This is a genomic window from Pseudomonas nitroreducens (assembly GCF_014204515.1).
Lineage (GTDB): Bacteria > Pseudomonadota > Gammaproteobacteria > Pseudomonadales > Pseudomonadaceae > Pseudomonas > Pseudomonas nitritireducens_A.
Window position 1 is genome coordinate 1 of record NZ_JACHLI010000030.1, and the last position, 98,166, is coordinate 98,166.

The following is a 98,166-nucleotide window of genomic DNA, read 5'->3' on the forward strand; positions in this document are numbered from 1 at the left end:
ACATAGTGGCGCGCCACCTCTAGCTTGAACTTCCCATCATGCCTTGCCATGTGGACCCCTCAGAGTTGGTGTCCAACATCTGGGGGTCAGTTCAATAGAGGGGCTTTTTTCGTGCGCTGGCGCTGCCGTCTGTCTGCGGGCACGGAGCCAGTCGCACTGGCGCGTACTATGCAGAGATCCCCTCCTGGCGGCGCCCGGCGGTTTCTGCGTTCATCGACAAGCCCCGTGGCGCCTGATCTGGAGACAAATCGGGGCGAACTGCACCATGGCGAGGCGCCTGTTCTGGTTCCTGTTGCTCGTTACCTTCAGTACCGCGAGTTGGGCGGCCCACGGCTGGAACGTGGGTTTTCACCGGTTGCAGGTGAGCGATCCGCTGGACCAGCAACCGATGAAGGCCATCGCCTTCTACCCCACGCGTGCGCCCGAGCAGCCCCTGCACCTGGGCAACTTCATCCTCGACGTCGCCTACGAAGGCAAGACCGCCAATGGCCGCTTCCCGCTGCTGGTCATGTCCCATGGCAACTACGGCACCCCGCTGGCCCATCGCGACCTGATCGAGGCTTTGGTGAGCAAGGGCTTCGTCGTGGTGACCCTGCTGCATCCGGGCGACAACCTGCATGACCACAGCCGGCTCGGCGCCCTGAGCAATCTCTACGGCCGGCCACTGCAGGTCTCGGAAACCATCAGCGCCGCGCTGCTCGATCCGCGGGTGGCGGCCGTGGTCGATCCGCACAAGGTCGGCGTCATCGGCTACTCCGCCGGCGGCGAGACCGCGCTGATCCTGGCCGGCGCCCAGCCGCGCCTGGATCGGCTGATCAGGTACTGCCAGCAACGCCCGGACGATCGCGACGCCTGCAGCGAGAAAGGTGAGGTGCGCGCCGACCGCAACGACCTGGTGCCGATGGCCGATCCGCGCGTGGGTGCGCTGCTCCTGCTCGCTCCGCTGAGCCTGATGTACGGCGCCCACGAGCTGGAAGACGTGCACGTACCGGTGCTGCTCTATACCGGCAACGCCGACCACATCCTCGACTGGAAGAAGAATGCCGGCGCCCTGGCACGCAAGCTGCCGCAGCAACCGGACCTGCGCATCCTCGACGGGGCAGGGCACTTCGTGTTCATGGCGCCCTGTTCGGAGGAGGAGCAGGAAGCCACCCCGGACCTCTGCACCGATACCCAGGGCCTGGACCGCCAGGCCATCCACCGCGACCTGGCGGCGTCGGCCGCGGAATTCTTCGATGTCAGCCTGGGCAGCGCGATGCTGCAGACCTCGGGACGCTGAATCCGCAACTGGGTGTATTCCCCTGGCACAGGTTCAAGGTCGTGCACGTTCCAGTGTGTGCGAATGGCCTTGGTGGGCAGCCCGCGCTGCTGGCGCGGACTGTCCTGCCGGATGCGGGCATTGAGCGGTCAGAGGAACATGCCGCCCGAAGCCTCCACGCGCTGGCCATTGATCCAGCGGCCGCCGTCGGAGAGCAGGGCGGCGACCACGGCGCCGATGTCGTCCGGCAGGCCGACGCGGCCCAGGGCGGTGTTGGCGGCGATCTGCTGGTTCAACTGGGCATCGTCGCGCACGCGGCCGCCGCCGAAGTCGGTCTCGATGGCGCCGGGGGCGAGGATGTTCACCGCAATGCCGCGTGAACCCAGCTCCTTCGCCTGGTACTTGGTCAGGGTCTCCATGGCGCCCTTCATGGTTGCGTAGGCGGCATAGCCGGGCAGCGAGAAGCGCGTCAGGCCGCTGGAGACGTTGAGGATGCGGCCGCCATCGGCGATCAGCGGCAGCAGCTTCTGGGTCAGGAAGAACGGGCCCTTGAGCTGGATGTTGAACAACTGGTCGAACATCTCCTCACTGGTCTCGGCGAAGCTGGCGTAGAGGCCGATGCCGGCGTTGTTCACCAGGAAGTCGAACTGCTGGCGGCCGAAGGTCTCGCCCAGGCGGGCGCGGATCTGCTCGGCGAAGGCGGCGAAGCTGGCGCTGTCGGCCACATCCAGTTGCAGCATCACGGCGCGGCCGCCGTGCTGTTCGATTTCGGCGGCGACGGCGTGGGCCTCGTCAGCCTGGCTGCGGTAGGTGCCGATGATGTCGACGCCGGCAGCGGCGAGGTGCAGCGCGGCATTGCGGCCAAGGCCACGGCTGGCGCCGGTGATGAGAGCGATCTTGCGGGTCATGGCGAAACTCCTGGGGTTGCTGGGAGAGTGGGTGGGAGTGAGGAAAAGCTTATTGTTCGATTGCTCGGTGATAAACCGGCAGAAATCGGAAATACTGGTCGGTACATCCGAACAATAGGCAAGCCACCCCATGATCCGCCCCGACCTGCTGCGCACCTTTGTCCGCGTCACCGAGCTGGCCAGCTTCACCCAGGCCGGCGAGCAGCTCGGCCTGCCGCGCTCCACCGTCTCCGAGCACATCCAGGCGCTGGAGGAGCTGCTCGGCACGCGCCTGCTGCAACGTACGACGAGGCGCGTCACCGCGACCCAGGACGGGCTGGTGCTCTACGAACGCAGCAAGGACATGCTGGCCCAGCTGGACGAGTTGCAGGGGCTGTTCCGCCAGGATGACGAAGCCCTCGGCGGGCGCCTGCGGGTGGACATGCCGACGGTGATGGCGCGCAAGCTGGTGATGCCGCGCCTGGGCGAGTTCCTCGCCCGCCACCCGGCGCTGGAGCTGGAAGTGAGTTGCACCGACCGCCGCGTCGACCTGGTGCGCGAGGGCTTCGATTGCGTGGTGCGGGTCGGGGCGGTGAACGATCCCTCGGTGGTGGCGCGCACTCTCGGGCAATTCCCCCAGGTGACTTGCGCCAGCCCGGCCTATCTCGCCGAGCACGGCACGCCGCAGACCCTCGACGACCTCGCCGGACACCAGCTGATCCACTACGTCAACGTGCTGGGCGCGCGGCCGCCGGGGTTCGAGTACCTGCACGACGGCGAAACGCGTTACCTGTCGATGGGCGGTGCGCTGTCGGTGAACAATGCCGAGGCCTACGAAAGCGCGGCCATGGGCGGGCTGGGGATCATCCAGGTGCCGATCCATGGCGTGCTCGATGACCTGGAAGCCGGGCGGCTGGTGGCGGTGCTCGAACACATCCCGCTGCCGCCCATGGAAATCTCCCTGCTCTACGCCCACCGCCGCCTGCCGCAGCGGGTACGGGCGTTCATGCAGTGGCTGACGCAACTGCTGGGCGAGCCCGGTGTGCTGGGCACGCCCATGATTCCCAGGTCTTGACCGGCAGGCCCTAGCTGGCCCAGTCGGAATTCAGGATCACTTCGCAGAAGTTGCCGCGCACGAAGTCCGCATCCTTCATCGCCAGCACGTCGGCCTTGACGTTGCCGAAGGTGGTTTCCGGCTTGGCTTTGATGCCGTCGTAGAAGGCCTGCAGGATGTCCTGCTTGAACTGGCCGCCGCGCGGGTGGGCGGCGACCACGGCGTCGCGCTCGGCGTCGGGGAACTGCTGGTAGGCGATACCGAGGACGTCCATTTCCACGCCGGCGGTGACCAGGGCGATCTCCGGCTTCATGTGCTGCGGGATGCCGGGGGTGGTGTGCAGGGCGATGGCGGTCCACACCGTGTCGATATCGCTTTCGGCGATGCCATGGCTGCGCAGGAATTCTGCAGCGCAGTCGGCGCCGTCCACCTCGAAACGTTCGCACTGACTGCAGTAGCGCGGCATCAGGCCCATGTCATGGAACATCGCGCCGGCGTAGAGCAGTTCGGCGTCGAACTTCAGGCCCTGGCGCGCACCGGTCAGCGCGCCCCAGTAGTAGACGCGGGAAGAGTGGTGGAAGAGCAGCGGGGTGGCGTTGTCGCGAACCATCTCGGTGATGGCCTTGGCGAGGTTGCTGTCGGGGACTTTGACGCCGTTCAGGTCGAGGCTCATGGCGGGCTCCAGGGCTGGATTCTCCAGGTGCGATGCGGGCTGCGTCGCGCTTACCCGTATTGGGAATCCGTAGCCTCCAGGCGACAACGAGGGCGAGGGAGCGAATCCGGACAGCCAGCGTTCGTTTGCTGCCAGGACCGCTCTGCCGACCGCTTCGGCTTGATGCGTGCGCCGGAAAAGTCGTCGTTTTTCATCAAGAGCCGCTAGCGGCGCCCCCCTAGATTTGTCCTCGAACCGAGCCGCCGGCCCACGAGCCGGCCACGCCAGAAGAAGCCGAGGAGAGTCGAGCATGTCGTCCATCGAAAACCCGAAACTGCAGTCGTCCATCGACGGCTGGGACCGCCAGGACCCGGAACAGGCCTTCACCCTGCCATCGCGCTATTTCTACGACGAGGCGCTGTTCAAGGCCGAGCGCGACAACATCTTCCTGCGCTCCTGGCACGTCGCCGGGCACCTGAGCGAATTCGCCGAGATCGGCCAGTACGTGGTCTGCGACCTGTTCGACCAGAGCATCGTCATCGCCCGCAGCCGCGCCGGAGATATCCGCGCCTTCCACAACGTCTGCCAGCACCGTGGCAATCGGCTGCTGGAGGAGCGTCGCGGCAACACCGGCGGCATCGTGCGCTGCGCCTACCATTCCTGGTGCTATGAAATGGACGGCTCTCTGCGCAGTGCGCCGCGCTGTGAGCGCATCAAGAACTTCGACAAGGACGAATTCGCCATCCCGCAGGTGCGCCTGGAGGAGCTGGGCGGCTTCCTCTACTTCAACCTCGACCCCAACGCACCTTCGCTGGCCGAGTTGTTCCCCGGTGCGGATGCCGAGATGCACCGGGTGTTCCCCAACCTGGCCGACATGCGCCTGATCGAAGAGGCCGACGTCATCGTCCCGGCCAACTGGAAGGTGATCATGGACAACTCCATCGAGGGCTATCACTTCAAGCTCTCCGGACCGTGCCATATCGACCTGGCCAGGCTGATCGACTTCAAGGGCTATCGCCTGAGCAAGCGCGACAACTGGTGGACCTACATCGCCCCGGCCAACCTCGATGCAGGCGAGGCCTACGGGGTGAAACTGCGCGATGACCTTAACCCTGACGAGTGCTTCTTCAACATCGGCCTGTGGCCGAACAACACCTTCTACACCTTCCCGTTCTCCGAGTTCCTCGGCACCTTCATCATGCTTCCGCTGGACGCCGAGCGTTCGCTGCTGCGCTTCGGCTACTACTCGGCGAACCCGCAGACCGCCGAGGTGAGCCAGGCCTGCATGCGCTGGATGAACGAGGAACTGGGGCCGGAGGACATCGCCCTCAACATCAGCGTGCAGAAGGGCCTGCACTCCCTGGGCTACGACCAGGGCCGCTACATGATCGACGCCGAGCGCAGCAACGAGAGCGAGCACCTGGTGCACCATTTCCACCGCCTGGTGTTCCAGGGCATCCACGGCGCGCAGCTCTGAGGAATGGCCATGGACTACGACTACGTCATCGTCGGCGCGGGCTCGGCCGGCTGCGTGCTGGCCAACCGCCTGGGCGCCGATCCGGCGGTACGCATCCTGCTGCTGGAGGCGGGGCCGGCGGACAGGAGCTGGACCATCGACATGCCCTCGGCGGTGGGCATGGTGGTCGGCGGCACACGCTTCAACTGGAGCTACAGCAGCGAGCCGGAGCCCTACCTGGACGGCCGGCGCATCGCCACGCCGCGTGGGCGTACGCTGGGCGGATCGTCCTCGATCAACGGCATGGTCTACATCCGTGGCCACGCCCGTGACTACGACGGCTGGGCGGCCCAGGGCTGCGAGGGCTGGGACTACCAGCAGGTGCTGCCGTACTTCATCCGCTCGGAAAACCACGCCAATGGCGCCGACGACTATCACGGCGACGCCGGGCACCTGCACGTCACGCCGGGTGATATCGACACCCCGCTGTGCGCCGCATTCGTCGCGGCGGGCGAGGAAGCTGGCTATGGGCGCAGCAGTGACCTCAACGGCCAGCGCCAGGAAGGCTTCGGTCCGGTGGACCGCACCACGCGCCAGGGTCGACGCTGGAGCACCTCGCGCGGCTACCTGAGCGAGGCGCTCGGGCGCGGCAATGTCACGGTGGCGACCGACGCGCTGGCGCTGCGCATCCTCTTCGAGGGCGACCGCGCGGTGGGCGTGGAGTACGCGCAGAACGGCCAGCTGTGGACCGCCCGCGCCAGCCGCGAGGTGCTGCTGACGGCGGGCGCGATCAACTCGCCGCACCTGCTGTTGCTCTCGGGCATCGGCCCGGTGGATGAGCTGCGCGCGCAGGGGATTGCGCTGAAGCACAATCTGCCCGGCGTCGGCCGGCGGCTCAACGACCACCCGGACAGCGTCGTGCAGTTCCGCTGCAAGGCGCCGGTGTCGATCTACCCCTGGACCCGCGCGCCGGGCAAGTGGTGGATCGGTGCGCGCTGGTTCGCCAGCCACGACGGGCTGGCGGCGAGCAACCATTTCGAGGCGGGCGCCTTCATCCGTTCCCGCGCCGGGGTCGAGCACCCGGACCTGCAACTCACCTTCATGCCGCTGGCGGTGCAGCCGGGCAGCGTGGCGCCGGTGCCGGACCACGCCTTCCAGGTGCACATCGACCTGATGCGCCCCACCAGCCTGGGCAGCGTGACCCTGCGCAGCAGCGATGCACGGCAGGCGCCGCGCATCCTCTTCAACTACCTGCAGAGCGAACAGGATCGCGCCGACATGCGCGCCGGCGCGCGGCTGGTGCGCGAGCTGATGCAGCAGCCGGCCATGCGTGCCTTTGCCGGCGAGGAACTGACTCCCGGACCGCTGGCACGCAGCGATGCCGAGCTGGACGCCTGGGCGCGGCGGGTTACCGAAACCGGCTACCACGCCAGCGGCACCTGCAAGATGGGCCCGGCCAGTGACCCGGAGGCGGTGGTCGATGCGCAGCTGCGCGTGCATGGTCTGCAGGGGCTGCGCGTGGTGGATGCGTCGATCATGCCGAGCATCGTCAGCGGCAACACCAATGCGCCGACGGTGATGATCGCCGAGAAGGCCAGCGATATGATCCGTGGACTACCGCCGCTGCCGGCGGCCAATGTTCCGGTCTGGCTGCACCCGCAGTGGCAGAGCCGACAGCGCTGAGGAGAGTCGATGGCCAGTGTTGCACCGCCTTCCAGGTTTCGCCGCGAGCCCCTGCGTGTGGGCCTGTTGTTGCTGCCGTCGTTCCCCGGCCTGGGCCTCGCGGCCGTAGTCGAGCCGCTGGCCATCGCCAACTGGCTGGGCGGCGAGGCGCTGTTCCAGTGGCAGTTGCTGTCGCTGGACGGCGAACCGGTCACCGCCAGCAATGGCCTGACCAGTACGGTTCATCAAGCCATCGACCTGGAGCGCGGCTGGGACGCCTGCTTCGTCATCGCCAGCTTCGACGTGCACAAGCACGCGCGTAATCGCGCGCTGAAAAGCTGGCTGCGCCGGCAGGCGGCGTTCGGCACCACGCTGGCCGGCATCGAGACCGGCACCGAGCTGCTGGCCGCCGCCGGGGTACTGGATGGTTTCCCGGCGGCGGTGCACTGGGACAACCTGCAGGGCTTCCAGGAGAGCTACCCGAAGGTCCAGGCGCGCGCCCAGCTCTATACCCTCGAACGGCAACGCCTGACCTGCGCCGGGGCCAGTGCCATCCTCGACCTGATGCTGGGCTGGATCGCCCAGCGAGTGGACGCCGACCTGTCGCGGGAGATCGCCATGCACCTGCTCCTGGGCGAGACCCGCGAACCCGGCGCGCACCAGTTGCAGGGCCGGCAGAGCGACGCCCACGCCCATGGCGGCAAGGTGCGCCGGGCCATCGCGCTGATGGAGCAGGCGCTGGAAGAGACGCTGGAGTGCGACGCCATCGCCGCGCGCGTCGGCCTTTCGCGGCGCCAGCTGGAGCGGCAGTTCAAGCAGCACACCGGGCTGTCGCCGCTCAAGTACTACATCGTCCTGCGCCTGGGCCGCGCTCACAGCCTGCTGCAGCAGACGCGCCTGAGCGTGGCGCAGGTGGCGGCCAGCTCCGGGTTCGGTTCGCTGGAGCATTTCTCGCGCGCTTACCGAGCGCATTTCGGCTGTCCGCCCAGTGCTGACCGTACCCAGACCTACACGGCGCCGGTGATGCGCCAGCCGTTGGGGAGGGATTCCTGACGGTTCGGGTAGGGCGGGTAATCCGGAGCGGGTTATCCGCCATGAAGGCGGATAACGCCTGCGGCGTTATGCGCCCTACGGTCGGGATATCCGCTCCTGCACTCGCCGGGAGCTGTAGGAGCGAGCTTGCTCGCGAACCTGCCCGGCTCGGAGCTTACCTGTAGGAGCATCCTGGCCTCAGGATCGGAGTTCCAGCGTCGCTTCGGCGTGCGCACGGACTTCTTGTTTCGCCCCCTCGGGCGACTCACTTTGGAAAGGCCCAAAGTAAGCAAAGGCCTTGCCCCTCCATCCGGTTTTTCGCCTAGGCGAAAAATTCCCTCGTTGAAGCGCAGTTTCAGGGGCACGCGCTGACGGGCCATCCCTGGCCCGACAGCGCTCTCGCGACATCCATGTCGCTCAACCCCTGAAACTGCACTTCAACGAGGCCTCCTGAAAGGGGCATTCCGGAGTGCGCGGAGGTTTCTCTGGAAAACTCTTTAAAGCCAAAGCCAAAGCCAAAGCCAAAGCCAAAGCCAAAGCCAAAGCCAAAGCCAAAGCCAAACGCAGTGCCGGGACGTGCCGGCCGCTCGGGCGAGATTCACTCTGGCGAACTATCCGGCCGCCGTAGGAGCGGACTCCGTCCGCGATCGATTCGCCCGAGCTTCATTCTGGAACGGAGTTGGGCCAGCTCATCGCGGACGGAGTCCGCTCCTACGCGCGCCGAGAGCTATAGCGGAGACCCAGGAGAGCTCCTGCAGGGAACTACCGGGTCTAATCGGCAAACCCCGGCTCGCTCTCCAGCAGCATCTGCCGCAGCGCCGAGAAGTGCCGCTCGGCGAACCCCGGATACTCCAGCCATTGGCGCATGGTCTTGCGCGCCACCGCGTCGCTGGCGATGCGCAGCGGGCGGCCGCTGGCCAGGGCGGTGAGGTAGACCTCGCAGGCGCGCTCGAAGTAGTACAGGTCGTCGAAGGCCTGGGCCACGCTGGGCGCCGCGACCAGCAGGCCGTGGTTGCCCATCAGCAGGATCGGCTTGTCGCCCAGCAGGCGGCTGACGCGTTCGGCCTCGTCGCCCAGGCCCATGCCGTCGAAACCCTCGTCGATGGCCACGCGCTCGAAGAAACGCATGCTGTTCTGCTCGATCGGCGGCAGGCGCGAGTCGGCCAGGCAGGCGAGGGCGGTGGCGTATTTCGAATGGACATGAAGGATGCAACGCGCCTGCGGGTTGTTACGGTGCAGCGCGCCATGCAGGGCCCAGGCGGTAATGTCCGGGGCGTCCGGGCGGTTCAGCGCCTCGGGATCATCCGCGTGCAGACGCAGCAGGTCGCTGGCGCGCATCTGCGAGAAGTGCCGGCCGTAGGGGTTGATCAGGAAGTCCCGGCCGTCGGCGGACAGCGCCAGGCTGAAGTGGTTGGCGATGGCTTCGTGCAGGTTCAGGCGCGCGGCCCAGCGCAAAGCGCAGGCGAGGTCCAGGCGGCCCTGGCGTTCCAGACCGGCGTCCTGCAGGACAGGGGCGAGTGTAGTCATGACGGCTCCCGGCAGATGCCCACGCCACCAAGGCGGGGCCTGGCTTCGAGTCTAGGGCGATGCAGCCGGGCAACTTGATGCCGAACGACCGCCGATGCCGCCCGACCGATCGTCCGGTGACGGGGAAAAGTCCGCCTAGACTTGTCGATTCCTTCGCCGCCCAGGCGACCAGACTGCATGCCGGTCATGCCGACCGCGCGAGAATCAGGAGACTCACCATGTCCAGCCTGCAACGCGTCACTCCCTGCCTGTGGTTCGACGGCAAGGCCGAGGAGGCCGCCCGGTTCTACACCGGCATCTTCCCCAACTCGCGGATCGTGCAGACCGCCTACTACCCCGAGGCGGAAAAGGAGCGCCACGGCGGCGAGCCCGGATCGGTGCTGACGGTGGAGTTCGAGCTCGACGGCCAGACCTTCATCGCCCTCAACGGTGGGCCGATGTTCAGTTTCACCGAGGCGCTGTCGCTGCAGGTGATGTGCGACAGCCAGAAGGAGATCGATCACTTCTGGGGCAAGCTCGGCGCCGGCGGCCCGGAGGAGGCGCAGATGTGCGGCTGGCTGAAGGATCGCTACGGGGTGTCCTGGCAGATCTGCCCGCGCCACGTCGGCGACATGGTCGCCGACCCGGACAAGGCCAGGGCCAGTCGCACGCTGCAGGCGGTGATGGGCATGAAGAAGCTCGACATGGCCGCCATCGAGCGTGCCCACGCGGGCAACTGAACGGCGCTGGCGGGCGCGCGCCGCCCGCCTATAGTTCTAGACGGAACGAGCGCCGCCGGGTAGCAGGGAGGGGCGCTCATCCGTGGGCGGGGCAGGGGCCCCGCAGCATGCTGCTCTCGTGGAACGGTGTGGCCGTGATTCGCGGTTGTCGGTCGGTGGAATTTCTATGGGCACGTGCCGTGTTGCGTCGAAATCCATCAGCGGACAAGCGGAGACGAAGTCATGGACACACTGTTGGTGCAAGGACAGAAGGGCAAGGCGGTAGGTGAACTGCGCAAACGCCTGGCGGCGGTGCTGGGCGCGGATGCGGCGCTCTATCCGGGGCTGGAGAAGGGCAGCGAGTTCGATGCCCAGACCGGTGCGGCGGTGCGCCACTGGCAGGCCGGCGTCGGGGTGATCGCCGACGGGGTGGTTGGCCCGTATTGCCTCGGCCTGCTGGGACTGCTGCCGGCGCAGGGAGAGCTGATCCCGCTGCCCAACGTACAACTGCTGTTCCCGGCCACCAAGCCCTCCAATGTGCGCCGCTATCTGCCCTACGTGACGGCGGCGTTGCAGGCCGCTGGCCTCACCGACCGGCCCATGGTGCTGGCCGCGCTGGGTACCATCCGCGCGGAAACCGAAGGCTTCGTGCCGATTTCCGAATTTCCCTCGCAGTACAACACCCTCCCTGGCCGATCAGCCTTCAGCGCCTATGAAGGGCGCAAGGATCTGGGCAACACCCAGCCCGGCGATGGCCCCAAGTACCGTGGGCGCGGCTTCGTCCAGCTCACCGGTCGCGACAACTACACCACCTATGCCCAGCGCATAGACGTCGACCTGGTGGGGCAGCCGGACCTGGCCAATGCGCCGGAGATCGCCGCGACGCTGCTGGCGCTGTTCCTCGCCGACCGCGCGACGCGCATACGCAAGGCGCTGCCGGCAAGCCTGAGTGGCCAGCCCAAGGACTTCCTCGCTGCGCGCGAGCTGGTCAATGGCGGCAGCCACGGCATCGACCGCTTCTGGAGCGTGTTCGATCTGGCCGTGAAAGCCTGGCCGGCACCTTCGGGCCGCACCGCCGCCACGCGGGCCAAGGCCGTGCCACGGCTGAACGCCAGCAAGGACCCGCAGGACCTGCGCGACCGCGCCTACCTGCCGCCGCCGGCCAGCCTGCCGGACCTGTTCCCGAGCAACGCCGACGTGGCGCGCTACCTGGGCGAGTACAGCGAGTCCGGGCTGATCCTCGACCAGGGACTGGAGGGCGCCTGCACCGGTTTCGGCCTGGCCTGCGTGATCAACTACCTGCGCTGGCGCAAGGCCGGCTTTGCCCAGAGTGGCGTCGAGTCGGTGAGCCCGCGCATGCTCTATGACTTCGCCCGGCGCTATGACGAATATGCCGGCGAGGACTACGACGGCTCCAGCTGTCGTGGCGCGCTCAAGGGCTGGTTCCACCATGGCGTCTGCCTGGAGGGAGACTGGCCCTATACCGCCCAGGGCGTCGTCCAGCCGCAGTTCGGCTACGCCACGCGGGCGACTCAGAACACCCTGGGGGTGTACTACCGCATCGAGGTGAAATCCATCACCGACCTGCAGGCGGCGATCCAGGAGGTCGGCGCTATCTATGTGTCCGCCTATACCCATGATGGCTGGAACCAGCTGCCCGGCACTCCGGCGCCGCGCAAGGGGGCGAAGAAGCCAGCGCGTTCGGCACCGATCACCCACGGCACCTTGCAGAAGATTCCCTTCGACGGGCCGCCGTCGCAGAGCGGTGGCCACGCCTTCGCCCTGGTCGGCTTCAACACCGAGGGGTTCATCGTGCAGAACTCCTGGGGCACGACCTGGGGCAGCGGTGGTTTCGCCATCCTCAGCTACGCCGACTGGCTGGCCAACGCCATGGACGCCTGGGTAGCCGCGCTGGGTGTACCCGGCGTGGTGCTCGGTCAGCTGGCCGCTGGCAGCAAGTCCGGCGCGGCGCGGGTGGGTGGCGCGAACAAGGCGTTGTGGTGGGACGAGGCCACCGCCTACGAGCACAGCATCGTCATGGGCAATGATGGCCGGGTCAGTCGCTACCTGACCCAGGACGAGCTGACCCGCACCTTGCTGTTTCAGGCCTGCACGCTGCCGGACCAGTGGCTGCGCAACCAGCCGGGAACGCCCAAGCGCCTGGTGATCTACTGCCACGGCGGCCTCAACAGCGAGGCGGCGGCCATCGACCGCGCCCGCGCCATGGGCCGGTTCTTCCTCGGCAACGGTTGCTACCCGCTGTTCCTGGTGTGGAAGACCGGCCTGCTGGAGTCCATCGGCGACATCATCGCCGACCGTTTTCGCAGCGAGCCGTCCCGCGCCGGCGGCATCCGCGAGGCGCTGACCGATGCCTCCGATGCGCTGCTGGAGAAGACCGTCGGCCGCCCCCTGGCGCGGCCGATCTGGAGCGAGATGAAGGAGAACGCCGAATTCGCGACGCTGCCCACCCGCGGCGGCGACCTGCTGGTGACTGCCCTGCAGAATCTCATCGCCACCTGGGGCGAGCAGCTGGAAATCCACCTGGTCGGGCACTCCGCCGGCTCCATCATCCTCGGCTGGCTGATCGACGTGATGGCCGCGCGGGACGTGGCCAAGCGGGTGAAGTCGATCCACCTCTACGCTCCGGCCTGCACGGTGCAGTTCGCCAACCGCCACTACGCGCCCCACGACGATCTGATGAAACGCCTGTACCTGGACATCCTCTCCGACCGCGCCGAGCGCGACGACAACACCGCCGCGGTGTACCGCAAGTCGTTGCTCTATCTGGTGTCCAACGCCCTGGAAGGCGACCTGCGCACGCCGATCCTCGGCCTGGCCAACGTGCTCGACCCCAACTACCGTGGCTGGGACGGCTCGTCCGCCACCGGCGCGGCGCTGAGCACCTGGCGCCAGGCGCTGGCCGCGGCGGGGCTGGTGCAGGGCAAGCAGATCCAGCTGCTGGACGATCGCCAGGTGCTCACCTGCGTCAGCCCGCCGACCTCCACGCCCGCCGCCCATGGCTGCTTCGACAACGCCGTCGACATCGTCAGCCGGACCCTGACCCGGATCACCGGGCAGGCCAAGTTGAGCATGCCGGTGGATGACCTGCGGGGCTACTGATAGCCTGCCCGAGAGCCCGGCCAGCCGCTGCGCTGGCCGGGCGCCTCAACCCGGGAGTCGAAGGATGTTCAGCCATATCAGCGTCGGCACCAATGATCTGCCCCGCGCCATCGCGTTCTACACGGGCGTGCTGGCGCCCCTGGGCATTGTCCTCAAGGCCCGTCGCCAGCAGCCGGAACGGGCGATCTTCGCCCACCCGGACAGCGACGTGGTGTTCTGCGTCTATTCGCCCCTCGATGGCCAGCCGGCCAGCGTCGGCAATGGTTCGCTGGTGGCGTTCGAAGCCCGCACGCGCCACCAGGTCGACAGCTTCCACGCCCGCGCGCTGCAGCACGGCGGCGCGGATGAAGGCGCGCCGGGCCTGCGCCTGCACTACTCGCCGACTTACTACGGCGCCTACGTACGCGACCTGGACGGCAACAAGCTGTGCTGCGTCTGTCATCTGGACGAGTGAAGCCGGCGCAGCGCGGCTAGAATGCGCTTTCGTCCCGTTGCAACGAGAGTCCGCCATGACCGCTGCCAGCTACTTCGCACCGCTGCTTTCCGTGGCCCTGCTGTGGATCGTGGCGGTGATCACGCCGGGGCCGAACTTCTTCACCACCGCGCGCATCGCCGCCGTGCATTCGCGCCGCCATGGCCTGATCGCCGCCCTGGGCGTGGCCAGTGGCACGGTGATCTGGGGGTTGGCCGGAGGCCTGGGGATCAAGTCGCTGTTCAGCGCCGCGCCGTCGCTCTACCTGGGGTTCAAGCTGGCCGGCGGCGCCTACCTGATCTACCTCGGCATCAGGCTGCTCAAGCGCCGCGCACCGGCCGCTGGCGGCGAGAGCCTGGCTGAAGTCGCGAGCCAGCGCAGCGCCTGGTCGGTGTTTCGCCTCGGCCTGCTGGGCAACCTGACCAACCCCAAGACCGCGCTCTTCGTCGCCACGCTGTTCGCCACGGCCATGCCGGCGTCGCCCTCCGCGCCGTTGCTGGCGATGGCCATCGCGCTGATGGTGACGCTGTCCTTCAGCTGGTACTGCTGCGTGGTGTTGGTCTTCGCCAGCGAGCGCATGGCTGGCGTCTACCGCCGCTGCCGGCGGGCGCTCGATCGTTTCGCCGGCTGCTGCTACCTGCTGTTCGGCGCGCGCATGCTGGCGACCCGCTGACACCGGCGCGGCAGATTTTTCGAACCTGCCAGCGCAGCGGCACGTCGAATCTCCTGAGCGTCGCAGCCACCCGGCACGCACCATCGGCCCGGCTGCGGCAACGCCAAGCGGCGAGGGTGCGCTCGCCGGACAGGGAGAATCTGCGATGGTCACTCACTACAAGGTCAAGGGCCACCTGGCCTGCGGTCACAGCGGCAAGCACCTGGAGTCCACCAGCGAACTCAACCGCGTGAAGTGCCGCAGTTGCCGCAACACCGAGGTCTACAAGGAAGCCCGCCGTGATGCCCGCAACGCCGCGCGCCGCGCCCAGCGCAAGGCCCGCGCCGCAGCCGTGCACAACGATTGGCGCAGCTTCTGGGAAAAACGCCTGGCCGCCATGCCGGGCAGCCAGCGCCTGCCGCGCGGGTTCCACGACCAGGCTCACGTTGGAGCGGCTGTGGCGGCGGCCGCCTGAGTCGGGAGTGAGGGGGGAGGCGTGTCCGGAGCATGCCCGAGCATTAAGCTCGGGAAAGTCGTGCTAGCATCTGCCCCGGCCCCGAATCCTCCTGCGGCGCTGGCAACCCGCCAGCGCCGCCATCCCTCACAGAAGGACCCAAGCAATGGCTCAAGTCACCCTCAAGGGCAACCCGGTATCCGTCGATGGCAAGCTGCCGCAGAAAGGCGAGCAGGCCCCGGCCCTGTCGCTGGTTGCCGGCAACCTGTCCGACGTTACCCTGGAAACCTACGCCGGCAAGCGCAAGGTGCTGAACATCTTCCCCAGCGTCGACACCCCGACCTGCGCCACCTCCGTGCGCAAGTTCAACGCCGAGGCGAGCAAGCTGGCCAACACCGTCGTACTGTGCGTCTCCGCTGACCTGCCGTTCGCCCAGGCGCGCTTCTGCGGCGCCGAAGGCCTGGAGAACGTGGTGAACCTGTCCACCCTGCGTGGCCGCGAGTTCCTCGCCAACTACGGCGTGGCCATCGCCGACGGCCCGCTGGCCGGCCTGGCCGCCCGCGCCGTGGTGGTACTGGACGAGCAGAACAAGGTGCTGCACAGCGAGCTGGTGGGCGAGATCGCCGACGAGCCGAACTACGCTGCCGCCATCGCCGCCCTGAGCTGATGCTCGGGCGCTGAGGCGCCGGGCCGACCCGCCAGGGTCGGCCCATCTGCGCGGAACCCTTTCCGCCGATCCGGGTCGCAATGTCCCGGAATTTCGTAACCCCCGGTAAATCAAAGGTAAATAGCGGGTAAAGAGACTTTGCCTGCGGCGCGGCTGTGCTTATCGTTCAGCCTCGCTATGCTCACTTTCTTGCGCCAAGACCACCTTTCATAAGACAGAGCCCCATGACTGCAAGCAACGGATCGCCCTCCAAACTCCGCAAACTGCGCCCCTGGCTCATTACCGCGCTGCTGTTCGCCGCCGTGGTCGGGCTGATCATGTGGCTGCACTCGACGTCCAGCGGCGCGCCGGCAGCCCAGGGCGGGCGCGGTGGGCGACCGGGGGCGGGGCAGATGGCCGGGCAGGGCGGCACCGCGGTGACGGTCAGCGTCGCCCCGGCGGTGAAGGGTGACCTGCCGGTGCATTATCACGCTCTCGGCACGGTGACGGCCTACAACACCGTCAACGTCCGCGCGCGGGTCAGCGGCCAGTTGATCAAGGTGCCGTTCCAGGAAGGCCAGGAAGTGAAGGCCGGCGACGTACTCGCGGTGATCGACCCGCGTCCGTTCCAGGCCGCGCTGGACCAGGCCCAGGGCACCCTGCTGCAGAATCAGGCACAGCTGAAGAACGCGCAGATCGACCTGGCACGCTACAAGGGCCTGTATGCCGAGGACTCCATCGCCAAGCAGACCCTGGACACCCAGGAAGCCCAGGTGCGCCAGTACGAAGGCACGCTCAAGACCAACCAGGGCCAGGTCGCCGACGCCAAGCTCAACCTCGAGTTCACCCAGGTGCGCGCGCCCATCGCCGGTCGCGTCGGCCTGCGCCAGGTGGACGTGGGCAACCTGGTCACCTCCGGCGACACCACGCCGCTGGTGGTGATCACCCAGGTCAAGCCGATCTCCGTGGTGTTCAGCCTGCCGCAGCAGCAGTTGGGCACCATCGCCCGCGAGCTGTACAGCGGCAAGCCGGTGCCGGTGGAAGCGATGGACCGCAACCAGAACCAGACCCTGGCCACCGGCGTGCTGAAGACCCTGGACAACCAGATCGACACCACCACCGGCACGGTCAAGCTCAAGGCCGGTTTCGAGAACGCCGACCACAAGCTGTTCCCCAACCAGTTCGTCAACGTGCGCCTGCTCGCCGAGACCCTGCCGGGCGTGCTGACCATTCCGGCCAACGCCGTGCAGCGTGGCAACGACGGCACCTACGTGTACCTGGTCGGCGAGGAGAACAAGGCCAAGCGTCAGTTGATCACCCTGGGCACCAGCGAGAGCGAGCGCGTGGTGGTCACCGAAGGCCTGAAGGAGGGCGACCGCGTGGTCGTCGAGGGCACCGACCGCCTGCGCGACGGCACCCGCATGAACATCGCCGCCTCCGACGCCAAGGCGCGCGCCGCAGCCGGTGAGGAGGGCGACAAGTCCACCGCCAAGCCCTTCGGCTCGACCGATCCTGTGGAGAGCAGCCCCGTCCAGGACAGCGGTAAGAGCGAATGAACCCGTCCCGCCTGTTCATCCTGCGGCCGGTCGCCACCACGCTGTTGATGGTGGCGATCCTGCTGTCGGGGATCATCGCCTACCGCTTCCTGCCGATCTCGGCGCTGCCGGAAGTGGACTACCCGACCATCCAGGTGGTGACCCTGTATCCCGGCGCCAGCCCGGACATCATGACCTCCTCGGTCACCGCGCCGCTGGAGAACCAACTGGGGCAGATTCCCGGCCTCAACGAGATGTCCTCCACCAGCTCCGGCGGCGCCTCGGTGATCACCCTGCAGTTCAGCCTGCAGATCAACCTCGACGTGGCCGAGCAGGAAGTCCAGGCGGCGATCAACACCGCGCAGAGCCTGCTGCCCAAGGACCTGCCGAACCAGCCGGTGTACAGCAAGGTGAACCCGGCGGATGCACCGATCCTGACGCTGGCGGTGATGTCCCCGGACATGCCGCTGCCGCAGATCCAGGACCTGGTGGACACCCGTCTTGCGCAGAAGATCTCGCAGATTTCCGGCGTCGGCCTGGTCAGCATCAGCGGCGGCCAGCGTCCGGCCGTGCGCATCCGCGCCAACCCCGGCGCACTGGCGGCTGCCGGCCTGAGCCTGGAAGACCTGCAGACCACCGTCACCAACAACAACCTCAACGGCCCCAAGGGCAGCTTCGACGGCCCGACGCGGTCCTCGACCCTGGACGCCAACGACCAGCTCAAATCCGCCGACGCCTACCGCGACCTGATCATCGCCTACAAGAACGGCTCGCCGCTGCGCGTGCGCGACGTGGCGAGCGTGGAGGACGACGCCGAGAACGTGCGCCTCGCCGCCTGGGCCAATACCTCGCCTGCGGTGGTGCTGAACATCCAGCGCCAGCCGGGCGCGAACGTCATCGAGGTGGTGGACAGCATCAAGAAGATGCTCCCGCAGCTGCAGGCAACCCTGCCCGGCAGCCTGGAAGTGACGGTGCTCACCGACCGCACCACGACCATCCGCGCCTCGGTGGCGGACGTGCAGTTCGAGCTGTTCCTCGCCGTCTGCCTGGTGGTGATGGTCACCTTCCTGTTCCTGCGCAATATCTCCGCGACGCTGATCCCCAGCTTCGCCGTGCCGCTGTCGCTGATCGGCACCTTCGGCGTGATGTACCTCGCCGGCTTCTCGATCAATAACCTGACGCTGATGGCACTGACCATCGCCACCGGCTTCGTGGTGGACGACGCCATCGTCATGGTGGAGAACATCGCCCGCTACCTGGAACAGGGTGATCCACCGCTGGAGGCTGCGCTCAAGGGCTCGAAGCAGATCGGCTTCACCATCATCTCGCTGACCTTCTCGCTGATCGCCGTGCTGATCCCGCTGCTGTTCATGGGCGATGTGGCCGGGCGGCTGTTCCGCGAGTTCGCCATCACCCTGGCGGTGGCGATCCTGATATCGGGCTTCGTTTCCCTGACCCTGACGCCGATGCTCAGCGCCAAGCTGCTGCGCCACGTCGAGCCGGAGAAGGAAGGGCGCTTCGCCCGCGCCGCCGGGCGCTTCATCGACAACATGATCGAGCGCTACGCCGCCGCCCTGCGCGTGGTGCTGCGCCACCAGGGGCTGACCCTGCTGGTGGCCATCGGCACTGTGGTGCTCACCGCGCTGCTGTACATCTTCATGCCCAAGGGCTTCTTCCCGGTGCAGGACACCGGGGTGATCCAGGGCATCGCCGAGGCGCCGCAATCGATCTCCTTCCAGTCCATGGCGAGCCGCCAGCAGGACCTGGCGAAGATCGTCCTCAAGGACCCGGCGGTGCAGAGCCTGTCCTCGTTCATCGGCGTCGATGGCACCAACGCCACCCTCAACACCGGGCGCCTGCTGATCAACCTCAAGCCCCATGCGGATCGCGACGTCACCGCCAGCGAGGTGATCCACCGCCTGCAGCCGGAACTGGACCAGATCGCCGGCATCAAGCTGTACATGCAGCCGGTGCAGGACCTGACCATCGAAGACCGCATCGCCCGCACCCAGTACCAGTTCACCCTGCAGGATGCCGACCCCGACGTGCTCGCCGACTGGGTGCCACGCCTGGTCGATCGCCTGCAGCAATTGCCGGAGCTGGCCGACGTGGCCACCGACTGGCAGGACAAGGGCCTGCAGGCCTACATCAACATCGACCGCGATACCGCCTCGCGCCTGGGTGTGAGCCTGTCGAGCATCGACAGCGTGCTGTACAACGCCTTCGGCCAGCGGCTGATCTCGACCATCTTCACCCAGGCCACGCAGTACCGCGTGGTGCTGGAAGTGGCGCCGGAATTCCAGATCGGCCCGCAGTCGCTGGAGAACCTCTACGTCCCGGCCAGCGACGGCACCCAGGTGCGCCTGTCGAGCCTGGCCAAGGTCGAGGAGCGCCACACGCTGCTGGCGGTCAACCACATCGCCCAGTTCCCGGCCGCGACCATCTCCTTCAACCTGGCCAAGGGCGTCGCCCTCGGCGAGGCGGTGCAGGCGATCCGCGATGTCGAGGCGCAGATGGAAATGCCCGTCAGCCTGCAGGGCAGCTTCCGCGGCGCCGCCCAGGCGTTCGAGGCGTCGCTGTCCAACACCCTGCTGCTGGTGCTGGCGTCCATCGTCACCATGTACATCGTGCTGGGCATCCTCTACGAGAGCTTCATCCACCCGGTGACCATCCTCTCCACGCTGCCCTCGGCGGGCGTGGGCGCGCTGCTGGCGCTGATGCTCTCGGGGCAGGACATCGGCATCGTGGCGATCATCGGCATCATCCTGCTGATCGGCATCGTCAAGAAGAACGCGATCATGATGATCGACTTCGCCCTGGACGCCGAACGCAACGAGGGCAAGCCGCCCCATGAGGCGATCTACCAGGCGTGCCTGCTGCGCTTCCGGCCGATCCTGATGACCACCATGGCTGCGCTGCTCGGCGCATTGCCGCTGATGCTCGCCGGCGGTGCCGGCGCCGAGCTGCGCCAGCCGCTGGGCGTGACCATGGTCGGCGGCCTGCTGGTCAGCCAGTTGCTGACGCTGTTCACCACGCCGGTGATCTACCTGTACTTCGACCGACTGGCCGCGCGCTGGGCCGCCTGGCGTGGCCGCCATGGCCTCGACGTGAACAGCATCGACCCGGCGGAGCGCACCTGATGGGCGGCCTGTCGCGCCTGTTCATCCTGCGCCCGGTCGCCACCTGCCTGCTGACCCTGGCGCTGATGCTGGCCGGCGGGCTGTCGTTCAGCCTGCTGCCGGTGGCGCCGCTGCCCAACGTGGATTTCCCGACCATCCTGGTGCAGGCCTCTCTGCCTGGCGCCAGTCCGGAAACCATGGCCTCCACCGTGGCGACGCCGCTGGAGCGCTCGCTGGGGCGGATCGCCGGGGTCACCGACATGACCTCCAGCAGCTCCCTGGGCAACAGTACCATCATCATCCAGTTCGACCTGTCGAAAGACATCGACGGTGCCGCGCGCGAGGTGCAGTCGGCGATCAACGCGGCGATGAGCCTGCTGCCCAGCGGCATGCCGAACAACCCGACGTACCGCAAGGCGAACCCGTCGGACATGCCGATCATGATCCTCACCCTGACCTCCGATACCTACACCCGCGGGCAGATGTACGACCTCGCCTCGACCATCGTCTCGCCGAAGCTTGCGCAGGTGAAGGGGGTGGGGCAGGTGAGCATCGGCGGCTCCTCGCTGCCGGCAGTGCGCGTGGATGTGAATCCGGACCAGCTCAGCCAGTACGGCATTTCCCTGGACACGGTACGCACCGCGATCAACAACACCAACGCCGACGGGCCCAAGGGTTCGCTGGAGTTCGGTGAACGGCACTGGCAGGTGGATTCCAACGACCAGCTGCGCAAGGCCAGCGAATACGCGCCGCTGATCGTCCACTACAACGCCGAGACCGGTGCGGCAGTGCGCCTGAAGGACGTGGCCAAGGTTACCGACTCGGTGGAGGACGTGCGCAACGCCGGCTTCTCCGACGACCTGCCGGCGGTGCTGCTGATCATCACCCGCCAGCCCGGCGCCAACATCATCGAGGCCACCGACGCCATCCACGAGCAGTTGCCGATCATCCAGGACGTGCTCGGCCCGCAGGTGAAACTGTCGGTGATGGACGACCGCAGCCCGTCGATCCGCTCCTCGCTGGAAGAGGCCGAGCTGACCCTGATCATCTCCGTGGTGCTGGTGATCCTGGTGGTCTACCTGTTCCTGCGCAACGGCCGCGCCACGCTGATTCCCAGCCTGGCGGTGCCGGTGTCGCTGGTGGGCACCTTCGCGGTCATGTACCTGTGCGGCTTCTCGCTGAACAACCTGTCGCTGATGGCGCTGATCATCGCCACCGGCTTCGTGGTGGACGACGCCATCGTGGTGGTGGAGAACATCGCCCGGCGCATCGAAGAGGGCGACCCGCCGATCCAGGCTGCCATTCGCGGTGCTAGAGAGGTGAGCTTTACCGTGCTGTCGATGACCCTGTCGCTGGTGGCGGTATTCATCCCGCTGCTGCTGATGGGCGGCATCACCGGGCGGCTGTTCCGTGAATTCTCGGTGACCCTGGCGGCGGCCATCCTGGTCTCGCTGGTGGTTTCGCTGACGCTGACGCCGATGCTCTGCGCACGCCTGCTCAAGCCGGTGGAGCGTGGGCCGAAGAAGGCTTCGGTGGAGCGCCAGAGCAACCGCTATTTCGTCGCCTTCATGCAGCGCTACCGCGCCAGCCTCAGCTGGGCGCTGGAGCACTCGCGGCTGATGGTGGTGATCATGCTCGGCTGCATCGCGCTGAATCTGTACCTGTTCGTGGTGGTGCCCAAGGGCTTCCTGCCGCAGCAGGACTCCGGGCGCCTGCGCGGCTTCGCGGTGGCTGACCAGAGCATCTCGTTCCAGGCGCTGGACAAGAAGATGGCGCAGTTCCGCAAGATCCTCTCCGAGGATCCGGGCGTGGAGAACGTGGTGGGCTTCGTCGGTGGCGGCAAGTGGCAGTCGAGCAACACCGGCTCGTTCTTCGTCACCCTCAAGGACATCACCGAGCGCGACTCCGCCGAAGCCATCGTCAATCGCCTGCGCAAGAAGCTCGCCGAAGTGCCCGGCGCCAACCTGTTCCTCGTCGCTGGCCAGGACGTGCGCATCGGCGGCCGCCAGGGCAACGCGCAGTACGACTTCACCCTGCGCAGTGACGACCTCAACCTGCTGCGCGAGTGGGCGCCCAAGGTCGAGGCGGCGATGAACAAGGTGCCGCAGATCGTCGACGTCAACAGCGATGCCCAGGACAAGGGCGGGCAGAGTCGCCTGGTGATCGACCGCGACCGCGCGGCGAGCCTGGGGGTGAACGTCGCCGAGGTGGATGCGGTGCTGAACAATTCCTACGGCCAGCGCCAGGTCTCGACCATCTTCAACCCGCTGAACCAGTACCACGTGGTGATGGAAGTCGCCCAGCCGTACCAGGAATCGCCCGAAGAGTTGCGCCAGGTCTATGTGATCAACAGCGAAGGCGAGCGCATCCCGCTGTCGTCCTTCACCCATATCGAACCCAGCCGCGCGCCGCTGGAGGTCAACCACCAGGGCCAGTTCGCTGCGACCACCTTCTCCTTCAACCTGGCCCAGGGCGCTCAGATCGGCCCGGCTCGCGATGCGATCATGGCGGCGGTGGAGCCGATCCACCTGCCGATGGAAATCCAGGCCACCTTCGAAGGCAATGCCGGCGCGGTGCAGGACACGCAGAACGACATGCCCTGGCTGATCCTGCTGGCGCTGGTGTCGGTCTACATCGTGCTGGGCATCCTCTACGAGAGCTACGTGCACCCGCTGACCATCCTCTCGACGCTGCCCTCGGCGGGCGTCGGCGCGCTGCTCACGCTGATGCTGTTCCGCACCGAGCTGTCGCTGATCGCGCTGATCGGGGTGATCCTGCTGATCGGCATCGTCAAGAAGAACGCCATCATGATGATCGACTTCGCCCTGGATGCCGAACGCACCCTCGGCCTGTCGCCGCGCGATGCGATCCTGGAAGCGGCGATGAAGCGCTTCCGGCCGATCATGATGACCACCCTGGCCGCCATCCTCGGCGCGCTGCCGCTGATCTTCGGCATCGGCGGCGACGCCGCGCTGCGCCGCCCGCTGGGCATGACCATCGTTGGCGGCCTGATCGGCAGCCAGTTGCTGACCCTGTACACCACCCCCGTCGTCTACCTCTACCTCGACCGCCTGCGCCATTGGGTCAACAAGAAGCGCGGCGTGCGCACCGACGGCGCCCTGGAGACACCCGTATGATCCGCCCCCGCAATTTCCTGCCCCTGGCCCTGGCAATTGCCCTGGCCGGCTGTGCCATCGGCCCGGACTATCAGCGTCCCGAACTGACGGTGCCGGCCAGCTTCAAGGAGGGCGAGGGTTGGCAGCTGGCCAAGCCGCAGGACGGCTTCAACCACGGCGCCTGGTGGGAGCTGTACGGTGACGCCACGCTCAACGACCTGCAGGCCCGCCTGGTAGCCGCCAACCAGACCCTGGCGCAATCCGTTGCGTCCTACCGCCAGGCCCAGGCGCTGGCCAGGGGCGCGCGTTCGTCGTTCTTCCCCACCCTCAGCGGCGACGTCGGCAAGACCCGTTCCGGGCAGGGCACCGGCAGCGGCGGCAGCGTTCGCCTGCCGGACGGCTCCACCGTCAGCAGTGGCGGTGGCAGCAGCTCGATCAGCAACAGCTACTCGGCCAGCCTGGGCGTGAGCTGGGAGCTGGACCTGTGGGGCAAGCTGCGCCGCCAGCTGGAAGCCGATACCGCGAGCATGGATGCCAGCGCCGCGGACCTGGCCAACTCGCGCCTGTCGCTGCAATCCCAGCTGACCCAGAACTACCTGCAACTGCGCGTGATGGACCAGCAGATCAAGCTGCTCAACGACACGGTCACGGCTTACCAGCGCTCGCTCAAGCTCACCGAGAACCAGTACAACGCCGGCATCGTCACCAAGGCCGACGTCGCCCAGGCGCGCACCCAGCTGAAAAGCACCGAGGCCCAGGCCATCGACCTGAAGTACCAGCGTGCGCAGCTGGAGCATGCCATCGCGGTGCTGGTCGGCGTGCCGCCGGCGCAGTTCTCCCTGGCCGCCGTCGACGCCGTGCCGAGCCTGCCGAACGTGCCGGCGCTGTTGCCCTCCGAGCTGCTGCAGCGCCGCCCGGACGTAGCCTCCGCCGAGCGCCAGGTGATCTCGGCCAATGCCAAGATCGGCGTGGCCAAGGCCGCCTGGTTCCCCGACCTGACCCTCACCGCCGCTGGCGGCTACCGCAGCGGCAGCTTCCAGAACTGGATCGAGACGCCCAACCGCTACTGGTCCATCGGCCCGCAGTTCGCCATGACCCTGTTCGACGGCGGCCTGATCGCCTCCCAGGTCGAGCAGGCCGAGGCGAGCTACGATCAGACCGTGGCCAACTACCGGCAGACCGTGCTGGACAGCTTCCGCGAAGTCGAGGACTACATGGTCCAGCTCAAGGTGCTGGAGGAGGAGAGCGGCGTGCAGCAGGAGGCGCTGGATGCCGCCCGCGAGGCGCTGCGCCTGACCACCAACCAGTACAAGGCCGGCACCATCGACTACAGCAATGTGGTCACCACCCAGACCAGCGCGCTGTCCAACGAACGGACGCTGCTGACCCTCACCGGCAGCCGACTGACCGCCAGCGTGCAGTTGATCGCGGCGTTGGGTGGTGGCTGGGATGCAGCGAAGATCGCCGAGGAAGGGCAGGCGACGCGGGACTGAGCCCGCGTAGGGCTCAATCTTCGATCAGGGCGCTGAGGGGAATGCGGAAACGGTTTTCCCCGTCCAGCGACTTGATGCCGCGCGGGTTGGCCGTGCTCACCAGCACGCTACCGTCCAGACGCTCCAGCACTTCGCAGTCGATGCGGCCGACCGCCGGCAGGCGGTCATCGCTGCTGGCGGTGCGCAGCCGGGAGCGCGGTTTGAGGAAGCGCCAGTCGCGGCCACCGGCATCGATCAGGCGACACTCGGCCCACCCGGCGAAGCAGTCGTCGGTGTAACGCACAATCTCGACCCGAAGGCTGGGCATGTTCACGGCATCTCTTGATGGAAAAGGACTCAGCCGCTGAAGCGGCGAGCGGTGGTGAAGCTGCGTTGCCAGTAGCTGTTGGTCAGCGAATCGAGGCGAATGGTTTCACCGGAACTGGGTGCATGGATGAACTGGTTGTTGCCCACGTACAGCCCGACGTGGCTGGTGGCCCCGCGGCCATTGCGGTTGAAGAACACCGCATCGCCCGGCCGGAGTTCGTGGCGGCCCACTCGGGCACCGCCGTTCTCGATCATTTCGCCGGTGGTGCGCGGCACCTTCATGCCGGCCTCGGTGCGGAACAGGTAGACCAGCAGACCGCTGCAGTCGAAGCCGCTGGCCACCGAGCTGCCGCCGAAGCGATAGGGGATGCCGATCAGTTCGTGGGCGCGGGCCACCACGCGGGAATTGCTGCTGGCCTTGCCCCTGTGCAGGCCGGCCTGCGCTGCGCGGCGGGCGCCCAGGTGCTGGCGAACGACATTGCGGTTGACGATTTTTCCCTGGGCCGCCCGCGAGAGTTTCGCGCTGGCCTGATGGGGGGCGCTGCTGCGAGTTTCGCGGGCTTCGGCCGGGGCCATGGCAAAGCCAAGCAGCAGGGCGGTGCTCAGAAGGATCAGGGGACGCATGGGAACTACATCGGGATGACGGCGGATAAAAAGGGCTGCCATCTTAAAAATCTGCCCGCAGCAGCGAACGTGGGATCGCTGCAAATGCCGGTGGGACTTTTCTGATTGCCGACTGAAGGGTGACTCGCCTGCGAATGCGCGTCCGGTCAGCCGCTGAACCTGCGGGCCGTGGTGTAGCTGCGCTGCCAGTAGCTGTTGTCCAGCGAATCGATGCGGATGGTCTTGCCGGTGCTGGGAGCGTGGATGAAGCGGTCGTCACCGATGTACAGGCCGACATGGCTGGCAGAGCCCTCGCCATTGTGGTTGAAGAACACGGCGTCGCCCGGCTGCAGCTGGTCGCGGTCGACCTTGTTGTGGCGCTGCGCGATCATCGAGGCGGTGGTGCGTGGCAGCTTGCGATTGGCGACGCTGCGGTACAGGTAGACCAGCAGCCCGCTGCAGTCGAAGCCGGTCTCCACGGTCTCGCCACCCCAGCGGTAGGGCGTGCCGATGAGTTCGTGGGCGCGGGCGATGATGCGCTGGCTCTGCCGCTCGCTCAGGTGCAGGTTCTTCCTGCGCAATTCGCGGAGCTTGGCCATGGCCCGCTCCTGGGCGGGGGTGAGGCGCGCGTCCTGGCCTGCCGGGTTGCGTTCGCCGCTGTCCGCGCGGCGAGCGGCCGAACGGCTTTGCACGCTGAGGTCATAGCGCCGCCAGGCGGGCGCGTCGAGGTCATCGGCCATGACCAGCGGTGCGCCCAGCACGCAGAAAAGATAAAACAGCAGCCAGCGGAGCAGGCGCACGTCGATTCACCTCGTGGTGATTGATGAAGACGGCGCATCCTAGGTTTGGCTGGGGAATTTCTATGTAGGAGAATTCCAGATGGCTTGAAGGCAAAATCTAGTGGGGATCAGCGGTCCTACGCTTCAGCGCGCGAACAACTGGCCGATGTCCTTGAAGGCCTTGAACTCCAGGGCATTGCCGCAGGGGTCGAAGAGAAACAGCGTGGCCTGTTCGCCCACCTGCCCCTGGAAGCGCACGTGGGGTTCGATGACGAACCGCGTGCCGCGCTCGCGAAGCCGCTGTGCCAGGCGCTCCCAGTCCTGCCAGGGCAGGACCACGCCGAAATGCGGCACCGGCACGTCGTGGCCATCCACCGCGTTGGTGTGCGCCGCCTCCTGGCTGGCGGTGCGCGGGTGCTGGTGGATCACCAGCTGGTGGCCGAAGAAGTCGAAGTCCACCCACTGGGCGCTGCTGCGCCCTTCGCTGAGGCCGAACACTTCGCCGTAGAAGCGCCGTGCCAGCTCCAGGTCGTAGACCGGAATGGCCAGGTGGAAGGGTGACAGCGCCATGTCGGGGGCTCCCTGGGTGAATCAGGCCGGCACTGCCAGCAGGCGGGTGATGGCGGCTTTCGCCGCGCTCATCTGGCCTTCGCGGGCCAGGCGGGTGAATTGCAGCAGGGCATGCTCATGCTCGGCGAGGTCGTCGAGGATGTCGCGGTCATCGTCGTCGCCTTCGTCGGCCAGGCTGTCGTAGCGCTCGACGTAGGGCTCCACCAGCACTTCGAGCTTCTCCAGGGTCTGCGGCCAGTCCAGCCCCAGCCAGTCGGCAGCGCGCTGGCGCCCCTGTTCGGCGGCGTGGGCGGTGTCGCCCAGCGGCAGGCCGTGGCGCTGCAGCAGGCGCGCCATGCGCAGGCCGGTCTGGCGCTCCAGGCGCGCCAGCAGGAGCATCGAGGTGGCGCCCTCCGGCAGTTGCTCGGCCAGGCCGAGGAAGAAGTTCTCGCCGCGGACTTCGCCCAGGTAGGCGGCCTGCAGTTCACTGGCTTGTCGGTGCATGCGTCGGTCCCCCTTTGCTGAATGCGACCAGCCTAGACGAAGTGCGCCGGGCATCGAACCCGGCATGTCGTGTCTGGGCCAGAACGGGTCGCTCAGCGTTCGAAGCCGTAGTCGCGCTCGACCCGGCTGACGCGCACGCGAAAGGCGCTGTACCAGTCACGGCGGCCGGCCTGCTGGGCCAGGCGGTGCTCGGCCTGCTGCTTCCAGTGGCGGATCGCGGCCTCGTCGCGCCAGTAGGAGACGGTGATCCCCAGGCCGTCGGCGCCTCGCGCCGATTCGACGCCGAGGAAGCCATCCTGTTGTGCGGCCAGCTCCAGCATGCGTTCGGCGGTGGCGCCGTAGCCTTCGTCCGACTCGCTGCGGTAGGAGGTGAAGGTCACGGCGTAGTAGGGCGGCTGCGGCGTGCTGGCGATCATGCGGGGCTCCCGATGCGACTGGATTGATAACGGAAGGCGGCGGACAGCAGCGCTTCGGCCAGCGGCACGGCGATGCCGGCCAGGGCCTTGCGCTCGGGCTGGAACAGGGTGGCGAGGAAGAATGGGTGGTCGGTGGCTTCCAGCGCACGGATGTTGCCGTCCTCGTCATGGGCGCAGGCGCGCAGCGAGTTGCCGAACAGCTCGTCCTGGAACTGCGGGTTCACCCCGTAGCTGCAACGGTAGCCTTCGCGGATTTGCGCCAGGCCGTAGATCGCCGCCAGGTGCGAGCCGGGGACCAGGCGAATGCTCTCGCTGACTTCCAGCAGCGAACAGGGCAGGGCGCTCACCACCGGGCGCGCGGCTTGCGGGTCCATCTCGGCGTGGGCCGCATCGCTCCAGCCCAGGACGTTGCGCGCACGCTCCAGCAGGGCATGCTGGAAGCCGCCGCAGGTGCCCAGGAAGGGCACCTGGTTCTCGCGGGCGAATCTGATCGCACGCAGGGCGCCTTCGGTGTCGTGGTAGGGGCTGCCGGGGATGGCCCAGAAACCGGAGTAGGCCTCCAGGTCCTGGCCCTGCGCCAGGGTGGGGGTATCCAGCCAGTCGATGCGCAGCGTCCCCGAATGTGGCAGCAGCGATTGCTGCAGGGCCAGGGGAATGGCCCAGTGGGCGATGACGCGACTGTTGCGGTCGCCGATCAGTCCGATACGCAGTGCCTTGCGACGTTTTCCCATGCTCGTGTTCCCCCGGCGTCGTGGCCCGTTGGCGGGCCCATGGGGAGTAATTTATAGTTGCGCAGGCGCAATCGAAAATGGGCGATTTCGCAACCTTGGAGTGCGTCTATGCAATATCGACTGGAATACGCCGACCTCGCCCTGGTGCTTGCCCTGGTGCGTGGTGGCAGCCTGGCCCGCGCCGCCGAACTGCTCGGGGTCGACGTCTCCACCGTATTCCGCGCGGTGCGACGGCTGGAGAAGGCGCTGGGCACCGCGCTGTTCGAAAAGGGCCGCAATGGCTACCTGGCCACGGCCTCCGCGCAACAGCTCGCCACCCAGGCCGAATTGGCCGAACAGGCGCTGGAAGCGGCGCGCCTGTCCCTGGAGCAGGGCCAGGAGGTGCTCAGCGGCACCGTGCGCCTGACCTGTTCGGACACCGTGCTGCAGGGCCTGCTGCTGCCGGCCCTGGCGCGCTTCATGAAGCGCTACCCGGCGCTCAACCTGGAGCTGACCACCTCCAACGCCTTCGCCAACCTCAGCCGCCGTGACGCCGACATCGCCCTGCGCCTGACCAATGCACCGCCCGAGCATCTGGTCGGACGCCAGCTGGGCGAGGTGCATTACGTGCTCTGTGCCCATCGCGACTACCTGGCCGAACAGGGCGAGCGGCCCTGGCAGGAGATGAGCTGGATCGCCCCGGACGATTTTCTGCCCGACCACTCCAGCGTCGCCTGGCGTCGCCAGGCGTTCCCCACGGTGCTGCCGGCGTACCGCTGCAACAGCATGCTCTCGGTGCTCGACCTGTGCCGCGCGGGGCTGGGGCTGGCGGCGCTGCCGGCGTTCCTGCTGCGTCCTGGCGACGGCCTGCAGGTACTCGAACCGGAACTGCCCGGCTGCAGCATCCATCTCTGGCTGCTGACTCGCCCCGACTGCCGCGCGCTGCGAGCGGTGGTGACGCTGTTCGAGGAGCTGGCCGGCAGCATCAGCCTGCCGGCCTGAACGAAAAGACCCCACGCGCAGGTGGGGTCTTTCGGGGGCAGGGGTTCTACCAGTGGCGGTAGTGACCGCCGTAGTAGCCCGGGCCGTAGTAGCGCGGCGGGCCGTAATAGCGCGGTGGTCCGTAGTAACGCGGACCCGGCACCACCACCACCGGGCGATACACCGGCTGGTAGACGGGCTGGTACACCGGCACCGGCTGGTAGTACACCGGCGCCGGCGGGTAATAGGCCACCGGTGGCGGTGGGGCGTAATAGGGGGCCGGCGCGGGTTGCGACCCGGCGACCACGGCACCCCCGACCACGGCACCCACCACGGCGCCGATGGCGGCAGCATCGGTACGGCTGTTGGCCATGGCCTGGCCCGCGAGGGCGAAGCCGGCGCAGAGCAGGACGATTGGGGGGAGTCGGCGAAGCATGATGCACCTCCAGAGGAACCCGGCGAGGATCCCGGTATCTATGAGACATCGGCCGTGAGGGAATCGTGACGCTGCCGGTGTAAAGGTTGTGTAAATGGCGCCGCGTGGCTCTGCGACGGGGCACTGCGTGCATCAGCTTGCAATACTTCGACGCGTCGCCGCAGCCTGCGGGCTGGTAAGGTGGCGCCTTTCGTGTTCTTCAGAAGAAACAGGGAGACTTTCCATGCCCTTGAACCGAGTGACCATGTTGTCGCTTCTGGCTGTCGCCGCCCTGGCCGGCTGCAGCTCCAAGGACTCCTCACCCGACGCCGCACCGCTGGCGGCGGACAACTCGTCGGCCATGACCGGCACCTGCAACGCCAAGGCGGTGCAGTCGATCGTCGGCAAGGTCGTCACCCCGACCCTGACCGAGGAAGCCCGCCGCGATGCCGGCGCCAGCGTCGCCCGCGTGCTCACCCCGCACCAGCCGGTGACCATGGAGTACAACTCGCAGCGCCTGAATATCGATGTCGACGACAGCCAGGTGGTCAAGCAGGTCTCCTGCGGCTGAGCGGGTCCCGCCCATGAAAAAGCCCCGCCTGAGCGGGGCTTTTGCTTTGCCAGCATCGATCAGCGGTTGGCGGGCTTCTTGATCACGCGCAGCGCCTGGCTGGACTGGTTGACGCATTCCTCGTAGTTGCCGGCCTTTTTCGCCGCCTCGGCCTTGGCGACATACTCGTGGACCGCGTTGACCTTCACGCCGGTCGCGTTCTTGCTGGCGGTCTTGAGGAAGTCGTTGATCTGCTGCAGGTTGCCGTCGCACAGCGCACTGTCAGCGAAAGCCGGTACGGAAAACACCATGGCCAGGAGCAGAGCGTACTTTTTCATGCAGGTTCTCCTCGATTGTCGAAGCGCAAGCCCGGTGGACTGCGTAGCTTGCTAAGTATCGACTCCGCCGGCCCCGGCAAATTCATTTCATTTTCGGCAAAACGCTTTCTCTCTCCGGCAACCCTCAGAGGGCGTTGAAGCGCTGTTCCAGCGCGTGCTCGCGGAAGTGCTCGACCACGCAATCGACGAACGCCCGGGTCTTGGCCGGCAGCAACTTTTGCGCGGCGTAGTAGAGCGCGGTGTTTCCCGCATCGACGTACCACTCCGGCAGCACCCGCACCAGTTGACCGCTGTCCAGATAGGGCACGGCATGCGGCATGCTCACCAGGGTCACGCCCAGGCCCATCAGGGCGGCGACGCATGCGGCTTCCGGGTCGCTGAAGGTCATGCGTTCCTTCAGCGCGATCGGTGCCTGGGCCTGCTGGCGATTGGTCAGCGGCCAGGGGCGGACGCGGCCGGTTTGCGGCGAGCGGATGCGGATACCGTCGTGGCTGGGCAGATCGGACGGGTAGCGGATCGCCGGACGACCGTCGAGGTAGGCCGGGGACGCCAGCAGGACCAGGTGCGCCGGGCTCAGCTTGCGGGCCACCACGCCGGGCGGCAGTTCGAATCCGCCGCCGATGGCGGCGTCGAACCCCTCGGCGATGAGGTCGACCTGGCGGTTGTCGAAATGCCAGTCGGGGCGGATCGCCGGGTAGCGCTGCAGGAACTCGCCCAGCAGCGGCAGGACGTAGTCGCGGCCGAACACCAGCCCCATGCTCACCTTCAGCATCCCGCTGGGCTGGCCGTCGGCGCTGGCCAGGTTGGCGATGGCGCCCTGCAGGCTGGCCAGGCCGCCACTGGCTTCGTCGAGAAATCTTTCGCCGGCCTCGGTCAAGGTCAGGCTGCGGGTACTACGCTGGAACAGCCGCACGCCCAGGTTGTTCTCCAGCCGCGCCACGTTCTTGCTCACCGCTGCCGGTGTCAGGCCCAGCCTGCGCGCGGCGGCGGCGAAGCTGCCGGCCTCGGCGCTGCGGACGAAGCATTCGATACTGATCAGGCTTTCCATGGGTGGTATTCCATACCTTTGGTATCGACTGAATATAGCGATTACTGGCTACCGGGTAACCCTCGCGAGGGGGAAACTGGCCCCGTCGAACTTACTCCCCCACTCAGATTCCTGGAGACACCCCATGACCACCACCACCCAACCTCTCGCCGGCAAAGTTGCATTCGTACAGGGCGGTTCCCGCGGCATCGGCGCCGCCATCGTGCAACGCCTGGCCCGTGAAGGCGCCGCCGTGGCCTTCACCTACGTCAGCTCGGCGCAGAAGGCCGAAGACCTCGCCGCCAGCATCCAGGCCGCCGGCGGCCGCGCCCTGGCGCTGAAAGCCGACAGCGGCGATGCCGCCTCCGTGCAGCAGGCCATCGATAACGCCGCGCAACGCCTGGGCGGCATCGACATCCTGGTGAACAACGCCGGCGTGCTGGCCATCGCTCCGGTGGAAGAGTTCAGCCTGGAAGACTTCGATCGCACCGTGCAGGTGAACGTGCGCAGCGTCTTCGTCGCCACCCAGGCCGCCGCGCGGCACATGGGGCAGGGCGGGCGCATCATCACCATCGGCAGCACCAACGCCGACCGCATGCCCTTCGGTGGCGGCGCGGTATACGCCATGAGCAAGTCGGCCATCGTCGGCCTGACCAAGGGCCTGGCCCGCGACCTCGGCCCGCGCGGCATCACCGTGAACAACGTGCAGCCCGGCCCGGTGGACACCGACATGAACCCGGCGGACAGCGATTTCGCGGCGTCCCTGATGGACCTGATGGCGGTTGGGCGCTACGGCCGCGCCGAAGAGATCGCCGCCTTCGTCGCCTACCTGGCCGGCCCGGAAGCCGGTTACATCACCGGTGCCAGCCTGACCATCGACGGTGGTTTCGGCGCCTGATCGACTCCTGATCAAAACAGCGCGGCCGGGCTCAGGCCCGGTCGCGGCTCTGGATGTTCCAGTGCTCCGCGGTGCTGGCGAGTTTTTCCGAGAGCAGCTCCACCTGTTCGTAGAGGCGCAGGGTCAGCCAGTAGAAGCCCTGCTTCTCGAAGGAGTCGGTAAGGTTGTGCGGCCGCGCCGGCAGGTTGTCCAGGCCCTGGCAGGCCTGCACCAGCTTGCTCGTACGGCTGAATTTCAGCGCGTGGGCCGATTGCAGCAGCAGGCGGCCGATGATCTGCCGGTGGGCGTCGAGGCTGGCCGGCACCGGTTCGATCTCCCCGGCCTGGGCGGCGAACTGCCGCGAGGCGATCAGCGATTCCAGGGTGCCCATGATCGCGCGGTGGATGCGCTGGAGGATTTCCAGCTCGCGCAGCGGCATGCCGGTCTCCCGCGACACCGGCCCCAGGTGCGCCCGCGAGGCCACCAGGCGATGGTCCAGTTCCTCCAGCTGGCGGGCGAAGTGATCCGCGGTGAAGTCGTGGTTGGAGGACAGTTGCCCGTACATCCGTGCGCAGGCTCGCAGGTTGTCCGACAGCAGGTAGCGCCAGACGTACACCGCCCGCAGCGGGTAGATCTGGGCGAACAGCAGGGCCAGCGCCACACCGATCAGCACATTGGCCGAGCGCCACAGGCCCTCGGTGAAACCGGTTTCGCCGGGGCCGGCGACGATGCACAGGGTGATCCCCGCCAGCAGCGCCACGTAGCCGGGGCGGCGGATGGCGAAGAAGGCCGAGGCCGCGCCCAGCAGCGACATCAGCAGGTAGGTCAGGGGCAGCGAGCGGGTGCGGTCGTACACCGCGATCACGCACAGCCCCAGCGCCGCACCCACCAGGGTCCCCAGCACCCGCTCGTAGGATTTGCCGCGGATCGTGCCCTGGTGCACCAGCCCGCCCATCACCACCAGCACCGTCACCGATGCCCAGAGGCCGTGGGGCAGCTGCAACGCGCTGGTCAGCAGCATCGAGGCGAACAGCGCGAGCCCGACGCGCACGCAGTGGATCCAGGCGGCGTAGCGGTAGCGGCTGTAGGGATTGGCCAGGCGGCGGAACGGCAGGCTGAGGATCGACGGGTGCTTCGCCAAGGGAAGCGGCTCCTGTGCGGACGGTGGCGATGCTGCAAGGTTAGCCGCTCGCGCTGCCCGGCGGTGGCCCTGGGTCAATCTCCCGCGGATTGCTGACCGACGAAGTAGTAGTCGCGCTCGCCCACCCGGAAGTGTTGCAGCGGGCTCAGGGGCGCCTGCGGCACCGTCGTGCTTTCCAGCAGGGCGACGCGGCCGTCCGCTTGCTCCAGGTAGCTGCGCAGCTCTTCGTCGGTCTGCAGCGCCGGCAGCAGGCTGCGGCTGTAGAACACGCCGGCGCCGGCCAGGCGCTCGCTGGGCTGGAACAGCGCGACCTGGCGGCCGGCCATCTGGTGCTGGCGAATCCGCTCGGCCAGGGGCAGGAAGGACTCCTTGCGGTCGGCGCGCGGCTCGATGAGGATCGCGTAGCCCAGGTAGCTCGCCGGCACCAGCACGGCCAGGGCGAGCGCCAGGCGGCGCACCCAGGGGCGCGGGTTGCCGTGTCGCTGGCTCCAGCGCTGCAGCAGCTGGTCGCCATACTCGGCGGCGATCACCGCGGCGGCGGGCGCCAGGGCCATGAGGTAGACCATGCGCTTGCTGGAGGCGAAGGTGAGCAGGGCGAACTGCGCCGCCAGCCAGAGGCCGAAGAACAGCAGGTAGCGATCGCGGAGCAGGCGTCTGCGCAGGCTCCAGAGCCCCAGGTAGACCAGCAGGTTCCAGGGCAGGAAGGCCTCCGGCAGGCGCGCCAGGTAGTAGTAGAAGGGTTCGAAGTGCCCGGCCGCGCTGAACGAGCCGTCGAAGCGGCCGACACTGTTGGTCCAGAGGATTTCCCCCAGGGCCGCGCTGCCGCCCTCGCGGTACAGGAACAGCAGCCAGACCAGCAGCGGCACCAGGCCAAGCAGCGTCCAGCGCAACGGCTGCAGCCAGGCGCTGACCTCCAGCCGGCGCAGCACCAGACTGTCGCGCAGCAGGCAGGCGAAGATCACCACGCCCGGCAGTGCCAACCCGAGCACGCCCTTGCTCAGGGTGGCGATGGCGATCCCCGCGGCGAACGCCAGCCAATCGCCGAGGCGCCCCGGTGGCTTGAGCCAGGACTGCAGGAAGGACAGCAGCGCCAGGGTCACGCCGAGGGTGAGCAGGGCGTCTTCGCCGACCTGGCGGGCATTGGCCCAGAAGCTCGCCAGGGACATCAGCAGGAACGCGGCGAGCAGCGCCACCCGCGGGGGCCGCCCGACGCGGCGGAGCGTTGCCTGGAGCAGCAGCACGCAGAGCAGCCCGGCGCAGGCCGAGGCCAACCGCACCGCCAGGGTGGTCGGGCCGAACAGGTGCATCGCGCTGACGTCCAGCCACAGGCTCAGCGGCGGTTTCTCCAGGAACGGCACGCCGTTCAGGCGCGGCGTGACCCAGTCGTGATCCAGGTACATCTGCATGGCGATGCCGGCCACCCTCGGCTCGGTGGAACCCTGCAACTCGTGATTGCCCAGTGCGCAGAAGAACAGCAGGCCACCGAGCAGCAGCAACAGGGCGAGGTGGCGATGCGCAGTCATGGGCAGTCCGTGGATCAGCGGTGATGGCGCCCATGTATAGGCGACATTTCGTTAACGCGAAATTAACCTTCGCGGTGATTCACTGCGGCGATGTTCGTCGGGCGCTGCCCCGGAGATCGCTATGCCTACAAGCCCGTCCCGAGCCGGCGCGCCTGCCCCGCGCCGCAGCCGTCTGCGTTACCTGCTGCTGGCTTCATTCGTGCTGATGGCGGTGGTGGTCTGCCTGGCAGGCTTCATGGTGCTGGTGCCGCCGCCGCACTACACCCCCTTGCCGGTGCAGAACGCCGGCCAGGTCACCTTTCTCGCGCTGGGCGACCAGGGCAGCGGGGACCTCGAGCAGTGGCGCGTGGCCGAAGGCATGGAGCGCGTCGCCGAGAGCGAGGGCGGGATCGACCAGGTCCTGCTGCTGGGCGACAACTTCTACGGCAAGGCCCTGAAGGGCGTCGACGATTCCGCCTGGCAGCTGAAGTTCGAGCGCGTCTATCACGGGCGCTGGCTCAGCCACGTGCCGTTCTACGCGGTGCTGGGCAACCATGACTATCCCGACTCCGCTGCCGTCGAACTCGACTACAGCCGGCGCGGCGTGGGCTCGGGGCGCTGGCAGATGCCGCAGCCCTACTATGCGCGCGACTTCGGCCAGGCGCAGGGACGCCCGTTGCTGCGGGTGGTGTTCCTCGATACCTGCGAGGACGGCGCCGGCCTGCAGCGCCAGGCGGAGTTCCTCCAGAGTTCCTTCGCCCGTCCCGGCCCTGCGCCGCTCTGGAAGCTGGTGGTGGCGCACCACGCGATGCGCAGCAGCGGCGGCAAGCACGGCAACGACCAGCGCCTGCTGGACCAGCTGCTGCCGGCGATGCAGCGCAGCGGGGTGGACATCTACCTGTCCGGCCATGAGCACAACCAGCAGGTGATCCTGCGGCCGGGTGAGCCGGCCTGGCTGATTTCCGGCGGCGGCGGGCAGACGCTGGACGCGCCGCAACCGGCCGCTCCGCAGTCCGGTACGCGGCTTGCCGTGCAGCGTCACGGTTTCGCCCGGCTGGCCTTCACCGCCGAGCGCCTGCAACTGGCCTACTACGACGCGGACGGTGGCCAGGAGCAGCCTTTCGTCTGGCAGCGGGCCTGCCCGTGGATGGCCGAGGGCTGCCTGCAAGCGGGAGAATCGCCGCAGCTGGCGACGAACAGGGCAACTGGCCAGTAGTTGCGGGGGCGGGGATTTGGCTAAAATCCCGGACTTTTGCGCGCACGGATCGCGCGCACCTGTCAGAGAGCCCCCATGCTTATCGGTAGCTACGATCCCGCCCTGGTCCTGATTTCCCTGTGCGTCGCCATGCTGGCGTCCTATACCGCACTGGACCTGGCCGGGCGCATCGCCACCACCCGTGGCTGGCCGGTGCTGCTGTGGGTCGGCGGCGGCGGGGTGGCCATGGGCATCGGCGTCTGGTCGATGCATTTCATCGGCATGCTCGCCTTCAGCCTGCCGATCCCGCTGGGCTACGACCTGACCCTGACCCTGCTGTCCCTGGCCATCGCCGTGCTCAGCTCGGGCTTCGCCCTGGCGCTGGCCAGCCAGGATCGCCTGCCGCTCTGGCAACTGCTGTGCGGCGCGCTGGCCATGGCCAGCGGCATCAGCTGCATGCACTACCTGGGCATGTACGCGATGCTGATGGACCCAGGCATCGACTACGACCCGACGCTGGTCGGCCTGTCCCTGCTGATTGCCGTGGCGGCATCGGGCGCCGCACTGTGGATCGCCCATACGCTGCGGCGCAACACACCCTACGTACGCCTGGCCCGCGCCGGCGCGGCACTGGTGATGGGCGTGGCCATCGTCGGCATGCACTACACCGGCATGGCCGCCGCGCGCTTCCCCGAGGGCAGCTTCTGCGGCGCGTCCCCCAGCGGCCTGGACAGCGATTGGCTGGCACTGCTGATCATCGTCGTGACCCTGGCGGTGATCGGCATCGCGCTGCTCACCTCGGTGCTGGATGCCCGCCTGGAGTCGCGCACCGCGCAGCTCACCTCGTCGCTGGCCCAGGCCAACCAGGAACTGACCCAGCTGGCCCTGCACGACAACCTGACGCGCCTGCCCAACCGCATCCTGCTGGAAGACCGCATCGAACAGCTGATCGGCAAGGTGCAGCGCAACGGCGGGCACTTCGCGCTGATGTTCCTCGACCTCGACGGCTTCAAACCGGTCAATGACGCCTTCGGCCACCACGTCGGCGACCAGTTGCTCAAGGCCGTGGCGCAGCGCCTGCGCGACAGCCTGCGCAGCGAGGACACCGTGGCGCGCATCGGCGGCGACGAGTTCGTGGTCCTCGCCGAACTGGCCGAAGCCGAGGACGCGGTGACCGTCGCCGGCCAGCAGATCAGCCTGCTGGCCCAGCCGTTCCAGGTGGCCGGGCAGGAGCTGCGCATCGCCGCCAGCATCGGCATCGTGGTCTACCCCGGCGACGGCGCCAGCCAGCACGAGCTGCTGCGCAACGCCGACGCGGCGATGTACCACGCCAAGGGCAACGGCAAGAACGGCTACAGCTTCTTCGAGCAATCGATGAACACCAACGCGCGCAACCACCTGCAGCTGCTGCACGACCTGCGCGCCGCGCTGGACCGCCGCGAGTTCGTCCTGCACTACCAGCCCAAGTTCTCCGCCAGCGGCGAGCCGATCGGCGCCGAGGCCCTGCTGCGCTGGCAGCATCCGCAGCGCGGCCTGCTGATGCCGGATACCTTCATCGCCCTGGCCGAGCGCACCGGGCTGATCATTCCCATCGGCGACTGGGTGCTGGACGAGGCCTGCCGGCAGATGCGCCTGTGGTACCTGCAGGGCCGCGAAAGCTGGCGGGTGGCGGTGAACCTGTCGGCGCTGCAGTTCTGCCATGTCGCGCTGGTACAGTCAGTGGCCGACGCACTGCAGCGCCACCAACTGCCGGCGCGCTGCCTGACCCTGGAGATCACCGAAACCACCGCCATGCGCGACGCCGATTCCAGCCTGGAGATCCTCGGCCGGCTGTCGGACATGGGCGTGGACCTGTCCATTGACGACTTCGGTACCGGCTACTCCAGCCTGCTGTATCTCAAGCGCCTGCCGGCCAACGAGCTGAAGATCGACCGCGGCTTCGTCCGCGACCTGGAGCAGGACAGCGACGACGCCGCCATCGTCTCGGCCATCGTCGCGCTGGGCCAGGCGCTGGACCTGCGGATCGTCGCCGAAGGGGTGGAAACTTCCGGCCAGCAGAACTTCCTCACCCGCCTGGGCTGCGATTCCCTGCAGGGCTTCCTGCTCGGCAAGCCGGTGCCGGCCGAACAGTTCCTCGACTGTCTCAGCGTTCCGGCCTGAGCCCCGGCATCAGGGCGCGATGGTCGCGAGCTGGGTGCACAGTTCGCGCAGCTGCTCGCACAGGCTGCGCCCGGCGCTGCCCAGCTCCGGGCGCGCGTAGAGCGCCAGTTCCAGCCCCTCGATCGGCGCGAAGCCTTCCTCGGCACTCAGCACGCGGTGGCCTTCGTGACAGCCGCGCAGCGGCAGCAGGCTGACGCCCATGCCGGCCGCCACCGCTGCCGACAGGCTGGCCAGGCTGGCGCTGCTGTAGCTGATGCGCCAGCGCCGGCCGCTGGCTTCCAGTGCGTGGATCATCTCCTGGCGATACAGCGCGCCCAGCGGGAACACCACCAGCGGCAGCGGATCGCGGGCGGCGGCGGGGGTGGCGGCGCTGTCCTGCCAGGCCAGGGGTTCGGGCCAGTGCGCCAGGCAGTCGCTGTCGGCGCCCCATTGCTTGACCAGTGCCAGGTCCAGCTCGCCGCTGCGGTACTGGCGCAGCAGTTCCTGGCTCAGGCCGCTGGAAACCTCCAGGCGCAGGCGCGGGCGCTGGGCACTGAAGGCGGCCAGTAGCGGCATCATCCGTTCCCCGGCGAAGTCTTCGGGCATGCCCAGGCGCAGTACGCCCTCGCTGTGCTCGCTGCTCAGCGCCTCGCGCGCCTCCGAGCCCAGTTCGAGGATGCGCCGCGCATAGCCCAGCAGCCGCTCGCCCTGTTCGGTGGGCAGCACCTGGCGCTGGCTGCGGTCCAGCAGGCGGCAGTCCAGGCTCTGCTCCAGCCGCAGGATCTGCTGGCTGACGGTGGACTGGGTGAGGTGCAGCAATTCGGCGGCGCGGGTGAAGTTGCCGGCATCCACCACCATCACGAAGCTGCGCAGCAGGTTGGGATCAAGCATTCTGGTTTCCACTGAAAGTCATGTTTCTATTTAATTTCAGCATAGAACATCCCTTCGTCATACTGCGCCTGCTCATTTGAACGAGCCTGAGTCGAGGCACGACAGCCATCACGGGGGAGCGCCAATGGACATGCCGACTGTTGAGACGGGGATGACTATCCAGACCGAGGACGTGCACAGCCGTGCCGCCGCGGACGCACTGCTGGGCGCCGCCAGCGAAGGCCGCAGCGCCGAGGTCGCGAGCCTGCTCAAACGCGGCGTGCCGGTGGACGTGACCGACGGACAGGGCAACACGCCGCTGCTGCTGGCCACCGCCCAGGACCACGTTGAGGTGGCGCGGCTGCTGGTCGCTGCCGGCGCCGACGTCAACCGGCAGAACCGCCTCCATGACAGCGCCTACCTGCTGGCCGGCGCGGCGGGCCGCCTGGAGATCCTCCAGCTGACCCTGGCCCACGGCGCCGACCTGCGCAGCACCAACCGCTATGGCGGCACGGCGCTGATCCCTGCCTGCGAGCGCGGCCACGTGGACGTGGTGGGAACCCTGCTCAAGGCTGGCGTCGATCCCGACCACGTCAACAAGCTGGGCTGGACCGGGCTGCTCGAAGCCATCCTGCTCAGCGACGGCGGCCCGCGCCACCAGGCCATCGTCCAGCAACTCATAGAAGCCGGGGCGAACCTCAACCTGGCCGACAACGACGGCGTCACGCCGCTGCAACACGCCCTCCAGCGCCACCAGACCCGCATCGCCAGGATGCTGGAAGCCGCCGGCGCGCATTGATCCGATCGATTCGCTGGAAACTGCCATGTCACACGAAGTCTTCATGCGCGAGGCCCTGCAACTGGCCCGCGACAATATCCAGGCCGGCGGCCGCCCGTTCGGCGCCGTGCTGGTCAAGGACGGCCGGGTGATCGCCCGCGCCGCCAATTCCATCCACCTGGACCTGGACCCCACCGCCCACGCCGAACTGCTGGCGATCCGCCGCGCCTCGGCGGTACTGGGCCTGTCGCGCCTGGACGGCTGCGTGATCTATGCCAGCGGCCATCCGTGCCCGATGTGCCTGGCGGCCATGCACCTGTGCGGCGTCGAGGGCGCGTATTTCGCCTATTCCAACGACGACGGCGAGCCGTTCGGGCTGTCCACGGCGGCCGTCTACCAGCAGATGACCCAGCCGCCGCAGTGGCAGACCGTGCCGCTGCGCGCGTTGCGCCCGAACGGCGAGGAAGGGCTCTACGCCAGTTGGCAGGAGCAGCGCTCGTGAGCCGTGGCATGACCCTGCCAGCCGAGGGCGAAGCAGCGGGGCAGAGCCACGCTGGCTGGATCGGCCTGCTGGTGATAGTCGCGCTGGGCATCAACCTGCGGCCGATCCTCACCTCCATCGGCCCGCTGCTCACGGACATCCGCGACGCCACCGGCCTGGGTTTCCAGGGCCTGTCGATGCTGACCGTGTTGCCGGTGCTGTGCATGGGCCTGTTCGCCCTGGGACTGCCGTGGGTCGGTCCGCGCCTGGGCGAGAGCCGCGGCATGGTGGTCGGCCTGCTGGCCATCGGCGCGGCGTGCTTCTGGCGCCTGCTGCTGGACAGCGGTGTCGCCCTGATCGCCAGCGCGGTGCTGGCCGGTTGCGGCGTGGCGGTGATTCAGGCGTTCGTGCCCGGAGTGATCAAGCGCTGGTTTCCGCACAAGGTGCCGTCCGCGATGGGGCTGTACTCGGCTTCGCTGATGGCTGGCGGTGGCAGTGCGGCGGTGCTGGCGCCGGTGGTTTCAGAACACTTCCAGCGCTGGCAGGACGGTCTCGGCGCGTGGCTGCTGCTGGCCATCGTCGGTCTGCTGCTGTGGTCCGTCGCCCGCCCGCGGGAAACGCCGGTGGCCGCGCCGCCACGGCAGAAGGCCCAGCACTATTTCGGCAGTCGCCGCGCGTGGCTGCTGGCGTTGTACTTCGGCCTGATCAATGGCGGCTACACCAGCATGGTGGCCTGGCTGCCGGTGTATTACCGCCAGCTGGGCTGGACCGCCCAGGCCAGCGGCCAGCTGATCGGCCTGATGACCATCTTCCAGGTGATCGCCGCGCTGACCATCCCGCTGCTGATCCGTCGTTCGCTGGATCGCCGTGGCTGGCTGTGCCTGTGCCTGCTGATCCAGCTCGCCGGCTTCGTCGGCCTGATCTGCGCACCGCTGCACCTGCCGGGCCTCTGGGTGGCGCTGATCGGCTACGGCCTGGGCGCCTGCTTCGCCCTGAGCCTGACCCTGACCCTCGACCACCTGGCCGACGCTGGCGCCGCCGGGCGCCTGGCGGCCTTCGTGCAGGGCATCGGCTTCATCGTCACCGGCATCGTGCCCTATGTCACCGGCTGGCTGCGCGACAGCACCGGCAGCTTCCAGGCGTCCTGGGTGCTGCTGGCGGTGTCGGTGGTGCTGATGCTGGGGGTGACGCTGCGCTTTGCGCCGAAGGGCTATGCGCGGGCAATGGCGCGCTAGGCGGGATTCGCGGCTGTCGGAAATTGATCGCGGACGGAGTCCGCTCCTACGCAGATGTCGGATCTGCGTAGGGCGGATAACGCCTGTGGCGTTATCCGCCGCTTTGGTGGCTAACCCGTTTCGGGTTATCCGCCCGACACAATCCGCTGAGCCTGAATGGCTGGAAGACAGCTACCCCTGCGGCTGGCTCCGGCGTGCGTAGGAGCAACTGTCTTCACTTGCTGCTAGCTCCTGCTTTTTGTAGGGCGCATAACCCGGAACGGGTTATCCGCCGCAATGGCGGATAACGCCGTAGGCGTTATGCGCCCTACGGTAGCAATCGACCTTTGGGTACAAGCGGACTCCGTCCGCGATTGCTCTCAGGCTGGCGCCGAGGCTAGACCGAGGTGGCGACATAGATGCGGTAAGTGATGATCGACAGCATGCTCAGCACGCCGATCCACATCAGCACCACGCCCGTACCGCGTTCGCGGATGGTGAAGCCGATGCCCAGCATGAACATCCCGAAGACGAGGATGCCGAGGGTGATGAACAGGGAGGTAGGGTCCAGGGGGATGAAGTGGGCGGTAGCATCCATGGCAAATCCTTGTCTGAAGTATCCGATAGCAAAATTCTAGGCCAGAGCCGACCCCAACTCTTTTGATCCCTGGCAAGCCGGCACCGATCATAGCGGCAGCAGCAGCCCCACCCAAGGCCTGGTTTCCACCAGTTGGCGGCCCTTGGCCGTGAGCGCGAGTTGCAGGTTTCTGAATTCGGCGAAGCCGAGATGGACCAGGAGCAACTTCAGTTGCGGATGAAGAACGTCGCCACGTTGCACGCCGTGGAGCAGCGCGCAGAGTTCGGTGTCAGGGGCGAGGGGGGGACTTCTTTCGACCTTGGAACTGGGCACTGAGCGAACTTCCCTGGATTTTGACGTCAGTGGATTCTGAATTCGAACCGGGTTCAGCTTATTTTCTATTGCTATCAGAAAATACTGATCAATGTCTCAGTATCTGACAGATTTAAGAGAATCCCTACATGTGGGATGAGCCTGGCGGGCCTTCGCGGTTTTCTCCCGGCATAAAAAAGCCCCGCGATCCGGAGCGTCAGATCGCAGGGCCAGAAGGTCGGGAGGTTCCCGACCGGGGAGGACCGGTCAGGCCGCCGGCGTCGGCTGCCAGCCGCCGCCCAGGGCCTTGTAGATCGCCACGATGCCGCGATACACGTCGACTTCCGCCAGGGCCTGGGCGTCCTCGGCGGCCAGCTGTTCGCGCTCGGCGTCCAGCAGGTTGAGGAAGTCCACGGTGCCTTCGCGGTATTGCAGGCCGGCTTGCTGCGCGGCATTGCGGCTGGCTTCGGACTGGCGCACCAGCGATACCAGGCGCTGCTGGCGCTTGCCGTAGTCGCTGAAGGCGTTCGACGACTCTTCCAGGGCCAGCAGGACCTGCTGCTCGTAGGACGCCAGGGCGCCGTCGGCATCGGCCTTGGCGGCGCGCAGGCGGGCCCGCACGCTGCCCAGGTCGAAGGCCGCCCAGGTGATGCTCGGGGCGACGCCCCAGGCGCTGGCGGCGGACGAACCGATCTGCGAGCCACGGCCGGCGGTGTAGCCGAGGAAGCCGCCGAGGCTGACTTTCGGGAACAGGTCGGCAGTGGCCACGCCTACGTCGGCCGTCGCAGCAGCCAGGCGGCGTTCGGCGGAAGCGACGTCCGGCCGACGACGCAGCAACTCGCCCGGATCACCGATGGGCAGCGCCTTGGCGATGGCCGGCAGCTTCTTCGGCGACAGGTCCACGGAGAGCGCGTCCGGGCGCTGGCCGAGGAGGGTGGCGATGCGGTTGCGCTGGCGCACCTCTTCGGCTTCCAGTTGCGGCACGCTGGCTTCGGTGGAGGCCAGGCGCGCTTCGGCGCGTTGCACGTCCAGCTCGCTGCCGACACCGGCGTCGCGCAGCTGGATGGTCAGGTCGCGGGACTCGCGCTGGTTCTCCAGGTTGCTCTTGGCGATGCTTTCGCGCAGTTGCGCACCACGCAGTTGTCCATAAGCGTCAGCCAACTCGGCGATCAGGCTGACCTGCAGCTGCTGCAGGTCGGCGACTATGGCCTCGCTCTGCGCGTCGCTGGATTCCAGCTGGCGGCGCACGCGGCCGAACAGGTCGACTTCCCAGATCATGTCCAGGCCCAGGTCGTAGCGCTCCTGGTTGACCCGGTCCTCGGTCTGGCCGGGCACCTGGCCCTTGCCGACCTGGCCTTCGGCGCGGCTGGTGACCGTGGGGAAACGGTCATTGGCGACGTCGTCGCGGATCGCCCGCGAAGCCAGCACGCGGGCATAGGCCACGCGCAGCTCGCGGTTTTCCTTGAGGGACTGCTCGACCAGCTGGGTCAGCACCGGGTCGTCGAACTGCTTCCACCAGGCATCCTCGAAGCGGTTGCGGTCGTAGTTCTGCGCCTGGGCATTGCTGTCCAGCCGGGCCGGCGCGGTGTCCGGCTTCTGGTAGTCGGGGCCGACCATGCACGCGCTGAGAGCCAGCGCGAGCAGGGAAGGGACGAACAGTTTCACGGCACTCATGTTGATGACGCTCATGCCTGGTGGGCCTCGCTGTTGTTCGGTTGGCTCTGGGCGATGCGCGCCTGGTGCGCCTGTTTCTTCGCTTCACGGGCTTCCATGAAGCGGCGGATCAGCACATAGAAGACCGGGGTCAGCAACAGGCCGAAGAAGGTCACGCCAAGCATCCCGGAGAACACCGCGACACCCATGGCATGGCGCATTTCGGCGCCGGCGCCGGACGACAGCACCAGGGGCACCACGCCCATGATGAAGGCGATGGAGGTCATCAGGATCGGCCGCAGACGCAGGCGGCAGGCTTCCAGCACCGCGCTCAGGCGGTCCATGCCTTCGTCCTGCTTGTCCTTGGCGAACTCCACGATCAGGATCGCGTTCTTGCACGCCAGGCCCACCAGGACGATCAGGCCGATCTGGGTGAAGATGTTGTTGTCGCCACCGGACAGGATCACGCCGGCAATCGCCGACAGCAGGGTCATCGGCACGATCAGGATCACCGCCAGCGGCAGGCCCCAGCTCTCGTACAACGCGGCCAGCACCAGGAAGGCGAGCAGCACGCAGAGCGGGAACACGTAGATCGCGGAGTTGCCGGCGAGGATCTGCTGGTAGGTCAGCTCGGTCCATTCGTAGGTCATGCCATTGGGCAGTTCCTGCTTGAGCAGGCGCTCGATGGCGGCCTCGGCCTGGCCGGAGCTGTAGCCCGGTGCGGCGGCGCCGTTGATCTCGGCGGTGATGAAGCCGTTGTAGTGCATCACGCGGTCGGGGCCGGAGGTGTCGCTGATCTTGATGAAGGTGGCCAGCGGGACCATTTCACCCAGGTTGTTGCGCACCTTGAGCTGGCCGATCTGCTCGGGTTCGAGACGGAACTGCTGCTCGCCCTGGACGTTCACCTGGTAGGTACGGCCGAAGCGGTTGAAGTCGTTCGCGTACAGCGAGCCCAGGTAGACCTGCAGGGTGTCGAAGATGTCGCTGATCGCAACCCCGTGGGTCTTGGCCTTCTCGCGGTCGATGGCGGCATCCACCTGCGGCACGTTCACCTGGTAGCTGGTGAACACCGACATGGGGTTGAGCTCCGGCAGCGCGCGGGCCTTGTTGAGGATGTTCTGGGTCTGCGCGTAGAGCTCCTCGTAACCGGCGTTGCCGCGGTCCTCGATCTGCAGGCGGAAGCCGCCGATGGTGCCCAGCCCCTGTACCGGCGGCGGCGGGAAGATCGCGATGTAGGCGTCCTGGATGTCGGCGAACTGCTTGTTCAGCTCGGCGGCGATCTCGTTGGCCGACATGCCCGGCCCCTTGCGCTCGCTGAAGTCCTTGAGCGGGGTGAAGACGATGCCGCTGTTGGGGCTGTTGGTGAAGCCGTTGATCGACAGGCCGGGGAAGGACACGGTGTGCTCGATGCCCGGGTGCTTGCCGGCGATTTCCGACATGCGCTTGATCACCGCCTCGGTGCGGTCCAGCGTGGCGGCGTCGGGCAGTTGCGCGAAGGCCACCAGGTACTGCTTGTCCTGTTGCGGCACGAAGCCGGTCGGGGTGCTGGAGAAGCCCAGGTAGGTCAGGCCGATCAGCCCGGCGTACAGCAGCAGTGCGATGGAGCTGCCGCGCAGCACGCGGGTCACGGTGCCGACGTAGCCATGGCTGGCACGCTCGAAGAAGCGGTTGAACGGACGGAACAGCCAGCCGCCCAGCAGCTTGTCCAGCAGCACCGAGAAGCGGTCCTTCGGCTCGTGGTGCCCCTTGAGCAGCACGGCGGACAGCGCCGGCGACAGGGTCAGCGAGTTGAACGCGGAGATCACCGTGGAGATCGCGATGGTCAAGGCGAACTGCCGGTAGAACTGCCCGGTGAGGCCGGAGATGAACGCGGTGGGAATGAACACGGCGCACAGCACCAGCGCGGTGGCGATGATCGGTCCGGTCACTTCCTTCATGGCGCGCTTGGTCGCCTCGATGGGCGTGAGGCCCAGGCCGATGTTGCGCTCGACGTTCTCCACCACCACGATGGCGTCGTCCACCACGATGCCGATGGCCAGTACCAGGCCGAACAATGACAAGGCGTTGAGCGAGAAGCCGAAGAAGTGCATCACCGCGAAGGTGCCGATCAGCGACACCGGCACGGCGGCCAGCGGGATGATCGAGGCGCGCCAGGTCTGCAGGAACAGCACGACCACCAGCACCACCAGGATCAGCGCTTCGAACAGGGTGTGCACCACCGCTTCGATGGAGCCGCGGACGAAGATGGTCGGGTCATAGACGATGGAGTAGTCCACGCCCTGGGGGAAGTCCTTCTTCAGCTCGGCCATCTTCTCGCGCACCAGGTTGGAGATGGCGATGGCGTTGGAACCGGGACGCTGGAAGATCGGGATGGCGACCGCCGGCTGGTTGTCCAGCAGCGAGCGCAGGGCGTACTGGCTGGAGCCGAGCTCGACGCGGGCGATGTCCTTCAGGCGGGTGATCTCGCCGTCGGGGCCGCTGCGGATGACGATGTTCTCGAACTCTTCCTCGGTGACCAGGCGACCCTGGGTGTTGATCGACAGCTGGAAGCTGGTGTCGCTCGGCGAGGGCGGGGCGCCCAGGGAGCCGGCGGCGACCTGGCGGTTCTGCTCGCGGATCGCGGCGACCACGTCGGTGGCGGTCAGGTTGCGCGAGGCGACCTTGTTCGGGTCCAGCCAGACGCGCAGGGAGTAGTCGCCCATGCCGAACAGTTGCACGTCGCCCACACCGTCCAGGCGCGCCAGCTCGTCCTTGATGTTGAGGATGGCGTAGTTGGACAGGTAGAGCATGTCGTAGCGGTTATCCGGCGAGGTCAGGTGCACGACCATGGTCAGGTCGGGCGAGGCCTTGTCGACGGTGATGCCGATCCGCGTGACTTCCTCGGGCAGCTTGGGCTGCGTACGGGTCACGCGGTTCTGCACCTGCACCTGGGCGTTGTCCAGGTCGGTGCCCAGGGCGAAGGTGATGGTCAGGGTCATCTTGCCGTCGGCGGTGGACTGCGAGGACATGTAGAGCATGTTCTCGACGCCGGTGATGGCCTGTTCCAGCGGCGCGGCGACGGTCTCGCCGATCACCTTGGGGTTGGCGCCGGGGAAGTTGGCGCGCACCACCACGGTGGGCGGCACTACTTCGGGGTATTCGCTGATCGGTAGCTGGAACAGCGAGATGGCCCCGCCGATCAGGATGATCAGCGAAAGCACGGCGGCGAAGATCGGCCGCTGGATGAAGAATAGCGAAAAGTTCATGGCTGGTTCCTGTCGCGAACGCTCACGTTCGCCAAACCCGGGACAAAGGTCACCCAAGGCCCTGGTGGGACAGGGCCTGGTATATCGATTCAGGAATTACGGGTTGGGGTCAGCCGCGTGGCGCACCCGGTTTAGTCGACTTCTCGGCGACCTTCGGCGCCTCGAAGCTCTCCAGCGCGCGACGCTGGCTTTCGAGGTTGGCGAGGGTTTCCTTGCTGGCCATCTCGACGCCCTGGGCATCGACCTGGGCGCCCGGGCGAACCCGTTGCAGGCCGTTGACCACGATGCGGTCACCCTTGGCCAGCCCAGTGCGGACGATGCGCAGGCCTTCGAGTTTCGGGCCCAGCTCGATGCCGCGGTACTGCACCTTGCTGTCCTTGTCGAGCACCAGCACGAACTTCTTGCCAAGGTCCGTGCCGACCGCTTCGTCCTTGATCAGCGCGGCGGGGTAGGTGCCGCTGCCGACCAGCTTGATGCGGGCGTACAGGCCGGGGGTGAACTGGTTGGCGGCGTTGTCGAACACGGCGCGGCCACGGATGGTGCCGGTCTTGGGGTTGACCTGGTTGTCGAGGAAGTCCAGGCGGCCCTGGTGGGGGAAGCCGTCCTCGCCGGTCAGGCCCAGGTACACCGGGCTGGTGCCACGGGCGTCCGGGCCGCCCTTGCGGGCGAGGTCGACGTACTTCAGGTAGACGCGCTCGTCGGCGTCGAAGTAGGCGTAGACCTTGTCGGTGGAGACCAGGGTGGTCAGCACGCTTTGGCCGCTGTTGACCAGGTTGCCGGCGGTGACTTCGGCGCGCGAAACGCGGCCGTCGATGGGCGCGGTGACCTGGGTGAACGACAGGTTCAGGCGGGCGTTGTCCAGTTCCGCCTGGGTTGCGGCGACCACCGCTTTCGCCTCGGTGGCGGCGGCGGTGCGGGCGTCGGCCAGTTCCGCGGAAATGGCGTTGGTGGCGCGCAGGCGATCACCGCGGGAGGCTTCGTTGACGGTACGGGTCTGGTTGGCGCGAGCCTGTTGCAGCTGGGCTTCCAGGCGATGCACCTCGGCCTGGAACGGATCTGGAACAGCAGGTCGCCTTTCTTCACCAGCGCGCCTTCACGGAAGGCGACGCGGTCGATGTAGCCGGAGACGCGCGGACGCAATTCGACGGATTCCGGAGCCTCCAGGCGACCGGTGAATTCGTCCCATTCATTGATCGGCTGTTCGATCACATCCGCCACGCTGACCTTGGGGGCGGCCATGTTCTGTGCCGCCTCCTGGCCCTTGCCGCAGGCGCTGAGAACCAGCACGGCGGCCAACGCCAACGGAATACGCAAGGTGTTCAGATTTCGCTCCATGGAAAAGACTCCGGCGATCTAATTGGTTTTGGGATTTCTGATGGAGCGGAGTCTGCGCAAGAGGGCGCTCTGGAACTAATCGAACGAGCAGATTTTGATTATCACGCGCAGTGATAAATGCTTTTGCACTATGCGCAGGAATAGATAGAAGGAGTGGGCACGGGGATTGCCCGAAGGTGCTACCCGATCGCCTGGTGCGCTCGGGCTGCCCTCACCCTGACCCTGGCTACGCGCCCCGCTCCTGAGGGAGAGGGGACTGATCGGTGCAGGAGGAAACTACTGCGTCAGCCGGTACGGACGACTCCCTCTCCCTCTGGGAGAGGGCGGGGGTGAGGGTGATTAGGCGTAGGGCGAATAACGCCTCGGGCGTTATCCGCCGCATGCTTGCCGGCGGATAACCTGTTCCAGGTTATGCGCCCTACAGCCGGTCTCTGATTTCAGGAGAGCCTGATCCTCGTACCGAAGCGAACCCGCATCCCACGGTGCTTCTGGTGAACGACGGTTCGCGAGCAATGACGATGGCGTCCCCCTCGCTCCTACAGGTTGAGTCCGCTGCGAAGGTCAGAGACTGTCCGGATCACCCACGAACATGGTGATCCGCGAGCGCAGCCAGCGTTCGGCCGGGTCCTGGTCCTGGGCGCCGCGCCAGACCATGGACAGCTCCGCCAGCCGGGTGGGGAAAGGCGGTTCGTCGGCGCGCAGGCCGCCGGCAGCGGTCAGCGCCAGGGCCACGTACTCGGGCACGGTGGCGAGGATGTCGGTGCCGGCCAGCAGCGAGGCCAGGCCGTTGAACTGCGGCACGGCCAGCACCACCTGGCGCTTGCGGTCCATCTCGGCCAGGGTCTGGTCGACGAAGCCGTCCAGGTCGCCGGCATAGGACACCAGCGCGTGCGGGCGCGCGCAGTAATCATCGAGGGTCAGTGCACCGGGAATCGAGTCGGCCCGCAGAATCTTCCAGGTGCTGCGGCGCAGGGTCTTGCGCTTGGCGTTGGCCGGCAGCTCGTCGGTGTAGCTGACGCCCACGGAGATTTCCCCGGAGGACAGCAGCTGCGGCATCAGCAGGTAGTTGGCGCGGCGCACCACCAGGGTGATGCCCGGTGCTTCCGAGCGCAGGCGGCGCAGCAGCGGCGGCAGCAGGCCGAATTCCACGTCATCGGACAGGCCGATGCGGAACACCGCCTTGCTGGTGGCCGGGTCGAAGTCGGCGGCGCGGCTCAGGGCGGTGGAGATCGAATCCAGCGCCGGCGAGAGGTGGCCGAAGATTTCCTGCGCCCGCGCGGTGGGTTCCATGCTGCGCCCGGTGCGGACGAACAGCGGATCGTCGAACAGGCCGCGCAGGCGCGCCAGGGCCGCACTGATCGCCGGCTGGCCGAGGAACAGCTTCTCGGCGGCGCGGGTCACGCTGCGTTCGTGCATCAGCGTCTCGAAAACGATCAACAGGTTGAGGTCAACCTTGCGGAGGTCGTTGCGGTTCATGGGGGCTCCCTGGCGATGGGGGAAAAGTGAGGCCGAGCGTGCCCTGAGTCAAGTCTGTCAGATAAGTCCTTGATCAATTTCCACTTTTTTAATGAGAATCTCGCCCCGGCGCTGTGGTCAGACTCTGTAAGAGCCCTGGCGCCCCAGCCCCTTGGGCAGCCCCGGCGCAGAGCCTTGCGGCCGCGCCGGACAAGGGCTGCAAAGCGGGCGGAATCATCGCCGTTTATGTCAATTATCAATGGTGAACGGTGGCGTCACCCCCAAAGCCCGGATAGAGTCCGTGGCTATGAGCACTACTAAGGCGAGGTATGTGATGTCCCGCATGATCCGTTTCCACCAGTTCGGTGACGCCTCGGTCCTGAAGATCGAGGAAATGCCGACCCCGCAACCGGGGCCGGGTGAAGTGCTGGTCCGTACCCAGGCACTGGGCGTCAGTTGGCGCGACGTGCTCTGGCGGCAGAACCTCGCCCCGGATCAGGCCAAGCTGCCGGCGGGCATCGGTTATGAACTTTCCGGCATCGTCGAAGCCGTGGGCGAGGGCGTTGAAGACCTCGAACCCGGCGTGGCGGTGGCCAGTTTCCCGGCGAACTCGCCGAACCTGTACCCGGCCTGGGGCGACCACGTCATCGTGCCGCGCACCTCGCTGACCCGTTATCCGGACGTCCTGAGCCCGGTCGAAGCTGCCGTGCACTACACCGGTCTGCTGTATTCCTACTTCGCCCTGGTGGAGTTGGCGCAGATCAAGCCCGGCCAGCGCGTGCTGATCACCGAGGCCGGCCATTGCCTGGCACCCCAGGCGGTGCAACTGGCCAAGGCGCTCGGCGCCCAGGTGATCGCCACCACCAGCCATGAGGAAACCCGCGAGTTTCTCAAAGGGCTGGGCGCGGACAAGATCATCTACACCGAGGAGCAGGACCTGGTGCTGGAAGTCGAGCGCTTCACCAAGGGTGAAGGCGTGGAGATCGTCCTCGACCAGTGCGCCGGCCCGCAGATGAAGCTGCTGGGTGACGTGGCTGCGCCGCGCGGCAAGCTGATCCTGTACGGCATCAACGGCGGCAACGACGCCGCCTTCCCGGCCTGCGCGGCGTTCAAGAAGCACCTGCAGTTCTACCGCCACTGCGTGCTGGACTTCACCGGGCAACCGGAGATCGGCCTGACCCGCAACGACGAAGCCGTGCAACGGGCGCTGACCGCGATCAACCAGATGACCGCCGACCAGTTGCTCAAGCCGAGCATCGACCGGGTGTTCGACTTCGCCCAGTACCGCGACGCCAACTACTACATGGAAACCTGCCCGGGCGGCGGCCGTGTGGTGATGAAGATGCCGGAGTGATCCTGCATCGGTGATCCAGAAAGCCACTCTTCGGAGTGGCTTTTTTATGCCTGCTGACGGGCCCTTGTAGGAGCGAGCTTGCTCGCGAACCGAGCTATCCTGCGGCGCCTGAGTCAAGCTCGCTCCTACAATTGCGGCTTCGTGGGTGCCGACCGGCGTAGGAGCGGACTCCGTCCGCGATTGGCTATCGACCACGCTGGTGTTCACCCTGCGGTCTGCGCGTGGGATCGATGGGTATCGCTGCGCTCCACGCCATCCTACGTGGAGCTCTGTGGGGCTTCCGAATAAACCTCTAGGCCGCAATGACCCGAAATAGAGCTGTCTATACACCGCTACATGCGCCGCAGTATCAGGCAAGCGTCGGGAGAACCAGGCAAACCGCTCGGCGCCTTCCTCGCGTATCGTCGCGGCACCGGCCGGTGCGTGGGCCTAGGCTCAATCCATCGCGCGACGAGGCCGCTGCGCTGCGCAGGCCTTCGGATACCCGCCTTCCATCACCCACAAAAGAGGTGAATCTCCTGATGATTACCGTGAACCTGAACGGCAAGGACCATGAACTCGATGCCCCCGGCGAGATGCCGCTGCTCTGGGCCATTCGCGATGTCGCCGGGCTGACCGGCACCAAGTACGGCTGCGGCATGGCCCTGTGCGGCGCCTGCACCGTGCACATCGACGGCCAGCCGACGCGCTCCTGCGTCACCCCGCTGGCGGCGGTGGCCGGCAAGAAGATCACCACCATCGAGGCGGTGGCCGAGCAGGCCGCCGGCAAGGCCGTGCAGGATGCCTGGCGCAAGCTCGACGTGGTGCAGTGCGGCTATTGCCAGTCCGGGCAGATCATGTCCGCCACCGCGCTGCTGGCCTCGAACAAGCAGCCCAGCGACGCCGACATCGACGCCGCCATGAGCGGCAACATCTGCCGCTGCGCCACCTATGCGCGGATCCGCGCGGCCATCCACGACGCCGCCCAGACCCTGGCCTGAGGATAAGAAGTCATGCTCGTACCCCGACTCGACAATCAACCGGCGCAGGCCGGCAGCATCCTCAATGTCAGCCGCCGCAGCTTCCTGCGTGGCGCTGGCGGCCTGGCCCTGGGCATCTACTTCGCGCCACTGCTGGGCAAGCTGGGCGATGCCCAGGCGGCCAGCGATTTCGAAGCCAACGCCTTCGTGCGCATCGCCCCGGACGGCACCGTCACCGTGATCGCCAAGCACGTGGAGATGGGCCAGGGCAGCTACACCGGCCTGGCCACCCTGGTGGCCGAGGAGCTGGACGCCGATTGGAGCCACGTCCAGGTCGAAGGCGCCCCGGCTGATGCCAAGCGCTACGCCAACCTGGCCTTCGGCAACCTGCAGGGCACCGGCGGCAGCAACGCCATGGCCAACTCCTACGAGCAGATGCGCAAGGCCGGCGCCAGTGCTCGCGCCATGCTGGTGGGCGCGGCGGCGGAGCAGTGGAAGGTGCCTGTCGAGCAGATCGAAGTGCACGACGGCGTCGTCAGCCATCCGGCTTCCGGGCGCAAGGCCGGCTTCGGTGAGCTGGCCGAGGCGGCAGCGAAACAGCCAGTGCCGACTGACGTAAAGCTGAAGGACCCGAAGGACTTCAAGCTGATCGGCCAGGTGCAGCTGCCGCGCAAGGACAGCCCGTCCAAGACCGACGGTACCGCGCAGTTCACCCAGGACGTGCACCTGCCGGACATGCTGGTGGCGGTGGTCGCCCACCCGCCGCGTTTCGGCGGTGTGCCGGCGAAAGTCGACGCGAGCAAGGCCAAGGCCGTGCCCGGTGTGGTCGACGTGGTGCAGTTCCCCGGCAGCGAGCGGCGCTTCGCCGGCGTCGCGGTGCTGGCGAAGAACACCTGGGCCGCGCGCCAGGGCCGTGACGCGTTGCAGGTCGAGTGGGACGAGAGCAAGGCCTTCAAGATGGGCAGCAAGGAAATCTTCGCCCAGTACCGCGACATGGCCAGCAAGCCGGGCCTGGTGGCGCGCAACGACGGCGACATCGGCAAGGCGCTGGAGAAGCCGGCGCACCTGATCGAGGCCGAATACCAGTTTCCCTATCTGGCGCACGCCGCCATGGAGCCGCTGAACTGCGTGGTGTTCCTCAAGGAGGACGGCTGCCAGATCTGGAACGGCGAGCAGTGGCAGACCGGCGACCAGATGTCGGTGGCGCAACTGCTGGGTATGCCGCCCGAGCAGGTGAATATCACCCAGCTGTACGCCGGCGGCAGCTTCGGCCGCCGCGCCAACCCGCATTCGGACTATGTGCTGGAAGCCGTGGCGATCGCCAAGGCGGCCCGCGAGCAGGGTGTGAAGGTGCCGATCAAGATGGTCTGGACCCGCGAGGACGACACCCGCGCCGGTTACTACCGTCCGGCCTTCCTGCACCGCGCGCGGCTGGCGGTGGATGCCCAGGGCAACCTGGTGGGCTGGGAACAGCGGCTGGTGGGGCAGTCCTTCATTGTCGGCACGCCGTTCGAGAAGTTCATGGTCAAGGACGGCGTCGACAAGATCGCCGTCGAGGGTGCCGCCGACCTGCCGTACGCCGTGCCCAACCTGCGCGTCGAACAGGCGCTGGCGGAAAACGTCACGGTGCCGACCCAGTGGTGGCGCTCGGTGGGCCACACCCACACGGCGTTCTCCACCGAGACTTTGATCGACGAAGCGGCCATCGCCGCCAAGCAGGACCCCTACGAGTTCCGCCGCAAGCTGCTGGCGAAACATCCGCGGCATCGCGGCGCGCTGGAACTGGTGGCGCAACGGGCGAACTGGCTGGCGCCGCTGGAAAAGGGCAAGGACGGCGAACAGCGTGGCCGTGGTATCGCCGTGCACGAGTCGTTCGGCAGCTTCGTCGCCCAGGTGGTGGAGGTGACCTACAAGGCGGACAAGAGCTTCAAGGTGGACCGCGTGGTCTGCGCCGTGGATTGCGGCTTGGCGATCAACCCCGACGTGATCAAGGCACAGATGGAAGGGGGGATCGGTTTTGCCCTGTCGGCGGCGCTGCACAGCGCCATCACCCTGACCGACGGCAAGGTCGACCAATCCAACTTCCACGACTTCCAGGTGCTGCGTATCAACGAGATGCCGGTGGTGGAGGTGCACATCGTGCCGTCAGCCGAACCGCCGACCGGCGTCGGCGAGCCGGGCGTGCCGCCCCTGGCGCCAGCGCTGGCCAACGCGCTGTTCGCGGCGACCGGCAAACGCATCCGCACGCTGCCGATCGGCAATCAGCTGCAGGCGTGAGGCTGGCAGCCTGAAACAAAAGCCCCGCTCAGGCGGGGCTTTTGTTATTCAGGGTCTACGCTGGAAGAACCGGCTGGGCCTGCTCGCGGATCAGCTCACGCAGTGCCCGGCGCTCGGTCGGCGAGGTGGCCGCCTGCAGCAGCGCGAGGCCGCCGTCCTCGTCGGGTACGGCGATCTGGGTCTCGAAGTGCAGTTGCACCTCGTCCAGGGTGATGTAGGTGATGCGGTAGGCCGACTCAAGGCTGTGCATGGTCGCAGGCTCGATGTGGGAGGCGCAGGGCCGATGAGGCATCCTCGCGCGGTGCGGGCCGGCGCGGAAGTGAAAGGCCGTGATGGTGGACATCAGCGAAGGCGATGGTGCCGGCGAGATTTTCCGGCAGTTGTCACGCAGGACGGGTATCCTGCGCGGGCGTGCCCACACCGGGCACTTTGTGAAACGAATTGGAGCAGTGACATGAGCCGCGACAAGCAGCTTTTCCCGGACGACGAAATCGGCGACGCCCTGTGGGCCCTGCAGGAAGACGGCGAAGACCTCTCCCTCGAGCATGAGGTGGAGTTCGCGGTGATCTTCCCGGACGAGCAGTCCGCCCTGGACTTCGCCATCATGCTGCTGCAGAACGGGCAGAAGGTGGCGTACTCCGAGTACGACGGCAACGACAAGCTGCCCTGGCAGGTCCTGGCCTACCCGGTGATGGAGCTCAGCCACGAGCACATCAGCGGCTACGCCGCGCTGCTGTCCGAGCACTCGGCCGACCTGGGCGGCCAGATGGACGGCTGGTCGGCACTCTGATCGGCTGACGCTCCACCAGAAACGGCGCCTTCGGGCGCCGTTTTGCTTTGCCGCAGGCGAATGGGGACGGACAGGGAGCTTTCCGTAGAGCGGATAACGCGCCAGCGTTATCCGCCATTTGGGATCGGCGGATAACCTGTTCCAGGTTATGCGCCCTACGGTGATGCGCAGGCCTGCTGGTCTGGAGTCGTCGGTGAGATTTCGCGGACAAGGTCCGCTCCTACGCTATCGGGAGCTCCGGAGGCGGCTGAAACTGTAGGATCGAGGGGGGCGCCTAGCCATTGCTCGCGAACAGTGCGTTCCGGCCACGCCAGTTCCGTAGGGCGCATAACGCGCCAGCGTTATCCGCCCTTTGGGATCGGCGGATAACCTGTTTCAGGTTATGCGCCCTACGGTCAGGCGCAGGTCTGTTGCCCTGGAGTCGTCGGTGAGATTTCGCGGACAAGGTCCGCTCCTACGCCATCGGGAACGCCGGATGTCCTCGATTGAACCGGAGGTGGGCTGGAGCTGTAGGATCGAGGGGGGCGCCTAGCCATTGCTCGCGAACAGTGCGTTCCGGCAACACCAGTATCAAGTGGGTTCGCGAGCAAGCTCGCTCCTGCGCAAAACATAAAGCCTGCGCAAGGCAGGCTTTATGAGGGGGCGAGGTTCACTGCGGCAATGGCGCCTGTCGCGCCACCTGGCGCAGGGCCTGCTCGTAGTAATCGGTACTCTGCGCGCCGGAGATCAGTTGGCGGCCATTGAGGATCACCGAGGGCACGGCGCGGATGCCGTGGCTGGTGTAGAAATCCTCCTCGGCCACCACTTCGTCGGCATAGGCGTCGCTGTCGAGGATTTCCCGCGCGCGCACCGCGTCCAGGCCGACGCTGACGGCCACTTCCAGCAGCACTTGCGGGTCGCTCGGGTCGCGCCCTTCGCCGAAGTAGGCCTGCAGCAGCGCCTGCTTCAGGGCGATGTCGCGGCGCGATTCGGCCGCCCAGTGCAGCAGGCGGTGGGCGTCGAAGGTGTTGTAGATGCGACTGCGCTTCTTCAGGTCGAAGTGCACGCCGACTTCCTCGCCCATGGCGCGCAGGTTTTCCTGGTTGCGGGCGATCTCCTCGGCGCTGCTGCCGTACTTGCGCTGCAGGTGCTCGACCAGGTCCTCGCCCTCGGCGGGCATGTCGGCGTTGAGTTCGAACGGCTTGATGCGCAGCTCCACGGTCAGCTCGCCGTCCACCCGGCGGATGGCTTCGAGCAGGCCGTTGAGGCCGATGGCGCACCAGGGGCAGACCACGTCGGAGACGAAATCGATGGTGATGGCTTCGCTCATGGGGCGAACTCCGGCAAATGGGCGAGCAACTAGCATGGACCCGGAAGACCGGTTCGATCCAGTCACGCCGTGTCGCTCTGTCGGCGAGGTTCGCTCCAGGGGTCGCAAGGGATTGATTTCCAAAGCCTTGCCGCCGGACAACCGTCCGACGGCAATCCGCCGGGAGCGCCGGAAGAGGCGGAAGAGGGGGCGACATCCCTGTCGCGAAGGAGGCTCAGAAGTCGACGGTCATCGACAGCTTCAGGGTGCGCGGATCGCCCTGGGTCAGGTAGCCGCCGATGGTCGAGGCCCAGTAGGCCTTGTTGGCGACGTTCTCCAGGTTGGCGCGCAGGGTCACGTCGCGCTCGTCCACCTTGAAGGCGTAGCGTGCGCCGAGGTCGAAGCGGGTCCAGGCGGGGATGCTCAAGTCGTTGGCCGCATCCAGGTACTGGCCGCCGGTGCGCAGCACGCGGCCGTTGATGGCGGCGCCCTGGAGGCCAGGGACGTCCCAGTCGGCACCCAGGTTGTACTGGAAGGTCGGCACGCCCACGGCGCGGTTGCCGTCGGTCTTGCCGCCGGCAGTGTTCTTCAGCTCGGTGTCGATCCAGGTGCCGCCGGCCAGCAGGCGCAGGCCGTCGACCGGCTCGCCGAAGAGGTTCAGCTCGACGCCGCGGTTTTCCTGCTCGCCATCGACGCTGAAGATCTTCGAGTCCGGGTCGGTGGTGCTGAAGGGTTGTTCGATGCGGTAGAAGGCCAGGTTGCCGCCGAAGCCGCCGAAGTCCAGCTTGGCGCCTACTTCCACCTGCTTGGAGCGGTTGGGCGCGAAGACTTCGCCGAAGTTCGCCGCGCTGCTGGGGGCGGTCGGGCCGGCGGCCAGGCCTTCGATGCGGTTGGCGTAAAGCGACAGGTACTCGGTGGGTTTCACCACCAGGCCGTAGACCGGCGTGGTGATCGACTCGTCATAGCTGGCGGTGCGCTTGCCCACGTAGTTCCAGCCATCGGTACCGATGCTCTGGCGGCGCACGCCGACGGTCAGCAGCACGCGGTCGTCGAGGAAACCCAGGGTGTCGGCGGCGGCCACGCTCTTGTTCAGCGTCTTGCCGACGATGCCCGGATCGCTGTAGTCGCCGCCGGCCAGGGTCGGCGCGGGTTTGGGCGTCTGCACCGGGTGGTAGAGGTCGGTCGGGTAACGCTTGGTGGCCATGGTGTAGGCGCTGCGCTGCTCGGCCCAGATGCCGGCGACGCTGAGGTTCATCTGGTGGCTGACCGGGCCGGTGGCGAAGTGGCCGTTAAGGCCGGCCATGGCGCTCTTGTTGTCCTCATCGTGGGTGGCGTCCATGGTGCCGCCGCCGGCATTGCCGGTGTTGTCGTTGAGGGTCAGCGCGGAATAGGCGCCGTTCTCGCGGGTGTGCTTGGCGCCGCCGGAGAGGTAGGCGGTCCAGCTATCGTTGAGGTCGTACTCGGCGCGGAACATGCCGAAGCTGTCCTCGAGCTGCGAGTAGCTCCAGGACTGGCCGTAGTTGTGGTCGGCGTCCGGGGCGTGGGGAATGCTGGTGACGCCGCTGCCGACGTAGACCACCGGGCGGCCCTGGTTGATGCGCTGCTTCTGATAGCCGAAGTCGGTCATCAGGCGCAGGCGTTCGCCGCGGTAGTCCAGGCCGACGGTGGCCAGCTTGTAGCGCTGGTTCTCGTCGTCGACGGCGGTCTCGCCCTCGCGCTGGGCCAGGTTGACCCGCGCGCCGAAGCGGTTGTCCTCGCCGAAGCGCTGGCCCAGGTCCAGGTGCTCGCCGATCTGGTTGTCGCTGCCGTAGCCCAGGGTCAGGCTGCGGGTGGGGGTGTCCTCGGCGCGCTTGGTCTGCAGGTTGACCGCGCCGCCGATGCCGCTGCCGCTGGGCGTCACGCCGTTGATGAAGGCGTTGGGGCCCTTGAACAGCTCGACGCGCTCCAGCGACTCGGTGCCGATGATCTGCCGCGGGGTGACGCCGTACAGGCCGTTGAGCGAGACGTCGTCGGTGCTCAGCGGCAGGCCGCGGATCACGAAGATCTGCGAGAAGTTGCCGTAGCCGTTGCCCTGGCGCACCGAGGCGTCGTTGAGCAGCACGTCGCCGACGGTCTGCGCCTGGCTGTCCTGGATGGTCTTGGCGGTGTAGCTGGCGAAGCTGAAAGGCACGTCCTGGATGTCCTGCTTGCCCAGCATGCCCAGCTGCGCACCCCGGGCGACCTGGCCGCCGGCATAGGCGGGCGGCAGCTCGCCGGGCAGTTGCGCGGCGCCGCTGACGGTGGTGGCGTCCATCTCCAGGGCGCCGCTGTCATCGGGGGCGGCCTCTACGCCATAGCCGCTGCTCTTGTGCACCAGGCGATAGCCGCTGCCTTCGAGCAGGTGCTCCAACCCCTGTTCGGGGGCGAAGCTGCCCTTGAGGCCGGCGCTGTGCCGGCTATTCAGCGTCTGCGCCTCGAACGCCAGCGGCACGCCGGCCTGGGCGGCGAAGCGCGCCAGCACCTCGCCCAGCGGACCGGGAGCGATGTCGTACTGGCGTTGCTGGCTGGCGGCATCGGCGGCCAGCACCGGCAGCGCAGCGCCACCGGTCAGGGCCAGGCCGATGGCCAGGGCGAGCGAATGGGGGCGGAGGCGGGAGCGGAGGAGCATGGAGTGTTCCTGTCGGCAGAGAGAGGTTGTTTTCCTCTTCACCGGGCGAGAGCGAAAAAGGTGTCAGGGATGGGCGAAAAAATTTCAGGCAACGATTTTTGTAGGAGCACCCCGTGGGGGCGCTCCCCAACTGGGCAGGACTGCTTCTTGTAGGATGGCGTGGAGCGCAGCGATACCCATCGATCCGTGCGCAGGCAGCATGGGTATCGCTTAGGCTCCACCCATCCTGCAAAGGTGCTCATGACAAGGGCGGTCAGCAGTTCGTAGGGCGCATAACGCGCCAGCGTTATCCGCCATTTGGGACCGGCGGATAACCTGTTCCGGGTTATGCGCCCTACGATGGAGGTGGTCGTTCACGCCGGCTCCACCGTGACCCAGTAGCGCGTCATCCGCCGCAGCTTCACCGGCAGCATGTCCGCCAGCAATGCCAGGCCCGCATCGCTGTCGCCCAGCGGGATTGCGCCGGTCACGCGCAGGCTCGCCAGGCGCGGGTCGCAGCGCAGGAAGCCGCTGCGGTAGCGGCCCAGTTCGCCGAGCAGGTCGTCCAGGCGCATGCCCTGGGCCAGCAGCATGCCGTTTTCCCAGGCGCTGGCATTGGCGTCCGCCGCTTGCAGGGACTGGAAGCCGCCCGCGCCAAACTCCAGTTGCTGCCCGGCGCCGACCGTCTGGCTAGCAAACCCGGGCAACTCGACGCTCACTTCTTTATCGAGCACCGCAACCCTGCACGCATTACCCAGGTCACGCAGGCTGAAGCGCGCGGCCGGAGTACGCAGCCGGCCAAGGCGGCTGTCGACCAGGAAGGGACGCGGGTCGGGCAGGGCGTCGACGAGGATTTCGCCTTCCAGCAGGCTCAGGCGGCGCTCGCGGCCGTTGAAGACCACGTTGACCGCGCTGTCGGTATTCAGGGTGATCTGGCTGCCATCGGGCAGGCGCAGGTGTTTGCGCTCGCCCACGGCGGTGCGCAGGTCGGCATTCCATTCTGCCCAGGGCAGCTGCCGTGCGGCGAGCCAGGCAGCCGGTGCCACGGCCATCAGCACGCCCAGGCGGTTGAGCATCTGCCGCCGGCTCAGGCCGCTGCGCTGCAGGCTTTGCCGGCCCACGCCGGGGGGCAGCTGGCGCACCCCGAGCAAAGCTTCGGCGCGGCGCCAGGCTTCGGCATGCTGGGCGCTGCGCGCACGCCATTGTTCGATGGCCAGCAGGTCGGCGCTGCTGGCGGGCTGTTCGTTCAGGCGCACCAGCCAGTCGGCCGCCTCGCCGAGAATGCCGGGGTCCAGCGGCTGCTCGTGCATCAGGCGACGCTCAGGCAGGCGAGGAAACCGGCGCGCATGTAACGCTTCACGCTGGCCAGGGAGATGCCCAGGCGCTCGGCAATCAGCGGGTAGGTCAGGCCGTCGAGCTGCGACAGCAGGAAGGCCTCGCGGGTCAGCGCTGGCAGTTCGCCCAGGGCGGCGTCGATGCGTTCCAGGGCTTCGAGGATCAGCTCGCGGGTTTCCGGGCCGGGCGCCAGGTCCAGGGGCAGCGCCGCGACGCTCTCCAGGTACGCACGCTCGATCTCCTGACGCCGCCAGCGATCGACCAGCAGACCCTTGGCGATATGGGTGAGGAGGGCGCGCGGGCGCTCGCCGAGGTCCTCCAGCGGCCGCCGCAGCAGGCGCAGGAAGGTGTCGTGGGCGAGGTCGGCGGCATCCCAGGCGTTGCCCAGCCGGCCGCGCAGCCACTGCTGGAGCCAGCCGTTGTGCTCGTTGTAGAGGGTGTGCAGATGCTGCGGGGACGGGGTTTCGACGAGGGCCACAGTGCGTGCGTCAGATTTTCATTTGAGAATGCCTATCATTTTAGAGTTTTCCCGCCCCCCAGCGCAATGCCGCCAGGACGCAGCCGGTCGGACTGCAGCGCCGGCGAAGGGGCGTCACTGGAATTGCCACGAAGACGCGCTACCTTGAGCCTGTTGTGCGCAGAATTTTCTGACGTCGCACTTCCTCCCGCCGTCCCGCGCAGGCAACGGACCCGCAGCAGCAGGCCCGGCAGTCAACCAGCAGATACGGAGCACACCATGGCTCGCACCACGCCCATCGAGCTTTACCGCAACATCGGCATCGTCGCCCATGTCGACGCCGGCAAGACCACGACCACCGAGCGCATCCTTTTCTACACCGGTGTGAACCACAAGATGGGCGAGGTCCACGACGGCGCGGCGACCATGGACTGGATGGTGCAGGAGCAGGAGCGCGGCATCACCATCACCTCGGCAGCTACCACGGCGTTCTGGCAGGGCTCCACCAAGCAGTACGACCACAGGTACCGCTTCAACATCATCGACACCCCCGGCCACGTCGACTTCACCATCGAGGTGGAACGCTCCCTGCGCGTGCTCGACGGCGCGGTGGTGGTGTTCAGCGGCGCCGATGGCGTCGAGCCGCAGTCCGAAACGGTCTGGCGCCAGGCCAACAAGTACCACGTGCCGCGCCTGGCCTACGTCAACAAGATGGACCGCCAGGGCGCCGACTTCCTCCGCGTGGTGGCGCAGATCAAGCAGCGCCTGGGGCATACCCCGGTGCCGATCCAGCTGGCCATCGGCTCGGAGGAAAACTTCGCCGGGCAGATCGACCTGGTGAAGATGAAGGCCATCGTCTGGAACGACGCCGACCAGGGCACCAGCTACACCGAGGAGCCGATTCCGGCCGAGCTGCAGGCGCTGGCGGACGAGTGGCGCGCGCACATGGTCGAGGCCGCGGCCGAGGCCAACGACGACCTGATGAACAAGTACCTCGAAGGCCAGGAGCTGACCCTCGAGGAGATCAAGGCCGGCCTGCGCCAGCGCACCCTGGCCAACGAGATCGTCCCGGCGGTGCTGGGTTCCTCGTTCAAGAACAAGGGCGTGCCGCTGGTGCTCGACGCGGTGATCGACTACCTGCCGGCGCCGTCGGAAATCCCGGCGATCAACGGCACCGACCCGGACGACGAGGAGAAGCACCTGGAGCGCCACGCCGACGACGCCGAACCGTTCTCCGCGCTGGCCTTCAAGATCGCCACTGACCCCTTCGTCGGCACTCTGACCTTCGCCCGCGTCTATTCCGGCGTGCTGAGCAGCGGCGACGCCGTGCTCAACTCGGTGAAGATCAAGAAGGAGCGAGTCGGCCGGATGGTGCAGATGCACGCCAACCAGCGCGAGGAGATCAAGGAAGTGCGCGCCGGCGACATCGCCGCACTGATCGGCATGAAGGACGTCACCACCGGCGACACCCTGTGCTCACTGGACAAGCCGATCATCCTCGAACGCATGGACTTCCCCGACCCGGTGATCTCCGTGGCCGTGGAACCCAAGACCAAGGCCGACCAGGAGAAGATGGGCATCGCCCTGTCCAAGCTGGCCCAGGAAGACCCCTCGTTCCGCGTCAAGACCGACGAGGAGACCGGGCAGACCATCATCTCCGGCATGGGCGAGCTGCACCTGGACATCATCGTCGACCGCATGCGCCGCGAGTTCAACGTCGAGGCCAATATCGGCAAGCCGCAGGTGGCCTACCGCGAGGCGATCCGCAGGAAGTGCGAGATCGAGGGCAAGTTCGTCCGCCAGTCCGGCGGCCGTGGCCAGTTCGGCCATTGCTGGATTCGCTTCGAGCCGGGCGACGAGGGCAAGGATGGGCTGGAGTTCGTCAACGAAGTGGTCGGCGGGGTGATCCCGCGTGAATTCATCCCGGCGATCCAGAAAGGCATCGAGGAACAGATGCAGAACGGCGTGCTCGCCGGCTATCCGCTGATCGGCCTGAAGGCCTCGGTGTTCGACGGTTCCTACCACGACGTCGACTCCAGCGAGATGGCGTTCAAGATCGCCGCCTCCATGGCCACCAAGCAGCTGTCGCAGAAGGGCGGCGCGGTGCTGCTGGAGCCGGTGATGAAGGTCGAGGTGGTGACGCCGGAGGACTACATGGGCGACGTGATGGGCGACCTCAACCGCCGCCGCGGGCTGATCCAGGGCATGGAGGACACGCCTGCTGGCAAGGTCATCCGCGCCGAGGTGCCGCTGGGCGAGATGTTCGGCTATGCCACCGACGTGCGCTCGATGTCCCAGGGGCGGGCGAGCTATTCGATGGAGTTCACCAAGTACGCCGAGGCGCCGGCGAACATCGCCGAGGCGATCATCAAGAAGTCCAACGGCTGAGGTTTTGCCTAGCTGAAAACGGCGCCTGCGGGCGCCGTTTCTTTTTGCTTTTCGTAGGAGCGAGCTTGCTCGCGAACCTGCCCGGCGCAGGCGCTCTTGTCCGCGGGCGGAATTCCCAGCTGCATCGCTATCAAGGTGGAGCGCGAACGTAGGATGGGTGGAGCTTGCGATACCCATGCCGCTGGTGTGCTGGAACTGGTGTGCTGGAACTGATGGGTATCGCTGCGCTCCACGCCATCCTACGCAAGCGTTCGCCGGGGAGGGCGGCAGAGATTCGTAGGGCGGATAACGCGCCAGCGTTACCCGCCGCTATCGGCGGATAACCCGTTCCGGGTTATGCGCCCTACGGACCTGTTGTTCAGGAGGGCGGGGTCAGACCCACTCGGTCTGGCGCTTGCGCCGCACGCGCAGCATGGTCGGCAGGATCAGCCCGGCCAGCAGGCCGGCGCCGGCGATGCTGCCGCCGTAGGCCATGTAGCGCATCAGCACCTGCTTGTTCTCGTCGCCCAATTGCGCCTGGGCATCGCGCAGTTGCGAGCGCGCCTGGTTCAGTTCGGCGTCCAGGGAGCTGCGGGCGGCCTGCAGTTCGTCGATCAGCTTCTTGCGCGCATCCAGGGTTTCCTGCATGCCCTGCACGCGGTTCTTCCACGAGTCGTCGATGGTCTGCAGCTGGGTGGTCAGCTCGGTGACCTTCTGCTCCAGCGCCGGCAAGCGTTCGGCCTGGCCGGGTTTGTCCTGCAGGTCCTTGCTGGCGATCCACACGCTGCTGCCGCTGTCGCTGCGCACCTGGCTGTAGTCGCCGGAGGTGCTGACCAGTTGGACCTTCTGCCCCGAGGTGAGGGTGCCGACGATGCGGTAGCCATCGGTGGGGCCGCTGCGCACGTAGGTGCTCAGGCTGTCGTTCACCCAACGCGCGTTGCTGGCGGGCTCCTCGGCCTGGGCCGGGGCGCCGGCGGCCAGCAGGCCGGCCAACAGGCAGGCGCCGAGGGCGCGGGTCTGGAGGGGGGAAACTCGTGCGGGGGAGCGACGCGATAGGGACATGGGCAATCTTCACATGACTTGGAACGAAACCCGCCGTGCGGGAGCGAAAACGCCGGCCGGGCGATTTATTCAGAACGGGCCGGTTCAGGACTCGACAGCTAGCCAATGGCCAGGAGCCCCACCCGGTGGGCCGACAGCACACAGACAGTGCCCGGACGCCGAGAGTTCACCAATGGGGAAATGCACGGATGAGCGGTGGAATCCAGCAGGCTTGCCGATGCGCCGGATAACTGAATCGTCATGCCGGCCTCAGCTTGCCGTTAGCGACGGCTGCCTAAGGTGGAGTCACTTTCAACCACCATGAGGTGACTGCCATGAAACTCTCCCGCATCTTCCTGAGCGCCGCCCTGCTGGGTGCTTCCTCCCTGGCCATGGCCGACGGTGGCGGCGACATCACCTTCGCCCGCATGGAACAGGCCCGCCAGCAAGTCATGCAGGCTCGCCAGGGCGCGCCTTCGCCGACGCAGATCGCCGAGGCGAAGCAGTACACCTACGGGATGAATCTGGACATCGCCGAAGTCGTCGCGGTGACACCGCTGAGCACCGACTGCGGCGTGGTGCCGGTGCAGCTGCGCTACAAGGATTCCTTCGGCGACGAGCAGGCCATCGAATACCGCACCGAGCGCGTGGCCTGCCGCACCACCCGCTGATTCAGTCGGATGCAACCGGAAACTTCAGGAGGAAGCGCGTCGGCCCTTCCTCCGAGCTCTGCGCGCTGGCCGCGCCCAGGTGCAGCTCCATGATCGAACGGACGATGGCCAACCCCAGGCCCGTACCGCCCTGTGCCCGCGAACGGCCCTTGTCCACCCGGTAGAAGCGCTCGAACAGATGCGGCAGATGCTCGGCGGCAATCCCCGCGCCGGGGTTGTGTACCTGCAGCGTCACGGCAGCGCCGTCGTCGCTCACCTGCACCTTGATGCGCTCGCTCTCGGGCGTGTGGCGGATGGCGTTGGACAACAGGTTGGAAATGGCACGCTGGATCATCAGGCGGTCGCCCACCACCATCCCGTGGCCTTCGATGACGATGCGCAGGGATTTCTCCTCGGCGCTGAAAGCGAACAGCTCGGCGACCTTCTCCGCTTCCTCTTCCAGCCGCACCGGCTCCTGCGGCAGCAGCGCCCGCGGGTGGCTGACCTGGGCGAGGAAGAGCATGTCGCAAACGATCTGCCCGACCCGCTCCAGCTCCTCGGTGCTCGCCGCCAGCACCGCTTCGTACTCTGCCTTTTCCCTGGGCCGCGACAGCGTCACCTGGGCTTTGCCCAGCAGGTTGCCGATGGGCGAGCGCAGCTCGTGGGCGATGTCGTCAGAGAACTGCGTGAGCTGCTGCACGCCGCCATCCAGCCGGTGCAGCATCAGGTTCAGCGCCCGCGCGGCCTTGCCCAGTTCTCGTGGCAGGTCCTGCAGCGGAATGCGGTGGCTGAGGTCCTGGGCGGTGACCCGCGAGGCCACCTGGCCGAATTGGCGAAGCGGCTGCAGGCCGCGCTTGGCCACCAGGCGCGCGCCCAGCGCGATCAGCAGCAATAGCGGCGGCACCGCCAGCCAGGCGGAGCGCAGGAAGGCGCCGAGCAGGGCGTCGTCGTCACGCCGATCCAGGGTCAGGAACACCCGCAGCGTATTGCCGTCGCGCAGGCGGATCAGGCTGCGTTCGGTGAGCAGGCGGCGACCGTCCGGCGCGGTCCAGGCAAAGGCACGGCCGTTGCCTGCGAACTCATCGAGGATCGTTAGATCGGCATTCGGCCCGCTGCTGAACTGTGCCGGCCGCCCGCGTTGTTCATCGAGCAGGGCGGCGCTGAGGTTGTCGTGGCCCATCAACTGGTCCTGCAGGGCATGGCCACGCAGGGGCAGGGCGGCGAGGCCGGGGTCGGCGTCGAGGGCGTGGCGCAGTTGCCCGAGCTTGTCCTCCAGCTCGCGATGGGCGCGCTGGTCCAGCTGGTGGTCGAGGGCGAGGTAGGCGAGGGTGAGCAGCAGCAGGGTCAGCACCGAGCCCAGCAGGCCGACCCACAGGCCGATGCGCAACGACAGGCTGGGCGCTTTCATGGGCGGGCTTCCAGCACGTAGCCAACGCCGCGCAGGGTGTGGATCAGCTTGTCGGCGAAGGGGTCGTCGATCTTCGCTCGCAGGCGGCGGATGGTGACTTCCACCACATTGGTGTCGCAGTCGAAGTTCATGTCCCAGACCAGCGAAATGATCTGCGTGCGCGACAGCACTTCGCCGCTGCGGCTCATCAGCAGGTGCAGCAGGGCGAACTCCTTGCTGGTCAGGTCGATGCGCTGGCTGTCGCGGTAGGCGCGATGGCGGCCGGGGTCCAGTTCCAGCCCGCCGATCTGCAGCACCTGCGGCTGGTCGATGCGTTCGCTGCGGCGCAGCAGTGAACGCACGCGGGCCAGCAGTTCGGGGAATTCGAAGGGTTTGAGCAGGTAGTCGTCGGCGCCCAGGTCGAAGCCTTTGACCCGCTCGGTGAGGCGGCCGCGGGCGGTGAGCATCATCACGCGGATGTCGCTGTGCTGGCGCAGGCTGGCGAGCACCTCCCAGCCGTCCATCTGCGGCAGGTTCACATCGAGGATGACCAGGTCGTAGGCGCACTGCCGGGCCAGGTGCAGGCCGTCGACGCCGTTGTCGGCGCGGTCGACGACATAGCCGCTTTCGCTCAGGCCCTGGTGCAGGTAGTCGGCCGTCTTGTGGTCGTCCTCGATGAGCAGGATTTTCATGGATAGTTACCGGGTAATTGCATGAAGAGGGGTGCCGCAGGCGCAGGGAAGTTCACCCAGGCTGCGAAAAACGTGCGCAGTCTAGAAGCTGTAGCGACTTCAGGGTCAACGGTGGCGATGTCGCATTTCAGATATTTAAATGGTTGCTGAAAGTTATGTAGGTGGCTGTTTTGCAAGCGGTTAATGAATTTTGTGAATTTCGTGGTAATGCGTTGAATTGTTTCCTGAAGTTACCTGCAACAGGCCCGCGGCCTTTTTAAATACATACAACGGGAAGTCGGCGAATGGCCAATTACATGTTTGTAATTATCCAGTCACCTTGTCGCTAGAGAGGCACTTCTAGATTCGCCGGTGGAAATGACGGGATGCCGTCGAAGTTGACTCCACCGTGCGAGGTTCGCCGTGTTTTCAGGACGTTCTGCATTGACAGCACCAGCCACGTTGCTGGCGCTGCTGCTCTGGCAGTTGCCAGGCTGGGCGCAAGCCCGCGAGATCGGCATCGAGGAGGCCCTGCAGGCCGCCGCCAGCGGCAACCCCGAACTGGCCGCCAGCGCCCGGGAAATCGGTATCGCCCAGGGCCTGCGCGATCAGGCCGGGCTGCGGCGTAATCCGACGCTGTCCTGGGAGCAGGAGGGCACCGAGTCGCGCAACCGTACCACCACCCTCGGCATCAGCCAGCCGCTGGAACTGGGCGGCAAGCGCGGCGCGCGGGTGGAGCTGGCCGAGCGCGGCCAGGAGGTCGCGGCATTGAGCCTGGAGGCGCGGCGCAACCAGTTGCGGGGCGAGGTGATCGCGGTTTTCTACAGCGCCTTGCGTGCCCAGGAGCGTGAGCGCCTGGCGCAGCAGTCCGTGGAGCTGGCGCAACGTGGCGTGGCTGCGGCGGAGGGACGCGTGCGCGCTGGCAAGGCTGCGCCGCTGGAGGCCAACCGCGCACAGGTGCAACTGGCCGAGGTGCGCCTGGAGCAGGACCGCGCCCGTCGCGAACGGGCCGATGCCAACCAGTCACTGGCCGCATTGATGGGGTTGGTGTCGCCGGACTTCGCCAGCGTGCGCAACGACACTGGCCGCGCGCTACCCAGCCTGCCCAGTAGCAACCAGCTGCTCGACCGGTTGGCGGACAGCGCGCCAATGCGCCTGGCGCAGAGCCGCATCGACGAGGGCGAAGCCGCCGTAAGACTGGCGAAGACCCAGCGCATCCCCGACCTCGACGTCAGCCTCGGCAGCCAGGAGGCCATCGAGGAAGGCAACCGCGACCGCATCGCGGTGATCGGCCTGAGCCTGCCGCTGCCGCTGTTTGACCGCAACCAGGGCAACATCCTCGCGCAGTCGCGCCGCGCCGATCAGGCCCGCGACCTGCGCAACGCCACCGAGCTGCGCCTGCGCCAGGAAACCCAGCAGGCAATGCAGCAGTGGAGCACCGCCCAGGGCGAGGTGAATGCCTTCCGCCAGACCATCCTGCCCAGCGCCCAGACCGCCGTGGAAAGCGCCACGCGCGGCTTCGAGATGGGCAAGTTCGGCTTCCTCGAAGTGCTCGACGCCCAGCGCACCCTGATCACCGCCCGCGACCAGTACCTGCGCGCGCTGGCCCAGGTCAGCGATGCCTGGGGGCGGATCGAACGGGTCTACGGCGATGTCGGCGCGGCCCGTTAAACGTTGCCGGGCCTGGCTCGGCCTGCTGCTCCTGAGCCTGCCGCCATCGACGGCAGCACCCATTACCGGCGTGCCCGTGCATTGGTGCGTCCACGACTTCTTCAGCACCCTCCATCACCCGTCGGCACCGGCGCCCAGAAGCGCCGCCGACGGATTCATTGCGGAGCTTCCATGATCAAGAAAACCCCTCTCGCCGTTGCCGTGCTGCTGGCCTCGGCGCTGGCAGTCAGCGCCTACGCCTGGATGGGCAGCGAGCAGGCCGACGGCAACCACCTCGACGATGCGACCCATGCCGACGGCGAGCACCACGACAGCGCTGCGCCGACCCGCCACGCCGAATCGGCGAGCCATGCCGATGGCGAGCATCACGCCGCCACCGAAACCGCCGCCGAAGAGGAAGGCCTGCACCTGAGCCCCGCGCAGATCGAGGCCGCCGGCATCCAGCTGGCCACGGTCGGGCCGCGGGCACTGGAAGAGGCGTTCAGCCTGCCTGGCGAAATCGGCTTCGACCAGGACCGCACCGCCCACGTCGTGCCGCGCACGCCCGGCGTGGTGGAGTCAGTTTCGGTGGACCTTGGGCAGAGCGTGAAGAAGGGCCAGTTGCTCGCGGTGATCGCCAGCCAGCAGGTCTCCGAACTGCGCAGCGAGCTGGCCGCAGCCCAGCGCCGGGTAAGCCTGGCGAGCAGGACCTTCGAGCGCGAACGGGAGCTGTGGCAGGAGAAGATTTCCGCCGAGCAGGATTACCTGCAGGCGCGCCAGGACCTGGAAGAGGCGCGTATCGCCCTGGCCAACGCACAGCAGAAAACCAATGCGCTCAGCGGTGTGTCGGCCAGCGTCGGCGGCAATCGCTATGAGCTGCGCGCGCCCTTCGATGGCGTGGTGGTGGAGAAGCACCTGGTGCCCGGCGAGGTGGTCAGCGAGACCACGGCGGCTTTCACGCTGTCCGACCTGTCGCGGGTCTGGGCCAGCTTCAGCGTGGCGCCGCAGGACCTGGCGCGGGTGCAGGTCGGCAAGCCGGCGCGGGTGGAGGCGGCGGACCTCGGCATGCAGGTCGAGGGGCGCGTCAGCTATGTCGGCAACCTGCTCGGCGAGCAGACCCGCAGCGCGGTGGCCCGCGTCACCCTGGCCAACCCTGATGGCGCCTGGCGCCCCGGCCTGTTCGTCAATGTGCGGGTGAGCAGCAGTGCGCGCCAGGTGGCGATCGCGGTGCCGGAGCAGGCGATCCAGGAGGTGGAAGGCAAGCCCAGCGTCTTCGTGCGCAGTGCCGAAGGTTTCGACCCGCGCCCGGTCGATCTCGGCGCGCGAAGCGCCGGTCTCGTCGAGGTGCTGGCGGGTCTTGCCGCCGGCGACCAGGTGGCGGCCGAAGGCAGCTTCGTTCTCAAGTCGGAGCTGGGCAAGAGCTCGGCGTCCCACGCGCACTGACGGAGCGACAGCATGTTCGAACGCATCATCCGTTTCGCCATCGAGCAGCGCTATCTGGTGCTGCTCGCCGTCCTCGGCATGGCCGGCCTGGGTATCGCCAGTTACCAGAAGCTACCCATCGACGCGGTACCCGACATCACCAACGTGCAGGTGCAGGTCAACACTTCGGCGCCGGGCTTCACCCCGCTGGAGACCGAGCAGCGCATCACCTACCCGGTGGAAACCGCCATGGCCGGCCTGCCTGGCCTGCAGCAGACGCGCTCGATCTCGCGCTCGGGGCTGTCGCAGGTGACGGTGATCTTCAGGGACGGCACCGACCTGTTCTTCGCCCGCCAACTGGTCAACGAACGCCTGCAGCAGGCGCGCGAGCAGTTGCCCGAGGGCGTCGAGTCGGCCATGGGGCCGATCTCGACCGGCCTCGGGGAAATCTTCCTGTGGACCATCGAGGCCGAGCCGAATGCGCGCAAGGAGGACGGCAGCGAATACACGCCCACCGACCTGCGGGTGATCCAGGACTGGGTGATCAAGCCGCAGCTGCGCAACGTACCCGGCGTGGCCGAAGTGAACACCATCGGCGGCTTCGCCAAGCAGTTCCAAGTGGCTCCCGATACCCGTCGGCTGGCGGCCTACCGCTTGACCCTGGCGGACGTGATTGCCGCGCTGGAGCGCAACAACGCCAACGTCGGCGCCGGCTACATCGAGCGCAACGGCGAGCAGCTGCTGGTGCGTGCGCCGGGGCAGGTGGGCAGCCTGGAGGACATCGCCAACATCGTGGTGGCCAATGTCGACGGCACGCCGATCCGCCTGCGCAACGTCGCCGAGGTCGATCTCGGCCGCGAGCTGCGCACTGGCGCCGCCACCGAGGATGGCCGCGAAGTGGTGCTCGGCACGGTGTTCATGCTGATCGGCGAGAACAGCCGCACGGTCGCCAAGGCTGCCGCCGCCAAGCTGGAAGAGATCAACCGCACGCTGCCGGCCGGGGTCAGGGCGGTGACCGTCTACGACCGCACGCAACTGGTGGACAAGGCCATCGCCACGGTCAAGCGCAACCTCACCGAGGGCGCGATCCTGGTGGTCGCGGTGCTCTTCCTGTTCCTCGGCAATATCCGTGCGGCGCTGATCACCGCCATGGTGATCCCGCTGGCCATGCTGTTCACCTTCACCGGCATGTTCAGCAACCGCATCAGCGCCAACCTGATGAGCCTGGGCGCGCTGGACTTCGGCATCATCGTCGACGGCGCCGTGGTGATAGTCGAGAACGCCATCCGCCGCCTGGCCCACGCGCAGCAGCACCATGGCCGCCTGCTGACCCGCAGCGAACGCCTGCACGAAGTCTTCGCCGCGTCGAAGGAAGCGCGCCGTGCGCTGATCTACGGCCAGCTGATCATCATGGTGGTGTACCTGCCGATCTTCGCCCTCACCGGCGTCGAGGGGAAAATGTTCCACCCCATGGCCTTCACCGTGGTGCTGGCGCTGCTGGGCGCGATGATCCTCTCGGTGACCTTCGTGCCGGCGGCCATCGCACTGTTCATCACCGGCAAGGTCAGGGAAGAGGAAAACCTGCTGATGCGCAGTGCCCGCCGCGCCTACGAGCCGGTGCTGGACTGGGTAATGGCGCGCCGTGCGTGGGTGTTCGCCGGCGCCGCCGTGCTGGTGGTGCTTTCCGGGGCGCTCGCCAGTCGCATGGGCAGCGAGTTCGTGCCCAGCCTGGGCGAGGGTGACTTCGCCCTGCAATCGCTGCGCACGCCGGGGACCAGCCTGTCGCAGTCGGTGGCCATGCAGGAAGCCCTGGAGCGCCAGGTGCTGGCCAGGGTGCCCGAGGTGCAGCGCATGTTCAGCCGCACCGGTACCGCGGAGATCGCCTCCGACCCGATGCCGCCGAACATCTCCGACGCCTACGTGATGCTCAAGCCCAAGGAGCAGTGGCCCGACCCGAAGAAGAGTCGCGCGCAACTGGAGGCGGAAATCCAGGACGCCGCCAACGGTGTGCCGGGCAGCGCCTATGAACTGTCGCAACCGATCCAGCTGCGCTTCAACGAGCTGATTTCCGGGGTGCGCAGCGACGTTGCGGTGAAGGTCTTCGGCGACGACATGGACGTGCTCAACCAGACCGCCGAACAGATCGCCGGCGTGCTGCGCCAGGTGCAGGGCTCGTCCGAGGTGAAGGTCGAACAGACCAGCGGCCTGCCGGTGCTCACCGTCAACATCGACCGCCAGCGCGCGGCGCGCTACGGGCTGAATGTCGGCGACATCCAGGACAACGTCGCCGTGGCCATCGGCGGCCGCCAGGCGGGCACGCTGTTCGAGGGGGACCGGCGCTTCGACCTGATCGTGCGCCTGCCGGAAAACCTGCGCAGCGATATCGACGCGCTGTCGCGCATGCTGATCCCGGTGCCGGCCCCGGCCAACGCCACGGATTCGCGCATCGGCTTCATCACCCTGGGTGAAGTGGCGCGCCTGGAACTGGTGCAGGGGCCGAACCAGGTCAGCCGCGAGAACGGCAAGCGTCTGGTGGTGGTCAGCGCCAACGTGCGCGGGCGGGATATCGGCTCGTTCGTCGCCGAAGCCAGCGGCAACATCCAGCAGGAGGTGAAGCTGCAGGCCGGTTACTGGGCTACATGGGGTGGCCAGTTCGAGCAGCTGCAATCGGCGGCGCAACGCCTGCAGATCGTGGTGCCGGTGGCGCTGCTGCTGGTGTTCACCCTGCTGCTGATGATGTTCAACAACGTCCGCGACGGCCTGGTGGTGTTCACCGGGATTCCCTTCGCCCTCACCGGCGGCGTGGTTGCGCTGTGGTTGCGGGATATTCCGCTGTCGATCTCGGCGGGTGTCGGCTTCATCGCGCTGTCGGGGGTGGCGGTGCTCAACGGCCTGGTGATGATCTCCTTCATCCGCAGCCTGCGGGAGGAGGGGCGTGGCCTCGACGCGGCGATCCGCGAGGGCGCGCTGACCCGCCTGCGCCCGGTGCTGATGACGGCGCTGGTGGCCTCCCTGGGCTTCGTGCCCATGGCCCTGGCCACCGGCACCGGTGCGGAGGTGCAGCGACCGCTGGCGACGGTGGTGATCGGCGGCATCCTGTCCTCGACCACCCTGACGCTGCTGGTGTTGCCGGCGTTGTACCGGTGGATGCATCGGCGGGAGGAGGAGGCACAGGTGTCGGGCGAGGCCACGGCCTGAGCGGAGTCGTCATGGCGTAGCGTGCTGCTGCGCCATGACGCTGTGGTTCAGTCCAATTGCGCAGGACGGGGGAAATTCAGTATTGTTGAGAACGATTATCATGTTTAACAAAACTGGACGTCCATGGACAGCGAGCGGGCATTCGAACGGGATGTTGAACGGCTTTACCTTGCCCACCACGGCTGGCTGAAAGGCTGGCTGCGCCGTCGCCTGGGCGAGCACGCCGATGCCGAGGACCTGGCCCAGGACACCTTCGTGCGGGTGATGCGCTCGCGCAGCGCGATCGCCGACCTGCGCCAGCCGCTGGCCTACCTCGCCACCATCGCCAACAGCCTGCTGATCAACCGCTGGCGCCGCCAGGCGGTCGAGCGTGCCTACCTCGAAGCCCTGGCCGCGCGCCCCGAAGCCGTGGCGCCGTCGGAGGAGGAGCGCCTGCTGCTGATCGAGGCGCTGGTGGAGGTCGACGAACTGCTGCACGGCCTCGCGCCGGCGGTGCGGGAAATCTTCCTGATGTCGCAACTGGACGGCCTGACCTACCCGCAGATCGCCCAGCGCCTGGAGCTGAGCGTCAACCAGGTACAGAAGGCGATGAGCAAGGCCTTCGCCGCCTGCTATGCGTGCCGGTTCGAGTGAGCACCATGACCCGCGACAGCGATTCCCGGCCGATCCCCAGCGTCATCCGCGACCAGGCCATCGCCTGGTTCACCCTGGCCCAGTCCGGCTGCATGAGCGAGGTCGAGCAGCGCCAGTTGCTGGTCTGGCGCGAAGCGAGCGCCGAGCATGAGCGCGCCTGGCAGCGCCTGAGCAGCATTCCCCTGGGCCTGCAGCGCCATGCCGGGCGCCTGACAGACCCGCTGGCGCGGCAACTGGCTGGGCGCCGTCACTACGATGAAATGGACCGACGCAAGGCGCTCAAGCTGCTGGCCGGCTTCGGCCTGCTCGGCGGCCTGGCCTGGCAGGGGCGCGACACCCAGCTGGTCCAGGGCGCCATGGCGGACTACCGCACCGGCACCGGCGAGCGCACCCGGCATACGCTGCCCGATGGCACGAGCTTGTGGCTCAACACCGCGACGGCGGTCGACCTGCGCTATTCCGCCAGCGCGCGAGAGTTGCACCTGCGTTATGGCGAGATCGAAATCCTCACCGCCAGCGACAGGCTCGGGCGGCCGATGCGGGTCATCAGCGGCGATGCATTGCTGCAACCGCTGGGCACGCGTTTTCGCGTGCGCCGCCAGGACGATGGACGCGGCACCCTGCTGGCCGTGACCCAGGGGCGTGTCGCTGCCAGCTCCCTGAGTGGCGGCGCGGCGAAAGTGGTCGAGGCGGGCTGGCAGGCTCGAATCGGCGTGGCCGGGATCAGTGCGCCACAGGCGCTGGATGCCAACGACGGCGCCTGGGTCGACGGCTACCTGGTGGCCGAGCGCATGCGCCTGGGGGATTTTCTCGCCGAACTGGACCGCTACCGACCCGGCCTGCTGCGTTGTGATCCGGCGGTGGCGGGGATTCGCCTGAGCGGCTCCTACCCGCTGGGCGACACCGACCAGGTGCTGGCCATGCTGCAGGACAGCCTGCCGGTTAGTGTGCAGCGGCGCACCCGCTACTGGGTGACGGTGGGGCCGCGCTAACGCGTCGAGCAGCGCAAAAAAAGCCGCTGAGTGCCGCGAGAGCAGGCCTCCGAGCGCTCCCGATAAATGCCAATGAAAATAATTCTCGAAAAGTCGGCAGGTTTTTCTTTCTCGCTTGGCCTAGGGAGAAATCCCTGCTCGCACCTGCGGGCCCACAACGAGAAACGGACCCTCTGCCCATGACGCTTCACCCCATTGCCCGCGCCCTGCGCCAATCCCTCGGCTTCGCCCTGATCTCCTGCTCCGCGCTCGCCGTGCTGCCGGCCATGCCGGTGCAGGCCGAGTCCGCTGCCACCCGCACCCAGCACTACGCCATTGCCGCCGGCCCGCTGGACCAGGTGCTCGGCGAGTTCGGCCGGCGTGCCGGCATCCCGATCTCGGTGGACGCCGGGCTGACCGAGGGCAAGCGCAGCGGCGGGCTGAATGGCGACTACAGCATCGACGATGGCTTCGCCCGCATTCTCTCCGGCACCCGCCTGAGCGTGCGGCGCCTGGACAACGGCGGTTACGGCCTGGTGCCGACACCTGCGGAGGCGGTGCTGGAAATGGATTCCACCACCGTCTCCAGCCAGCTGCTGGACCCGACCAGCGAGGGCACCAACTCCTACAGCGCCCGTGCCGTGACCATCGGCAAGGGCGCCCACAGCCTGCGCGAGACGCCGCAGTCGGTGACCGTCCTGACCCGCCGCTATATGGACGACCAGAACATCAACACCATCGACCAGGCGATGGAAAAGACGCCGGGCATCGCCGTCTACGAATCGCCCATGGGCGGCAAATACTTCTACTCGCGCGGCTTCATGATGCAGGGCCAGTATCAGTACGACGGCGTGCCGCTGGATGTCGGCGGCGAGTACGTGCAGGCCAACAGCTTCTCTGGCGACATGGCCTTCTATGACCGCGTCGAGGTGCTCAAGGGCGCGGCGGGCATGCTCAAGGGCTCGGGCAGCTCCACCGGCGGCGTCAACTTCGTGCGCAAGCGCGGCCAGGCCGTGCCGGAGACCCGGCTGTCGCTCTCCGCCGGTTCCTGGGACAACTACCGTGGCCAGGTGGACGTCGGCGGCCCGCTCAACGAGTCCGGCACCCTGCGTGGCCGCACCGTGGTGGCCCTGCAGGATCGCCAGTACTTCTACGATGTCGGCAAGCGCAACGACCAGATTCTCTATGGTGCCCTGGACTATGACGTCACCCCGGACACCACCGTCGGCCTGGGCGTGGCCTACGAGAAGCTCGACGCCACTCCCTGCTGGCACGGCCTGCCGCGCTACAGCAACGGCAAGGACCTCAAGCTCAGCCGCTCGACCTGCCTGGGCGCTTCCTGGAACAACTGGGAGAGCGAGCGCACCACGCTGTTCGCCGACCTGTCGCACCAGCTCAACGAAGACTGGGCCTTCAAGTTCGCCGGGGTCTGGACCCACAACGACCAGAACATGAAGTACGCGCTGTCCGAGACCAACGGCGGTGTCACGCCGGGCGCGACCTCGGCGCCGTCCTCGGTGTATTCCGGGTTGTTCGACTACGACCAGACCGACTACGGCTTCGATGCCTACCTGGATGGCAAGTTCGACGCCTTCGGCCTGCAGCACGAGCTGACCGTCGGCGCCAACGCCAGCCGCGCCAAGACCCACGACTCCATGGCTCTGATCAACATGAGCAGCCTGCTGGGCGCCAGCCAGGACCCGTTCCACCCCAACTCGCACATCCCCGAGCCGGCGGACGACTTCTACGCACCCAACTCCTACCGCGGCGGACCGGTTCCCACCGAGACCGACACCCGTCAGTTCGGTACCTACGCCACCTTGCGCCTGAAGCTGGCCGAGCCGTTGACCGCCGTCCTCGGCTCGCGCGTCAGCTGGTACCGCAACAGCCGCGACTCCTACACCCAGGCCTGGGACTACTGGCAGCACGACCGCAGCCAGGAAAACGGCCAGGTGACGCCGTTCGCCGCGCTGATCTACGACCTCAATGACCAGTGGTCTATCTACACCAGCTACGCCGACATCTTCCAGCCGCAGAGCACCTACACCGACGAGTCCGGCAGCCCGCTGCAGCCCAAGACCGGCGCCAGCTACGAGCTGGGTATCAAGGGCGAGCTGCTCGACGGCCGGGTCAATACCGCCTTCAACCTGTTCCGCACGGTGGAAGAACACCGCGCCGAAGCGAACTATGACACGGTCTGCGCTGGCTCCTCCGATGGCTACTGCTACACCGACGTGGGCAAGGTGCGCGCCCAGGGCTTCGAGGCGGAAGTCAGCGGCGAAGTCATCGAACGCCTGCAACTGCTGGCCGGCTACACCTATACCCAGACCAAATACCTCAACAGCGCGGCCGAAAACCCGCAGGAACCGACCTTCACCACTACCTATTTCCCGCGCCACCTGTTCCGCGCCTGGGCCGACTACCAGCTGGCCGGCGAGCTGGATCGCTGGAATGTCGGGGCGGGCGTGACCGCGCAGAGCGATACCTCCGTGCGCAGCGGCAGCGTGACCTCGGTGCAGTCCGACTACGCCATCTGGAACGGCCGCCTGGGCTACCGCCTCGACGAGCACTGGAACGTCGCGCTCAATGGCAACAACCTGTTCGACAAGAAGTACTACCAGAGCGTCGGCGCCGTCTCCTGGGGCAACTTCTATGGTGAGCCGCGCAACTTCATGGTCACGCTGCAAGGCTCCTTCTGACGCCACGCGCCCTGCTTGGCGGGGCGCCGTTTCCGGGCCGGGTTGCGCACGCACGGTCCTTGCCTCAAGTGCGGTTGGGTGCCGAACGAACCTTCCCGGCGCCTGCCTCGTTCGCGAGCGGGGGCTGGCGGCGATTCGCTACCCGCGCCGTCAAGGCGACGCCAGGAAAAAAAGGCGCCCATGCGGGCGCCGAGGGTTCCTCTTCCTCCAAAGGGGCACGTGGAGCGCCAGGAAGCGGAGCAGTCTTGCGGGGCAATCATCACCAGAAGCCTTGGGGGCGGTGATGCCTGCCGTTATACGCAGGCGCGCCTAACGGCAGGCTGAGGCGCAGCTGACAATTCCGTCATCCGTCATCCGTCATCCGTCATCCGTCCTTGGGCGCCGGCCTTACAGCACGGCCAGGGGGTACTCGATGATCAGCCGCACTTCGTCGAGGTCCGATTCGAAGGCGGTGGCGCGGGTGGTCGCCTGGCGTACGCGCAGGGACAGGTCCTTGAGCTGGCCTTCCTGGAATACGTACCTGGCCTCGATGTCGCGCTCCCAGCGCTTCTGGTCCGTGAGCGGATCGCCGTTGCCATCGCGACGCATGTACACGGCGTTGGCGTTGGAGTAATCGGCGTCGCTGCCGCGGGCGTAGCGGGTCATGAAGCTCAGGCCCGGCACGCCGTAGGTGGCCATGTCGAGGTCGTAGCGGACCATCCACGAGCGCTCCTTCGGTGAGTTGAAGTCGCTGTACTGGATGGAGTTGTCCAGGTAGATCGAGTCGGCCTGGCGCAGGTAGTCGAAGTCGTTGTTGCCGTTGTTGCGCTGGTGGCTCAGGGCAACGCGGTGGGCGCCGAAGTGCACGCCGGCGCTGGCGCTCCAGATGTTGGTGTTGAACTCGCCGAGCAGCTCGCGCCCTTCGTCCTGCGACTTGTAGTAGTTGAAGCCGCCGAACAGCTCTACCGCCTCGCTGAGCGGAAAGTTCAGCGCGGTGCCGAAGTAGTACTGGTTCCAGGCGTCCTTCAGGCGGCTGCTGTAGAGGCTGACGCTGGCGTTGTCGTTGATGGCGTAGTCGCCGCCGCCATAGGCGAGCCAGGGCGAATCCACTGGGCCTGCGTAGAAGGTGGCGAAGCCGTCGTCCATCTGCCGCGACTGCGGCTGGCTCATGGAATGCAGGCGGCCGCCCTGCAGCGTCAGGCCGTCGAGGCTGGTGTTGTTCAGGGTGAAGCCACGGAAGGATTCGGGCAGCAGGCGCGAGTCGCCATAGTGCACCACGGGCGTCTCGGGGAACACGTCGCCGACCTTCAGCACCGTGTCCCACAGGCGCACCTTGGCGGCTCCGCCGGCCTTGGTGTAGTCGCTCTGGGTGCGCCCGTCATTGTCGGTGGGCAGCACGTCCACCGAGCTGCCGGCGCCGTTGCGGCCATCGCCGGTGTCGAGCTGCAAGCCGACCATGGCAAAGGCGTCGACACCCACGCCCACCGTGCCCTGGGTGAAGCCGGATTCGAACCTGCCGATGACCCCGTGGGCCCAGACTTCCGAGTAGCCGTTGCCGCGCGGCGGCACGGACTGGCCATGGCGGGCGTCACGGTTGAAGTAGAGGTTGCGGTTGAGGACCTCGAGGCTGGCGCCTTCGAAGAAGCCTTCGGCTTTCTCGTCACCTTTCGCCTCGGCGAAGATGGTCGGCGAAGCGACCCCCAGTGCCAGCAGCGAAGCCGCCAGCGGGAATTTGCGTCGATACATGATGTGCTCCTAGAGGCAGGATGGTCGGTTACCGCCTGCTGTTGTTGTTTTCGCCCAGGCGTGGCGAGGGCCACGGGCATCGTGTGGGAGCGCGGATAACGGGCAGGTGAGCGGCGGATGACAAATCTGTCAGATGCGGACGAAAAGGCCGGCGCGAGGCCGTGGGCAGCGCTGGTAGACATACCGATGTCGAATCCAGGCAACTCGCCGTGGCGGTTCGTGGCTAGGGTGGCGGATCTTCCCTGCAACGACCTGGAGCTGTCATGTCCGATTTCATCACCGTGCTGCGCGACACCTGCCCGACGCCCGTGCTGGATGCCACCAAGTGGAAGCGCATCGGCGGCGACCCGCACACCGTCAACCTGAATGCCTACCTGTCGGCGGACGGCAGCAAGATCATGGGTACCTGGATCTGCACCCCCGGCAAGTTCGAGGTGAACTACGAGAAGTGGGAGTACTGCCATTTCCTCGACGGCTACTGCGTCATCACCCCCGAGGGCGAGCAGCCGATCCACCTGCGCGCCGGCGATGTGTTCGTCATCGAGCCGGGCATGAAGGGCACCTGGGAAGTGGTGGAGACGGTGCGCAAGTACTTCGTCTTCGCCTGATACAGGGCGCAGACGCGAAGGGGAGCCGATGGCTCCCCTTTGTCGTTTCAGCGGGCCGGGTAGATGTGTTCGAACCACCAGCGCCGGCGTACGGCGTAGGGATCGTCCAGCAGTGCCGGCTGCTGGTCCAGGCTGAGCAGGGTGCGCGGCCCGGTGGCATACAGCGGCCAGGGCGGCAGCCTGTCGCCAGGGGATTGGGTGGCACCGGCGTAGTCCAGGAGCATGCCTTGCATCAGCCGTGACAAGTGATCGCGCTCCGCAGCGTCGGCGGTGTCCTGCGGAGTTCCAGCCAGCAAGCGGCCGACGTAGGTGTCCAGCTTGCCGAAGAAGTAGACCTGGTCGGCAGCGTGCTGGGCGCGGCGGCGCGGGTCGGTTTCGCGATCGAAGCGATAGACCTGCACGCGGTTCTGCGCGGCCAGGCCCTCAGCGGCCCACAGCGCTGGCATGACGAAAGCGCAGTCGCCCAGCAGGTGCATGGCGCGGACGCCGTCGTCCTCATCGGGGAATGCTCCGCGGTACAACGCCTTCGCGGCGTCCTTGAGCCCTGGCGGGATGATCGCCAGGCGCTCCACCAAGGCATCCAGGCCGAGGCGGTCGAGGTTGTCGTCCCAGTTCAGCCAGAGCCCCATCTCGTAGTGGGTGAAGCCGATCAGGATGTCGATGCCGGTGGCGGCTCCGCGCCGGGCGAACTCGATCGGGTCCAACTGTGCCCCGGCGTGGGTCTTGGGCCAGAACAGCGAGTCCATGTGGAACAGCATGTCGGTGCTTTCGGCCAGGGCATGCACTTTCGTCATCAGGGCATGGGTGTCCAGTTGCTGCAACTGCGCGAGACTGTCGATGCCGCAATCGGCGAAGAAGCCGCGCGCCAGTTCCTTCGCCGAGGCGTCGCTCAGGCCATGGCCGAGATCGCCGCTCAGGCCCGGCAGGCCGGCGTAGCCGCTCATCATCACCACGCGCCGCACCAGCCCCTGCAGGTGGCCACCGGCGAGCAGCCAGCTGATGTCGATGCTGCCGGCAGACTCGCCCATCAGGGTGATGTTGTCCGCGTCGCCACCGAACCGGGCGATGTTCTGCCGAATCCAGCGCAGCGCCTGGAGCTGGTCGAGCAGGCCATGGGAATGCGCGCCGGCGAACTCCTCGCCGCCCAGCACGCTGACGTCGAGAAAGCCGAACAGGCCCAAGCGGTAGTTCAGCGAGACGAACACCACGTCACCGTTCGCCGCCAGCACGTCGCCGTGGTAGCACTTCAGGCGGCTGCTCTCCAGCCAGTTGGCGCCGCCGTGGATCCAGACCAGCACCGGCTTGCCGCTGGCGGCCGGGTCGCGGGTCCAGACGTTCAGCGTCAGGCAATCCTCGGAGCCCACCCAGGGGCGCCCCGGCAGCGGATCGCTGTCGCTGAACTCGGCGTACTCGCCCTCGGTTTCATCGAACAGCTGCGCGGCCGCCGCGCCGAAGCGCTCGGCGCTGCGCACTTCGTTCCAGGGGCGGTGGGGTTGCGGCGGGCGAAAGCGCAATTCACCCAGCGGCGGCTCGGCGTAGCGAATGCCGAGGTAGCGGTACAGCCCGCTGGCTGGATCGAAGGCGCCGCGCAGCGGGCCCTGGGCGGTGTGGACGAGGGTCGGGTCGGTCATCACGAAATTCCTGGGGCGGGCGAGGGCGCCCGCCGTTGCAGCGGAGAAGGGGAGTCAGAGGCCGCTCTTGAAGCGGTTCCAGGCGCGGGTCATCAAGCGCAGGTCTTCCGGCGTCGGGTTGGACTGCCAGAACATCTTCTGGCGCACCGCTGCGGGCGGGAACACCGTGGGGTTGTTCGCCACCTCGGCAGGCAACAGTGCCTGGCTGGCCGGGACTGCCGTGGCATAGCCGACGGTGGCGGTGAAGTCGGCGCTGACCTTGGGTTCGAGTATCTGGTTCATGAAGCGGTAGGCGGCCTCGGGGTTGGGGGCGTTGCGCGGCATGGCCATGAAGCCGAACCAGGCGACCGTGCCTTCCCTGGGCGCGATGTAGCGAATCTCATCGCTCTTGCCGGCTTCCTGGGCGCGGCGGCGGGCGATCTCCACGTCGCCGGACCAGCCCAGCACCAGGCACACGTTGCCGTTGGCCAGGTCGTTGATGTAGCTGCCGGAGTTGATGTAACGCAGGCTCGGCTTGATCCCGTCGAGCAGCCGGTTGGCCTTGTCGAGGCTCTCGCGGGTGGGCTTCTGCGGGTCGAGGCCGAGGTAGTTGAGGACGATAGGGTAGACGTCCTCCGGGCTGTCGATCAGGCCGACACCGCAGTCCTTGAGCTGGCTGGCGTTGGCCGGCTTGAACAGCAGGTCGTAGGAGTCCATCGGCGCGTTGGGCAGGCGCGCCTTGACCAGCGTCGCGTTGACCCCGAGGCCGGTGGTGCCCCAGTCGTAGATGAAGGCGTGGCGGTTGCCCGGGTCCTTGCCTTCGACGAACTTCATCAGCTGCGGGTCGAGATTCTTCCAGTTGGGCAGCTGGCTGCGGTCCAGCTCCTGCAGCGCGCCGGCCTTGATCAATTGCTCCAGCGAGGTGCCCGAGGGCACGACCACGTCGTAGCCGCTGTTGCCGGTGAGCAGCTTCACCATCAGCGTCGACTCGTTGTCGAAGGTGTCGTACTGCACGCTGATGCCGGTGGCGGCCTGGAAGTCCCTGATGGTGTCCTGGCCGATCAGGTCGGACCAGTTGTACACGCGTACCTGCTGCTGGGCGGCGCCCGCAGCGGGAATCGAGAGCGCGGCGAGCATGCCGAGCGCCAGCTTGATGCCTTTCATCTTCGGTGGACCTCAGGGGTTCTTGTTGTTGTGAAAACTGTATTTTCCTACAAAGTTGTAGTCAACTACAATTTTGTTGCCATGCCCGGACGGCTTTCCCGATTCCATGGCTTGAGTAGAATGCGTCCCTGAACCCGAACCGACACGGAGCCGCCATGCCCGCCCACAAGCCCGCCGCCGAGACCTCGCTGCGCGAACGCAAGAAGGAAAAGCAGCGCCAGGCGCTGATCGACAGCGCCACCGAGCTGTTCCGCGAGCGCACCTTCGCCAATACGCGCATGGAGGACATTGCCGCCGTGGTCGAAGTCGGGGTGACCACGGTCTACAACTACTTCCCCAGCAAGCACGAGCTGCTGGTGGCGATCATCGACAACCAGGTGACGCTGGCGCAGCACAAGGTCGGGCGGGTGCTGGATGCGCTGCCGGAGGAGCCGGTGGAAGGGCTGGCGAAGATGATCGGCGCCGACTACGGCAACATGGACCGCCCCGAGGACAAGCGTCTGTGGCGCGAACTGCTGGCGGTGATGCTGTTTGCCAGTGCCGAGCATGGCGAGATCGAGCAGTCGCGCAATCGCTTTCGCGAGGCTCTGGGCCGGGCGCTGACGAGCTACATCGAGCGCGGGAGGCTGCGCGCGGAATGCGAGGTGGAGGCGGTGGTGGACATCGTCTACGCCATCTATGCCTACCACTTCCGCAGCCTGGCCTGTGCCGACAAGGCGCGCACCCGCGACGCGCTGAAGCTGGTGCGCCGCGACCTCGAGGTGCTGCTGCGGCCGCACCTCGTCTGAGCCGCGTTACTGCGGCCCGTCGCTGACCGACCAACTGGCCGCCGACACGTAGGGCGCCAGCGCCAGTTCGCCGACCAGGGCTTCGAGCAGGCTGTCCTTGTCGCTGGGCGCCAGTACCAGGGCGGCCACTTCCACTTCGCCGCCGGTCTTGCGTGCGTGGCTTTCCAGGCTCTGCAGGGCCAGGCCGTTGGCGCTCAGGCGGCGCAGCAGGGTGGAGCGCACCAGCGCTTCCTGCTGGGCCTCGGTGACGGCCTCGACGGTATAGTAGCGCTCGCTGCTCGGCTCGATAGGGGCATGGCGCTGGATCCAGCGGGTTACCGAGGGCAGGGTCAGGTTGCACAGCACGATGAGCAGCGTGGCGACCAGCGCCGCGGCGAGGAAGCCGCTGCCCGCCAGCACGCCCACCGCGCCGGTGCACCAGACCGTGGCCGCGGTGCTCAGGCCGCGCACGCTGAGGCCGTCGCGCATGATCACGCCGGCGCCGAGGAAGCCGATGCCGGTGACCACCTGGGCGGACATGCGCACCACCTGGTCCTCCGCGCCCATGAGAAAGGGCAGGGTGGCGAAGGTGGCCGCGCCGAGGGACACCAGGCCGTGGGTAGCGACCCCGGTGAAGCGCTGGCGCCACTGGCGCTCCATGCCGATCAGCGCGCCGAAGCAGAGCGCCGCGAAGAGGTCGAGGATGATGTTGAAGTACATGCAGTTGTGCTCCGCGCCGGCCTTGCGCCGATGCTTCGGGAAAGGGGCAGTGTGCCCCCGGTGAATGAGAAGGTGCGTCCAGTCTAACGGGCTGGCGGGCGAAACGGGCTGACCTGTCGCAGGCGGGCTGTGGCCTGTAGGAGCTAGCTTGCTGGCGAAAAAGACTTCCCGGCGACCTCGTAGTCAAGCGGTTCGCGAGCAAGCTCGCTCCTACGAAGAGCCATCTGCCGGGGAGGCCGCTTGGGCGTTGCCGCGAGAAATAGGTAGAGTGGCCGTCCCTTTCACCGGAAGAGAGTCGGCCCGATGGTCACCTGTTATCTGCGCTACGTACTGGACCCGTACAAGCTCAAGGAATTCGAACACTACGGCCGCTTGTGGATCCCGCTGGTGGAACGCTTCGGCGGCCAGCACCACGGTTACTTCCTGCCCTCCGAAGGCGCCAGCAATATTGCCCTGGCGATGTTCACCTTCCCCAGCCTGGCCGAGTACGAACGCTACCGGCAGCAGTCCATGGACGATCCCGAATGCCAGGCCGCGTTCCGCTACGCCGAGGAAACCCGCTGCATCCTCAGTTACGAGCGCAGCTTCTTCCGGCCGGTGTTTGGCAGCTGATCGGCCGCCCCATGGCGCTGGAATCATCGCGGACGGAGTCCGCTCCTACGCAGGTATCAGGTTCGGTAGGAGCGGACTCTGTCCGCGATTGCCATCCGCTGGCAGAGGAGCAACGTTGTAGGGCGCATAACGCCAGGGGCGTTATCCGCCGCTGTGGCGGATAACCCGTGCCGGGTTATGCGCCCTACGGACCGAGCGATCCTGGCTGGAATCATCGCGGACGAAGTCCGCTCCTACGCAGGTATCAGGCTCGGTAAGAGCGGACTCCGTCCGCGATTGCCATCCGCTGGCAGAGGAGCAGCACAAGCGCTCGATCAACGCCGCGCCGTGACCTCGCCGCTCCAGCCACCGCCCAGGGCGCGGAACAGGTCCACCAGGGCGATCTGCCGCTGGGTGCTGGTCTCGATGTAGGCCGACTCGTTGACGAAGTTGCTGCGCTGCGCGTCGAGGTAGCGCAGGTGGCTGTCGACGCCGCCCTCGTAGCGTGCCTTGGCCAGCTTCAACGTCTCGTTGGTGGTGTTGGCCAGGGCCCGGCGTGCGGCTTCCTCGCGGCGCAGGGTGTCGGTGGCGGCGAGGGCGTCGGCCACTTCGCGGAACGCGGTCTGGATGGTGCCTTCGTAGGCGGCCACCGCCGAGTCCTTGCGCACCTTGGCCAGGTCGAGATTGGCGCTGTTGCGCCCGGCATCGAAGATCGGCAGCGACAGGGTCGGCACGAAGCTCCACGAGCGCGAGCCACCGTCGAACAGACCGGACATCGCCGCGCTGGACGTACCGAAGCTGCCGGTCAGGCTGATGCGCGGGAAGAACGCCGCGCGGGCCGCTCCGATGTCGGCGTTGCGTGCCTTGAGCAGGTGCTCGGCGGCGAGGATGTCCGGGCGCCGCTCGATCAGCTCCGACGGAGTTCCTGGCGCGATGTCCTGGATCAGCATCGGCTTGTCCTGCGGCACCTGCGGGATGCGTTTGGCCGCATCGCTGGTGCCGAGCAGCAGTACCAGCGCGTTGAGCGCCTGCTGCTTCTGCCGAGCATTGCTTTCCAGCTCGGCACGGGACTGTTCCACCAGCCCCAGCGCTTCCTGATAGTCCAGCGCGGTGGCCGCGCCGGCAGTGCGCCGCTGGCCGATCAGGCTGAGCGAATCCTCGCGGCTGGCCAGGGTCTGCTCGGTCAGCTGCAGGCGGCGCTGGGCACCGTCGTAGGTGAGATAGGCCTGGCTGACCTCGGCGATCAGCGCGATACGCGCGCTGCGGGCGGCTTCCTCGGTGGACAGGTACTGCTCCAGCGCCGCGTCGGTCAGGCTCTTCACCCGGCCGAACAGGTCCAGCTCGTACTCGGGCAGCGCCAGGCCGACCTGGTAGCTGCTGCTCACCGCCGAACTGCCGCTGCTGGAAAGGTCCGCCGGCAGCCGCTGGCGATTGCCGTTGGCGGCTCCGCTCAGGGCGGGCACGCGCTCCGAGCGCTGGATGCGGTACTGCGCACGGGCCTGTTCGATGTCCAGCAGGGTCTGGCGCAGCGAACGGTTGTTGTCCAGGGCGACGTTCACCAGGCCGCGCAGTTCGCTGTCGACGATGAAGCTCTGCCAGTCCAGATTGCTCGCCGCCGCGCCGGGCTGGGCGGCGGGGCCGTTCCAGCTCTGCGCCACCGGTGCCTCGGGGCGTTCGTAGGTGGGCGCCATGGAGCAGCCACCCAGGATCAGGGCCGCCAGCAGGGTCAGGGCGGGTTTGCGCAGGGTACTCATTGCGCGGTCTCCGTGGATTGAGGCGCAGGTTTAGGCTGGCGACGCAGCAGCGAGAGCAGCCAGACGAAGCAGATGGGCACGAAGATCACCCCCAGCAGCGTGGCGCTGAGCATCCCGCCGATCACCCCGGTGCCGATGGCGCGCTGGCTGGCGGCGCCGGCGCCGCTGGCGACCACCAGCGGCACCACGCCGAGGATGAAGGCCATGGAGGTCATGATGATCGGGCGGAAGCGCAGGCGAGCGGCCTGGATCGCGGCGTCGCGCAGGCTGTGGCCCTGTTCCCAGAGCTCCTTGGCGAACTCGACGATGAGGATCGCGTTCTTCGCCGCGAGACCAATGATGGTGATCAGGCCGACCTTGAAGTACACGTCGTTGGGCAGCCCGGTGACCGTCACCGCGAGCACCGCGCCGAGGGCGCCGATGGGCACGATGAGCATCACCGACAGCGGGATCGCCCAGCTCTCGTAGAGCGCCACCAGCAGCAGGAACACCACCAGGATCGCCAGGGCGAACAGCTGGCTGGCCTGGCCGCTGGCGACCTTTTCCTGGTAGGAGAGGCCGGTCCACTCGTAGCCGATGCCGGCCGGCAGCTCGCTCGTCAGGCGCTGCATCTCGGCCATGGCTTCGCCGGTACTGACACCCGGCGCGGCATCACCGGCGATACGGATCGACGGGTAGCCGTTGTAGCGCGCCAGCTGCACCGGGCCTTCTTCCCAGCGGGTGCTGACGAAGGCGGACAGCGGCACCAGTTCGCCGTTGCTGTTGGGAACGTAGAGCTTGAGCACGGCTTCCGGGGTCATCCGGTCGCCCTGTTCGGCCTGCACCACCACGCGCTGCTGACGGCCGGCGTTGGCAAAATCGTTGATCACCGAGGAGCCGAACGCGGTGGACAGCGCGCTGCTGATGGACTCGAAGCTCACCCCCAGGGTGCGCGCCTTCTCGCGGTCGATCTCCAGGCGCAGTTGGGGTGCCTCGGCGAGGCCTTCCATCATGGCGTAGAGGATCTTCGGGTTGCCGTTGGCCTGGCCGAGCAACTGGTCGCGGGCTGCCAGCAGCGCTTCGCGGCCAAGGCCGGCGCGGTCCTGCAGGCGCAGCGAGAAGCCGCCCGAGTTGCCCAGGCCGTCGATCGGCGGCGGGGTCACGGCCATGATCGCGCCGTCGCTGATGCCGGCGAAGCGCTCGTTGATCGCGGCGGTTTCCGCTTCGGCGGACTGCGATTTGTCGCGTACGGACCAGTCCTTCAGGGTCGGGAAGGCCAACGCGGCGTTCTCGCCCATGCCGGAGAAGCTGAAGCCCATCACCAGGAAGGACGACGCCACCGCCTCGCGGGACTTCAGGAACTGCTCCAGCTCCTGGCCGGTGACGTCGGCGCGCGCGCGGGTGGCGCCCGGCGGCAACTGGATGTCGACGATCATGTAGCCCTGGTCTTCCACCGGCACGAAGGATTCCGGCAGGCGCAGGTAGCTGTAGCCGAGCAGGGCGACGATGCCCGCGTAGATCAGCATGTAGCGCCCGGCGCGTTTCACCAGCGCGGTATTGAGCAGGGTGTAGCGCTCGGTCAGGCGGTTGAAGCCACGGTTGAAGGCGCCGAAGAAGCCGCGCTTCTCGTGGTGACCCTCGGGAATCGGCTTGAGCAGCGTCGCGCACAGCGCCGGGGTGAAGGTCAGGGCGAGGAAGCCGGAGAACAGGATCGACACCGCCAGCGACAGCGAGAACTGCTGGTAGATCACCCCCACGGAACCGGCCATGAACGCCAGCGGCATGAACACCGCCGAGAGCACCAGGGTGATGCCGATGATCGCGCCGGACACCTGGCCCATCGCCTTGACCGTGGCGGCGGGCGGGGAGAGGCCTTCCTCGGCCATGATCCGCTCGACGTTCTCGACGACCACGATGGCGTCATCGACGAGAATGCCGATGGCCAGCACCATGCCGAACATGGTCATCATGTTCACCGAGAAGCCCAGCAGGTACATCATCGTCAGCGTGCCGAGCAGGCACACCGGCACCACGATGGCCGGGATCAGCGTGTAGCGCACGTTCTGCAGGAACAGGAACATCACCAGGAACACCAGCACCATGGCTTCGAGCAGGGTGTGGATGACCTTCTCGATGGCCACGTCGACGAAGCGCGAGGTGTCATAGGGCACCGAGTACTCGACGTCATCGGGGAAGTTGACTGACAGCTCGTCCAGGCGCTGTTTCACCAGCTCGGCGGTCTGCAGGGCGTTGGCGCCAGGCGAGAGCTGGATGGCGCCGGCCACGGTGGGCTTGCCGTCCAGGCGGGCGGTGAAGTTGTAGCTTTCGCTGCCCACTTCCAGGCGCGCGACGTCGGCGAGCTTGACGGTGGAGCCGTCCGGGTTGGCGCGCAGGACGATGCGGCCGAACTCCGCCGGGTCGTCCAGGGTGCCTTTCACAGCCAGCGTCGCGGTCAGCTCCTGCTCGGTGGTGCCGGGGGAGGCGCCGAAGCTGCCGGCCGGTACCTGCACGTTCTGCCCGCGAATGGCGTTGCCCACGTCATCGATGGACAGGCCGTAGCCCACCAGCTTCTGCGGGTCGATCCACACGCGCATGGCGGCTTCGGAGGAGAAGAACTGCAGCTTGCCGACGCCTTGGACGCGGCGCAGCTCGTTGTTGATGTTGCGCGCGGCGTAGTCGCCCAGGGCGGTTGTGTCGGTGCGCGCGGAACCTTCCTTGTAGTTCAGCGCGTAGATCAGCAGGAAGCCGGCGCTGGTCTGCTCGACCTCCAGTCCCTGCGTGAGCACGGCCTGGGGCATGCGCGCCTCGGCCTTCTTCAGGCGGTTCTGCACGTCCACCTGGGCCAGCTCCGGGTTGGTGCCGGGTTGGAAGGTGACCACCACTTCGGCCATGCCGTTGGAGTTGCTGGTGGATTCGAAGTAGAGCAGGCCCTTGGCGCCGTTGAGCTCCTCTTCGATCACGCTGGTGACCGAGTCCACCAGTACCTGCGCCGAGGCGCCGGGGTAGGTGGCGGTGACGGTGATCTGCGGCGGCGCCACGCTGGGGTACTGGGCCACCGGCAGCAGCGGGATGGCCAGCAGGCCGGCCAGGGAAATGAACAGCGCCACCACCCACGCGAAGTTGGGGCGCTTGATGAAGAACAGTGACATGGGGAATTCCTCGCGGCGATCCTGGCCTTACTGGCGCGACGCCTGCTGTTGCTGCTGGGCGTGACGGGCTTCGACCTTGGCGCCCGGCTGCAGGCCGGTGAGGCCGCCGACAATGACCTGGTCGCCGTTGGCCAGGCCCTGGCTGATCTGCCAGCGCGAGCCTTGCATGGCGCCGGTCTGCACCTGGCGGGTCTCGACGCGGCTGTCAGCGCCGATCACCAACACGTGGGCGGTGCCGTCGGTGGCGCGCTGTACGGCACGTTGCGGCACTAGAATGGCCTTCGCCTCGGTGCCCTGCGGTGCGGTGACGCGCACGTACATGCCCGGCAGCAGCAGGCCGTCGGCGTTGGCGAACTTGCCGCGCAGCGAGACCTGGCCGGTGCCACGGTCCACCGAGACATCGGTGAACAGCAGCTCGCCCTGGCGCTCGTACTGGGTGCCTTCCACGCGCAGGCTCAGGGCCTGGCTCTGGCCGGCGGGGAGGTTGCCGCTCTTGAGTGCTTCACGCAGGCGCAGGGCGTCGGCCACCGGTTGGGTGAAGTCGGCGTAGATCGGGTCGAGCTGCTGGATGCGCGCCATCAGCGTGGCGTCGCCCTGGCCCACCAATGCGCCTTCGGTCACCAGCGCACGGCCGATGCGCCCGGAGATCGGCGCCTTCACCGAGGCGTAGCCCAGGTTCAGCCGCGCGGTTTCCAGGTCGGCCTGGGCCGAGCGCACCGAAGCCTGGGCACTGCGCAGGTCGGCGGTGGCGGTGTCGAAGTCCTGCTGGCTGACCGCTTCGATCTTCACCAGTGGCTCGTAGCGCTTCACCCGTGCCTGGGCTTCCTGCTGTGCGGCCTGGGCCCGTGCCAGCTTGCCTTCGGCGCGGGACACGGCGGCTTTCAGCGGCGCCGGATCGATCTGGAACAGCAGGTCACCGGCCTTCACGTCAGCGCCTTCCTCGAAGCGCTTCTGCACCACGATGCCCGCCACCCGTGCGCGCACCTCGGCGACGCGCATCGGCTCGATACGCCCCGGCAACTCCGAGGTCAGGGTGAGGGGCTCGGTCGCGACCGCCACCACATCCACCGGGCGAGCCGTCTCCGCGGCTGCCGGCGGCTCGCCGGACTGTCCGCAACCTGCCAGTGCCAGCGCTGCTACCAAAGCACTGATCGTCCCTACTGCACGCAACCTGCCCATGATTCACCCGGGTCTCATCTATCTGGAAAGGTGCGCATGATCCTTTTAAACTCAACATGAGTCAATAAAGTCTCATGTGATTCGTTTGTGTATAAAAATGTCATATCCTTTCACGGAGCGAGGCTTTTTCTGCACAATGCGTCCAACGACCCCCATCCACACCTGACATGAGGCCCCCGAATGACACTCTCTGCCCACGATGAACGTCTCCTCAAGGCGCTGGCCCTGGCCATCGTCGATCGCCCGCGGGCGACCCTGAAGGAACTGGCGGAATCGGCGGGCGTGAGCAAGGCCACCCTGCATCGCTTCTGCGGCACCCGCGACGGCCTGGTGCAGATGCTCGAAGGCTACGGCCATACGGTGATCCGGCAGATCCTCGAAGCCTCCGAACTGCAGCAGGCCGAGCCGCTGGAGGCGCTGCGCCGGCTGATCGCCGAGCACCTGCGGCACCGCGACATGCTGAACTTCCTGCTGTTCCAGTACCGCGCCGAAAGCCTCGACATGGAGGCGACCACCGAGCGCTGGGGCTACTACACCGAGGCGGTCGACGCCTTCTTCCTCCGTGGCCAGCAGGGCGGCGTGTTCCGCATCGACATCACCGCCGCGGTGTTCACCGAACTGTTCCTCTCCATGCTCTACGGTATGGTCGACGCCGAGCGTTACGGCCGCGCGGCCAGCTCCAGTTCCGCCCAGGTGCTGGAGCAGCTGTTCCTCCATGGTTCACTGGTCCAACCCACGGCCTGAACCGATCCGCCGCGGGAGTTGCGGCTGGCCGGGCAGGGCGGTTTTCCGTACCATGGCGGCCCCTTCGCAGTCCTCGCCTTCGAGTAGAAAATGAAACCCGCCCGCCTGCGTGCCGATGTCCTGGCCGGACTCACCACGTCCTTCGCGCTGGTGCCCGAGTGCATCGCCTTCGCCCTGGTCGCTCACCTCAACCCGCTGATGGGCCTGTATGGCGCCTTCATCCTCTGCACCCTGACGGCGCTGTTCGGCGGCCGCCCCGGCATGGTCTCCGGCGCCGCCGGCTCGATGGCGGTGGTGATAGTCGCGCTGGTGGTACAGCACGGTGTGCAGTACCTGCTGGCCACGGTGCTGCTGGGCGGGCTGGTGATGATCCTGTTCGGCGTCCTGCGCCTGGGCAAGCTGGTGCGCATGGTGCCGCACCCGGTGATGCTGGGCTTCGTCAACGGCCTGGCGATCGTCATCGCCCTGGCGCAGCTGGAGCACTTCAAGGATGGCGAGCACTGGCTCAGCGGCAGCCCGCTGTACGTGATGCTGGGGCTGGTGGCCGTGACCATGGCGGTGGTCTACGGGCTGCCGAAGCTGACCCGCGCGGTGCCGCCGGCCCTGGTGGCGATCCTCGGCGTCGGCCTGGCGGTCTACCTGCTCGGCCTGCCGACCCGCACCCTGGGCGACATGGCGCACATCGCCGGCGGCCTGCCGCAGTTCGCCTGGCCGGCTATCCCGTGGAACCTGGAGACGCTGCGGATCATCGCGCCCTACGCCTTCCTCATGGCCATGGTCGGCATCCTGGAAACCCTGCTGACGCTCAACCTCACCGACGAGATCACCCAGACCCGCGGCTTCCCGGATCGCGAGTGCGTGGCCCTGGGCGGCGCCAACATCGTCTCCGGGCTGTTCGGCGGCATGGGCGGTTGCGCCATGATCGGCCAGACGGTGATCAACCTCAGCTCCGGCGGCCGTGGCCGGCTTTCCGGTGTGGTGACAGGGGTGATGATCCTGCTCTTCGTGCTGTTCCTCTCGCCGCTGATCGAGCGTATCCCGCTGGCGGCGCTGGTGGGCGTGATGTTCGTGGTGTCCCAGCAGACCTTCGCCTGGGCTTCGCTGCGGGTGCTGAACAAGGTGCCGTTGAGCGACGTGCTGGTGATCGTTGCGGTGACCGCCATCACCGTCGCCACGGACCTGGCCATGGCGGTGTTCTGCGGGATCATCCTGGCGGCGCTGGACTTTGCCTGGAAGCACGCCCGCGAGCTGTATGCGGACATCCATGAGCAAGCCGATGGCAGCAAGCTGTACCGCGTCCACGGCACGCTGTTCTTCGCTTCCACCACGCCCTTCCTCAACCAGTTCGACCCGTCCGGCGACCCGCCGCAGGTCACCCTGGACTGTGCGCACCTGAGCTTCGTCGATTACTCGGCCATCGCCGCGCTGATGACCCTGCGCGAGCGCTACGCCAAGGCTGGCAAGCACCTGCGCGTGGTGCACCTGTCCGAGCGTTGCAAGCAATTGCTCAAGCGGGCCGGCGCGCAGCACGCCTGAGGTCGTCGCACCTCAGCCGACGGAAAGCAGTAGAGCCGCCAGGTACAGCCCCAGGCCGAACACCGTATGGGTGATCAGGCTGTGCAGCCGCGCCTTGCCAGGGTTGGCGCTCTTCGCCGCGGCGATGCCCAGGCCCAGCGCCGGCTGCATCAGCAGGAAGGGCATGGCCACGGTGACCACACCGAAAAGCAGCGTTGGCAGCAGGGTGGGCCGGCTCAGCCAGGCGCTGCCGGTCAGCGCGACCAGCGCGACGGCGAAGACCATCCCGGTGAGGTAGTGGATGACCCAGCCCAGCGGGCGTTCGCCGGTTACCGGTGTGGCTTTGCCGATGGCCGCGTGGCGGAACTGGCCGCGCGGCATGTGGCCGATCCAGCGGCCGATCAGGGCGTAGTCCAGAGACGGCACGCCGAGCAGGCGCCGGCGCAGGACGGTCCAGGCGTCCATCAGCAGGGTGGCGCCGATGCCGATGGCGATAGCGCTGAGGAAGGTCGAGAGGGGCATGGCTGATTCCTTCGAGTGAGTCGAGGGAACCAGCATCCCGGTTCAAGTGGACTTGAGGTCAAGCCTCTGCGGCGACGCGTCTGCTCAGGTTCGAGCCCAGCACATAGAACACCCCGCCGCCGATGATGAAGGCGCCGAGCATGACAAACACCCAGTGCGGGGCGAACAGCGAGAGGAAGAAGCCCACCAGGATCGGCCCGAAGGCGCCGCCCAGGTTGGCCAGGTTCTGCGTGCCGTAGTACACCCCGCGCAGGTGGTGCGGAGCGATGCGGTCGATGAACATGTACTCGGCAGGGATCACGATGATCTCGCCCAGGGTGAACACCGCCATCGCCAGGCCCCAGTGCCAGAGGCTGTGGGACAGGCCGAAGCCGACGATGCCGAGCACGAACAGCGCCAGACCGACCACCAGCCAGCGCTCCAGGTGCTCGTTGCCGATGCGCTTGCCCAGCAGGTACTGCAGGGCGATCACCGTCACGGCGTTGACCCCCAGCAGGGTCTGGATCACCTGGTAGGCATACTCCGCCGTGCCGGTGGCCACCAGGTATTGCGACAGGTAGGCGGAAAACTGGCCGAACACCACCGCAGTGAGTACGCCTCCAATGGTGAAATACATCAACCGATGGTCCTTCGTCAGCACGCCCAGCACCGCGAGGAACGAGGGTGGCGCCACGCCTTCGGCCGGACGCATGCCACGGTCGCCATAGCGCAGGAAGGCGAGCAGGAAGAGGCTGCCCAGCAGCGCCGAGAGCACGAACGGCAGGTGCTGGCTCCAGTGCGCCAGGGCGGCGCCGATGAAGGGGCCGATGGCGTAGGCGAGGTTGATCAGCGTGTAGCGGATGGAGAACGCGCGGCCCTGTTCAGCGGCCGGCAGCAGGCGGCCGAAGAGGGTTTTCACCACCACGTCGGTGACCGAATAGGCGAAGTTGAAGCCCAGCAGGAACAGGAAGAACAACCACAGCTGGCTGGTCAGCAGCATGCCGGCGAAGGCGGCGACGAAGCAGCTGCCAAAGCCCAGGATCAGGCGGAAGCCGGGCATCCGGTCGATCAGGAAGCCGCCGTAGAGGCTGAGCAGCGAGCCGCCGAACAGCGCGCCACCCATGATCAGGCCGATGCGGTCGACACCCAGGCCGAATCGGGTGGAGAGGTAGATCACCAGGTAGGGCAGGGTGATGGCGCGGCCCAGGGTGAGCAGGAAGGTGCCGCACAGCAGCAGGTTGACCTGTAGCGGGTAACGCTTGAGCGCGGCGAGCATTCCATGCCTCGGCTGAAGGTGGGAGCGGTTGGGCTCCCGATCCTAGCAGCGCCGACTTGGTGCATGGCAAGCGCCGGAGGCGCGTTTTCGCCTCCGGCGTGCCCGCTGGGTCAGCTCTTGCCGTGCTTGCCTTGGCCCTTCAGCTCGGCGACGGTCTTGCCGCCCACGCCCCAGGCGTCGAGGGCGATTTCCTGGATCACCACGTAGGTGGTGGACGGCGGCTTGCGCAGCACGCGCTCCAGCAGCTCTGTGACGCCTTCGATGAGTTGGCGGCGCTCGTCGGCGGTGACGCCTTCGTCGGTGACCTGGATGTTCACATAGGGCATGGCGGTTCTCCGTTGTCGTTGGATTTGTCGTTGGAATTGTCGTGGCAAAGGCTGGCTTACCAGACGCCGGTGGTGGCGCCACCGTCGACGTTGAGGACGGTCCCGCTGACGAAGGTCGAGTCGGTCAGGTAGAGCACTGCGTCGACGATATCCTGCGGATCGCCGATCTGGCCACTGGGGGCGAGGCCGCGCAGGAAGGCGCGCGTGCCCTCGTCATCGGCGTGCAGCGGCGTTTCGATGATCCCCGGCGCTACCGCGTTGACCTGCACGTGGGCGGCCGCCAGCTCCAGGGCCAGGCCGCGCACCGCGCTGTTGAGGCCGCCCTTGATCAGCACCGGCAGCAGCGCCGGGACCTTCACGTTGGGCTGCATGGCGATCGAGGCGGTGATGGTGACGATGTGCCCCGAGCCATTGGCGGCCATGTGCCGGGCGGCGGCCTGGGACGGGTAGAAGAAGCCCAGCAGGTTGGTACCGACGATGGCGTTGACTTCTTCCTCGGTGTAATCGATGACTGCCTTGGGAATGAAGATGCCGGCGTTGTTGATCAGGATGTCCACCCGGCCGAAGGCTTCGATGGCCTGGGCGAACAGGCGCTTGGCGGTGTCCGGCCGGGCGATGTCACCGGCCACGGCGAGGAAGTTGTGCGGGTTGCCCAGCTGGGCGGCGGCTTCTTCCAGGCGAGCCTGGGTGCGGGCGTTGCCGACCACGTTGTAGCCGCGTTGCAGGTAGGCGCGGGCGATGGCGAAGCCGAGGCCGCTGGAAGCGCCGGTGACGATGACGGTCTTGCTCATGGTGATTCTCCGAGAGTGGGGCGGGGCGGCGTGCCCGCGTCTTGGAGGCCAATCTAGGCGGCAATCGATACTTGAAAAATGAGGCTGGCGGCATTTGAATTGATACCCTATGTAATCAATCGAGCCATGCCATGACCCGCCATTTCGACGACCTGCAACTGGGCAGCATCGAGTTGTTCTGCCTGGCGGCGGAGACCGGCAGCTTCACCGCCGCCGCCAACGCCGCTGGCATCACGCCTGCCGCTGTCAGCCGCTCGGTGGCCCGTCTGGAGGAACGCCTGGGCGTGCGTCTGTTCGTCCGCACCACGCGGCAGATGCGCCTGACCGACGACGGCCGCGATTACTTCGAGCAATGCCGCCAGGCGCTGACCCAGCTGGTGGATGCCGAGCGCGCCGTCAGCGGCGGCCAGAGCATCGTCTCCGGGCGTTTGCGCATCAGTGTGCCGACGCCCTATGCGCATTACCGGCTGTTCCCACGGCTGCCGGAGTTCCGCCGGCGCTATCCGCAGGTGCAGGTGGAGGTGCACGTCAGTAACCGCAACATCGACTTTGCCAACGAAGGCTATGACCTGGCGATCCGCGGTCGCGACCCGGTGGACTCCAGCCTGGTGGCGCGGCGCCTGGAAGAAGTCGAGAACGTGATCGTCGCCACGCCCGATTACCTCACGCGCGCCGGTACGCCGCAGGTGCCGGACGATCTCGCCGCCCACGACTGCATCCAGTTCGAACTGCCCAGCACCGGCCGCCGTGTGCCCTGGACCTTGCGCATCGACGGCGAAGTGGTGGAGGTCGAGACGTCCGGTGGGCTGACGGTGCTGGAGGATTACCTGGCCACCGCGACCCTGGCCAAGTGCGGCGGCGGGCTGATGCAGGCTTATCACTTCACCGTGCAGGAGGAACTGGAGCGCGGAGAGCTGGTGGAGGTGCTGCACGACTACGGCCAGACCACGCGGCCGTTCTGGCTGATCTATCCGCATGCACGGCATGTGCCGTCGCGGGTGAGGGCATTCATCGACTTCATGCTGGAGACGCCGGCAAACATGTCGTAGGAGCGGACTCCGTCCGCGATCGAATGACCGCCGCTCCGACCTGCCAGGGAGTTGGGCGTAGCCATCGCGGACGGAGTCCGCTTGTATGGCGTTAGGGTAGGAACCTGTCGGGGGTGGAGGGACAAAGTCCGCTTCTGCAAGCCAGACGGTAGGAGACT

General features: G+C 67.1%; 81 protein-coding genes and 1 pseudogene. 41 read left to right on the forward strand and 41 right to left on the reverse strand.

The window, feature by feature from the left end:
- Positions 1 to 265 precede the first annotated feature (265 nt).
- Positions 266 to 1,279: an alpha/beta hydrolase family protein gene (locus tag HNP46_RS27395; RefSeq protein ID WP_184595320.1), complete on the forward strand. Its 1,014-nt coding sequence runs from the start codon at positions 266 to 268 to the stop codon at positions 1,277 to 1,279.
- A gap of 128 nt (positions 1,280 to 1,407) precedes the next feature.
- On the opposite strand, the gene HNP46_RS27400 is transcribed toward HNP46_RS27395, so the two are convergent.
- A complete protein-coding gene (locus tag HNP46_RS27400; RefSeq protein ID WP_184595322.1) occupies positions 1,408 to 2,166 on the reverse strand; it encodes an SDR family NAD(P)-dependent oxidoreductase in 759 nt (252 codons plus the stop codon).
- Positions 2,167 to 2,296: 130 nt separating this feature from the next.
- Here HNP46_RS27400 and HNP46_RS27405 point away from each other — a divergent pair, with 130 nt between their 5' ends.
- Positions 2,297 to 3,220: a LysR family transcriptional regulator gene (locus tag HNP46_RS27405; RefSeq protein ID WP_184595324.1), complete on the forward strand. Its 924-nt coding sequence runs from the start codon at positions 2,297 to 2,299 to the stop codon at positions 3,218 to 3,220.
- A gap of 10 nt (positions 3,221 to 3,230) precedes the next feature.
- Here the strand turns inward: HNP46_RS27405 and HNP46_RS27410 are convergent, their stop codons facing one another.
- Positions 3,231 to 3,872 carry an HD domain-containing protein gene (locus HNP46_RS27410; protein ID WP_184595326.1) on the reverse strand — a complete coding sequence of 214 codons (642 nt, stop codon included), beginning with the start codon at positions 3,870 to 3,872 and terminating at the stop codon, positions 3,231 to 3,233.
- Positions 3,873 to 4,161: 289 nt separating this feature from the next.
- Between HNP46_RS27410 and HNP46_RS27415 the strand changes: the two genes are divergently transcribed.
- From HNP46_RS27415 to HNP46_RS27425, 3 genes are read left to right on the forward strand one after another with little or no spacing between them, the layout of a single operon-like run.
- Complete coding sequence (locus HNP46_RS27415; protein ID WP_184595328.1) at positions 4,162 to 5,328, forward strand: aromatic ring-hydroxylating oxygenase subunit alpha; 1,167 nt, start codon at positions 4,162 to 4,164, stop codon at positions 5,326 to 5,328.
- A 3-nt stretch (positions 5,329 to 5,331) separates the two neighbouring features.
- Positions 5,332 to 6,990, forward strand: coding sequence for a choline dehydrogenase (locus tag HNP46_RS27420; protein WP_184595330.1), 1,659 nt, complete (start codon positions 5,332 to 5,334; stop codon positions 6,988 to 6,990).
- Positions 6,991 to 6,999: 9 nt separating this feature from the next.
- Positions 7,000 to 8,022, forward strand: a complete 1,023-nt coding sequence (locus HNP46_RS27425; RefSeq protein ID WP_184595332.1) for a GlxA family transcriptional regulator — start codon at positions 7,000 to 7,002, stop codon at positions 8,020 to 8,022.
- A 750-nt stretch (positions 8,023 to 8,772) separates the two neighbouring features.
- On the opposite strand, the gene HNP46_RS27430 is transcribed toward HNP46_RS27425, so the two are convergent.
- Complete coding sequence (locus HNP46_RS27430) at positions 8,773 to 9,528, reverse strand: class II aldolase and adducin N-terminal domain-containing protein (RefSeq protein ID WP_184595334.1); 756 nt, start codon at positions 9,526 to 9,528, stop codon at positions 8,773 to 8,775.
- 218 nt (positions 9,529 to 9,746) lie between these two features.
- Between HNP46_RS27430 and HNP46_RS27435 the strand changes: the two genes are divergently transcribed.
- From HNP46_RS27435 to HNP46_RS27480, 10 genes are all read left to right on the forward strand, one after another.
- Positions 9,747 to 10,247, forward strand: coding sequence for a VOC family protein (locus tag HNP46_RS27435; RefSeq protein WP_184595337.1), 501 nt, complete (start codon positions 9,747 to 9,749; stop codon positions 10,245 to 10,247).
- Positions 10,248 to 10,469: 222 nt separating this feature from the next.
- Entirely contained in the window at positions 10,470 to 13,346 is a 2,877-nt protein-coding gene (locus tag HNP46_RS27440; RefSeq protein ID WP_184595339.1) for a C1 family peptidase, read from the forward strand.
- 64 nt (positions 13,347 to 13,410) lie between these two features.
- Positions 13,411 to 13,800: a VOC family protein gene (locus HNP46_RS27445; protein ID WP_184595341.1), complete on the forward strand. Its 390-nt coding sequence runs from the start codon at positions 13,411 to 13,413 to the stop codon at positions 13,798 to 13,800.
- A gap of 55 nt (positions 13,801 to 13,855) precedes the next feature.
- Entirely contained in the window at positions 13,856 to 14,491 is a 636-nt protein-coding gene (locus HNP46_RS27450; RefSeq protein ID WP_184595343.1) for a LysE family translocator, read from the forward strand.
- A gap of 145 nt (positions 14,492 to 14,636) precedes the next feature.
- Positions 14,637 to 14,945, forward strand: a complete 309-nt coding sequence (locus tag HNP46_RS27455; protein ID WP_184595345.1) for a hypothetical protein — start codon at positions 14,637 to 14,639, stop codon at positions 14,943 to 14,945.
- Between the two features lie 145 nt (positions 14,946 to 15,090).
- Positions 15,091 to 15,591 (forward strand): thiol peroxidase, encoded by a 501-nt coding sequence (tpx, locus tag HNP46_RS27460; RefSeq protein ID WP_184595347.1) that lies wholly within the window; start codon positions 15,091 to 15,093, stop codon positions 15,589 to 15,591.
- 224 nt (positions 15,592 to 15,815) lie between these two features.
- The gene (locus HNP46_RS27465; RefSeq protein WP_184595349.1) at positions 15,816 to 17,126 is read left to right on the forward strand and encodes an MdtA/MuxA family multidrug efflux RND transporter periplasmic adaptor subunit; all 1,311 of its coding nucleotides are present in this window, start codon (positions 15,816 to 15,818) and stop codon (positions 17,124 to 17,126) included.
- Positions 17,123 to 20,245 (forward strand): MdtB/MuxB family multidrug efflux RND transporter permease subunit, encoded by a 3,123-nt coding sequence (locus HNP46_RS27470; RefSeq protein ID WP_184595351.1) that lies wholly within the window; start codon positions 17,123 to 17,125, stop codon positions 20,243 to 20,245. The genes HNP46_RS27465 and HNP46_RS27470 overlap by 4 nt, the downstream gene beginning before the upstream one ends.
- On the forward strand, positions 20,245 to 23,361 hold the full coding sequence (locus HNP46_RS27475; RefSeq protein ID WP_184595353.1) for a multidrug efflux RND transporter permease subunit: 3,117 nt from the start codon (positions 20,245 to 20,247) through the stop codon (positions 23,359 to 23,361). Before HNP46_RS27470 ends, HNP46_RS27475 begins: the two co-directional genes overlap by 1 nt.
- A complete protein-coding gene (locus HNP46_RS27480; RefSeq protein WP_184595355.1) occupies positions 23,358 to 24,833 on the forward strand; it encodes an efflux transporter outer membrane subunit in 1,476 nt (491 codons plus the stop codon). Before HNP46_RS27475 ends, HNP46_RS27480 begins: the two co-directional genes overlap by 4 nt.
- 13 nt (positions 24,834 to 24,846) lie before the next feature.
- Here the strand turns inward: HNP46_RS27480 and HNP46_RS27485 are convergent, their stop codons facing one another.
- From HNP46_RS27485 to HNP46_RS27515, 7 genes are all read right to left on the reverse strand, one after another.
- On the reverse strand, positions 24,847 to 25,140 hold the full coding sequence (locus HNP46_RS27485) for a hypothetical protein (protein WP_184595357.1): 294 nt from the start codon (positions 25,138 to 25,140) through the stop codon (positions 24,847 to 24,849).
- Positions 25,141 to 25,169: 29 nt separating this feature from the next.
- A complete protein-coding gene (locus HNP46_RS27490; protein WP_184595359.1) occupies positions 25,170 to 25,763 on the reverse strand; it encodes a C40 family peptidase in 594 nt (197 codons plus the stop codon).
- A 146-nt stretch (positions 25,764 to 25,909) separates the two neighbouring features.
- Positions 25,910 to 26,542: a C40 family peptidase gene (locus tag HNP46_RS27495; RefSeq protein WP_311771847.1), complete on the reverse strand. Its 633-nt coding sequence runs from the start codon at positions 26,540 to 26,542 to the stop codon at positions 25,910 to 25,912.
- A gap of 123 nt (positions 26,543 to 26,665) precedes the next feature.
- On the reverse strand, positions 26,666 to 27,091 hold the full coding sequence (locus tag HNP46_RS27500; RefSeq protein WP_184595362.1) for a VOC family protein: 426 nt from the start codon (positions 27,089 to 27,091) through the stop codon (positions 26,666 to 26,668).
- A 21-nt stretch (positions 27,092 to 27,112) separates the two neighbouring features.
- Positions 27,113 to 27,574, reverse strand: coding sequence for a hypothetical protein (locus tag HNP46_RS27505; protein WP_184595364.1), 462 nt, complete (start codon positions 27,572 to 27,574; stop codon positions 27,113 to 27,115).
- A 92-nt stretch (positions 27,575 to 27,666) separates the two neighbouring features.
- Entirely contained in the window at positions 27,667 to 27,990 is a 324-nt protein-coding gene (locus tag HNP46_RS27510; RefSeq protein ID WP_184595366.1) for an antibiotic biosynthesis monooxygenase family protein, read from the reverse strand.
- Complete coding sequence (locus HNP46_RS27515) at positions 27,987 to 28,721, reverse strand: CTP synthase C-terminal region-related (seleno)protein (RefSeq protein ID WP_184595369.1); 735 nt, start codon at positions 28,719 to 28,721, stop codon at positions 27,987 to 27,989. The genes HNP46_RS27510 and HNP46_RS27515 overlap by 4 nt, the downstream gene beginning before the upstream one ends.
- 108 nt (positions 28,722 to 28,829) lie before the next feature.
- Between HNP46_RS27515 and HNP46_RS27520 the strand changes: the two genes are divergently transcribed.
- On the forward strand, positions 28,830 to 29,702 hold the full coding sequence (locus HNP46_RS27520) for a LysR family transcriptional regulator (RefSeq protein WP_184595371.1): 873 nt from the start codon (positions 28,830 to 28,832) through the stop codon (positions 29,700 to 29,702).
- 46 nt (positions 29,703 to 29,748) lie between these two features.
- Here HNP46_RS27520 and HNP46_RS27525 read toward each other — a convergent pair whose 3' ends face one another.
- Positions 29,749 to 30,117 carry a hypothetical protein gene (locus HNP46_RS27525; protein WP_184595373.1) on the reverse strand — a complete coding sequence of 123 codons (369 nt, stop codon included), beginning with the start codon at positions 30,115 to 30,117 and terminating at the stop codon, positions 29,749 to 29,751.
- A 223-nt stretch (positions 30,118 to 30,340) separates the two neighbouring features.
- On the opposite strand from HNP46_RS27525, the gene HNP46_RS27530 reads away from it, so the two are divergent.
- Positions 30,341 to 30,667 carry an I78 family peptidase inhibitor gene (locus tag HNP46_RS27530; RefSeq protein ID WP_184595375.1) on the forward strand — a complete coding sequence of 109 codons (327 nt, stop codon included), beginning with the start codon at positions 30,341 to 30,343 and terminating at the stop codon, positions 30,665 to 30,667.
- A 59-nt stretch (positions 30,668 to 30,726) separates the two neighbouring features.
- On the opposite strand, the gene HNP46_RS27535 is transcribed toward HNP46_RS27530, so the two are convergent.
- Both HNP46_RS27535 and HNP46_RS27540 read right to left on the reverse strand, forming a co-directional pair.
- Positions 30,727 to 30,984 (reverse strand): hypothetical protein, encoded by a 258-nt coding sequence (locus HNP46_RS27535; RefSeq protein ID WP_045207829.1) that lies wholly within the window; start codon positions 30,982 to 30,984, stop codon positions 30,727 to 30,729.
- A gap of 124 nt (positions 30,985 to 31,108) precedes the next feature.
- Positions 31,109 to 32,032 (reverse strand): LysR family transcriptional regulator, encoded by a 924-nt coding sequence (locus tag HNP46_RS27540; protein WP_184595377.1) that lies wholly within the window; start codon positions 32,030 to 32,032, stop codon positions 31,109 to 31,111.
- 124 nt (positions 32,033 to 32,156) lie between these two features.
- On the opposite strand from HNP46_RS27540, the gene HNP46_RS27545 reads away from it, so the two are divergent.
- On the forward strand, positions 32,157 to 32,909 hold the full coding sequence (locus tag HNP46_RS27545) for a 3-oxoacyl-ACP reductase family protein (protein ID WP_184595379.1): 753 nt from the start codon (positions 32,157 to 32,159) through the stop codon (positions 32,907 to 32,909).
- Between the two features lie 31 nt (positions 32,910 to 32,940).
- Here the strand turns inward: HNP46_RS27545 and HNP46_RS27550 are convergent, their stop codons facing one another.
- Together HNP46_RS27550 and HNP46_RS27555 are read right to left on the reverse strand one after the other, a co-directional pair.
- Positions 32,941 to 34,029, reverse strand: coding sequence for an FUSC family protein (locus HNP46_RS27550; RefSeq protein WP_184595381.1), 1,089 nt, complete (start codon positions 34,027 to 34,029; stop codon positions 32,941 to 32,943).
- Between the two features lie 74 nt (positions 34,030 to 34,103).
- Positions 34,104 to 35,552: an ArnT family glycosyltransferase gene (locus HNP46_RS27555; protein ID WP_184595383.1), complete on the reverse strand. Its 1,449-nt coding sequence runs from the start codon at positions 35,550 to 35,552 to the stop codon at positions 34,104 to 34,106.
- 121 nt (positions 35,553 to 35,673) lie between these two features.
- Between HNP46_RS27555 and HNP46_RS27560 the strand changes: the two genes are divergently transcribed.
- Together HNP46_RS27560 and HNP46_RS27565 are read left to right on the forward strand one after the other, a co-directional pair.
- Positions 35,674 to 36,747 carry a metallophosphoesterase gene (locus HNP46_RS27560; protein WP_260403285.1) on the forward strand — a complete coding sequence of 358 codons (1,074 nt, stop codon included), beginning with the start codon at positions 35,674 to 35,676 and terminating at the stop codon, positions 36,745 to 36,747.
- 75 nt (positions 36,748 to 36,822) lie between these two features.
- Positions 36,823 to 38,886 (forward strand): putative bifunctional diguanylate cyclase/phosphodiesterase, encoded by a 2,064-nt coding sequence (locus HNP46_RS27565; RefSeq protein ID WP_184595385.1) that lies wholly within the window; start codon positions 36,823 to 36,825, stop codon positions 38,884 to 38,886.
- 9 nt (positions 38,887 to 38,895) lie between these two features.
- Here HNP46_RS27565 and HNP46_RS27570 read toward each other — a convergent pair whose 3' ends face one another.
- Complete coding sequence (locus HNP46_RS27570) at positions 38,896 to 39,756, reverse strand: LysR substrate-binding domain-containing protein (RefSeq protein WP_184595387.1); 861 nt, start codon at positions 39,754 to 39,756, stop codon at positions 38,896 to 38,898.
- A gap of 151 nt (positions 39,757 to 39,907) precedes the next feature.
- On the opposite strand from HNP46_RS27570, the gene HNP46_RS27575 reads away from it, so the two are divergent.
- The 3 genes from HNP46_RS27575 to HNP46_RS27585 are packed head-to-tail and all read left to right on the forward strand — an operon-like array spanning position 39,908 to position 42,229.
- Positions 39,908 to 40,534, forward strand: coding sequence for an ankyrin repeat domain-containing protein (locus HNP46_RS27575; protein ID WP_184595389.1), 627 nt, complete (start codon positions 39,908 to 39,910; stop codon positions 40,532 to 40,534).
- Positions 40,535 to 40,559: 25 nt separating this feature from the next.
- A complete protein-coding gene (locus tag HNP46_RS27580) occupies positions 40,560 to 41,015 on the forward strand; it encodes a nucleoside deaminase (protein WP_184595391.1) in 456 nt (151 codons plus the stop codon).
- Between the two features lie 8 nt (positions 41,016 to 41,023).
- Positions 41,024 to 42,229 (forward strand): CynX/NimT family MFS transporter, encoded by a 1,206-nt coding sequence (locus tag HNP46_RS27585; protein WP_184595469.1) that lies wholly within the window; start codon positions 41,024 to 41,026, stop codon positions 42,227 to 42,229.
- A gap of 376 nt (positions 42,230 to 42,605) precedes the next feature.
- On the opposite strand, the gene HNP46_RS27590 is transcribed toward HNP46_RS27585, so the two are convergent.
- The 6 genes and pseudogenes from HNP46_RS27590 to HNP46_RS27615 form a co-directional block, all read right to left on the reverse strand.
- Positions 42,606 to 42,806: a hypothetical protein gene (locus tag HNP46_RS27590; RefSeq protein WP_184595393.1), complete on the reverse strand. Its 201-nt coding sequence runs from the start codon at positions 42,804 to 42,806 to the stop codon at positions 42,606 to 42,608.
- Positions 42,807 to 42,893: 87 nt separating this feature from the next.
- On the reverse strand, positions 42,894 to 43,118 hold the full coding sequence (locus tag HNP46_RS27595; RefSeq protein WP_184595395.1) for a hypothetical protein: 225 nt from the start codon (positions 43,116 to 43,118) through the stop codon (positions 42,894 to 42,896).
- Positions 43,119 to 43,364: 246 nt separating this feature from the next.
- Complete coding sequence (locus tag HNP46_RS27600) at positions 43,365 to 44,786, reverse strand: efflux transporter outer membrane subunit (protein WP_184595397.1); 1,422 nt, start codon at positions 44,784 to 44,786, stop codon at positions 43,365 to 43,367.
- On the reverse strand, positions 44,783 to 47,995 hold the full coding sequence (locus tag HNP46_RS27605) for an efflux RND transporter permease subunit (protein ID WP_184595399.1): 3,213 nt from the start codon (positions 47,993 to 47,995) through the stop codon (positions 44,783 to 44,785). The genes HNP46_RS27600 and HNP46_RS27605 overlap by 4 nt, the downstream gene beginning before the upstream one ends.
- Before the next feature lie 109 nt (positions 47,996 to 48,104).
- Positions 48,105 to 49,330, reverse strand: a pseudogene (gene mexE, locus HNP46_RS27610) (multidrug efflux RND transporter periplasmic adaptor subunit MexE).
- A 561-nt stretch (positions 49,331 to 49,891) separates the two neighbouring features.
- Positions 49,892 to 50,806: a LysR family transcriptional regulator gene (locus HNP46_RS27615; RefSeq protein WP_260403286.1), complete on the reverse strand. Its 915-nt coding sequence runs from the start codon at positions 50,804 to 50,806 to the stop codon at positions 49,892 to 49,894.
- 313 nt (positions 50,807 to 51,119) lie between these two features.
- Between HNP46_RS27615 and HNP46_RS27620 the strand changes: the two genes are divergently transcribed.
- The 3 genes from HNP46_RS27620 (at position 51,120) to HNP46_RS27630 (ending at position 55,375) form a co-directional block, all read left to right on the forward strand.
- Positions 51,120 to 52,139 carry a zinc-dependent alcohol dehydrogenase family protein gene (locus HNP46_RS27620; protein WP_184595401.1) on the forward strand — a complete coding sequence of 340 codons (1,020 nt, stop codon included), beginning with the start codon at positions 51,120 to 51,122 and terminating at the stop codon, positions 52,137 to 52,139.
- A 521-nt stretch (positions 52,140 to 52,660) separates the two neighbouring features.
- On the forward strand, positions 52,661 to 53,119 hold the full coding sequence (locus HNP46_RS27625; RefSeq protein WP_184595403.1) for a (2Fe-2S)-binding protein: 459 nt from the start codon (positions 52,661 to 52,663) through the stop codon (positions 53,117 to 53,119).
- A 12-nt stretch (positions 53,120 to 53,131) separates the two neighbouring features.
- Positions 53,132 to 55,375 (forward strand): xanthine dehydrogenase family protein molybdopterin-binding subunit, encoded by a 2,244-nt coding sequence (locus HNP46_RS27630; protein ID WP_184595405.1) that lies wholly within the window; start codon positions 53,132 to 53,134, stop codon positions 55,373 to 55,375.
- A 55-nt stretch (positions 55,376 to 55,430) separates the two neighbouring features.
- Here the strand turns inward: HNP46_RS27630 and ptrC are convergent, their stop codons facing one another.
- A complete protein-coding gene (gene ptrC, locus HNP46_RS27635; RefSeq protein WP_184595407.1) occupies positions 55,431 to 55,625 on the reverse strand; it encodes a type III secretion system co-regulatory protein PtrC in 195 nt (64 codons plus the stop codon).
- A 204-nt stretch (positions 55,626 to 55,829) separates the two neighbouring features.
- On the opposite strand from ptrC, the gene HNP46_RS27640 reads away from it, so the two are divergent.
- Positions 55,830 to 56,165, forward strand: coding sequence for a ribonuclease E inhibitor RraB (locus HNP46_RS27640; RefSeq protein ID WP_184595409.1), 336 nt, complete (start codon positions 55,830 to 55,832; stop codon positions 56,163 to 56,165).
- A 649-nt stretch (positions 56,166 to 56,814) separates the two neighbouring features.
- Here the strand turns inward: HNP46_RS27640 and HNP46_RS27645 are convergent.
- The 4 genes from HNP46_RS27645 to HNP46_RS27660 all read right to left on the reverse strand — a co-directional run bounded on the left by HNP46_RS27645 (position 56,815) and on the right by HNP46_RS27660 (position 61,892).
- Positions 56,815 to 57,474: a DsbA family oxidoreductase gene (locus HNP46_RS27645; RefSeq protein WP_184595411.1), complete on the reverse strand. Its 660-nt coding sequence runs from the start codon at positions 57,472 to 57,474 to the stop codon at positions 56,815 to 56,817.
- A gap of 214 nt (positions 57,475 to 57,688) precedes the next feature.
- The gene (locus HNP46_RS27650; RefSeq protein ID WP_184595413.1) at positions 57,689 to 60,100 is read right to left on the reverse strand and encodes a TonB-dependent receptor; all 2,412 of its coding nucleotides are present in this window, start codon (positions 60,098 to 60,100) and stop codon (positions 57,689 to 57,691) included.
- Between the two features lie 353 nt (positions 60,101 to 60,453).
- Positions 60,454 to 61,389 (reverse strand): FecR domain-containing protein, encoded by a 936-nt coding sequence (locus HNP46_RS27655; protein WP_184595415.1) that lies wholly within the window; start codon positions 61,387 to 61,389, stop codon positions 60,454 to 60,456.
- Positions 61,389 to 61,892: a sigma-70 family RNA polymerase sigma factor gene (locus HNP46_RS27660; RefSeq protein WP_184595417.1), complete on the reverse strand. Its 504-nt coding sequence runs from the start codon at positions 61,890 to 61,892 to the stop codon at positions 61,389 to 61,391. Before HNP46_RS27660 ends, HNP46_RS27655 begins: the two co-directional genes overlap by 1 nt.
- A 258-nt stretch (positions 61,893 to 62,150) precedes the next feature.
- Here HNP46_RS27660 and fusA point away from each other — a divergent pair, with 258 nt between their 5' ends.
- Positions 62,151 to 64,259 carry an elongation factor G gene (gene fusA / locus HNP46_RS27665; protein WP_184595419.1) on the forward strand — a complete coding sequence of 703 codons (2,109 nt, stop codon included), beginning with the start codon at positions 62,151 to 62,153 and terminating at the stop codon, positions 64,257 to 64,259.
- Positions 64,260 to 64,631: 372 nt separating this feature from the next.
- Here the strand turns inward: fusA and HNP46_RS27670 are convergent, their stop codons facing one another.
- On the reverse strand, positions 64,632 to 65,300 hold the full coding sequence (locus HNP46_RS27670; RefSeq protein ID WP_184595421.1) for a TIGR04211 family SH3 domain-containing protein: 669 nt from the start codon (positions 65,298 to 65,300) through the stop codon (positions 64,632 to 64,634).
- A 314-nt stretch (positions 65,301 to 65,614) separates the two neighbouring features.
- Here HNP46_RS27670 and HNP46_RS27675 point away from each other — a divergent pair, with 314 nt between their 5' ends.
- Positions 65,615 to 65,950, forward strand: a complete 336-nt coding sequence (locus tag HNP46_RS27675; RefSeq protein WP_184595423.1) for a co-regulatory protein PtrA N-terminal domain-containing protein — start codon at positions 65,615 to 65,617, stop codon at positions 65,948 to 65,950.
- 1 nt (position 65,951) lies between these two features.
- On the opposite strand, the gene HNP46_RS27680 is transcribed toward HNP46_RS27675, so the two are convergent.
- Both HNP46_RS27680 and HNP46_RS27685 read right to left on the reverse strand, forming a co-directional pair.
- A complete protein-coding gene (locus tag HNP46_RS27680; RefSeq protein WP_184595426.1) occupies positions 65,952 to 67,337 on the reverse strand; it encodes a heavy metal sensor histidine kinase in 1,386 nt (461 codons plus the stop codon).
- Positions 67,334 to 68,008, reverse strand: coding sequence for a heavy metal response regulator transcription factor (locus tag HNP46_RS27685; RefSeq protein WP_184595428.1), 675 nt, complete (start codon positions 68,006 to 68,008; stop codon positions 67,334 to 67,336). Before HNP46_RS27685 ends, HNP46_RS27680 begins: the two co-directional genes overlap by 4 nt.
- 423 nt (positions 68,009 to 68,431) lie before the next feature.
- Here HNP46_RS27685 and HNP46_RS27690 point away from each other — a divergent pair, with 423 nt between their 5' ends.
- From HNP46_RS27690 to HNP46_RS27715, 6 genes are all read left to right on the forward strand, one after another.
- Complete coding sequence (locus HNP46_RS27690) at positions 68,432 to 69,658, forward strand: TolC family protein (RefSeq protein WP_260403287.1); 1,227 nt, start codon at positions 68,432 to 68,434, stop codon at positions 69,656 to 69,658.
- Between the two features lie 171 nt (positions 69,659 to 69,829).
- The gene (locus HNP46_RS27695) at positions 69,830 to 71,080 is read left to right on the forward strand and encodes an efflux RND transporter periplasmic adaptor subunit (RefSeq protein ID WP_260403288.1); all 1,251 of its coding nucleotides are present in this window, start codon (positions 69,830 to 69,832) and stop codon (positions 71,078 to 71,080) included.
- Between the two features lie 12 nt (positions 71,081 to 71,092).
- Positions 71,093 to 74,257 (forward strand): CusA/CzcA family heavy metal efflux RND transporter, encoded by a 3,165-nt coding sequence (locus HNP46_RS27700; RefSeq protein WP_184595430.1) that lies wholly within the window; start codon positions 71,093 to 71,095, stop codon positions 74,255 to 74,257.
- Positions 74,258 to 74,380: 123 nt separating this feature from the next.
- Complete coding sequence (locus tag HNP46_RS27705) at positions 74,381 to 74,890, forward strand: sigma-70 family RNA polymerase sigma factor (RefSeq protein WP_184595432.1); 510 nt, start codon at positions 74,381 to 74,383, stop codon at positions 74,888 to 74,890.
- Positions 74,891 to 74,895: 5 nt separating this feature from the next.
- Positions 74,896 to 75,882 carry a FecR domain-containing protein gene (locus HNP46_RS27710; RefSeq protein WP_221455149.1) on the forward strand — a complete coding sequence of 329 codons (987 nt, stop codon included), beginning with the start codon at positions 74,896 to 74,898 and terminating at the stop codon, positions 75,880 to 75,882.
- A 179-nt stretch (positions 75,883 to 76,061) separates the two neighbouring features.
- A complete protein-coding gene (locus HNP46_RS27715; RefSeq protein WP_184595437.1) occupies positions 76,062 to 78,560 on the forward strand; it encodes a TonB-dependent siderophore receptor in 2,499 nt (832 codons plus the stop codon).
- Positions 78,561 to 78,947: 387 nt separating this feature from the next.
- Here HNP46_RS27715 and HNP46_RS27720 read toward each other — a convergent pair whose 3' ends face one another.
- Positions 78,948 to 80,285: an OprD family porin gene (locus HNP46_RS27720; RefSeq protein WP_184595439.1), complete on the reverse strand. Its 1,338-nt coding sequence runs from the start codon at positions 80,283 to 80,285 to the stop codon at positions 78,948 to 78,950.
- Positions 80,286 to 80,548: 263 nt separating this feature from the next.
- Here HNP46_RS27720 and HNP46_RS27725 point away from each other — a divergent pair, with 263 nt between their 5' ends.
- Positions 80,549 to 80,893 carry a cupin domain-containing protein gene (locus tag HNP46_RS27725; protein WP_184595441.1) on the forward strand — a complete coding sequence of 115 codons (345 nt, stop codon included), beginning with the start codon at positions 80,549 to 80,551 and terminating at the stop codon, positions 80,891 to 80,893.
- A 47-nt stretch (positions 80,894 to 80,940) separates the two neighbouring features.
- On the opposite strand, the gene HNP46_RS27730 is transcribed toward HNP46_RS27725, so the two are convergent.
- Together HNP46_RS27730 and HNP46_RS27735 are read right to left on the reverse strand one after the other, a co-directional pair.
- Positions 80,941 to 82,524 (reverse strand): carboxylesterase/lipase family protein, encoded by a 1,584-nt coding sequence (locus HNP46_RS27730; protein ID WP_184595443.1) that lies wholly within the window; start codon positions 82,522 to 82,524, stop codon positions 80,941 to 80,943.
- Positions 82,525 to 82,578: 54 nt separating this feature from the next.
- Positions 82,579 to 83,667: a polyamine ABC transporter substrate-binding protein gene (locus HNP46_RS27735; protein WP_184595444.1), complete on the reverse strand. Its 1,089-nt coding sequence runs from the start codon at positions 83,665 to 83,667 to the stop codon at positions 82,579 to 82,581.
- 155 nt (positions 83,668 to 83,822) lie between these two features.
- Here HNP46_RS27735 and HNP46_RS27740 point away from each other — a divergent pair, with 155 nt between their 5' ends.
- The gene (locus HNP46_RS27740; protein WP_184595445.1) at positions 83,823 to 84,455 is read left to right on the forward strand and encodes a TetR/AcrR family transcriptional regulator; all 633 of its coding nucleotides are present in this window, start codon (positions 83,823 to 83,825) and stop codon (positions 84,453 to 84,455) included.
- 6 nt (positions 84,456 to 84,461) lie between these two features.
- Here the strand turns inward: HNP46_RS27740 and HNP46_RS27745 are convergent, their stop codons facing one another.
- Complete coding sequence (locus HNP46_RS27745; protein ID WP_184595446.1) at positions 84,462 to 85,154, reverse strand: MgtC/SapB family protein; 693 nt, start codon at positions 85,152 to 85,154, stop codon at positions 84,462 to 84,464.
- A 303-nt stretch (positions 85,155 to 85,457) separates the two neighbouring features.
- Here HNP46_RS27745 and HNP46_RS27750 point away from each other — a divergent pair, with 303 nt between their 5' ends.
- Complete coding sequence (locus HNP46_RS27750; RefSeq protein WP_184595447.1) at positions 85,458 to 85,766, forward strand: NIPSNAP family protein; 309 nt, start codon at positions 85,458 to 85,460, stop codon at positions 85,764 to 85,766.
- A 314-nt stretch (positions 85,767 to 86,080) separates the two neighbouring features.
- Here the strand turns inward: HNP46_RS27750 and HNP46_RS27755 are convergent, their stop codons facing one another.
- From HNP46_RS27755 to HNP46_RS27765, 3 genes are read right to left on the reverse strand one after another with little or no spacing between them, the layout of a single operon-like run.
- Positions 86,081 to 87,490, reverse strand: a complete 1,410-nt coding sequence (locus HNP46_RS27755; RefSeq protein ID WP_184595475.1) for an efflux transporter outer membrane subunit — start codon at positions 87,488 to 87,490, stop codon at positions 86,081 to 86,083.
- A 5-nt stretch (positions 87,491 to 87,495) separates the two neighbouring features.
- Positions 87,496 to 90,627 carry an efflux RND transporter permease subunit gene (locus HNP46_RS27760; protein WP_184595448.1) on the reverse strand — a complete coding sequence of 1,044 codons (3,132 nt, stop codon included), beginning with the start codon at positions 90,625 to 90,627 and terminating at the stop codon, positions 87,496 to 87,498.
- Between the two features lie 27 nt (positions 90,628 to 90,654).
- Positions 90,655 to 91,806 (reverse strand): MexC family multidrug efflux RND transporter periplasmic adaptor subunit, encoded by a 1,152-nt coding sequence (locus HNP46_RS27765; protein ID WP_184595450.1) that lies wholly within the window; start codon positions 91,804 to 91,806, stop codon positions 90,655 to 90,657.
- Between the two features lie 180 nt (positions 91,807 to 91,986).
- Between HNP46_RS27765 and HNP46_RS27770 the strand changes: the two genes are divergently transcribed.
- Both HNP46_RS27770 and HNP46_RS27775 read left to right on the forward strand, forming a co-directional pair.
- Positions 91,987 to 92,550, forward strand: coding sequence for a TetR/AcrR family transcriptional regulator (locus HNP46_RS27770; RefSeq protein WP_184595452.1), 564 nt, complete (start codon positions 91,987 to 91,989; stop codon positions 92,548 to 92,550).
- A gap of 90 nt (positions 92,551 to 92,640) precedes the next feature.
- On the forward strand, positions 92,641 to 94,086 hold the full coding sequence (locus tag HNP46_RS27775; protein ID WP_184595454.1) for a SulP family inorganic anion transporter: 1,446 nt from the start codon (positions 92,641 to 92,643) through the stop codon (positions 94,084 to 94,086).
- A gap of 12 nt (positions 94,087 to 94,098) precedes the next feature.
- Here HNP46_RS27775 and HNP46_RS27780 read toward each other — a convergent pair whose 3' ends face one another.
- From HNP46_RS27780 to HNP46_RS27795, 4 genes are all read right to left on the reverse strand, one after another.
- Positions 94,099 to 94,587: a DUF2938 domain-containing protein gene (locus HNP46_RS27780; RefSeq protein ID WP_184595456.1), complete on the reverse strand. Its 489-nt coding sequence runs from the start codon at positions 94,585 to 94,587 to the stop codon at positions 94,099 to 94,101.
- Between the two features lie 58 nt (positions 94,588 to 94,645).
- Positions 94,646 to 95,842, reverse strand: coding sequence for an MFS transporter (locus HNP46_RS27785; protein WP_184595458.1), 1,197 nt, complete (start codon positions 95,840 to 95,842; stop codon positions 94,646 to 94,648).
- Between the two features lie 110 nt (positions 95,843 to 95,952).
- Positions 95,953 to 96,168 (reverse strand): tautomerase family protein, encoded by a 216-nt coding sequence (locus HNP46_RS27790; protein WP_184595460.1) that lies wholly within the window; start codon positions 96,166 to 96,168, stop codon positions 95,953 to 95,955.
- Between the two features lie 56 nt (positions 96,169 to 96,224).
- Positions 96,225 to 96,959, reverse strand: coding sequence for an SDR family NAD(P)-dependent oxidoreductase (locus HNP46_RS27795; protein WP_184595462.1), 735 nt, complete (start codon positions 96,957 to 96,959; stop codon positions 96,225 to 96,227).
- 131 nt (positions 96,960 to 97,090) lie between these two features.
- Between HNP46_RS27795 and HNP46_RS27800 the strand changes: the two genes are divergently transcribed.
- Positions 97,091 to 98,008, forward strand: a complete 918-nt coding sequence (locus HNP46_RS27800) for a LysR family transcriptional regulator (protein ID WP_184595464.1) — start codon at positions 97,091 to 97,093, stop codon at positions 98,006 to 98,008.
- The last annotated feature ends 158 nt before the right edge of the window (positions 98,009 to 98,166 follow it).

Coding starts and splice junctions, on each gene's coding strand:
- HNP46_RS27475 (WP_184595353.1), top strand. CDS start 20,245: ATGGGCGGCCTGTCGCGCCTGTTCATCCTGCGCCCGGTCGCCACCTGC.
- HNP46_RS27510 (WP_184595366.1), bottom strand. CDS start 27,990: ATGATCGCCAGCACGCCGCAGCCGCCCTACTACGCCGTGACCTTCACC.
- HNP46_RS27785 (WP_184595458.1), bottom strand. CDS start 95,842: ATGCTCGCCGCGCTCAAGCGTTACCCGCTACAGGTCAACCTGCTGCTG.
- HNP46_RS27400 (WP_184595322.1), bottom strand. CDS start 2,166: ATGACCCGCAAGATCGCTCTCATCACCGGCGCCAGCCGTGGCCTTGGC.
- HNP46_RS27710 (WP_221455149.1), top strand. CDS start 74,896: ATGACCCGCGACAGCGATTCCCGGCCGATCCCCAGCGTCATCCGCGAC.
- HNP46_RS27450 (WP_184595343.1), top strand. CDS start 13,856: ATGACCGCTGCCAGCTACTTCGCACCGCTGCTTTCCGTGGCCCTGCTG.
- HNP46_RS27680 (WP_184595426.1), bottom strand. CDS start 67,337: ATGAAAGCGCCCAGCCTGTCGTTGCGCATCGGCCTGTGGGTCGGCCTG.
- HNP46_RS27795 (WP_184595462.1), bottom strand. CDS start 96,959: ATGAGCAAGACCGTCATCGTCACCGGCGCTTCCAGCGGCCTCGGCTTC.
- HNP46_RS27775 (WP_184595454.1), top strand. CDS start 92,641: ATGAAACCCGCCCGCCTGCGTGCCGATGTCCTGGCCGGACTCACCACG.
- HNP46_RS27770 (WP_184595452.1), top strand. CDS start 91,987: ATGACACTCTCTGCCCACGATGAACGTCTCCTCAAGGCGCTGGCCCTG.
- HNP46_RS27800 (WP_184595464.1), top strand. CDS start 97,091: ATGACCCGCCATTTCGACGACCTGCAACTGGGCAGCATCGAGTTGTTC.
- HNP46_RS27750 (WP_184595447.1), top strand. CDS start 85,458: ATGGTCACCTGTTATCTGCGCTACGTACTGGACCCGTACAAGCTCAAG.
- HNP46_RS27790 (WP_184595460.1), bottom strand. CDS start 96,168: ATGCCCTATGTGAACATCCAGGTCACCGACGAAGGCGTCACCGCCGAC.
- HNP46_RS27470 (WP_184595351.1), top strand. CDS start 17,123: ATGAACCCGTCCCGCCTGTTCATCCTGCGGCCGGTCGCCACCACGCTG.
- HNP46_RS27675 (WP_184595423.1), top strand. CDS start 65,615: ATGAAACTCTCCCGCATCTTCCTGAGCGCCGCCCTGCTGGGTGCTTCC.
- HNP46_RS27695 (WP_260403288.1), top strand. CDS start 69,830: ATGATCAAGAAAACCCCTCTCGCCGTTGCCGTGCTGCTGGCCTCGGCG.
- HNP46_RS27730 (WP_184595443.1), bottom strand. CDS start 82,524: ATGACCGACCCGACCCTCGTCCACACCGCCCAGGGCCCGCTGCGCGGC.
- HNP46_RS27490 (WP_184595359.1), bottom strand. CDS start 25,763: ATGCGTCCCCTGATCCTTCTGAGCACCGCCCTGCTGCTTGGCTTTGCC.
- HNP46_RS27670 (WP_184595421.1), bottom strand. CDS start 65,300: ATGTCCCTATCGCGTCGCTCCCCCGCACGAGTTTCCCCCCTCCAGACC.
- HNP46_RS27760 (WP_184595448.1), bottom strand. CDS start 90,627: ATGTCACTGTTCTTCATCAAGCGCCCCAACTTCGCGTGGGTGGTGGCG.
- HNP46_RS27720 (WP_184595439.1), bottom strand. CDS start 80,285: ATGTATCGACGCAAATTCCCGCTGGCGGCTTCGCTGCTGGCACTGGGG.
- HNP46_RS27405 (WP_184595324.1), top strand. CDS start 2,297: ATGATCCGCCCCGACCTGCTGCGCACCTTTGTCCGCGTCACCGAGCTG.
- HNP46_RS27600 (WP_184595397.1), bottom strand. CDS start 44,786: ATGAGCGTCATCAACATGAGTGCCGTGAAACTGTTCGTCCCTTCCCTG.
- HNP46_RS27590 (WP_184595393.1), bottom strand. CDS start 42,806: ATGGATGCTACCGCCCACTTCATCCCCCTGGACCCTACCTCCCTGTTC.
- HNP46_RS27520 (WP_184595371.1), top strand. CDS start 28,830: ATGCAATATCGACTGGAATACGCCGACCTCGCCCTGGTGCTTGCCCTG.
- HNP46_RS27655 (WP_184595415.1), bottom strand. CDS start 61,389: ATGCACGAGCAGCCGCTGGACCCCGGCATTCTCGGCGAGGCGGCCGAC.
- HNP46_RS27700 (WP_184595430.1), top strand. CDS start 71,093: ATGTTCGAACGCATCATCCGTTTCGCCATCGAGCAGCGCTATCTGGTG.
- HNP46_RS27505 (WP_184595364.1), bottom strand. CDS start 27,574: ATGCACCGACAAGCCAGTGAACTGCAGGCCGCCTACCTGGGCGAAGTC.
- HNP46_RS27515 (WP_184595369.1), bottom strand. CDS start 28,721: ATGGGAAAACGTCGCAAGGCACTGCGTATCGGACTGATCGGCGACCGC.
- HNP46_RS27685 (WP_184595428.1), bottom strand. CDS start 68,008: ATGAAAATCCTGCTCATCGAGGACGACCACAAGACGGCCGACTACCTG.
- HNP46_RS27560 (WP_260403285.1), top strand. CDS start 35,674: ATGCCTACAAGCCCGTCCCGAGCCGGCGCGCCTGCCCCGCGCCGCAGC.
- HNP46_RS27630 (WP_184595405.1), top strand. CDS start 53,132: ATGCTCGTACCCCGACTCGACAATCAACCGGCGCAGGCCGGCAGCATC.
- HNP46_RS27780 (WP_184595456.1), bottom strand. CDS start 94,587: ATGCCCCTCTCGACCTTCCTCAGCGCTATCGCCATCGGCATCGGCGCC.
- HNP46_RS27615 (WP_260403286.1), bottom strand. CDS start 50,806: ATGAACCGCAACGACCTCCGCAAGGTTGACCTCAACCTGTTGATCGTT.
- HNP46_RS27485 (WP_184595357.1), bottom strand. CDS start 25,140: ATGCCCAGCCTTCGGGTCGAGATTGTGCGTTACACCGACGACTGCTTC.
- HNP46_RS27415 (WP_184595328.1), top strand. CDS start 4,162: ATGTCGTCCATCGAAAACCCGAAACTGCAGTCGTCCATCGACGGCTGG.
- HNP46_RS27620 (WP_184595401.1), top strand. CDS start 51,120: ATGTCCCGCATGATCCGTTTCCACCAGTTCGGTGACGCCTCGGTCCTG.
- HNP46_RS27525 (WP_184595373.1), bottom strand. CDS start 30,117: ATGCTTCGCCGACTCCCCCCAATCGTCCTGCTCTGCGCCGGCTTCGCC.
- HNP46_RS27650 (WP_184595413.1), bottom strand. CDS start 60,100: ATGCTCCTCCGCTCCCGCCTCCGCCCCCATTCGCTCGCCCTGGCCATC.
- HNP46_RS27425 (WP_184595332.1), top strand. CDS start 7,000: ATGGCCAGTGTTGCACCGCCTTCCAGGTTTCGCCGCGAGCCCCTGCGT.
- HNP46_RS27565 (WP_184595385.1), top strand. CDS start 36,823: ATGCTTATCGGTAGCTACGATCCCGCCCTGGTCCTGATTTCCCTGTGC.
- HNP46_RS27570 (WP_184595387.1), bottom strand. CDS start 39,756: ATGCTTGATCCCAACCTGCTGCGCAGCTTCGTGATGGTGGTGGATGCC.
- tpx (WP_184595347.1), top strand. CDS start 15,091: ATGGCTCAAGTCACCCTCAAGGGCAACCCGGTATCCGTCGATGGCAAG.
- HNP46_RS27740 (WP_184595445.1), top strand. CDS start 83,823: ATGCCCGCCCACAAGCCCGCCGCCGAGACCTCGCTGCGCGAACGCAAG.
- HNP46_RS27715 (WP_184595437.1), top strand. CDS start 76,062: ATGACGCTTCACCCCATTGCCCGCGCCCTGCGCCAATCCCTCGGCTTC.
- HNP46_RS27535 (WP_045207829.1), bottom strand. CDS start 30,984: ATGAAAAAGTACGCTCTGCTCCTGGCCATGGTGTTTTCCGTACCGGCT.
- HNP46_RS27500 (WP_184595362.1), bottom strand. CDS start 27,091: ATGGCGCTGTCACCCTTCCACCTGGCCATTCCGGTCTACGACCTGGAG.
- HNP46_RS27705 (WP_184595432.1), top strand. CDS start 74,381: ATGGACAGCGAGCGGGCATTCGAACGGGATGTTGAACGGCTTTACCTT.
- HNP46_RS27725 (WP_184595441.1), top strand. CDS start 80,549: ATGTCCGATTTCATCACCGTGCTGCGCGACACCTGCCCGACGCCCGTG.
- HNP46_RS27745 (WP_184595446.1), bottom strand. CDS start 85,154: ATGTACTTCAACATCATCCTCGACCTCTTCGCGGCGCTCTGCTTCGGC.
- HNP46_RS27645 (WP_184595411.1), bottom strand. CDS start 57,474: ATGAGCGAAGCCATCACCATCGATTTCGTCTCCGACGTGGTCTGCCCC.
- HNP46_RS27440 (WP_184595339.1), top strand. CDS start 10,470: ATGGACACACTGTTGGTGCAAGGACAGAAGGGCAAGGCGGTAGGTGAA.
- ptrC (WP_184595407.1), bottom strand. CDS start 55,625: ATGCACAGCCTTGAGTCGGCCTACCGCATCACCTACATCACCCTGGAC.
- HNP46_RS27765 (WP_184595450.1), bottom strand. CDS start 91,806: ATGGGCAGGTTGCGTGCAGTAGGGACGATCAGTGCTTTGGTAGCAGCG.
- HNP46_RS27585 (WP_184595469.1), top strand. CDS start 41,024: ATGACCCTGCCAGCCGAGGGCGAAGCAGCGGGGCAGAGCCACGCTGGC.
- HNP46_RS27445 (WP_184595341.1), top strand. CDS start 13,411: ATGTTCAGCCATATCAGCGTCGGCACCAATGATCTGCCCCGCGCCATC.
- HNP46_RS27605 (WP_184595399.1), bottom strand. CDS start 47,995: ATGAACTTTTCGCTATTCTTCATCCAGCGGCCGATCTTCGCCGCCGTG.
- HNP46_RS27530 (WP_184595375.1), top strand. CDS start 30,341: ATGCCCTTGAACCGAGTGACCATGTTGTCGCTTCTGGCTGTCGCCGCC.
- HNP46_RS27580 (WP_184595391.1), top strand. CDS start 40,560: ATGTCACACGAAGTCTTCATGCGCGAGGCCCTGCAACTGGCCCGCGAC.
- HNP46_RS27735 (WP_184595444.1), bottom strand. CDS start 83,667: ATGAAAGGCATCAAGCTGGCGCTCGGCATGCTCGCCGCGCTCTCGATT.
- HNP46_RS27480 (WP_184595355.1), top strand. CDS start 23,358: ATGATCCGCCCCCGCAATTTCCTGCCCCTGGCCCTGGCAATTGCCCTG.
- HNP46_RS27555 (WP_184595383.1), bottom strand. CDS start 35,552: ATGACTGCGCATCGCCACCTCGCCCTGTTGCTGCTGCTCGGTGGCCTG.
- HNP46_RS27420 (WP_184595330.1), top strand. CDS start 5,332: ATGGCCATGGACTACGACTACGTCATCGTCGGCGCGGGCTCGGCCGGC.
- HNP46_RS27435 (WP_184595337.1), top strand. CDS start 9,747: ATGTCCAGCCTGCAACGCGTCACTCCCTGCCTGTGGTTCGACGGCAAG.
- HNP46_RS27395 (WP_184595320.1), top strand. CDS start 266: ATGGCGAGGCGCCTGTTCTGGTTCCTGTTGCTCGTTACCTTCAGTACC.
- HNP46_RS27430 (WP_184595334.1), bottom strand. CDS start 9,528: ATGACTACACTCGCCCCTGTCCTGCAGGACGCCGGTCTGGAACGCCAG.
- HNP46_RS27545 (WP_184595379.1), top strand. CDS start 32,157: ATGACCACCACCACCCAACCTCTCGCCGGCAAAGTTGCATTCGTACAG.
- HNP46_RS27410 (WP_184595326.1), bottom strand. CDS start 3,872: ATGAGCCTCGACCTGAACGGCGTCAAAGTCCCCGACAGCAACCTCGCC.
- HNP46_RS27575 (WP_184595389.1), top strand. CDS start 39,908: ATGACTATCCAGACCGAGGACGTGCACAGCCGTGCCGCCGCGGACGCA.
- HNP46_RS27640 (WP_184595409.1), top strand. CDS start 55,830: ATGAGCCGCGACAAGCAGCTTTTCCCGGACGACGAAATCGGCGACGCC.
- HNP46_RS27455 (WP_184595345.1), top strand. CDS start 14,637: ATGGTCACTCACTACAAGGTCAAGGGCCACCTGGCCTGCGGTCACAGC.
- HNP46_RS27540 (WP_184595377.1), bottom strand. CDS start 32,032: ATGGAAAGCCTGATCAGTATCGAATGCTTCGTCCGCAGCGCCGAGGCC.
- HNP46_RS27465 (WP_184595349.1), top strand. CDS start 15,816: ATGACTGCAAGCAACGGATCGCCCTCCAAACTCCGCAAACTGCGCCCC.
- HNP46_RS27625 (WP_184595403.1), top strand. CDS start 52,661: ATGATTACCGTGAACCTGAACGGCAAGGACCATGAACTCGATGCCCCC.
- fusA (WP_184595419.1), top strand. CDS start 62,151: ATGGCTCGCACCACGCCCATCGAGCTTTACCGCAACATCGGCATCGTC.